The sequence below is a fragment of the Acidovorax sp. GW821-FHT11A03 genome (assembly GCF_058809075.1).
On sequence record NZ_JBXASG010000011.1, the window covers coordinates 1 to 110,679 of the forward strand.

Annotated in this window: 103 protein-coding genes and 4 tRNA genes (1 of these 107 only partly in view); 55 read left to right on the forward strand and 52 right to left on the reverse strand. The window is 66.8% G+C overall.

Annotation, left to right across the window (positions count from 1 at the left end):
* Nucleotides 1–123: 123 nt before the first annotated feature.
* Complete coding sequence (locus AC1RVY_RS24130; protein ID WP_218293477.1) at nt 124–792, reverse strand: RNA pyrophosphohydrolase; 669 nt, start codon at nt 790–792, stop codon at nt 124–126.
* A gap of 92 nt (nt 793–884) precedes the next feature.
* Between AC1RVY_RS24130 and AC1RVY_RS24135 the strand changes: the two genes are divergently transcribed.
* Nucleotides 885–2,627 (forward strand): proline--tRNA ligase, encoded by a 1,743-nt coding sequence (locus tag AC1RVY_RS24135; protein ID WP_492808631.1) that lies wholly within the window; start codon nt 885–887, stop codon nt 2,625–2,627.
* Complete coding sequence (locus tag AC1RVY_RS24140; protein ID WP_492808633.1) at nt 2,624–3,313, forward strand: lytic transglycosylase domain-containing protein; 690 nt, start codon at nt 2,624–2,626, stop codon at nt 3,311–3,313. Before AC1RVY_RS24135 ends, AC1RVY_RS24140 begins: the two co-directional genes overlap by 4 nt.
* A 229-nt stretch (nt 3,314–3,542) precedes the next feature.
* Here AC1RVY_RS24140 and paeA read toward each other — a convergent pair whose 3' ends face one another.
* The 6 genes from paeA to hemA form a co-directional block, all read right to left on the reverse strand.
* A complete protein-coding gene (paeA, locus tag AC1RVY_RS24145; protein WP_369641667.1) occupies nt 3,543–4,892 on the reverse strand; it encodes a polyamine export protein PaeA in 1,350 nt (449 codons plus the stop codon).
* A gap of 160 nt (nt 4,893–5,052) precedes the next feature.
* Nucleotides 5,053–6,060 carry an AAA family ATPase gene (locus AC1RVY_RS24150; protein WP_369641668.1) on the reverse strand — a complete coding sequence of 336 codons (1,008 nt, stop codon included), beginning with the start codon at nt 6,058–6,060 and terminating at the stop codon, nt 5,053–5,055.
* A gap of 157 nt (nt 6,061–6,217) precedes the next feature.
* On the reverse strand, nt 6,218–6,541 hold the full coding sequence (gene grxD / locus AC1RVY_RS24155) for a Grx4 family monothiol glutaredoxin (RefSeq protein WP_218293483.1): 324 nt from the start codon (nt 6,539–6,541) through the stop codon (nt 6,218–6,220).
* Nucleotides 6,542–6,594: 53 nt separating this feature from the next.
* On the reverse strand, nt 6,595–7,437 hold the full coding sequence (prmC, locus tag AC1RVY_RS24160; RefSeq protein WP_492808636.1) for a peptide chain release factor N(5)-glutamine methyltransferase: 843 nt from the start codon (nt 7,435–7,437) through the stop codon (nt 6,595–6,597).
* A 73-nt stretch (nt 7,438–7,510) separates the two neighbouring features.
* On the reverse strand, nt 7,511–8,623 hold the full coding sequence (gene prfA, locus AC1RVY_RS24165; RefSeq protein WP_218293485.1) for a peptide chain release factor 1: 1,113 nt from the start codon (nt 8,621–8,623) through the stop codon (nt 7,511–7,513).
* A 115-nt stretch (nt 8,624–8,738) separates the two neighbouring features.
* Nucleotides 8,739–10,055: a glutamyl-tRNA reductase gene (gene hemA / locus AC1RVY_RS24170; RefSeq protein ID WP_218293486.1), complete on the reverse strand. Its 1,317-nt coding sequence runs from the start codon at nt 10,053–10,055 to the stop codon at nt 8,739–8,741.
* A 72-nt stretch (nt 10,056–10,127) separates the two neighbouring features.
* Between hemA and AC1RVY_RS24175 the strand changes: the two genes are divergently transcribed.
* Both AC1RVY_RS24175 and AC1RVY_RS24180 read left to right on the forward strand, forming a co-directional pair.
* Nucleotides 10,128–10,406, forward strand: a complete 279-nt coding sequence (locus tag AC1RVY_RS24175; RefSeq protein WP_218340310.1) for a hypothetical protein — start codon at nt 10,128–10,130, stop codon at nt 10,404–10,406.
* A gap of 111 nt (nt 10,407–10,517) precedes the next feature.
* Nucleotides 10,518–11,489, forward strand: a complete 972-nt coding sequence (locus AC1RVY_RS24180; protein WP_218293488.1) for a Bug family tripartite tricarboxylate transporter substrate binding protein — start codon at nt 10,518–10,520, stop codon at nt 11,487–11,489.
* A 113-nt stretch (nt 11,490–11,602) separates the two neighbouring features.
* On the opposite strand, the gene ugpQ is transcribed toward AC1RVY_RS24180, so the two are convergent.
* The 5 genes from ugpQ to ugpB form a co-directional block, all read right to left on the reverse strand.
* Nucleotides 11,603–12,376, reverse strand: a complete 774-nt coding sequence (ugpQ, locus tag AC1RVY_RS24185) for a glycerophosphodiester phosphodiesterase (protein WP_218293489.1) — start codon at nt 12,374–12,376, stop codon at nt 11,603–11,605.
* A gap of 151 nt (nt 12,377–12,527) precedes the next feature.
* Nucleotides 12,528–13,532 carry a sn-glycerol-3-phosphate ABC transporter ATP-binding protein UgpC gene (gene ugpC, locus AC1RVY_RS24190; RefSeq protein WP_492808638.1) on the reverse strand — a complete coding sequence of 335 codons (1,005 nt, stop codon included), beginning with the start codon at nt 13,530–13,532 and terminating at the stop codon, nt 12,528–12,530.
* A gap of 60 nt (nt 13,533–13,592) precedes the next feature.
* Nucleotides 13,593–14,444 (reverse strand): sn-glycerol-3-phosphate ABC transporter permease UgpE, encoded by an 852-nt coding sequence (gene ugpE / locus AC1RVY_RS24195; protein WP_492808640.1) that lies wholly within the window; start codon nt 14,442–14,444, stop codon nt 13,593–13,595.
* Nucleotides 14,445–14,593: 149 nt separating this feature from the next.
* Nucleotides 14,594–15,475, reverse strand: coding sequence for a sn-glycerol-3-phosphate ABC transporter permease UgpA (ugpA, locus tag AC1RVY_RS24200; protein WP_218293492.1), 882 nt, complete (start codon nt 15,473–15,475; stop codon nt 14,594–14,596).
* 208 nt (nt 15,476–15,683) lie between these two features.
* On the reverse strand, nt 15,684–17,003 hold the full coding sequence (ugpB, locus tag AC1RVY_RS24205; protein ID WP_492808641.1) for a sn-glycerol-3-phosphate ABC transporter substrate-binding protein UgpB: 1,320 nt from the start codon (nt 17,001–17,003) through the stop codon (nt 15,684–15,686).
* Between the two features lie 300 nt (nt 17,004–17,303).
* Between ugpB and serA the strand changes: the two genes are divergently transcribed.
* The 14 genes from serA to nudB all read left to right on the forward strand — a co-directional run bounded on the left by serA (nt 17,304) and on the right by nudB (nt 33,545).
* Nucleotides 17,304–18,533, forward strand: coding sequence for a phosphoglycerate dehydrogenase (serA, locus tag AC1RVY_RS24210; protein WP_218293494.1), 1,230 nt, complete (start codon nt 17,304–17,306; stop codon nt 18,531–18,533).
* A gap of 86 nt (nt 18,534–18,619) precedes the next feature.
* Nucleotides 18,620–22,549: a DUF3683 domain-containing protein gene (locus AC1RVY_RS24215; RefSeq protein ID WP_492808643.1), complete on the forward strand. Its 3,930-nt coding sequence runs from the start codon at nt 18,620–18,622 to the stop codon at nt 22,547–22,549.
* A complete protein-coding gene (locus tag AC1RVY_RS24220; RefSeq protein ID WP_492808645.1) occupies nt 22,546–22,980 on the forward strand; it encodes an HIT family protein in 435 nt (144 codons plus the stop codon). The genes AC1RVY_RS24215 and AC1RVY_RS24220 overlap by 4 nt, the downstream gene beginning before the upstream one ends.
* 114 nt (nt 22,981–23,094) lie before the next feature.
* Nucleotides 23,095–23,517: a gamma-butyrobetaine hydroxylase family protein gene (locus AC1RVY_RS24225; RefSeq protein WP_218293497.1), complete on the forward strand. Its 423-nt coding sequence runs from the start codon at nt 23,095–23,097 to the stop codon at nt 23,515–23,517.
* 181 nt (nt 23,518–23,698) lie between these two features.
* A complete protein-coding gene (ubiE, locus tag AC1RVY_RS24230; RefSeq protein WP_218293498.1) occupies nt 23,699–24,430 on the forward strand; it encodes a bifunctional demethylmenaquinone methyltransferase/2-methoxy-6-polyprenyl-1,4-benzoquinol methylase UbiE in 732 nt (243 codons plus the stop codon).
* Nucleotides 24,431–24,470: 40 nt separating this feature from the next.
* A complete protein-coding gene (locus AC1RVY_RS24235) occupies nt 24,471–25,496 on the forward strand; it encodes a Tim44 domain-containing protein (RefSeq protein WP_218293499.1) in 1,026 nt (341 codons plus the stop codon).
* Between the two features lie 54 nt (nt 25,497–25,550).
* Nucleotides 25,551–26,153: a hypothetical protein gene (locus AC1RVY_RS24240; protein WP_369641676.1), complete on the forward strand. Its 603-nt coding sequence runs from the start codon at nt 25,551–25,553 to the stop codon at nt 26,151–26,153.
* A complete protein-coding gene (ubiB, locus tag AC1RVY_RS24245) occupies nt 26,150–27,733 on the forward strand; it encodes a ubiquinone biosynthesis regulatory protein kinase UbiB (RefSeq protein WP_218293501.1) in 1,584 nt (527 codons plus the stop codon). Before AC1RVY_RS24240 ends, ubiB begins: the two co-directional genes overlap by 4 nt.
* A gap of 41 nt (nt 27,734–27,774) precedes the next feature.
* On the forward strand, nt 27,775–29,220 hold the full coding sequence (locus tag AC1RVY_RS24250; RefSeq protein WP_218341533.1) for a high affinity choline transporter 1: 1,446 nt from the start codon (nt 27,775–27,777) through the stop codon (nt 29,218–29,220).
* A gap of 63 nt (nt 29,221–29,283) precedes the next feature.
* Complete coding sequence (locus AC1RVY_RS24255) at nt 29,284–29,634, forward strand: FmdB family zinc ribbon protein (RefSeq protein ID WP_218293503.1); 351 nt, start codon at nt 29,284–29,286, stop codon at nt 29,632–29,634.
* Between the two features lie 8 nt (nt 29,635–29,642).
* Complete coding sequence (locus tag AC1RVY_RS24260) at nt 29,643–30,263, forward strand: DUF502 domain-containing protein (protein WP_218293504.1); 621 nt, start codon at nt 29,643–29,645, stop codon at nt 30,261–30,263.
* Nucleotides 30,264–30,306: 43 nt separating this feature from the next.
* Nucleotides 30,307–32,109, forward strand: coding sequence for an aspartate--tRNA ligase (gene aspS / locus AC1RVY_RS24265; RefSeq protein ID WP_218341531.1), 1,803 nt, complete (start codon nt 30,307–30,309; stop codon nt 32,107–32,109).
* A 136-nt stretch (nt 32,110–32,245) separates the two neighbouring features.
* Nucleotides 32,246–33,064: a CsgG/HfaB family protein gene (locus AC1RVY_RS24270; RefSeq protein ID WP_370627873.1), complete on the forward strand. Its 819-nt coding sequence runs from the start codon at nt 32,246–32,248 to the stop codon at nt 33,062–33,064.
* 10 nt (nt 33,065–33,074) lie between these two features.
* Nucleotides 33,075–33,545 carry a dihydroneopterin triphosphate diphosphatase gene (gene nudB / locus AC1RVY_RS24275; RefSeq protein WP_218293507.1) on the forward strand — a complete coding sequence of 157 codons (471 nt, stop codon included), beginning with the start codon at nt 33,075–33,077 and terminating at the stop codon, nt 33,543–33,545.
* A 71-nt stretch (nt 33,546–33,616) separates the two neighbouring features.
* Here nudB and AC1RVY_RS24280 read toward each other — a convergent pair whose 3' ends face one another.
* Nucleotides 33,617–35,362, reverse strand: a complete 1,746-nt coding sequence (locus AC1RVY_RS24280; RefSeq protein WP_492254707.1) for a response regulator — start codon at nt 35,360–35,362, stop codon at nt 33,617–33,619.
* A 119-nt stretch (nt 35,363–35,481) separates the two neighbouring features.
* Here AC1RVY_RS24280 and AC1RVY_RS24285 point away from each other — a divergent pair, with 119 nt between their 5' ends.
* The 8 genes from AC1RVY_RS24285 (at nt 35,482) to AC1RVY_RS24320 (ending at nt 41,931) form a co-directional block, all read left to right on the forward strand.
* Nucleotides 35,482–36,219: an endonuclease/exonuclease/phosphatase family protein gene (locus AC1RVY_RS24285; RefSeq protein WP_492808648.1), complete on the forward strand. Its 738-nt coding sequence runs from the start codon at nt 35,482–35,484 to the stop codon at nt 36,217–36,219.
* A gap of 73 nt (nt 36,220–36,292) precedes the next feature.
* Entirely contained in the window at nt 36,293–37,531 is a 1,239-nt protein-coding gene (gene clsB / locus AC1RVY_RS24290; RefSeq protein WP_492808650.1) for a cardiolipin synthase ClsB, read from the forward strand.
* Nucleotides 37,532–37,736: 205 nt separating this feature from the next.
* A complete protein-coding gene (gene folE, locus AC1RVY_RS24295; RefSeq protein ID WP_218293511.1) occupies nt 37,737–38,465 on the forward strand; it encodes a GTP cyclohydrolase I in 729 nt (242 codons plus the stop codon).
* A gap of 2 nt (nt 38,466–38,467) precedes the next feature.
* Nucleotides 38,468–38,890, forward strand: coding sequence for a BLUF domain-containing protein (locus tag AC1RVY_RS24300; protein ID WP_010461918.1), 423 nt, complete (start codon nt 38,468–38,470; stop codon nt 38,888–38,890).
* Nucleotides 38,891–39,096: 206 nt separating this feature from the next.
* Nucleotides 39,097–39,978 carry an EamA family transporter gene (locus AC1RVY_RS24305; RefSeq protein ID WP_218293512.1) on the forward strand — a complete coding sequence of 294 codons (882 nt, stop codon included), beginning with the start codon at nt 39,097–39,099 and terminating at the stop codon, nt 39,976–39,978.
* Nucleotides 39,979–39,984: 6 nt separating this feature from the next.
* Entirely contained in the window at nt 39,985–40,872 is an 888-nt protein-coding gene (locus tag AC1RVY_RS24310; RefSeq protein ID WP_492808653.1) for a DUF429 domain-containing protein, read from the forward strand.
* A 38-nt stretch (nt 40,873–40,910) separates the two neighbouring features.
* Nucleotides 40,911–41,135: a hypothetical protein gene (locus AC1RVY_RS24315; RefSeq protein ID WP_218341528.1), complete on the forward strand. Its 225-nt coding sequence runs from the start codon at nt 40,911–40,913 to the stop codon at nt 41,133–41,135.
* 124 nt (nt 41,136–41,259) lie between these two features.
* Nucleotides 41,260–41,931 carry a histidine phosphatase family protein gene (locus AC1RVY_RS24320; protein ID WP_492808655.1) on the forward strand — a complete coding sequence of 224 codons (672 nt, stop codon included), beginning with the start codon at nt 41,260–41,262 and terminating at the stop codon, nt 41,929–41,931.
* Between the two features lie 62 nt (nt 41,932–41,993).
* Here the strand turns inward: AC1RVY_RS24320 and AC1RVY_RS24325 are convergent, their stop codons facing one another.
* From AC1RVY_RS24325 to AC1RVY_RS24360, 8 genes are all read right to left on the reverse strand, one after another.
* Nucleotides 41,994–43,349, reverse strand: a complete 1,356-nt coding sequence (locus tag AC1RVY_RS24325) for a tetratricopeptide repeat protein (RefSeq protein WP_492808657.1) — start codon at nt 43,347–43,349, stop codon at nt 41,994–41,996.
* Nucleotides 43,350–43,373: 24 nt separating this feature from the next.
* Nucleotides 43,374–43,982: a hypothetical protein gene (locus AC1RVY_RS24330; protein ID WP_218293517.1), complete on the reverse strand. Its 609-nt coding sequence runs from the start codon at nt 43,980–43,982 to the stop codon at nt 43,374–43,376.
* A 132-nt stretch (nt 43,983–44,114) separates the two neighbouring features.
* Nucleotides 44,115–45,518, reverse strand: a complete 1,404-nt coding sequence (locus AC1RVY_RS24335; RefSeq protein WP_492254709.1) for an amidase — start codon at nt 45,516–45,518, stop codon at nt 44,115–44,117.
* A gap of 261 nt (nt 45,519–45,779) precedes the next feature.
* Complete coding sequence (locus tag AC1RVY_RS24340) at nt 45,780–47,270, reverse strand: ABC transporter substrate-binding protein (RefSeq protein WP_492808659.1); 1,491 nt, start codon at nt 47,268–47,270, stop codon at nt 45,780–45,782.
* A gap of 103 nt (nt 47,271–47,373) precedes the next feature.
* Nucleotides 47,374–48,249, reverse strand: a complete 876-nt coding sequence (locus tag AC1RVY_RS24345) for an ATP-binding cassette domain-containing protein (protein ID WP_218293520.1) — start codon at nt 48,247–48,249, stop codon at nt 47,374–47,376.
* Nucleotides 48,246–49,283, reverse strand: coding sequence for an ABC transporter ATP-binding protein (locus AC1RVY_RS24350; protein ID WP_369641682.1), 1,038 nt, complete (start codon nt 49,281–49,283; stop codon nt 48,246–48,248). Before AC1RVY_RS24350 ends, AC1RVY_RS24345 begins: the two co-directional genes overlap by 4 nt.
* 30 nt (nt 49,284–49,313) lie before the next feature.
* Nucleotides 49,314–50,192, reverse strand: coding sequence for an ABC transporter permease (locus AC1RVY_RS24355; protein ID WP_218293522.1), 879 nt, complete (start codon nt 50,190–50,192; stop codon nt 49,314–49,316).
* A 5-nt stretch (nt 50,193–50,197) separates the two neighbouring features.
* Complete coding sequence (locus AC1RVY_RS24360) at nt 50,198–51,160, reverse strand: ABC transporter permease (RefSeq protein WP_218293523.1); 963 nt, start codon at nt 51,158–51,160, stop codon at nt 50,198–50,200.
* Between the two features lie 209 nt (nt 51,161–51,369).
* Between AC1RVY_RS24360 and AC1RVY_RS24365 the strand changes: the two genes are divergently transcribed.
* Nucleotides 51,370–51,627 (forward strand): YfhL family 4Fe-4S dicluster ferredoxin, encoded by a 258-nt coding sequence (locus AC1RVY_RS24365; protein ID WP_218293524.1) that lies wholly within the window; start codon nt 51,370–51,372, stop codon nt 51,625–51,627.
* A 107-nt stretch (nt 51,628–51,734) separates the two neighbouring features.
* On the opposite strand, the gene pth is transcribed toward AC1RVY_RS24365, so the two are convergent.
* The 7 genes from pth to AC1RVY_RS24400 form a co-directional block, all read right to left on the reverse strand.
* Nucleotides 51,735–52,343, reverse strand: coding sequence for an aminoacyl-tRNA hydrolase (pth, locus tag AC1RVY_RS24370; RefSeq protein ID WP_218293525.1), 609 nt, complete (start codon nt 52,341–52,343; stop codon nt 51,735–51,737).
* A 218-nt stretch (nt 52,344–52,561) separates the two neighbouring features.
* Nucleotides 52,562–53,197 carry a 50S ribosomal protein L25/general stress protein Ctc gene (locus AC1RVY_RS24375; protein ID WP_218293526.1) on the reverse strand — a complete coding sequence of 212 codons (636 nt, stop codon included), beginning with the start codon at nt 53,195–53,197 and terminating at the stop codon, nt 52,562–52,564.
* A 162-nt stretch (nt 53,198–53,359) separates the two neighbouring features.
* Nucleotides 53,360–54,334 (reverse strand): ribose-phosphate pyrophosphokinase, encoded by a 975-nt coding sequence (locus tag AC1RVY_RS24380; protein WP_218293527.1) that lies wholly within the window; start codon nt 54,332–54,334, stop codon nt 53,360–53,362.
* A gap of 47 nt (nt 54,335–54,381) precedes the next feature.
* Nucleotides 54,382–54,458 (reverse strand) — tRNA-Gln (locus AC1RVY_RS24385).
* A gap of 30 nt (nt 54,459–54,488) precedes the next feature.
* Nucleotides 54,489–55,346 carry a 4-(cytidine 5'-diphospho)-2-C-methyl-D-erythritol kinase gene (gene ispE / locus AC1RVY_RS24390; RefSeq protein ID WP_492808662.1) on the reverse strand — a complete coding sequence of 286 codons (858 nt, stop codon included), beginning with the start codon at nt 55,344–55,346 and terminating at the stop codon, nt 54,489–54,491.
* 33 nt (nt 55,347–55,379) lie between these two features.
* Entirely contained in the window at nt 55,380–55,796 is a 417-nt protein-coding gene (locus AC1RVY_RS24395) for a lipoprotein insertase outer membrane protein LolB (protein ID WP_492808664.1), read from the reverse strand.
* A gap of 119 nt (nt 55,797–55,915) precedes the next feature.
* Nucleotides 55,916–57,694, reverse strand: coding sequence for a tetratricopeptide repeat protein (locus tag AC1RVY_RS24400; RefSeq protein WP_492808666.1), 1,779 nt, complete (start codon nt 57,692–57,694; stop codon nt 55,916–55,918).
* Between the two features lie 29 nt (nt 57,695–57,723).
* Here AC1RVY_RS24400 and mutM point away from each other — a divergent pair, with 29 nt between their 5' ends.
* From mutM to mutY, 3 genes are all read left to right on the forward strand, one after another.
* A complete protein-coding gene (gene mutM / locus AC1RVY_RS24405) occupies nt 57,724–58,539 on the forward strand; it encodes a bifunctional DNA-formamidopyrimidine glycosylase/DNA-(apurinic or apyrimidinic site) lyase (RefSeq protein ID WP_492254713.1) in 816 nt (271 codons plus the stop codon).
* A gap of 107 nt (nt 58,540–58,646) precedes the next feature.
* On the forward strand, nt 58,647–60,611 hold the full coding sequence (locus tag AC1RVY_RS24410; protein ID WP_492808668.1) for a dynamin family protein: 1,965 nt from the start codon (nt 58,647–58,649) through the stop codon (nt 60,609–60,611).
* Nucleotides 60,608–61,678, forward strand: coding sequence for an A/G-specific adenine glycosylase (gene mutY, locus AC1RVY_RS24415; protein ID WP_492808670.1), 1,071 nt, complete (start codon nt 60,608–60,610; stop codon nt 61,676–61,678). Before AC1RVY_RS24410 ends, mutY begins: the two co-directional genes overlap by 4 nt.
* A 24-nt stretch (nt 61,679–61,702) precedes the next feature.
* Here the strand turns inward: mutY and rapZ are convergent, their stop codons facing one another.
* The 3 genes from rapZ to AC1RVY_RS24430 are packed head-to-tail and all read right to left on the reverse strand — an operon-like array spanning nt 61,703 to nt 65,135.
* Nucleotides 61,703–62,566, reverse strand: coding sequence for an RNase adapter RapZ (gene rapZ / locus AC1RVY_RS24420; RefSeq protein ID WP_218293534.1), 864 nt, complete (start codon nt 62,564–62,566; stop codon nt 61,703–61,705).
* Nucleotides 62,566–64,236 carry a DNA repair protein RecN gene (recN, locus tag AC1RVY_RS24425; RefSeq protein WP_492808672.1) on the reverse strand — a complete coding sequence of 557 codons (1,671 nt, stop codon included), beginning with the start codon at nt 64,234–64,236 and terminating at the stop codon, nt 62,566–62,568. The genes rapZ and recN overlap by 1 nt, the downstream gene beginning before the upstream one ends.
* 2 nt (nt 64,237–64,238) lie before the next feature.
* Entirely contained in the window at nt 64,239–65,135 is an 897-nt protein-coding gene (locus AC1RVY_RS24430; RefSeq protein WP_218293536.1) for an NAD kinase, read from the reverse strand.
* A 28-nt stretch (nt 65,136–65,163) separates the two neighbouring features.
* Between AC1RVY_RS24430 and hrcA the strand changes: the two genes are divergently transcribed.
* The 4 genes from hrcA to greB all read left to right on the forward strand — a co-directional run bounded on the left by hrcA (nt 65,164) and on the right by greB (nt 67,216).
* Nucleotides 65,164–66,168, forward strand: a complete 1,005-nt coding sequence (gene hrcA, locus AC1RVY_RS24435) for a heat-inducible transcriptional repressor HrcA (RefSeq protein ID WP_218341517.1) — start codon at nt 65,164–65,166, stop codon at nt 66,166–66,168.
* A 51-nt stretch (nt 66,169–66,219) separates the two neighbouring features.
* Nucleotides 66,220–66,296, forward strand: a tRNA-Ile gene (locus tag AC1RVY_RS24440).
* Between the two features lie 206 nt (nt 66,297–66,502).
* A tRNA-Arg gene (locus tag AC1RVY_RS24445) sits at nt 66,503–66,579 on the forward strand.
* A gap of 79 nt (nt 66,580–66,658) precedes the next feature.
* The gene (gene greB / locus AC1RVY_RS24450; protein ID WP_492808675.1) at nt 66,659–67,216 is read left to right on the forward strand and encodes a transcription elongation factor GreB; all 558 of its coding nucleotides are present in this window, start codon (nt 66,659–66,661) and stop codon (nt 67,214–67,216) included.
* Nucleotides 67,217–67,283: 67 nt separating this feature from the next.
* On the opposite strand, the gene AC1RVY_RS24455 is transcribed toward greB, so the two are convergent.
* The 4 genes from AC1RVY_RS24455 to AC1RVY_RS24470 form a co-directional block, all read right to left on the reverse strand.
* Nucleotides 67,284–69,563 carry a RelA/SpoT family protein gene (locus tag AC1RVY_RS24455; RefSeq protein ID WP_218293539.1) on the reverse strand — a complete coding sequence of 760 codons (2,280 nt, stop codon included), beginning with the start codon at nt 69,561–69,563 and terminating at the stop codon, nt 67,284–67,286.
* Nucleotides 69,564–69,659: 96 nt separating this feature from the next.
* Complete coding sequence (gene rpoZ / locus AC1RVY_RS24460) at nt 69,660–69,863, reverse strand: DNA-directed RNA polymerase subunit omega (protein ID WP_005794722.1); 204 nt, start codon at nt 69,861–69,863, stop codon at nt 69,660–69,662.
* 15 nt (nt 69,864–69,878) lie between these two features.
* Nucleotides 69,879–70,499, reverse strand: coding sequence for a guanylate kinase (gene gmk / locus AC1RVY_RS24465; protein WP_218293540.1), 621 nt, complete (start codon nt 70,497–70,499; stop codon nt 69,879–69,881).
* Nucleotides 70,500–70,535: 36 nt separating this feature from the next.
* Nucleotides 70,536–71,438 (reverse strand): YicC/YloC family endoribonuclease, encoded by a 903-nt coding sequence (locus tag AC1RVY_RS24470; RefSeq protein ID WP_492808809.1) that lies wholly within the window; start codon nt 71,436–71,438, stop codon nt 70,536–70,538.
* Between the two features lie 90 nt (nt 71,439–71,528).
* On the opposite strand from AC1RVY_RS24470, the gene AC1RVY_RS24475 reads away from it, so the two are divergent.
* The 5 genes from AC1RVY_RS24475 (at nt 71,529) to hemW (ending at nt 76,481) form a co-directional block, all read left to right on the forward strand.
* Nucleotides 71,529–72,545: a serine/threonine protein kinase gene (locus tag AC1RVY_RS24475; RefSeq protein WP_218293542.1), complete on the forward strand. Its 1,017-nt coding sequence runs from the start codon at nt 71,529–71,531 to the stop codon at nt 72,543–72,545.
* An 82-nt stretch (nt 72,546–72,627) separates the two neighbouring features.
* Nucleotides 72,628–73,530, forward strand: a complete 903-nt coding sequence (locus AC1RVY_RS24480; protein WP_218293543.1) for a PP2C family protein-serine/threonine phosphatase — start codon at nt 72,628–72,630, stop codon at nt 73,528–73,530.
* A gap of 121 nt (nt 73,531–73,651) precedes the next feature.
* Nucleotides 73,652–74,386, forward strand: coding sequence for a ribonuclease PH (gene rph / locus AC1RVY_RS24485; protein WP_492808678.1), 735 nt, complete (start codon nt 73,652–73,654; stop codon nt 74,384–74,386).
* A gap of 66 nt (nt 74,387–74,452) precedes the next feature.
* Entirely contained in the window at nt 74,453–75,055 is a 603-nt protein-coding gene (gene rdgB / locus AC1RVY_RS24490) for an RdgB/HAM1 family non-canonical purine NTP pyrophosphatase (protein ID WP_492808680.1), read from the forward strand.
* Nucleotides 75,056–75,227: 172 nt separating this feature from the next.
* Nucleotides 75,228–76,481, forward strand: a complete 1,254-nt coding sequence (gene hemW / locus AC1RVY_RS24495) for a radical SAM family heme chaperone HemW (RefSeq protein WP_492808682.1) — start codon at nt 75,228–75,230, stop codon at nt 76,479–76,481.
* Nucleotides 76,482–76,524: 43 nt separating this feature from the next.
* Here the strand turns inward: hemW and AC1RVY_RS24500 are convergent, their stop codons facing one another.
* Nucleotides 76,525–76,872, reverse strand: a complete 348-nt coding sequence (locus tag AC1RVY_RS24500) for an I78 family peptidase inhibitor (RefSeq protein WP_492808684.1) — start codon at nt 76,870–76,872, stop codon at nt 76,525–76,527.
* A 447-nt stretch (nt 76,873–77,319) separates the two neighbouring features.
* On the opposite strand from AC1RVY_RS24500, the gene AC1RVY_RS24505 reads away from it, so the two are divergent.
* From AC1RVY_RS24505 to AC1RVY_RS24515, 3 genes are all read left to right on the forward strand, one after another.
* Nucleotides 77,320–77,904 (forward strand): IPTL-CTERM sorting domain-containing protein, encoded by a 585-nt coding sequence (locus AC1RVY_RS24505; protein ID WP_492254718.1) that lies wholly within the window; start codon nt 77,320–77,322, stop codon nt 77,902–77,904.
* Nucleotides 77,905–78,205: 301 nt separating this feature from the next.
* Nucleotides 78,206–78,478 (forward strand): hypothetical protein, encoded by a 273-nt coding sequence (locus tag AC1RVY_RS24510; protein ID WP_492808686.1) that lies wholly within the window; start codon nt 78,206–78,208, stop codon nt 78,476–78,478.
* Nucleotides 78,479–78,515: 37 nt separating this feature from the next.
* On the forward strand, nt 78,516–78,755 hold the full coding sequence (locus tag AC1RVY_RS24515; RefSeq protein ID WP_218293550.1) for a hypothetical protein: 240 nt from the start codon (nt 78,516–78,518) through the stop codon (nt 78,753–78,755).
* Between the two features lie 184 nt (nt 78,756–78,939).
* Here the strand turns inward: AC1RVY_RS24515 and AC1RVY_RS24520 are convergent.
* The 9 genes from AC1RVY_RS24520 to AC1RVY_RS24560 form a co-directional block, all read right to left on the reverse strand.
* Nucleotides 78,940–79,027, reverse strand: a tRNA-Ser gene (locus AC1RVY_RS24520).
* Between the two features lie 19 nt (nt 79,028–79,046).
* Nucleotides 79,047–79,727: an urease accessory protein UreG gene (ureG, locus tag AC1RVY_RS24525; RefSeq protein ID WP_218293566.1), complete on the reverse strand. Its 681-nt coding sequence runs from the start codon at nt 79,725–79,727 to the stop codon at nt 79,047–79,049.
* Nucleotides 79,724–80,434, reverse strand: coding sequence for an urease accessory protein UreF (locus tag AC1RVY_RS24530; RefSeq protein ID WP_218293567.1), 711 nt, complete (start codon nt 80,432–80,434; stop codon nt 79,724–79,726). The genes ureG and AC1RVY_RS24530 overlap by 4 nt, the downstream gene beginning before the upstream one ends.
* A gap of 26 nt (nt 80,435–80,460) precedes the next feature.
* Nucleotides 80,461–81,123: an urease accessory protein UreE gene (ureE, locus tag AC1RVY_RS24535; protein WP_369641714.1), complete on the reverse strand. Its 663-nt coding sequence runs from the start codon at nt 81,121–81,123 to the stop codon at nt 80,461–80,463.
* A gap of 77 nt (nt 81,124–81,200) precedes the next feature.
* Nucleotides 81,201–81,689 carry a GNAT family N-acetyltransferase gene (locus AC1RVY_RS24540; protein ID WP_492808688.1) on the reverse strand — a complete coding sequence of 163 codons (489 nt, stop codon included), beginning with the start codon at nt 81,687–81,689 and terminating at the stop codon, nt 81,201–81,203.
* 11 nt (nt 81,690–81,700) lie between these two features.
* Nucleotides 81,701–83,419: an urease subunit alpha gene (gene ureC / locus AC1RVY_RS24545; protein ID WP_492808689.1), complete on the reverse strand. Its 1,719-nt coding sequence runs from the start codon at nt 83,417–83,419 to the stop codon at nt 81,701–81,703.
* A gap of 92 nt (nt 83,420–83,511) precedes the next feature.
* Nucleotides 83,512–83,817 carry an urease subunit beta gene (locus AC1RVY_RS24550; RefSeq protein ID WP_218341495.1) on the reverse strand — a complete coding sequence of 102 codons (306 nt, stop codon included), beginning with the start codon at nt 83,815–83,817 and terminating at the stop codon, nt 83,512–83,514.
* A 26-nt stretch (nt 83,818–83,843) separates the two neighbouring features.
* Entirely contained in the window at nt 83,844–84,458 is a 615-nt protein-coding gene (locus AC1RVY_RS24555; RefSeq protein ID WP_218341494.1) for a HupE/UreJ family protein, read from the reverse strand.
* A 35-nt stretch (nt 84,459–84,493) separates the two neighbouring features.
* The gene (locus AC1RVY_RS24560) at nt 84,494–84,796 is read right to left on the reverse strand and encodes an urease subunit gamma (RefSeq protein ID WP_055399013.1); all 303 of its coding nucleotides are present in this window, start codon (nt 84,794–84,796) and stop codon (nt 84,494–84,496) included.
* Between the two features lie 210 nt (nt 84,797–85,006).
* Here AC1RVY_RS24560 and AC1RVY_RS24565 point away from each other — a divergent pair, with 210 nt between their 5' ends.
* Both AC1RVY_RS24565 and AC1RVY_RS24570 read left to right on the forward strand, forming a co-directional pair.
* Nucleotides 85,007–88,651 carry a hybrid sensor histidine kinase/response regulator gene (locus AC1RVY_RS24565; RefSeq protein ID WP_492808692.1) on the forward strand — a complete coding sequence of 1,215 codons (3,645 nt, stop codon included), beginning with the start codon at nt 85,007–85,009 and terminating at the stop codon, nt 88,649–88,651.
* Nucleotides 88,648–89,685: a response regulator gene (locus AC1RVY_RS24570; RefSeq protein ID WP_218341492.1), complete on the forward strand. Its 1,038-nt coding sequence runs from the start codon at nt 88,648–88,650 to the stop codon at nt 89,683–89,685. The genes AC1RVY_RS24565 and AC1RVY_RS24570 overlap by 4 nt, the downstream gene beginning before the upstream one ends.
* A gap of 111 nt (nt 89,686–89,796) precedes the next feature.
* Here the strand turns inward: AC1RVY_RS24570 and AC1RVY_RS24575 are convergent, their stop codons facing one another.
* On the reverse strand, nt 89,797–90,123 hold the full coding sequence (locus AC1RVY_RS24575; RefSeq protein ID WP_218293574.1) for a plasmid stabilization protein: 327 nt from the start codon (nt 90,121–90,123) through the stop codon (nt 89,797–89,799).
* A gap of 267 nt (nt 90,124–90,390) precedes the next feature.
* On the reverse strand, nt 90,391–91,077 hold the full coding sequence (locus AC1RVY_RS24580; RefSeq protein WP_218293575.1) for a DUF3334 family protein: 687 nt from the start codon (nt 91,075–91,077) through the stop codon (nt 90,391–90,393).
* A gap of 216 nt (nt 91,078–91,293) precedes the next feature.
* Between AC1RVY_RS24580 and AC1RVY_RS24585 the strand changes: the two genes are divergently transcribed.
* Both AC1RVY_RS24585 and AC1RVY_RS24590 read left to right on the forward strand, forming a co-directional pair.
* Complete coding sequence (locus AC1RVY_RS24585) at nt 91,294–92,475, forward strand: S-methyl thiohydantoin desulfurase domain-containing protein (protein ID WP_492808695.1); 1,182 nt, start codon at nt 91,294–91,296, stop codon at nt 92,473–92,475.
* Between the two features lie 80 nt (nt 92,476–92,555).
* Nucleotides 92,556–93,608 (forward strand): GGDEF domain-containing protein, encoded by a 1,053-nt coding sequence (locus AC1RVY_RS24590; protein WP_218293577.1) that lies wholly within the window; start codon nt 92,556–92,558, stop codon nt 93,606–93,608.
* Between the two features lie 17 nt (nt 93,609–93,625).
* Here AC1RVY_RS24590 and AC1RVY_RS24595 read toward each other — a convergent pair whose 3' ends face one another.
* From AC1RVY_RS24595 to AC1RVY_RS24605, 3 genes are all read right to left on the reverse strand, one after another.
* Complete coding sequence (locus AC1RVY_RS24595; RefSeq protein WP_218341491.1) at nt 93,626–94,927, reverse strand: UDP-N-acetylglucosamine 1-carboxyvinyltransferase; 1,302 nt, start codon at nt 94,925–94,927, stop codon at nt 93,626–93,628.
* Nucleotides 94,928–95,160: 233 nt separating this feature from the next.
* The gene (locus tag AC1RVY_RS24600) at nt 95,161–95,622 is read right to left on the reverse strand and encodes a (2Fe-2S)-binding protein (protein WP_492254732.1); all 462 of its coding nucleotides are present in this window, start codon (nt 95,620–95,622) and stop codon (nt 95,161–95,163) included.
* Between the two features lie 20 nt (nt 95,623–95,642).
* Nucleotides 95,643–97,913, reverse strand: a complete 2,271-nt coding sequence (locus AC1RVY_RS24605) for a xanthine dehydrogenase family protein molybdopterin-binding subunit (protein WP_492808698.1) — start codon at nt 97,911–97,913, stop codon at nt 95,643–95,645.
* Between the two features lie 391 nt (nt 97,914–98,304).
* On the opposite strand from AC1RVY_RS24605, the gene urtA reads away from it, so the two are divergent.
* The 5 genes from urtA (at nt 98,305) to urtE (ending at nt 104,201) form a co-directional block, all read left to right on the forward strand.
* Nucleotides 98,305–99,576 carry an urea ABC transporter substrate-binding protein gene (urtA, locus tag AC1RVY_RS24610; protein ID WP_492244221.1) on the forward strand — a complete coding sequence of 424 codons (1,272 nt, stop codon included), beginning with the start codon at nt 98,305–98,307 and terminating at the stop codon, nt 99,574–99,576.
* A gap of 154 nt (nt 99,577–99,730) precedes the next feature.
* Nucleotides 99,731–101,311, forward strand: a complete 1,581-nt coding sequence (urtB, locus tag AC1RVY_RS24615) for an urea ABC transporter permease subunit UrtB (protein ID WP_492808700.1) — start codon at nt 99,731–99,733, stop codon at nt 101,309–101,311.
* A gap of 17 nt (nt 101,312–101,328) precedes the next feature.
* Nucleotides 101,329–102,468: an urea ABC transporter permease subunit UrtC gene (urtC, locus tag AC1RVY_RS24620; RefSeq protein WP_218341486.1), complete on the forward strand. Its 1,140-nt coding sequence runs from the start codon at nt 101,329–101,331 to the stop codon at nt 102,466–102,468.
* Nucleotides 102,465–103,340 (forward strand): urea ABC transporter ATP-binding protein UrtD, encoded by an 876-nt coding sequence (gene urtD / locus AC1RVY_RS24625; protein WP_492808703.1) that lies wholly within the window; start codon nt 102,465–102,467, stop codon nt 103,338–103,340. The genes urtC and urtD overlap by 4 nt, the downstream gene beginning before the upstream one ends.
* Before the next feature lie 168 nt (nt 103,341–103,508).
* Nucleotides 103,509–104,201, forward strand: a complete 693-nt coding sequence (gene urtE / locus AC1RVY_RS24630; RefSeq protein ID WP_218341485.1) for an urea ABC transporter ATP-binding subunit UrtE — start codon at nt 103,509–103,511, stop codon at nt 104,199–104,201.
* Nucleotides 104,202–104,205: 4 nt separating this feature from the next.
* Here urtE and AC1RVY_RS24635 read toward each other — a convergent pair whose 3' ends face one another.
* A complete protein-coding gene (locus AC1RVY_RS24635) occupies nt 104,206–105,048 on the reverse strand; it encodes a phosphatase PAP2 family protein (RefSeq protein ID WP_492808705.1) in 843 nt (280 codons plus the stop codon).
* 288 nt (nt 105,049–105,336) lie between these two features.
* Here AC1RVY_RS24635 and AC1RVY_RS24640 point away from each other — a divergent pair, with 288 nt between their 5' ends.
* From AC1RVY_RS24640 to AC1RVY_RS24650, 3 genes are all read left to right on the forward strand, one after another.
* Nucleotides 105,337–106,416, forward strand: coding sequence for a diacylglycerol/lipid kinase family protein (locus AC1RVY_RS24640; RefSeq protein ID WP_218293587.1), 1,080 nt, complete (start codon nt 105,337–105,339; stop codon nt 106,414–106,416).
* 40 nt (nt 106,417–106,456) lie between these two features.
* A complete protein-coding gene (locus tag AC1RVY_RS24645) occupies nt 106,457–107,245 on the forward strand; it encodes a metallophosphoesterase family protein (protein ID WP_369641726.1) in 789 nt (262 codons plus the stop codon).
* 290 nt (nt 107,246–107,535) lie between these two features.
* On the forward strand, nt 107,536–108,621 hold the full coding sequence (locus AC1RVY_RS24650) for an adenylate/guanylate cyclase domain-containing protein (RefSeq protein ID WP_218293589.1): 1,086 nt from the start codon (nt 107,536–107,538) through the stop codon (nt 108,619–108,621).
* Nucleotides 108,622–108,707: 86 nt separating this feature from the next.
* Here AC1RVY_RS24650 and AC1RVY_RS24655 read toward each other — a convergent pair whose 3' ends face one another.
* Nucleotides 108,708–109,436 carry a haloacid dehalogenase type II gene (locus AC1RVY_RS24655; protein WP_218293590.1) on the reverse strand — a complete coding sequence of 243 codons (729 nt, stop codon included), beginning with the start codon at nt 109,434–109,436 and terminating at the stop codon, nt 108,708–108,710.
* Nucleotides 109,437–109,680: 244 nt separating this feature from the next.
* Here AC1RVY_RS24655 and AC1RVY_RS24660 point away from each other — a divergent pair, with 244 nt between their 5' ends.
* On the forward strand, nt 109,681–110,679 hold the 5' portion of the coding sequence (locus AC1RVY_RS24660) for an MFS transporter (RefSeq protein WP_492808708.1). 231 nt of this gene lie beyond the right edge of the window; the window shows 999 of its 1,230 coding nt (coding positions 1–999); it begins with the start codon at nt 109,681–109,683; its stop codon lies beyond the right edge, outside the window.

Consider the following 110,679-nt stretch of genomic DNA (forward strand, 5'->3'; position numbering starts at 1 on the left):
ACCCGCAGCCGTCAAGCGGGCATGCTTATGACTGTTCATCCGTCTCTCCTGACTTGAGTTGCTTGGCCTGGTAACCAGCTTCCCAAATCCGAGACGGATGAACAACCTATTGAGACATCACAGCTAGCGCGGCGTGGTGACCGTGGGCAGGCCGTCCAGCTCCCCCGGCACACTGTTCTGCGGGTCGGGATCGAAGCTGGCGCCCGGAGGGAGCTCCATTCCCGGATTGATCAGCATGGACCCGGTCCGGAACATCGTGCCCGCGTGCTCCCCTTCGCGCGTGCGCATGCCGCTGCGCAGGTAGCGGTTGCGCTGCTCGTGGCGGGGCAGGTAGCGCGCCAGTTCCGTGAGGGCCATCTCATAGACGCCTCGCTTGAATTCGACCACCACGTCCAGAGGAACCCAGTAGTCGTTCCAGCGCCAGGCGTCGAATTCCGGGTGGTTGGTGGCACGGAGGTTCAGGTCCCAGTCGTGGCCCACCAGTTGAAGCAGATACCAGATTTGTTTCTGGCCTTTGTAGTGTCCGCGTGCATCGCGGCGGATGTACCGGTCAGGCACCTCATAGCGCAACCAGTCCCGGGTGCGGGCCACCACGCGCACGTGGTTGGGCAATAATCCCACTTCTTCATGCAGTTCACGGAACATGGCCTGTTCGGGGGTTTCACCCCGGTCAATGCCGCCTTGCGGGAACTGCCAGCTGTGGGTGCGTATGCGCTTGCCCCAGAACACCTGGTTTTTCTGGTTGAGCAGGATGATGCCGACGTTCGGCCGAAAGCCGTCCCGGTCAAGCATAATCAAACCCCAAATTTTTAAACTATGTCCATTATGCACGGCGCCTAGCGTGCAGCAAGTGGGCTGCCCCGTTCTGCCCGAAATCGATTCCGATGAAAGCCTCCCAATTCTTTATTTCCACCCTCAAGGAAGCTCCGGCGGATGCCGAAGTGGTCAGCCACAAACTCATGACGCGGGCGGGGCTGATCAAGAAGCTGGGCGCTGGCATCTACAACTACATGCCCATGGGGCTGCGGGTGATCCGCAAGGTCGAGGCCATCGTGCGCGAGGAGATGAACCGCGCGGGGGCCGTGGAGCTGACCATGCCCGTGGTGCAGCCGGCCGAGCTGTGGCAGGAAACGGGCCGTTTCGACAAGATGGGCCCCGAGTTGCTGCGCATCCAGGACCGCCATGGCCGCGATTTCGTGGTGCAGCCCACCAGCGAGGAAGTGATCACTGACATCGCGCGCCAGGAGCTCAAGAGCTACAAGCAGCTGCCCAAGAACTTCTACCAGATCCAGACCAAGTTCCGCGATGAGCGCCGCCCACGCTTTGGCCTCATGCGTGGGCGTGAATTCGTCATGAAGGACGCCTACAGCTTCGACCGCGACCAGGCGGCGGCCAAGGCCAGCTATCAGGTCATGGCACAGGCCTATCGCCGCATTTTTGACCGCTTTGGCCTGACCTACCGCGCCGTGGCGGCCGACAGCGGCGCCATCGGTGGCGACCTCTCCGAAGAGTTCCAGGTGATCGCCGCCACCGGCGAGGACGCCATCGTCTACTGCCCGGCGAGCGACTACGCCGCCAACATGGAAAAGGCCGAAGCCCTGGCCCCCGCCGGTCCACGCGGCGCTGCCACGCGGGCGCTGACCAAGACGGCCACGCCGGGCAAGAGCACCTGCGCCGACGTGGCAGAGCTGCTTGGCGTGCCACTGGCGACCACCGTGAAGTCGCTGGTCCTGGCCACGGACGAAACCAATGAGGCGGGCGAGATCGTCAAGACCCAGGTCTGGCTGCTGCTGCTGCGCGGCGATCACGACATGAACGAGATCAAGGTGGCCAAGGTGCCGGGCATGGCGGGTTTCCGCTTTGCCACGCTCTCCGAAATCGAGGACCACTTTGGCTGCAAGCCCGGCTACCTGGGCCCCATCGGCCTGAAGAAGCCCCTCAAGATCGTGGTGGACCGCGAGGTGGCCGTCATGGCCGACTGGATCTGCGGCGCCAACGAGCCCGATTTCCACATCACCGGCGTCAACTGGGGCCGCGACCTGCCCGAGCCCGATGCCGTGGCCGACCTGCGCAACGTGGTGGCGGGCGACCGCTCGCCCGACGGCAAGGGCGAACTGGCCATCGAACGCGGCATCGAGGTGGGCCACGTGTTCTATCTGGGCACCAAGTACAGCAAGGACATGAACGCCACCTTCCTGGGTGACGACGGCAAGCCAGCCTTCTTCGAGATGGGCTGCTATGGCATCGGCGTCACGCGCCTGCCCGCCGCCGCCATCGAGCAGAACCATGACGAGCGCGGCATCATCTGGCCCGACGCCATCGCTCCGTTCACCGTGGTCGTGTGCCCCGTCGGCATGGACCGCAGCGAGGCCGTCAAGGCCACGGCCGAATCGCTGTATGCGGACCTGCTGGCCGCGGGCGTGGACGTGATCCTGGACGACCGTGGCGAGCGCCCTGGCGCCATGTTCGCCGATTGGGAGCTGATCGGCGTGCCGCACCGCGTGACCATCGGCGACAAGAGCCTCAAGGAGGGCGTGGTCGAATACCAGCATCGCCGTGACACGGCGGCCACCAAGGTGCCCACGGCAGACATCCTGGCCCACGTGAAGGGCCGCATGGCGGTATGAGCGAGGCGCGGCTGGCTTTGGCGGCAGGGGGGACGCCCGAGGGCGGCGGCCTGTCCCGCCGTGCATGCCTGGCCGCCCTGTCCGCCCCCGGGGCGTGGCTGGCGGCCCCTGCAGCGGCGCATGCGGGCGGCCAGCTCGAAGAGCCTCTGATGGACTCCGTGCGCACGGCGCTGAGCTCGGCCATTGCCAACCAGGCCCCGCCCGAACCCGAGTTCTTCACCACCGAGGCCCGCATCCACTACCTGCGCTGGCTGGGCACCATGAGTGACCGGCTGCGCCGCCGCAAACCCGAGTGGGAGATCCGGCGCGACTTCCTGCAGACCGCCTGGTACGAATCCAAGCGCGCCGGGCTCGATGTCTCCCTGGTCCTGGGGCTGATCCAGGTCGAAAGCGCCTTCCGCAAGTTTGCCGTCTCCAGCGTGGGCGCTCGCGGCTACATGCAGGTCATGCCGTTCTGGACGCGCGTGATCGGCGACGGCGATGCGGGCAAGCTATTCCATCTGCAGACCAATCTGCGCTTTGGCTGCGTGATCCTTCGCCACTACATCGACCGGGAGCGGGGTGACCTGTTCATGGCGCTGGGCCGCTACAACGGCAGCCGTGGGCGCTCGCCCTACCCGGATGCGGTGTTTGGCGCCCAGCGCAACTGGCTGTTTGGTGAGAAGCCTCAGCTGCCCGCAGCCTGAAGCGGCCCCCTGCGGCGCCCGGCCTTGGTGCCGACGCAGCCCGGCGCCGGAGGACAGACCGGTGGAATCCGCGCAGCGGCCACCGATACGGATACGGGTGCTCCTATTTTTATAGCTTCTGGCGCTTATGCGGAGGGCGTTGGAGCCCGATTTGATCCATGGTATGGCCGGCCGCTCTGGCAGCCACCGTGGCGCACGGGACCATCCGGGCATGGCCGCGAAGGCATCCCTACTTCACAGGCGCCGCGGTGCTGTCCGCCGGAGGGGGCGCGGCAGGGCTTTCCGCCTGGGGCGCACCCAGGCGGGACACCATCACCTGGTCGATGCGGTAGCTGTCCACGTCCAGCACCTCGAACTTGTAGCCGCCCCAGCTCACGCTGTCCGTGCGGCGCGGTACGCGGCGCAGCATCACCATCAGGAAGCCGGCCAGCGTCTCGTATTCTTCCGCGTGGGGCAATTCGTCGAGCGACAGCGCATGCAGCACGTCTTCGATCGGCGTGACTCCGTCGATGAGCCATGAATTCTCGTCGCGCCGCACGATCTGCTCTTCGTCCGCCGGGCCCACCAGGTCGCCCATCACCGTGCTCATCACGTCGTTCAGGGTCACCACGCCCACCACCAGGCTGTACTCGTTGACGATGACGGCAAAGTCCTCGTGCACCTGGCGGAACTGCTCCAGCACCTCCGAGAGGGTGAGCCGGTCGGGCACGATCAGCACCTTGCGCACCAGGCTGTCGTCCGCCAGCGAGATGGGCTGGTTATTCAGCACGCGCTGGAAGAGATCCTTCGCGTCCACGTAACCCACCACGTGGTCGATATCGCCCTCGCAGACGGGGTAGGTCGAAAACGGCTCGGCCGCGATGCGCAGGCGGATGACGGAGTCGGGCTCGTCGCGCAGGAAGAAGGCGATCCGGTCGCGGGGCGACATGGCGCTGGACACCGTGCGCGTATCCAGCTCGAACACGTTGGTGATGACCTGCTGCTCGCGGGCCGCCAGCACCCCGGCGCGCGCGCCCGCCTCCATCATCGCCAGGATGTCGTCCGAGGTGATGCGGTCATCGCGCAGGGACGACATGCCCAGCACCCGGAACAGCGCATCGGCCCCCCGGCTGTAGAACCACACCACGGGGCGCAGCAGCGTCATGCACCAGGCCATGGGCTGTGCCAGCCGCACCACCAGGCGCTCCGGCTCGGCCATGCCCAGGCGCTTGGGAAACAGGTCGGCAAACAGGATGAACAGCGAGGTGATGACCAGGAACGACGCGAGGAAGCCGGCGGTCTGCGCGGTCGGCTCCGAAAACCACAGTCCGAACAATGCGCTGAAATGGGGGCTCAGCGCTCCCTCGCCCACGATACCGCCGAGGATGGCCACGGCGTTCTGGCCCACCTGCACCACCGTGAAGTAGTCGCCGGGCTGCTCCTGCATGCGCAGCACCCGGTCAGCGCGCGCGTCCCCCTCATCGGCCATCTGGCGCAAACGCAGGCGGCGCGCCGCCGCGAGCGAAATCTCGGCCATCGAAAAAAAGGCGCTGGCCGCGATGAGCAGGCCGATGATGAAAAGGCTTTGGGACAGGGTCATGGGACGGGCTACGGCGAAGGCGGGCAGGGCGCTGGGCAAGCCCCTTGGACAAGTGTAGCGGCCAGCCTGCCTGCCGCCCCAGTGCGCGCCCACGCTGCCGGGGCTGGAGGAGGCCCGCGCCGCGCGGGCGCCTTGGCCGACTTCAGCCGGCGTGCCCTGGCTACTGCATGAAACCCATGCGCCCCTTGGCGCTGGCGGCGCGCGGCAGGTCCGACACCTCCACGGTGCTGCGCTGCGCGAGCCGCGCGTTGCCGAAGCCGGTCATGAGCGCGCGGCGCATCTCGCGCGGCGGCATCTGGGCCAGCTGGTCCAGTACGTCCGGCGTGGGGTCGGGGTCGAGGCGCCGCCCCCAGTCATGCCCCGCGCGGATGCCGTGGTAGAGGTTCAGGGCGATGGTGCGGGCCTGTTCCTGGTTGGGCGGCTGCACCTGGTACACATTCATGCGGTTGAGGATGGGGTCGGGAATGCCCCGTTCATCATTGGCCGTGGTGATCCAGATGACCTGGCTCGCGTCGATGGGGATCTCGGCGAACTCGTCGGTGAAGCTCTGCGCCGTGTCGTGCTCCAGCAGGCTGTACAGCGCGCCCATGGGGTCGTACTGCGCATCGGTGCTGGCCTTGTCGATTTCGTCGACGACGATGACGGGATTGGCGTATTCGCCCTCCACCAGGGCCTCGAACACCTTGCCCGGGCGCGCTCCCTTCCATTGCGCCGACGAGCCCGACAGCAGCCAGCCCGCGGTCATGGAGCTCATGGGCAGCAGGTTCATGCCGGTGCCCAGCAACTCGGCCAGATGGCGCGCGAAGTGGGTCTTGCCGATGCCGGGCGGGCCCAGCAGCAGCATGGGCGTGACCTCCAGGCCGTCGCTGCTGTCCTGCGCCAATGCCACGTGGCGCTTCACGTCGTCCAGCACCTCGGTGAAGTTGGGCAACTGCCCGTACAGGCTGGCCATGTCGGGGATGCCCGACGGCTTGACCTGAAAGCGCTCCGGTCCGCGCTCCAGCATGCGTTCGTAGACGGTGCGCAGGGTTTCGTATTCGCGCTGGTTGCCCGACTCCTGCAGCCGTGCGAGCTTGCGCTCGACATCGCCGGGGTGGAACACGCTGCGCATCTGGGCCACCGGCAGGCGCAGGGCGGGTGGCTGGGGAACAAGGCTATGGCTGGTCATTGCATGCTCCTTCGTGATGTGAGGTCACGCAACCATTCAAGCACACAACATGCCCGCTTCAGCATCGGAAAAGCCCCCGAATGGTGCCGCTGTTGCGGCCAAGCAAAAGGCCGCCCGGGGGCGGCCTTTTCGCAGGGGATGCGCCGGCGGGGCGCTGTCAGCCTTCGGTGCCCAGCACCTGCTTGAGTTCGCCCGACTCGTACATCTCCATCATGATGTCCGAGCCGCCGATGAACTCGCCCTTCACGTACAGCTGGGGAATCGTGGGCCAGTTGCTGTAGTCCTTGATGCCCTGGCGGATTTCGTCGTCCTCGAGCACGTTGACGGTGACCACGGCTTTGGGGTCCACGCCGCAGGCCTTCAGGATCTGGATGGCGCGGCCCGAGAAGCCGCACATGGGGAAGCTGGCGCTGCCCTTCATGAACAGCAGGATGTCGCTGGATTTGACGAGGGCGTCGATGCGTTGCTGGGTGTCGCTCATGGGGATACTCCTTGAAAGAGGCGGGCGAGCCTCACCGGCCCGCGATGGGGGGATTATTTCACTGTCGGCCACTGTCCGCCCGAGCAGCGCGCGATGCCGGCCAGATCGTTGCGGCTTTGCACCTGGATGAAACCGGTGGCGGCGAGCAGGGCCCGCACGGCGGGGGCCTGGTCGTGCCCGTGCTCCAGCAGCAGCCAGCCGCCGGGCCGCAGGTGCGCGGGGGCCTGGGCCACGATGGCGCGGATGTCGTCGAGCCCGTCGGCGCCGCTGGCCAATGCCTGCAGGGGCTCGTGCCTGAGCGCGGCCAGGTGCGGGTCGGCGCTGGCGATGTAGGGGGGGTTGGAGATGATGGCATCGAACAGGCCCGGCACGCCCGCCAGCCAGTTCGCTGGCTGGAACTGCACGGCCAGGTCCAGGCGCCGGGCGTTGGCCTGCGCCACGGCCAGCGCATCGGCGCTCGCGTCCACCGCCAGCACCTGGGCGGTGGGGCGCTGGTGCTGCAGCGCCAGCGCGATGGCGCCGCTGCCGGTGCCCAGGTCCACGACGCGGGGGGCGGGCAACGGGGCCATCACCTCCAGCGCCCAGTCCACCAGCGTTTCGGTGTCGGGGCGCGGGTCCAGCACGCGCGCATCCACCTCCAGGGGCAGGCCGTAGAACTCCTTGCGGCCGGTGAGGTAGGCCACGGGCTCGCCCGCCACGCGGCGCTGGCACAGGGCGATGAACCGGGCGTGCACGGCCTCGTCCAGCGCGTCCGTGTCGTGCGCCAGCAGCCAGGCGCGGCCGGCGTCGGGCCGGGCCAGGGCGTGCAGCAGCAGCAGTTGCGCATCGATGCGTTCCAGGCCCAGGGTGCGGGCCTGGGCCAAAGCCTGGGCCAGGGTGGGGGAGGTGTTGTTCACTACTATTTTAATAGCTACTGGCGCATGTCCATCAAGCGCCAGAGGCCAGTTTGATTCAAATCCTGGATGGAGATCAGCCCGTGGTGCCCATCTCCAGCTCTTCCAGCTGCTCGGCCTCGCGCGCGTGGGCCAGGGCCTGCAGCACGTCGGCCAGGTCGCCTTCCATCACGTACAGCAGCTTGTACAGCGTGAGGTTGATGCGGTGGTCCGTCAGGCGCCCCTGCGGGAAGTTGTAGGTGCGGATGCGGTCGCTGCGGTCGCCGCTGCCGATCAGGCCCTTGCGCAGCGCGGCCTCCTTGGCGGCACGCTCGCTGCGTTCTTTTTCTTGAATGCGCGCCTGCAGCACCTGCAGGGCCTTGGCCTTGTTGGCGTGCTGGCTGCGGCCGTCCTGGCATTCGGCCACGATGCCGGTGGGCAAGTGCACCACGCGCACGGCGGAGTCGGTCTTGTTGATGTGCTGGCCGCCCGCGCCGGATGCGCGGAAGGTGTCGATGCGCAGGTCGGCCGGGTTGAGCTTGATGGCCTCGTGCTCGTCGGGCTCGGGCATCACGGCCACGGTGCAGGCGCTGGTGTGGATGCGGCCCTGTGTTTCGGTGGCGGGCACGCGCTGCACGCGGTGGCCGCCGGACTCGAACTTGAGGGTGCCGTAGACACCGCTACCGGAGGGGCCCGTTCCAGGCTGGCCTTCGATGCGCAGCACGATTTCCTTGTAGCCCCCCAGCTCGGCCGCGTTCTCGCTCACGATCTCCACCTTCCAGCCCACGCGGTCGGCGTAGCGGGTGTACATGCGCGTGAGGTCGCCCGCGAACAGGGCCGATTCGTCGCCGCCCGTGCCGGCGCGGATTTCGACGAACGCATTGCGCGCGTCGTCGGGGTCCTTCGGCAACAGCAGGCGCTGCAATTCGTCTTCCAGCTGCAGCAGTTCGGCTTCGGCACTGGTGATTTCTTCCTGCGCCATCTCGGCCATGTCGGGGTCGGCCAGCATCTCGCGCGCGCCGGCCAGGTCGGCCTCGCGCTGCTGGTAGCGGGCGTAGCGGCCCGCCACCTGCGTGACCTCGGCATGCTCGCGCGAGATGGTGCGGTACTGCGCCATGTCGCTCATGATGTCCTCGCGCGAGAGCAGGAAGTCGAGTTCGCCCAGGCGCTGCGCGTAGCGCTCCAGCTGGCTTCGGAGAAAGGGTTTCATGGAATCCTGGAGAAATGGGTTGCTACGTATTTTGTAGCTGTTAGCGCTTGTGTATCAAGCGCTGAGGGCCGATTTGGCTTGAAATCGGAACGGGCTGGGGTGCGGGCGGGCGCCGCTACAGGCCGTTGTGGGGGGTCTTGCTTTGCGAGCGCAGGAACAGGCGCGAGACGGTCTGGGCCGTCTGGGCGCGCATCTCGGCGTCGCCCGCGCGCAGCTCGGCCAGGGTGCCGTGCAGCATTTTCTGTGTGAGGCCACGCGAGAGGGCTTCGAGCACGGCGTCCACATCCTCGCCCTTGGCCAGCAGCTTCTTGGCGCGCGCGATCTCCAGGGCGCGCCACTCGTCGGTCTGGGCGTTGAGCTGCTGGATCAGCGGCACCACGCCGCCGGTCTCGCCGGCCGGGCTGCGCAGCTCCATCCAGTGCATGAAGCTCTGCACGCCCGCGTCGATGATGGCCTCGGCCTGCGCCACGGCGGCCTGGCGGTTGGCCTGGGCCGTCTGCACCACGGTGGCCAGGTCGTCCACGGTGTACAGGTACACGTCGCCCAGGGCCTTGACCTCGGGTTCGATGTCGCGCGGCACGGCCAGGTCGACCATGAAGATGGGGCGGTGGCGGCGCTTTTTCAGCGCGCGCTCCACGGCGCCCAGGCCGATGATGGGCAGGCTGCTGGCGGTGCAGCTGATGACGGCGTCGAACTCGTGCAGGCGCTCGGGCAGGTCGGCCAGGCGCATCACCTCGCCGCCAAAGCGGGTGGCGAGCTTTTCGCCGCGCTCGAGGGTGCGGTTGGCAATCGCGATCTGCTTGGGGTTCTTGGCCGCGAAGTGCGTGGCGCACAGCTCGATCATTTCGCCCGCGCCGACGAACAGCACGCGGATCTTGCCGAGGTCTTCGAACAACTGGCTGGCCAGGCGCACGGCGGCGGCGGCCATGCTGATGCTGTGCGCGCCGATTTCGGTGCTGGTGCGCACCTCCTTGGCCACGGCGAAGCTGCGCTGGAAGAGCTGGTTGAGCGTGGTGCCCAGGGCGCCAGCGGTCTCGGCGGCGCGCACGGCATCCTTCATCTGGCCCAGGATCTGGGCCTCGCCCAGCACCATCGAGTCGAGCCCGCTGGCCACTCGGAAGGCGTGGCGCGCGACCAGGCTGTCCTCGAGCGTGTAGGAGTGCGAGCGCAGCAGCGCGGGGCTCACGCCGCCGCTCTGGGCCAGCCAGCCCAGCGTGTGGTCCATGGCGGGCTGCTCGCCCGCGCAGTAGATTTCGGTGCGGTTGCAGGTGGAGATGATGGCCGTTTCCACCCCGGGGTGGCGGCTGGAGGTGCCCAGCGACTGGCGCAAACCGTGCAATGTGGGGGCGATCTGGTCGAGCGCGAACGCGAACCGGCCGCGCAGATCGAGCGGCGCGGTGGTGTGGTTGATGCCGAGGGCCCAGACTGCCATAGTTCCCGATTATAAAATTGTTGGCCCGAACAGGCGGCCTTGCCTGTTCAAGCCTTGATGTGGGTCAATTCCATGGGTCCTCTGGACGTTTTCAATCACCTGCTCAACTTCGTGGCACCCGCCGCGGCCGTGGCCCTGCTGCTTGCCTTGTCGGGGCGCTTCATCGGCTCCAGAACACCCCTGCCGCTGTCTGGCGGGTCTCGCCTTGCGATCGTCTTCACCGTGGGCGTGGCAACCCTGGCCGCCGGACTGGTGGTGTGGGGGCGCGACGGCCGTATGCTGACCTATGCCGCGCTGGTGGTGGCCTGCGCCACCTGCCAGTGGGTGCTGGTGCGCGGCTGGAAGGCCTGACCGGCCGCACACCCGCGCGCAATGCCGTGCCATGCCCCGCACCCGCCGCCGGGCGGGGCGGGTGCACACTCCCCGATCCTCAACAACACAAAAACCTGGAGATAGAACACGATGACGCTCAAGCATTCCTGGCCCGTACTGGCCGCGGGGCTCGCCCTGTCGGTGGCCGCGCAGGCCCAGCAGGCCTTTCCTTCCAAGCCCGTGCGCATCGTCATCGGCTTTCCGGCCGGCGGCCCGCTGGACCAGCATGCACGCTTGCTCACCGACAAGCTGCAGGCCGTGCTGGGCCAGCCCGTGGTGGTGGACTACAAGGCCGGTGCGGGTGGCACCGTGGGCGCGCAAGACGTGATGAAAGCGCCGCCCGACGGCCACACCATCATGCTGGCCAACACGGGCGTGATGGTGATCAACCCCGGGCTCTACAGCCGCCTGCCGTATTCCACGCTCAAGGATTTTGTGCCCATCGCGCGCACCGCCATGCAGCCGCTGGCCCTTTTGGTGAACCCTGGCGTGCCCGCCAAGAACCTGCAGGAGTTCATGGCCTACGCCAAGTCGCGGCCGGGCCAGGTCAACTTCGGCTCGGCGGGCAATGGCGGCATCAGCCACCTGGTGCCCGAGATGTTCAAGACGGCCACCGGCCTGTTCATGGTGCACATCCCCTACCGGGGCAGCGCACCCGCGTTCACGGACCTCATGGGCGGCCAGGTGCAGTTCATGGCCGAAAGCATTCCGCAGGCCGCCAGCTACCACAAGCAGGGCAAGGTGCGCGCCCTGGCCGTGACCAGCAAGGAGCGCAACCCCGCGCTGCCTGACGTGCCCACGGTGATCGAGAGCGGCATCAAGGGTTTCGAGGTGGTGGGCTTCTACGGCTTCCTGGCTCCGGCCGGGACACCCAAGGACGTTGTCAACAAGCTCAGCGATGCCTTCGGCCAGGTGCTGCAGATGCCCGAGGTGCGCAACCGCATGGTGACCCAGGGGGCGGACCCAGCCTTCCTGGGGTCGGACGACTTCGCGAAATTCCTGGCTGCAGAGATGCCGCGCTGGGCCGACGCGGTGAAGAAGTCGGGCGCTAAATTGGACTGACCCCCTGAGGCGCTGCGCGCCTTCCCCCTGGAAGGGGTATGCCACCGGTGGCCCGGCAAAGCCGGTTCCACGGTGGCGCGGGCCTTGGGGCGGGGTTGGGGCGACGGCAGGCCCTAGGGCGTGGCGGGCGAAAAAAAGTCCACGCGGTCGGTGATGATGCCGTCGGTTTCCAGGTGGAGGAGCCGCTGCGCGGCCCAGTCGTCGTTCACCGTGTAGCTCAGCGCACGCAGGCCCGCGCCGTGGACCTGCGCGACCAGCGCCGCATCCCACAGTGCGTGGTTGCACACGATGGCCACGCAGCCTAGCTGGCGGGCCAGGTCCAGCCAGCCGTCGCGCAACGTGTCTAGCAGCAGCGCGCGCGGAATGTGGGGGGCCGTGGCCCGGGCGCCCGCCAGCGCGTCGGGCTGGAAGGATGAGAACAGGGGCTGCACGGCCTGGCCCTGCCACAGACGCGCCGCATGTTCCCCCACCACCCGGCCCGTTTTTTCCTCGACCCCGGGCGTTGGCTTGATCTCGATGTTCAGGAAGAAGCCGTTGGCGATGCAATAGCGCGCCGTGTTCTCCAGGGTGGGCAACGGCTCGCCCGCGTGGGTGCGCGAATGCCAGCTGCCCGCGTCCAGCTGGGCCAATGCGCTCCAGGGGTGATCGCCCCCGGTGCGGCTGGCGGTGGTGCCCAGCGCCTGCGCCGCGTTGGTGGTGCGGTCCAGCGTGGCGTCGTGCATCAGGAATGGCACGCCGTCGGCACTCAGCTTGGCGTCGCACTCGAACATGCGGTAGCCATGCCGGGCGCCCAGCCGGAACGCGGCCAGGGTGTTTTCAGGGGCCAGCTTGCCGGCGCCACGGTGGGCGATCCAGCGGGGGTAGGGCCAGGGAGTAGACATGGTCATCTTGCCTCGTGGTTTGCGTGCCACGCCACGGTGGCCACTGGCACGGCACCGCGCGCGGACCCGAGCAAGGGCCGCCCCGCAGCGACGGCGTCGTCCCCCTTTCCGGCGCAGCCGGGAGAAGGGGAAAGCGGCGAAGCCGCTCAGGGGTGGGTCACTTTCTTTTTCCGGTGGTGGCGTCGAACGCATGCAGGCGGTCTGGGCGCGGCACCACGTGGATCACCGAGTCAGGCGCGGGCGCATGGGTGCCTTCTTCCACGCGCACAATGATCTGGTCGCCATGGATGCGGCCGTAGATGAGGCGCTCGGCGCCCAGCAGCTCCACCGTCTCGACCTTGACTTCCCAACCTTCGCTGCGCACGTCCAGGTGCTCGGGGCGGATGCCCAGGATGGTGCCGGGCGCGGCGCTGGGGGCGTTCTTGAGCAGGTTCATGGGCGGCGAGCCGATGAAGCTGGCCACGAAGGTGGTGGCGGGCGTGTGGTAGACCTCTTCGGGCGTGCCGAACTGCTCCATGTTGCCGGCGTTCATCACGATCATGCGCTGCGCCAGCGTCATGGCCTCGACCTGGTCATGCGTCACGAACAGGCTGGTGATGCCCAGTTCGCGGTGCAGCTTCTGGATCTCGAGGCGGGTCTGGGCGCGCAGCTTGGCGTCCAGGTTGGACAGCGGCTCGTCGAACAGGAACACCTGGGGCTGGCGCACGATGGCACGGCCCATGGCCACCCGCTGGCGCTGGCCGCCCGACAGCTCGCGCGGCTTGCGTTCGAGCAGATGGCCCAGTTCGAGGATCTTGGCGGCCTTGTCCACGCGCGCCCTGATTTCCTCCTTGGGCACCTTGGCGATCTTCAGGCCATAGGCCATGTTGTCGAAGTTCGTCATGTGCGGGTACAGCGCGTAGTTCTGGAACACCATCGCGATGTCACGCTGGGCGGGTTCCAGGTTGTTCACCACGCGGTCGCCGATGCGAAGCTCGCCGCCGGAGATTTCCTCCAGGCCCGCGACCATGCGCAGCAGGGTGGATTTGCCGCAGCCCGAGGGGCCCACGATGACGATGAACTCGCCGTCCTGGACCTCGGCGTTCACGCCGTGGATCACCTGGTTGGCCTTGGGGCCATGGCCGTAGCGCTTGATGATGTTGCGAAGGGAGATGGATGCCATGATGCAATGAATTTGATAGCTACAAGTGCTGAATGGATAAGCGCTGGCAGGGGTTTTGTCTTATTTCTCGGTGTCCACCAGGCCCTTGACGAACCAGCGCTGCATGACCACCACCACGAAGGCCGGAGGCAGCATGGCCAGGAGGGCCGTGGCCATCACGATGTTCCATTCGTTGCCCGCGTCGCCGCCTGCCAGCATGCGCTTGATGCCGATCACCACGGGGTACATGTCTTCCGAGGTGGTCACCAGCAGCGGCCACAGGTACTGGTTCCAGCCGTAGATGAACTGGATCACGAACAGCGCGGCAATCGAGGTGCGCGACAGCGGCACCAGGATGTCCTTGAAGAAGCGCATGGGGCCCGCGCCGTCCACGCGGGCGGCTTCCACCAGTTCGTCGGGCACCGTGAGGAAGAACTGCCGGAACAGGAACGTGGCGGTGGCCGACGCGATCAGCGGCACCGTGAGGCCCGCATACGTGTTGAGCATGCCCAGGTCCGACACCACCTGGTAGGTGGGGCCGATGCGCACTTCCACCGGCAGCATCAGCGTGATGAAGATCAGCCAGAAGCAGATGCCCTTGAAGGGGAAGCGGAAGTACACGATGGCGAACGCAGACAGCAGCGAGATGGCGATCTTGCCCAGCGTGATGACGATGGCGGTGACGAAGCTCACCCACATCATGCGCGCCACCGGCGCGGTGGAGCCCGCGCCCGTGCCGCCGCCGAACAGGGCGTCGTGGTAGGTCTGCCAGAAGTTGCCGCCGGGCACCATGGGCATGGGCACCTGCACGATGTCCTGCGCGGTGTGGGTCGAGGCCACGAAGGCCAGGTACAGCGGAAAGCCGACGATGATCACGCCCAGCACCATGATGAGGTGCGAGAACGTGGTGAGATAAGGACTGCGCTCTACCATGCGAGGGCTCCAGGAGAGAGGGGCGATGAAGAAGACATGCGTGAATTAAGGAGGGCCAATGCGCGTGCCACCGCGGAACCGGCTTTGCCGGGCCGCTGGAGGCGCCCCCTCGAGGGGGAGGCGCCACAGGCGCTTCGGGGGGGAGTCATCTAGTACTGCACTTTCTTCTCGACGTAGCGGAACTGGATCACGGTGAGCACCACCACGATCACCATCAGCACCACCGACTGCGCGGCCGATCCGCCCATGTCCATGGCCTTGAACCCATCGTGGTACACCTTGTAGACCAGGATGGCGGTATCGCGGCCCGGGCCGCCCTGCGTGGTGGCGTCCACGATGGCGAAGGTGTCGAAGAAGGCATACACCACGTTGATCACGAGCAGGAAGAACGTGGTGGGCGAGAGCAGCGGAAACTGGATGCTCCAGAACCTGCGCCAGGGGCCCGCGCCATCAATGGCTGCGGCTTCGATGAGCGACTTGGGGATGGACTGCAGGCCCGCCAGGAAGAACAGGAAGTTGTAGGAGATCTGCTTCCACACCGCGGCGATCACGATCAGCGCCATGGCGTGGTCGGAGTTGAGCATGTGGTTCCAGTCGAAGCCCGACTGGCGCAGCATGTAGGCCACCACCCCGAGCGACGGCGAGAACATGAACATCCACAGCACGCCCGCCACGGCGGGTGCCACGGCATAGGGCAGCAGCAGCGCGGTCTTGTAGACCATCGCGCCCTTGATGATGCGGTCGGCGAAGATCGCCAGGATCAGCGACAGGCTGATGCCGCTGACCGCCACCAGGATCGAGAAGAAGGCGGTGGTCTTGAACGACGCCAGATAGCCCGGGTCCTGGAACAGATCCCGGAAGTTGTCGAAACCGACCCATTCCCTCGAGAAGCCGAAGGAATCCTGCATCTGGAACGACTGCACCAGGGCCTGGCCTGCGGGCCAGAAGAAGAAGACGCTGATGATGGCCAGCTGGGGTGCCAGAAGCACCCACGGCAGCCACGCAGAGCGAAAGAGAACGCGTTTTTCCATGTCCAGACTCTCAAAAAATGCCCCCGTGCTGACTGTTGCGCAGGGGCGCTGCCCCTCCGGGGGGGGGCCGCTTTTTGCCCCGGGGCAGCCCGGCGGCAAAAAAAGACAACCCGCCGCCCAGTGAACCGCAGGGGTTTACAGGGGCGGCGGGCTTTCGATGTCCCCAGGCCGCAAGGGCCCGGTCGCATCCATAGGCGCTCGTCAGAACTTACTTGTTGGCGCGCGCGAACCGGGCCAGCTGTTCGTTGCCGCGGGTCACGGCCGTGTCCAGCGCCTCCTTGGGGGTCTTCTTGCCCGACCAGATCTGTTCGGTTTCCTCGTCGATGATGGAACGGATCTGCACGAAGTTGCCCAGGCGGATGCCGCGCGACTTGTCGGTGGCCTTGCGGATCATCTGCGTGACGGCGACGTCGGTGCCGGGGTTCTTTTCATAGAAGCCCGAGGCTTCGGTGAGCTTGTAGGCGGCCGTGGTCACGGGCAGGTAGCCCGTGCGCTGGTGGCTGGCCGCCTGCACCTTGGTGTCGTTCAGGAAGTTCAGGAAGTCGGCCACGCCCTTGTACTCTTCGGTCTTCTTGCCGGCCATCACCCAGAGGCTGGCGCCGCCGATGGCGGTGTTCTGGGGCGCGCCCTTCACGTCGGCGTAGTAGGGCAGGGCCGAGATGCCATAGGCGAACTTGGCTTCCTTGGCCACGCGGGCGTACAGGCCCGACGAGCCCGTGATCATGGCGCACTCGCCCGAGGGGAAGGAGGCGTCCGGCACATTGCCGCGGCCCTTGTAGACGAAGCTACCGTCCTTGGAGGCCTTGGCCAGGTTCTCGAAGTGGCGCACGTGCAGCGGCGTGTTGATCTGCAGCTGGGCGTCGTTGCCGTCAAAGCCGTTGTTCTTGGACGCGAACAGCGTGTTGTGCCACAGCGAGAAGCTCTCCAGCTGCGTCCAGCTGATCCAGCTCGTGGTGAACGGGCAGCTGTGGCCGCTGGCCTTGAGCTTGGACGCGGCGGCGAACACCTCGGGCCATGTCTTGGGCGGGGTGTTGGGGTCCAGGCCCGCCTTCTTGAAGGCGTCCTTGTTGTAATAGAAGATGGTGGTGGAGCTGTTGAGCGGGTAGCTCAGCATCTGGCCGTTGGGCGCGGTGTAGTAGCCGGCCACGGCCGACACGTACTGGGTGGGGTCGAACTTGAAGCCGCCGTCGTTGAGCACCTTGGCCGCGGGCACGATGGCACCCTTGCTGGCCATCATGGTGGCGGTGCCTACTTCGAACACCTGGAGGATGTGGGGTGCATTGCCCGCACGGAACGCGGCGATGGCGCCCGTCATCGATTCGTCATACGTACCCTTGTAGGTGGGCACGACCTTGTACTTGGTCTGGCTCGCGTTGTACTGTTTTGACAGGTCGTTGACCCAATCGCCGAGCGCTGCGCTCATCGAATGCCACCACTGAATCTCGACCGGCGCCTGAGCCTGGGCTTGTGCAGGCAGGCACGCCGACATGGCGATGGCAGCGCAGACCGCCAGATGCTTCGTTTGCATGAATATTTCCTCCGAGGATGACAAAAAGCACAAGGGCCGGATGCTATGCAGCCGATGTGACATTGATATGTCGTTGTCGCATGAGCCTGTCGCTTGCAACAACCGGGGAAACCCCTTGGGGTCCCCATGAGGGAAGCGATTGTGACTCTTTTGTGACAAGGTGTGGCGCATTTGCCGAGGCTTGCAAGGTTTTGTGCAATGCACCATGCTGTCGGTCGCGCGCAGGCCTCTGCCGCGCCGGTTCGTTCGCGTCGTCGCGCGCCGGTTGCTTTTCCCCTCTCCTCCTTCTTCCTTATTGCCATGGCCATCAATTCGCTGGACAAGAACAAGATCAAATTCCTGTTGCTCGAGGGCATCCACCCTTCCGCGGTGGATGTGATCCGCGGTGCCGGCTACACCCAGATCGAGACGGTGTCCGGCGCGCTGCCCGACGACGAACTCAAGCGCAAGATTGCCGACGTGCACTTCGTGGGCATCCGTTCGCGCACGCAGCTCACCGAGGAGGTGTTTGCGCAGGCGCACAAGCTGGTGGCCGTGGGCTGTTTTTGCATCGGCACCAACCAGGTGGACCTGAACGCGGCGCGCGAGCGCGGCATTGCCGTTTTCAATGCCCCGTATTCCAACACCCGTTCGGTGGCCGAGCTGGTGCTGGCCGAGGCCATCCTGCTGCTGCGCGGCATTCCGGAGAAAAACGCGGTGGCCCACCGTGGGGGCTGGCTCAAGTCGGCCGATAACGCCTATGAGATCCGGGGCAAGACGCTGGGCATCGTGGGCTACGGCTCCATCGGCACGCAGCTGTCGGTGCTGGCCGAGGCCATGGGCATGCAGGTGGCCTTCTTCGACGTGGTGAGCAAGCTGCCCCTGGGCAACGCGCGCCAGGTGCAGCATCTGCACGACCTGCTGGGCCAGAGCGACATCGTGAGCCTGCACGTGCCCGAGCTGCCGTCCACCGAGGGAATGATCGGCGCGGCCGAGATCGCCGCCATGAAGCCCGGTGGCATCCTCATCAACGCCGCGCGCGGCACGGTGGTGGATATCGAGGCCCTGGCCGGGGCCCTCAAGGCCAAGAAACTGCTGGGCGCCGCCATCGATGTGTTCCCGGTGGAGCCGCGCACCAACAAGGACGAGTTCCAGTCGCCCCTGCGCGGGCTGGACAACGTGATCCTCACGCCCCATGTCGGCGGCTCCACCATGGAGGCGCAGGCCAACATCGGCCTTGAAGTGGCGGAAAAGCTCGTGAAGTACAGCGACAACGGCACCAGCACCTCGTCGGTCAATTTCCCCGAGGTCGCGCTGCCCGCGCACCCTGGCAAGCATCGCCTGCTGCACATCCACCGCAACGTGCCGGGCGTGCTGTCGGAGATCAACCGCATCTTCTCGGACAACCAGATCAACATCTCGGCCCAGTACCTGCAGACCAACGAGAAGATCGGCTACGTGGTCATCGACATCGACGCGGCCTCGTCCGACCTGGCGCTGGACAAGCTGGCGAAGGTCGGCGGCACGCTGCGCAGCCGGGTGCTGTTCTGAACGGGAGGTTTTGCCTGGGCGGGGCGGGCGCCGGCAAGGGAAGGCACGGTGGCATAAAATCACGCCCCCACCCCAGGTAGACCCCCATGAATGTTCCGATTGCGTTGGCTGCCTTGCAGATGCAGGCTGCCGAGCCCGTGCGTCTGCGCGAGATTCCCTATAACTACACCTCGTTCTCCGACCGGGAGATCGTGATCCGCCTGCTGGGGTCCCCGGCCTGGGACGTGCTGGACCAATTGCGCAAGGAGCGCCGCACCGGGCGCTCCGCCCGCATGCTGTACGAAGTGCTGGGCGATATCTGGGTGGTGCAGCGCAACCCCTACCTGCAGGACGACCTGCTGGACAACCCCAACCGCCGCAAGCTGCTGGTCGATGCCCTGCAGCACCGCCTGGCCGAGATCGACAAGCGCCGCACCCCCGACGACGACGCCGGGCGGGACCGCCTGGTCGGCGAGCTGGTGGTGGCGGCGCGCCGCGCCGTGGCCGAATTCAACGCCACCTTCGAGCAGGCCGCGCAGCTGCGCCGCCAGATCCAGAAGACCCTGGGCCGCCTGACGGCCAAGGACAACATCAAGTTCGACGGCCTCTCGCGCGTGAGCCACGTGACCGACGCGACCGACTGGCGCGTCGAATACCCGTTCGTGGTGCTCACGCCGGACACGGAAACCGAGATGGCCGGCCTGGTCAAGGGCTGCATCGAACTGGGCCTGACCATCATTCCCCGCGGAGGCGGCACCGGCTACACCGGCGGCGCCATCCCGCTGACGTGGAAAAGCGTGGTCATCAACACCGAAAAGCTCGAAGCCATGACCGAGGTGGAAATGCGCCGCCTGCCGGGCATGGACCGCGAAGTGGGCACGGTGTGGACCGAGGCCGGCGTGGTCACCCAGCGCGTGGCCGATGCGGCCGAGCGCGCAGGTTTTGTGTTTGCCGTGGACCCGACCAGCGCCGAAGCCAGCTGCATCGGTGGCAACATCGCCATGAACGCGGGCGGCAAGAAGGCCGTGCTGTGGGGCACGGCGCTCGACAACCTGGCCAGCTGGCGCATGGTCACGCCCGACGCCCAGTGGCTCGAGGTGACTCGCCTGGATCACAACATGGGCAAGATCCATGACGTGGAGACGGCCACCTTCGAGCTGCAGTACTTCGAGGCCGACGGCAAGACGCCCGTGCGCACCGAGCGCCTGGCCATCCCGGGCCGCACCTTCCGCAAGGAAGGCCTGGGCAAGGACGTGACGGACAAGTTCCTCTCGGGCCTGCCCGGCATCCAGAAGGAAGGCTGTGACGGCCTGATCACCAGCGCGCGCTGGGTGGTGCACCGCATGCCCGAGCACACGCGCACCGTGTGCCTGGAGTTCTTTGGCAACGCCAAGGACGCCGTGCCCAGCATCGTGGAGATCAAGGACTTCATGTTCGCCGAGCAAAAGCGCTCGGGCGTGCTGCTGGCCGGCCTGGAGCACCTGGACGACCGCTACCTGAAAGCGGTGGGCTACGCCACCAAGAGCAAGAAGCACGGGGGCGGCCTGCCCAAGATGGTGCTGTTCGGCGACATCGCGGGCGACAACGCCGACGACGTGGCGCGCATCACCAGCGAGGTCGTGCGCATCGCCAACTCGCGCAGCGGCGAAGGCTTCATCGCCATCAGCCCCGAGGCGCGCAAGAAATTCTGGCTGGACCGCAAGCGCACGGCCGCCATCAGCCGCCACACCAACGCCTTCAAGATCAACGAAGACGTGGTGATCCCGCTGCCGCGCATGGCCGAGTACACCGACGGCATCGAGCGCATCAACATCGAGCTGTCGCTGCGCAACAAGATCAAGCTGTGCGATGCGCTCACCGACTTCTTCGAGCGTGGCAACCTGCCGCTGGGCAAGCACGACGACGCGAGCGAAATCCCCTCGGCCGAACTGCTGGAGGACCGCGTGGCGCAAGCCCTGGCGCTGGTGGCCGAGGTGCGCGCGCTGTGGGCCGGCTGGCTGCAGGATGTCGAACCCCTGTTCCCGCAACTGCAGGACCACACCCTGCGCGCGAGCTGGAAGACCCAGCTGCGCGCGCCGCTGTCGGGCATCTTCGCGGGCGCGGCGTTCCAGCCCATCCTGGACGAAGCCACGGCCATCCACAAGCGCGTGCTCAAGGGCCGAGTCTGGGTGGCGCTGCACATGCACGCCGGCGACGGCAACGTGCACACCAATCTGCCGGTCAACAGCGACGACTATGAAATGCTGCAGACCGCGCACGAGGCGGTCGAGCGCATCATGGTGCTGGCGCGCAGCCTGGACGGCGTGATCTCGGGCGAGCACGGCATCGGCATCACCAAGCTGGAGTTCCTGACCGACGCCGAGCTGCTGCCGTTCGCGCAGTACAAGCAGCGGGTGGACCCCGAAGGGCGCTTCAACAAAGGAAAATTGCTCCGAAATCAGGAGCTGGCTGCGCTGGATGGGAAAGCGCTGGAGGCCCATCTGGCTTCCAAGCCGGCTTCCAGGCCCGCCGCCTTGCATGCCGACCTGACCAATGCCTACACGCCCAGCTTCGGCCTCATGGGGCACGAGTCGCTGATCATGCAGCAGAGCGACATCGGCGCGATCGCCGATTCGGTCAAGGACTGCCTGCGCTGCGGCAAGTGCAAGCCCGTGTGCTCCACGCACGTGCCGCGCGCCAACCTGCTCTACAGCCCGCGCAACAAGATCCTGGCCACCTCGCTGCTGGTCGAGGCGTTTTTGTACGAAGAGCAGACCCGCCGCGGCGTGAGCATCAAGCACTGGCAGGAGTTCGAGGACGTGGCGGACCACTGCACGGTGTGCCACAAGTGCGAGAGCCCCTGCCCGGTGAAGATCGACTTCGGCGACGTCACCATGAACATGCGCAACCTGCTGCGCAAGATGGGCAAGAAAACCTTCCGGCCTGGCAACGCGCTGGCGATGACCATGCTCAACGCCACGAATCCGGACACCATCAAGTTCATGCGTTCGGCCATGGTGGACGTGGGCTTCAAGGCCCAGCGCCTGGCCGTGGACCTGCTGCGCAAGGTGGGCCGCAGGCAGACGGCCAAGCCGCCAGCGACGGTGGGCACGGCGCCGATCAAGGAGCAGGTGATCCACTTCATCAACAAAAAGCTGCCCGGCGGCCTGCCCAAGAAGACGGCGCGCGCGCTGCTCGACATCGAGGACAAGGACTACGTGCCCATCATCCGCGACCCGCAGGCCACCACGGCCGAGACGGAGGCGGTGTTCTACTTCCCCGGCTGCGGGTCGGAGCGCTTGTTCTCGCAGGTGGGTCTGGCCACGCAGGCCATGCTGTGGCATGCGGGCGTGCAGACCGTGCTGCCGCCGGGCTACCTGTGCTGCGGCTACCCGCAGCGCGGCAGCGGCCAGTTCGACAAGGCCGAGAAGATGATCACCGACAACCGGGTGCTCTTCCACCGCGTGGCCAACACGCTCAACTACCTCGACATCAAGACCGTGGTGGTGAGCTGTGGCACCTGCTACGACCAGCTGCAGGGCTACGAATTCGGCAAGATCTTCCCGGGCAGCCGCATCATCGACATCCACGAGTACCTGCTGGAAAAGGGCATCCAGCTGCAGGGCAAGGGTGCCTACCTGTACCACGAGCCTTGCCACAACCCGATGAAGCTGCAGGACTCGATGAAGACCGTGAAGGCGCTCGTGGGCGAGCAGGTCTTGAAGAGCGAGCGCTGCTGCGGCGAGTCGGGCACGCTGGGCGTGACGCGCCCGGATGTGTCCACGCAGGTGCGCTTCCGCAAGGAAGAAGAAATCAAGAAGGGCGAGGCCCAGCTGCGTGCCAGCGGCGCAGTGGGAGCGCAGGACAACGTGAAGATCCTCACCAGCTGCCCCAGCTGCCTGCAGGGCCTGAACCGCTACGAAGGCGACCTGAACAACGGCCTGCTCGAAGCCGACTACATCGTGGTCGAGATGGCGCGCGAAATCCTGGGCGAGAACTGGATGCCGGACTATGTGCAGCGCGCCAACAACGGCGGCATCGAGCGGGTGCTGGTGTGACGGCCTGCCCGTTGTGCGCTGAAGATGGTGGCGCACTGGTCTGGCGCGGTGAGCGACTGCGTGTCATCCGTGCGCAGGAGGCGGGGTTTCCTGCCTTCTACCGCGTGGTCTGGAATGCGCATGTGGCCGAGTTCTCTGACCTGGCTGCTGCCGAACGTGCCCACTGCATGGAGGCCGTGACGGTGGTGGAGCAGGCCCTGCGCCAGCACCTGTCGCCCACCAAGGTCAACATCGCGGCGCTGGGCAACATGGTGCCGCACCTGCACTGGCATGTGATTGCGCGGTTTGACTGGGACAGTCACTTTCCCTCACCCGTGTGGGCGGCTGTGCAGCGCCCCAGCCCTGTGGCGCAAGAGGCTTCCGTGCAGGCGCTGCTGCCAGCGCTGGAAAGCGCCTTGCGCCAGCAACTGGCGACCCTGGCTACTGCGTGACTGGCGCTCTGTCAGGAGTCGGTGCGTCTGCCGGCCCTCTGGGCGGTGGGGTCTGCGGCGGGTGGGACAATCACAACCGCCTTTTCTGACAACAGTTTTCTCACAGGTGAATCCATGGCAGGTTTGAAAGCGGGCGCGCCCACGCCGCAGGCAATCACGGTGCACGAAGCATCACGGGTGCTCGAAGTGGGGTTCTCCGATGACGCCACGTTCCGCATTCCGTTTGAGCTGATGCGGGTGTATTCACCGTCGGCCGAAGTGCAGGGTCATGGCCCGGGCCAGGAAGTGCTGCAGACGGGCAAGCGGGAGGTCACGCTGGTCAACCTGGAGCCCGTGGGCAACTACGCGGTCAAGCCCACGTTCTCGGACGGCCACGACAGCGGCATCTTCACCTGGGACTACCTCTACGAACTGGGCCAGAAGCAGGACGCGCTGTGGACGCAGTACACCGAGCGCCTGGCCGCGGCGGGCGTGGACCGCGACGCGCCGATGGCGCCCAAGGGTGGTGCAGGCGGGCATGCCTGTGGCGGTCACTGAAGGGCAGCCCCTAAGCCCTTGTAGACCAATGTGCTATTGAGAGAAGAGCTTCCAGCGCAATATAGGCAAGCGGTAGCGGCTGTTTTCTCTTTGATGGCGTTGTCCTAATTGCGACACAAGCCCCATTTCAGTGCGGGGTTGTCGCTGTACCTCTGGCGCTTGCGCGCCTAGCATGATTCTTATGAGCACCACACATTTTGGTTTTCAGTCGGTCGACGAGCAGGAAAAGGCGCGCCGCGTGCGTGGCGTGTTCGATTCGGTCGCCTCCAAATACGATGTGATGAACGACCTCATGTCGGCCGGCCTGCACCGCGCCTGGAAGGCCTACACCGTGATGGTGGCCAACCTCGGCGAGGGCAGCCAGGTGCTGGACATCGCGGGCGGCACGGGCGATCTCGCGCTGGCATTTTCGAAGAAGGTGGGCGCCACGGGGCGCGTGGTGCATACCGACATCAACGAAGCCATGCTGCGCGTGGGCCGCGACCGTCTCATCGATGCGGGTGTGGTGCTGCCCACGCTGGTCTGCGATGCCGAAAAGCTGCCGTTCCCGGATGCGCATTTCGACGTGGTGAGCGTGGCCTTCGGCCTGCGCAACATGACGCACAAGGACCAGGCCATCGCCGAGATGTGCCGCGTGCTCAAGCCCGGCGGCAAGCTGCTGGTGCTCGAATTCTCGAAGGTGGCCAAGCCGCTGGAAAAAGTGTACGACTGGTATTCGTTCAAGGTGCTGCCCCAACTGGGCAAGCTGGTGGCGGGCGACGACGCCAGCTACCGCTACCTGGCGGAGTCCATCCGCATGCACCCGGGACAGGAAGAACTCAAAAGCCTCATGCAGAAAAATGGCTTTGGGCATGTGGACTATCACAACATGACGGGGGGAATCGTGGCCCTGCATGTTGGAATCAAGTGCTGAGTGAGCGTTTCGCTCGGTCATTAACGGAGACGGAGAAGTCATGATGAAACTGTGGTCTGTGGTGTTGGTCGCGATGCTGGCGTTTGCACACGCCGATGCCGACGCCCGGCGACTGGCTGGCGGCAAATCGGTGGGCAAGCAGTCCAGCAATGTGACGCAGCGCGAGTCGGCAACGCCGCCCGCAACGCCGGGGGCTCCGGCACAGAACGCGACCAATGCGGCAGGCGCCAAGCCGGCCACGGCGGGCGCGGCACCCGCCGCCGCGGCTGCGAAGAAGCCCTGGGGCGCGATGCTGGGTGGCCTGGCCGCGGGCCTGGGCCTGGCCTGGCTGGCCAGTTCGCTGGGCCTGGGCGCAGGGTTCGGCAATATTTTGATGATCGCGCTGCTGGCGCTGGCCGCGTTCGCCATCTTCAAGATGGTGATGCGCGCGCGCAGTGGCGCCAGCCAGGGCGGTGGTGCCGCTGGGGGCGCGCCGTTCGCCTTCCAGGGGGCAGGGGCCGCCTCGCCGGCGGCTGCGCAGGTGCCTCCGCAGTACAGCCCCAACAACGTGGGCAACGACGCCTCGGCGCGCCCCTGGGAGCGCAGCAGCATGGCGTTCGATGCCTCGCGCGCAGCGCAGGGCGGGGCCGGCACGGGTGTGGTCATCGGTTCGGGTCTGTCGGGCTCGCAGAACTGGGGCGTTCCGGCCGATTTCGACACCGAAGGGTTCCTGTCCGCCGCCAAGCGCAACTTCGTCACGCTGCAGGCCGCCTGGGACCGCTCGGACATCACCACGCTGCGTTCCATGATGACGGACAGCATGCTGGACGAGATCCGCACCCAGCTGACCGAGCGCGAAGCGCACCGCGGCGTGCAGCCCAACCACACGGACGTGGTCATGATCGAGGCCCAGTTGCTGGGCATCGAGGACCTGGGCGACGGCTACATGGCCAGCGTCGAGTTCTCCGGCATGATCCGCGAGGAACCCTCTGCGGGCCCGAGCCCGTTCCGCGAGGTCTGGAACATGACCAAGCCCAAGGCGGGCAGCAGCGGCTGGCTGGTGGCAGGGGTGCAGGCCCTGCAGTAATAAAGGAGATACCCCCATTTGGGGCTATCCCAGTTCAGGGAATAATCGGGGACTATGGCAACACCACAGTCCCCTTTTTCGTTTCTGGACGGCCTCTTCGAGCGTGTGGCCGCCGGCCCCCAACCTCCGCAGTGGCTGGTGCACGAGATGCAGCAGCGCATGGTGCTGTTCCTCAACCATGTCCTGATGCAGGAAAAGGAGGCCACCGACCGCCTGGTGCGCCAGAAGGGGTGCATCGCCCGCGTGCAGTGGCGCGCCTATTCGATGGCGCTTGTCATCACGCCCGCCGGCCTGTTCAACCTGGCGCCCGAGACCGCGGCGCCCGACCTGCGCCTTGAAGTGACCGAGAGCTCGCCGCTCACGCTCGCCCAGGCGGCCCTGCGGGGGGACAAGCCCTCCATCCGCATCGAAGGCGATGTGCAGCTGGCCGCCGAGATCAACTGGCTGGTCGACCATGTGCGCTGGGATGTCGAGGAAGACCTCGCACGCGTGATCGGCGATGCCCCGGCGCACACGGTGGCGCAGGTTGCGCGCCGCGCCGCGCAGGCGCTGCGCCAGTTCGTGGGCGCGCGCGTGGCGCCGTCGTCCTTTGCGGCCGTGCCCGTGCCCCCCATGCCGGCAGCGCCGGCCAGCGGCTCCGACCGGGCCGGCGCATGAAGCAATTCCTGCGGGGCGCCGCCATCCTCTGGGTGGGGTTCCGGTACGGCCTGGACGGCCTGGTGCTCGACAGCTTCCAGAAGCCCTGGCTGCGGCCGGTGTCGCGCATCCTGTCGTTCGGGCGCAACCTGGACGCCCCCCGGGGCCAGCGGCTTCGCCTGGCGCTGGAGCGGCTGGGGCCCATCTTCGTCAAGTTCGGCCAGGTGCTTTCGACCCGGCGCGACCTGCTGCCGCCCGACGTGGCCGACGAGCTCGCCCGGCTGCAGGACCGCGTGCCCCCGTTCGATCCCGAGGTGGCGATCGCCACCATCGAGCGGGCGTTCCGCAGGCCCGTGGATGAGGTCTTCACGTCCTTCGATCGCGTGCCGGTGGCCAGCGCCTCGATCGCGCAGGTGCACTTCGCCACGCTGCGCGACCGCCACGGCATCGAGCGCGAGGTGGCGGTCAAGGTGCTTCGCCCCGGCATGCTGCCGGTGATCGAGAAAGACCTGGGCCTCATGCGCATGATGGCCGGCTGGGTGGAGAACCTGTCGGCGGATGGCAAGCGCCTGAAGCCCCGCGAGGTGGTGGCCGAGTTCGACAACTACCTGCACGATGAGCTGGACCTGGTGCGCGAGGCCGCCAACGCCGCGCAGCTGCGCCGCAACATGCAGGGGCTGGACCTGGTGCTGATCCCCGAAATGTTCTGGGACTTCTGCCACCCCGAGGTCATGGTGATGCAGCGCATGAACGGCGTGCCCATCAGCCAGACGGAGCGCCTGCGCGATGCCGGGGTGGACATCCCCAAGCTGGCGCGCGACGGCGTCACGATCTTCTTCACCCAGGTGTTCCGCGACGGCTTCTTCCACGCCGACATGCACCCGGGCAACATCCAGGTGAGCCTGGACCCGGCGACCTTCGGGCGCTACATCTCGCTTGACTTCGGCATCGTGGGCACCCTCACCGAATCTGACAAGGAGTACCTCGCGCAGAACTTCGTGGCGTTCTTTCGCCGCGACTACAAGCGCGTGGCCGAACTGCACATCGAAAGCGGCTGGGTGCCGCCCGAAACGCGGGTCAACGATCTGGAATCGGCGATCCGCGCGGTGTGCGAGCCGTACTTCGACCGGCCGCTCAAGGAAATCTCGCTGGGCATGGTGCTGATGCGGCTCTTCCAGACCTCGCGCCGGTTCCATGTGGAAATCCAGCCCCAGCTCGTGCTCCTGCAAAAGACACTGCTCAACATCGAAGGCCTGGGCCGCGAGCTCGACCCTGAGCTGGACCTGTGGAGCACGGCCAAGCCCTTCCTGGAGAAGTGGATGCTCGAGCAGATGGGACCGCAGCGCGTGCTGCGCGAGCTGCGCGCCGAGGCGCCGCACTACGCCAAGCTGATTCCCGAGCTGCCCCGGCTGCTGTACGACTACCTGCGCCACAAGCCGCAGGACCATCGGCGCGAGCTGCTGGAACTGCTGGCCGCGCAAAAGCGCACCAACCGCCTGCTGCAGGGCATCATCTACGTGGGCGCGGGCTTCGTGCTGGGCCTGCTGTCGCTGATGCTGGTACAGCAGTTGCAAGTGCTTCTGCGTTTCCGGATTTTCTAGGTTTCCCTTCCCCACCCCTTCGCGACATCGAGGAGCATGCCGTGCTGTTGACCCTGGTCATTGTCTATCTGTTGATCACCATCGCCATCGGCCTGCTGGCAGCCCGGCGAGTCAAGAATGCCGCGGATTTCGCCATTGCAGGGCGCCATCTGCCGCTGTACATGATCATCACCACCACGTTTGCAACGTGGTTCGGCTCGGAAACGGTGCTGGGCATCCCGGCCAAATTCATCGAGGGCGGGCTGGGCAACGTGGTCGAAGACCCCTTCGGCGCCGGCTTCTGCCTGATCCTGGTGGGCCTGTTCTTCGCGGGCAAGCTCTACCGCATGACGCTGCTCACCATCAGCGACTACTACCGCGAGCGCTATGGCCGCACGGTGGAGATCGTCTGCTCCCTCATCATCATGCTCAGCTACCTGGGCTGGGTGTCTGCCCAGGTCACGGCGCTGGGGCTGGTGTTCAACCTGCTGTCGGCCGGCGCCATCAGCATTCCCGTGGGCATGACCATCGGCGTGGTCTCCATCCTGGCCTACACGCTGTTTGGCGGCATGTGGTCGGTGGCGGTGACCGACTTCATCCAGATGATCATCCTGGTGGTGGGGCTGGCCGTGATCGCGGTGTTCGCGGGCAACATGGCGGGCGGTGCCGGCAAGGTCATCGAGTTCGCCTCCAGCCGCGAGCTGTTCCGCTTCCTGCCCGAGCCCAAGTTCCATGACGTGGTGTTCTTCATCGCGGCGGGCGTCACCATGATGTTCGGCTCGATTCCGCAGCAGGACGTGTTCCAGCGCGTGATGTCGGCCAACAACATCCAGGCCGCCACGCGCGGCCCGGTGATCGGGGGCATCTGCTACATCCTGTTCGCCTTCGTGCCCATGTTCCTCGTGGCCAGCGCGCTGATCATCATGCCCGCCGAGACGGCCGAGCTGCTCAAGGACGACCCGCAGAAGGTGCTGCCCACGCTGGTGCTGTCCAAGATGCCCTTCGTGATGCAGGTGCTGTTCTTCGGCGCGCTGCTGTCGGCCCTCAAATCCACCGCGTCGGCCACGCTGCTGGCGCCCAGCGTCACGTTCACCGAGAACATCTGGCGCCAGTTCCGCCCGCACAGCTCGGACAGGCAGCACCTGCGCACCATGCGCGTCACCACGCTGGTGTTCAGTGCGCTCGTGCTGGCGTATGCCATCTACATGCAGGGCACGTCGATCTATGAGCTGGTGTCCGGCGCCTATCAGGTGCCGCTGGTGGGGGCCTTCGTGCCCCTGGTGTTTGGCCTGTACTGGAAGCGCGCCACGACGCAGGGCGCCATCTTCGCGATCGTGCTGGGCTTGCTGACCTGGCTGCTGTTCCTGGCCACGCCCGCGGGTGCGGTCTTCCCCGCCCAGCTGGCAGGGCTGCTGGCCGCGCTGGCGGGCATGCTGATCGGCTCGCTGGGCCCGCAGGCCATCCGCAACAGCCATGCGGCGCACCACAGGCTCGTCGGCACGGAGTGACACGGTGGCCGGGGGCATGCCGCCTATAATTGAGGGTTTTGCACTTTCCCTCAACACTCTGACATGCCTATCTACGCCTACAAATGCGGCTCCTGCGGCCATGCCAAGGATGTGCTGCAAAAAATCTCCGACGCGCCCCTGACGGTCTGCCCCGCCTGCGGCGCGCAGGCCTTTTCCAAGCAGGTGACCGCGGCGGGTTTCCAGCTCAAGGGCTCCGGCTGGTATGTGACGGATTTCCGCGGCGGCAACGGCGGGAATTCCGCCCCCGCCACCGCCACCGAGGCCAAGCCGGAGTCGAAGTCCGACGCGCCCGCTCCCGCCAGCACCGGAGATGCTCCTAAAAAAGAAGCATCCAGCGCAGCTGCACCAAGCGCTGGCGGCGGTTCAACCTCCACAACCCCTTCGTCGAACTGAGTACCTTCATGGCTGCCTTGCGCAAATGGCTGTTGACCGGCCTTCTGGTGATCGTGCCAGGGGTCATCACGGCGTGGGTGCTCAACTGGATCGTGAGCACGCTCGACCAGACCCTGCAGATCCTGCCGGGCGCATGGCACCCCGACAAGCTGCTGGGAATCCACATTCCCGGCTTCGGCGTGGTCCTCACGCTGCTCATCCTGCTGGTGGTGGGCGCCATCGCCAGCAACTTCGCGGGCCGCAAGCTCGTGCAGTGGGGCGATGCCCTGGTGCACCGCATCCCGGTCGTGCGCTCCATCTACTCCAGCGTCAAGCAGGTGTCGGACACGCTGTTCTCCGAAAGCGGCAACGCGTTTCGCAAGGCCGTGCTGGTGCAGTGGCCGCGCGAGGGCGTCTGGACCGTGGCCTTCGTCACCGGGGCGCCCAACGGCGAGGTGGCGGCCTACCTGCGCGACGAATTCGTGAGCGTGTACGTGCCCACCACGCCCAATCCCACGGGCGGGTATTTCGTGATGCTGCGCAAGAGCGACTGCGTCGAGCTCGACATGAGCGTGGACGCCGCCCTCAAATACATTGTTTCGATGGGCGTGGTCGCTCCGGCGGACCCGACGCTCGTTTCATCCAAGTAAGTAATCCCCTTAACGCGCCCCCTGGGCGCCGGAAGTTTCTGCCATGGCCATGCGTTCCCACTATTGCGGTCTTGTGACCGAAGCCCTGATGGGCCAAACCGTCACCCTGTCGGGCTGGGTGAACCGTCGCCGCGACCATGGCGGCGTGATCTTCATCGACCTGCGCGACCGCGAAGGCTACGTGCAGGTGGTGTGCGACCCGGACCGTGCCGAGATGTTCAAGACCGCCGAAGATGTGCGCAACGAGTTCTGCGTGCAGGTCAAGGGGCTGGTGCGCCCCCGTCCTGACGGCACCACCAACGACAAGCTCAAGAGCGGCCAGATCGAAGTGCTGTGCCACGAGCTGAACGTGCTCAACCCCTCGGTCACGCCTCCGTTCCAGATGGACGACGAGAACCTGTCGGAGACCACCCGCCTCACGCACCGCGTGATGGACCTGCGCCGCCCGCACATGCAGCGCAACATGATGCTGCGCTACAAGACGGCCATCCAGGTGCGCAACTTCCTGGACAAGGAGGGCTTCATCGACATCGAAACGCCCATGCTGGGCAAGAGCACGCCCGAAGGCGCGCGCGATTACCTGGTTCCGAGCCGCGTGCACGATGGCCAGTTCTTCGCGCTGCCCCAGTCGCCCCAGCTGTACAAGCAGATGCTGATGGTGGCCGGCTATGACCGCTACTACCAGATCACCAAGTGCTTCCGCGACGAAGACCTGCGCGCCGACCGCCAGCCCGAGTTCACGCAGATCGACTGCGAGACCTCGTTCCTGGGCGAGGAAGAGATCCGCGCGATCTTCCAGCGCATGATCGCCGAGGTGTTCCAGACCCAGCTGGGCGTGGACCTGGGCGAGTTCCCCATCATGACCTACCAGGAGGCGGCTTTCCGCTTCGGCTCCGACAAGCCCGACCTGCGCGTGAAGCTCGAATTCACCGAGCTGACCGAAGTGATGAAGGACGTGGACTTCAAGGTGTTCTCCGCGCCCGCCACCACCAAGGGCGGCCGCGTGGTCGCCCTGCGCGTGCCGGGCGGCGCGCAGATCTCGCGCGGCGAGATCGACGCGTACACCGAGTTCGTGAAGATCTACGGCGCCAAGGGCCTGGCCTGGATCAAGGTCAACGAGGTGGCCAACGGCCGCGAAGGTTTGCAGTCCCCCATCGTCAAGAACCTGCACGACGCAGCCATCGCCGAGATCTTGAAGCGCACCGGCGCCCAGGATGGCGACCTGCTGTTCTTCGGTGCCGACAAGGAAAAGATCGTCAACGACTCCATCGGCGCACTGCGCCTGAAGGTCGGCCACAGCGACTTTGGCAAGAAGAACGGCCTGTTCGAAAGCCGTTGGGCACCGCTGTGGGTGGTGGACTTTCCGATGTTCGAGCATGACGAAGAGAACGACCGCTGGGCCGCAGTGCACCACCCCTTCACGTCGCCCAAGGATGGCCATGAGGACCTGATGGACACGGACCCTGGCAAGTGCATCGCCAAGGCCTACGACATGGTGCTCAACGGCTGGGAGCTGGGTGGCGGCTCGGTGCGTATCCACCGCGCCGATGTGCAAAAGAAGGTGTTCGATGCCCTCAAGATCACGCCCGAAGACGCACAGGCCAAGTTCGGCTACCTGCTGGACGCGCTGCAGTACGGCGCGCCTCCGCATGGTGGCCTCGCCTTCGGCCTGGACCGCCTGATCACGCTGATGACCGGCGCAGAGTCGATCCGTGACGTGATCGCGTTCCCCAAGACCCAGCGTGCCCAGGATCTGCTCACGCAGGCGCCTTCGCCGGTGGACGAAAAGCAGCTGCGCGAGCTGCACATCCGCCTGCGCAACCCCGACGCCATCAAGGCGGCCTGATCCGGGGCATCCGCCAGATCGATCCCGCAGATGCACTCCGGCGGCATCGCACCACAAAGCGGCAGGGGCCTCGGCCCCATGCCGCTTTTTTCTTGGCTGGTTCCCCAGCGTTGAAAGGAAGCCTTCCATGCGTTCCATGACGATCCCGGCCCTGCTGGCAGGGGTGTTGCTGCTGGCCCTGGCGGGCTGCGGCGAAAAGAAGACCGAACTGGGCCAGGGCGGCTCGGTGGTCACCGGTTCGGCCGGGCCCCAGGGCGCGCAGAACGCCGCCCGCGAGCTGGTCCGCTGCGAAGCACCCGTGGCCACGCTGGCGCTGGCCGAGAACCCCAACGGCTACACCGTGGGTTCGGGCTACCACCTGCCGGCATCCCCCGTGCCCCTGGTCAAGCTGCTGGCGCAGCAAAGCGGCTGCTTTCGCGTGGTGGACCGCTCGGCCGGCCTGCGCGGCACCATCCAGGAGCAGGACCTGAAGGACTCCGGCATCCTGCGCAAGAACAACTCCACCGTGGCCAAGGGCAAGGGCTATGAGGCGCAGTACACGCTCACCCCTAGCCTGACCTTCAGCGAGCAGGATGCGGGGCGCGGCCTGGCCGGGGTGATCGCGATGATTCCGGTGCTGCGCGACATTGCCGGCCTGGCCGGTCTGGTGGAGCAGGTCAAGTTCAAGGAGGCGCAGACGGCCCTGCTGCTGTCCGACAACGAAACCACCGAGCAGGTGGCCGCGGCCACCGGGGCGGCACGCACCACCGACCTGGGGGTGGGCGGGCTCGTGTTCGGCAAGCTCGGTGGCGCGGCGGGGGCGGGCTGGAGCAATACCAACGAGGGCAAGGTCATCGCCGCGGCGTTCCTGGATGCGCACAACCAGCTGGTGGTGCAGGTGCGTGCGCTGCAGGCCAAGGAATTGCCCCCGCCCGTGCCCACCACCGCCGCCGCCACGCGCTCCAGGGGCGGGTGAGGAGGGCGCCATGGTGGCAGCGCAGCGGCCCTGCAAGCTCCCGGAGTCGGTGCTGGTGGTGATCCACACCCCGGCGCTGGAGGTGCTGCTGATTCGCCGCGTGGGCGGCGAGGGGCACTGGCAGTCCGTCACCGGCAGCAAGGACCGCCTGGAGGAGCCTTTTGAGGAGACGGCCCGCCGCGAGGTGGCGGAGGAAACCGGCATCGATGCGCGGTCACCCGGCTGCGTGCTGACCGATTGGGCGCTGGAGAACGTCTACGACATCTGGCCGCAGTGGCTGTACCGCTACGCGCCCGGCGTGGTGCGCAACCGGGAGCGTGTGTTCGGGCTGCGCGTGCCTTCAGGCACCCCGGTCGTGCTCAGCCCGCGCGAGCACGATGCGTTCCGGTGGCTACCCTGGCAGGCCGCCGCGGACGCCTGTTTTTCCGCGTCGAACGCCGAAGCCTGCCTGCTGTTGCCCCGGTTCGCCGGGCAGGCCTGAGGCTTGGGGGGCGCCAGGCGCGTCGCCGATGGCACCGGAGGGGCGCCCGTCCAGCGGCGTTCCCGGGATTTTCAGACCGGCCGCAGGCGCAGCGCGGCCGCGGGGTCGGGAGGCTCGGCGGGGTCGGGGGCCAGGCTGTCCTGGGGCGGCGACGGGATGCGGGTGGGCTCATCGCCGCCGCCGCGCACGCGCAGCACCACGCCGCCGGGCCGGCGTTCGCTGTCCTGCCCCAGGATCGCCCGCGTGGGCGCGGTGCCCACACGCGTGCGCAGCGCGTCGATGGCGTCCTGCAGAGTTTCGGGCGAGGCCATGCGCGCGCGGTGGCGCAGCAGCACCTGCTGGGACATGTCCACCAGCTTGGAGTTGAGCGTGTGCCCGGCCTGCAGCAGCAGGTGGTTCACGGCGCCCGCCGGGTCGCCGGCCAGGCTTTGTGCCATGGCGGCCTCGGCGGTCTTGTTGATCTGCACGAGGCAGTCGCGCACCATCTCCCCGTAAGGTGCGTGCAGGCCGCAGGCGTTGGCCAGCAGCTCGGTGAGGCCCCGTGTGTTGGCGTAGCGCATGCCCAGCGCGCGCACCCAGCCCTCGCCCTCGGACAGGTCGATCGAGGTGACCGCGAGCACGGCCAGCAGGCTGCCCAGGTTGCACGCGGCCTCGAAGTCGAAGCCGCTGGAGGTGATCTCGCCGGCCATGCCGCGCACGGATTCCACGGCCTGCGAGAACTGGCGCTGCTGGATGAGCTGCAGCGTGCGCGCCACCGCCGCGAAACGCCGGATGCGGGCGCTGGACTCGTGCCGCTCCAGGATGCGGCCAAAGTCGGCCATGCAGCGCTCGATGCCCTTGCGGTCGTTGTCGGCGAAGTACGAGAACGTGAGCAGCACCAGCGACTGGAAGTCGAACAGCTTGGAGTCGATGCCCAGCACGGCCGCCCGTGCCAGCACCTTGGTGGCAGTTTCGCGGTCGCCCATGTAGTACGACATCATCCCCAGCTTCTGCAGCCGCACCACCGAATCCGGCGTGAGGCCGCTGGCCGTGCGGTAGGTCTCGATGGCCTGCGAGAAGTTGCCCAGTTCCACCTGCGCGCGGCCCAGCACGTCGTAGGCGTCGGCGAAGGAGGCGTCCTCGCCGATCAGCTCCTGCAGCGTGGTGATGGCCCGCGCCGCCTGCCCGGATTCGATCTGCGCGCGTGCCACCCCGAGCTTGGCCCAGGGCAGGGCGCGGGCGGCGATCACGGCCTCGAACAGCGTGCGGGCCTCGTCGTGGCGGGACAGGCGCAGCAGCAGTTCGGAGCCGATGCGCGCGGCATACAGCCAGTAGGGCTGGCGCGATTCGAAGCGCTCCACGCACAGCTGCGCGGCACGCTCGAAATCCTCGGCCTCGATGGCGTCGAAGATCGGGCGCAGATGGATCTTGCGCAGGCGCGCCAGGCTCAGGCGCTCGAAGAGCGCGCTGGGCGTGAAGGGCTTGAGCAGATAGCCGTCGAGCGCGGACTCGGCGGCCTCGGCCACGGCGGCGTACGAGGCCTCTGACGTGACCATGAAGAACACGGTGGAGAAGGGCAACAGCTGCGCGCGCCGCAGGTCGTCCAGCAGGGTCTGGCCCGAATAGCCCGATTCGCCGAAATACTGCTCGCACAGTACGTAGTCGAACACCGTGTGCTCCAGCCGGCTGCGCGCATCCTGCACCCGGGTGCACTGCACGATGCGGGTCACGCCGTACTCGCGCAACTGGCCCACGAGGATGCTGCGGGAAGTGGCATTGCTGTCGACGATCAGCGCCAGCACCGCAGGCGCGGCGGATGGGTCGTTCTCGGTAGCCATCAGGGTGTGTGCCGGCCCGCCATGGCGGGGGAGTGGAGTGCAACCAAGTGTAAACCGCCGCCGCGGCTTTCAGCGTCGGGCAAACCCGCAGCCAGTGCGGCTTGCGACACAATCAGGACATGGAACACGACGATATTCTGCGGGTGGCCACCTACAACATTCACAAGGGCGTGCAGGGCATCGGGCCCGCGCGCCGGCTGGAGATCCACAACCTGGGCCTGGCGGTGGAGCAGCTCGACGCCGACATCGTCTGCCTGCAGGAGGTGCGCAAGCTCCACCGGCGCGAGGCGACCTATTTTCAGCGCTGGCCCGAACTGCCCCAGGCCGAGTTCCTCGCGCCCGAGGGCTACGAGGCCGTGTACCGCACCAACGCCACCACCAAACACGGAGAACATGGCAACGCCCTGCTGTCGCGCTGGCCCGTGATCGGGCACCAGCACGAAGACATCTCGGACCACCGCTTCGAGCAGCGCGGGCTCTTGCATGTCGAGGTGGATGCCCACGGGCGGCGCATCCACGTGATCGTGGTGCATCTGGGGCTCATTCCCGGCAGCCGCATCCGCCAGATCGAACGCCTGCAGCGCTTCATCGAGCGCGAGGTGCCGTCCGGCGCGCCCGTCGTGGTGGCCGGGGACTTCAATGACTGGGGCCAGCAGGTCAAGCGCATGCTGGCCAGCTTTGCGCTGCACGAGTTCGACGCGCCGCGCACCTTCACCTACCCGGCGCGGCTGCCGCTGGCGCAGCTGGACCATGTGTACGTGCGCGGCCTCACGCCGCTGTCGCTGCATGTGCCGCGCGGCCGCATCTGGTGGCGCATGTCCGACCACCTCCCGCTGATCGCCGAGTTCAGGCTATGACCCCCGTTGTGCCGTTCGCGGCGCCTTCCTCCCTGGAAGGGGCGACGCCCCCGCCGGGCGACGGGCTGCCGAAATGAGAAGAAAGCCTTTCGCGCGGGCCCATGGGGCAGGATTTTCCGACGACCACCAGGTGCGCCTGCTGCAAGGGGCCGAGGAGCTTTTTCCCGCGCTGATCCAGGCCATGGACGCCGCCCTGTCAGACATCCAGTTCGAGACCTACATCTTCGACTTCACCGGCGCGGGCGCAGCCGTGGCCGAGGCCCTGATGCGCGCGGCGCAGCGCGGCGTGCGCACGCAGCTGGTGGTGGATGGCGTGGGCACGGGCGCCTTGCCCCACGGCTGGGCGCAGCGCCTGCAGGCGGCCGGCGTGCAGTACCGCGTGTATTCGCCGCTCGGCCCCCTGGGTCTGCTGCTGCCACACCGGTGGCGGCGGCTGCACCGCAAGCTGTGCGTGGTGGACGGCTGCATGCTGTTTTGCGGCGGCATCAACGTGCTGGACGACTTCCACGACCCCAACCACGGCGCGCTGGAGGCGCCGCGCTTTGACTTCGCGGTGCAGGCCACGGGCAGCCTGGTGGCATCGGCCAGCGAGACCATGGACCAGCTGTGGTGGCGCATGCAGGCCGTGCGCGACGCGCGCCAGCGCCGCCTGCCCGAGGCCCTGCGGGCCTTGCGCGCCGCCAGCGCGGCCAAGCATGCGCTGCAGGCCGCCGAGGCCGGCCCGCCCATGCGCGCCGCGCTGGTGCTGCGCGACAACGTGCGCAACCGCAGCCGCATCGAAAAGGCCTACCGCCGCGCCATCGGCGCCGCGCGGCACGAAGTCATCATCGCCAACGCCTATTTCATGCCCGGCGGCAAGCTGCGCCGCGCGCTGGTGATGGCGGCGCGCCGGGGCGTGCGGGTGCGCCTGCTGCTGCAGGGGCGCTACGAGTACTTCATGCAGTACCACGCGGCACGGCCCGTGTATGGCGCGCTGCTGGAGGCGGGGGTGGAGATCCACGAATACGCGCCCAGCTTCCTGCACGCCAAGGTGGCCGTGATCGACGCGATGGACGACAGGCCCTGGGCCACGGTGGGCTCGTCCAACCTCGACCCCTTGAGCCTGCTGCTGGCGCGCGAGGCCAACGTGGTGGTGGAGGACGCCGCCTTTGCCACCGACCTGCGCCAGCGCCTGGTGCATGCGATGCAGCATGCCGGCCGGCGCATGGACCCGGCGCGCTACGCGGGCCGCCCGCTGCGCCAGCGCGTGCTGGACCGCATTGCCTTCGGCCTCATGCGGCTGGCGCTGTGGATCACCGGAAAAAGCTATTGAGCCGCCCTGAGCGGCTGCGCCGCTTTCCCCTGGGGGTCGCCACCCGTGGCCCGGCAAAGCCGCTTCCACGGTGGCACTGGCGTGGGGCGGCGCCCTTGGCAAGTATTGCTATGAATAGCATAGCTGTTGGCGCTTTGCCATCAAGCGGTGGAGGCCAAAAACCTTTGAAATCTGCGGTGTGTCAATCGCTGTTACGATTCTGGCCATGTCCAGCCAACCCGCCGCCGATATGACGTCTACCCCGCCGGATGATGAAGGCACGCCTGTCTCCGTCAAGATCCGAGAGCGCCTTGCCGCTGCCCGCAAGCGTTTTCATGCCAATGACAACATCGCCGAGTTCATCGAGCCCGGCGAGCTGGAGAAGCTGCTCGACGAGGTCGAGGTCAAGATGCAGGGCGTGCTCGACAGCATGGTGATCAACACCGAAGGCGACCACAACACCAACAACACCGCGCGCCGCGTGGCCAAGATGTACCTCAACGAGGTGTTCAAGGGCCGCTACGTGGCGCAGCCGGCCATCACGGAATTCCCGAACGCCGAGCACCTGAACGAGCTCATGATCGTGGGCCCCATCACCGTGCGCAGCGCCTGCAGCCACCATTTCTGCCCGGTGATCGGCAAGATCTGGATCGGCGTGATGCCCAACGAACACACCAACGTGATCGGCCTGTCCAAGTACGCGCGCCTGGTGGACTGGGTCATGGGCCGCCCGCAGATCCAGGAAGAGGCCGTGGTGCAGCTGGCCGACCTCATCATGGAAAAGACCCAGCCCGACGGCCTGGCCATCGTGATGGAGGCCAGCCACTTCTGCATGTCCTGGCGCGGCGTGCGCGAGATGGACAGCAAGATGATCAACTCCGTGATGCGTGGCGTGTTCCTCAAAGATTCGGCGCTGCGCCGCGAATTTCTGTCCCTCATCCCTGGAAGGAACTGACCATGCTCGTACGCCTGCTCTATGCCAGCCGCGCGGTGGACACTTCGCCCGCCGCCATCGAAGCCATCCTGACGCAGTCGCGCCAGCACAACCCGGGCTGCGGCATCACCGGGGTGCTGTGCTACGGCGGCGGCGTGTTCCTTCAGGCCATCGAAGGCGGGCGCTCCGCGGTGAGCGACCTGTACGGCCACATCCAGAAGGACCCGCGCCACAAGAACGTGGAGCTGCTGCACTACGAAGAAATCGCCGAACGCCGCTTCGGTGGCTGGACCATGGGGCAGGTGAACCTGTCCAAGATCAACCACTCCATCCTGCTCAAGTACTCGGAGAAGCCCGAGCTGGACCCCTATGCCGTGTCGGGCAAGGTGTCGTTCGCGCTGCTCGAAGAACTGATGGCCACGGCCTCCATCATCGGCAGAGCCTGAAAGGCGGGGTGTTTTGCTGCTGCGCGGCCACACCCCGGGCCTGCGGTACTCGCCGCACGGGACTGCGGCTGCGTTCCTCCACCCAGGCTGAGACCGCTCGCTACACAAGTCACCCCACTTTTCGCTGATGCTCTGGCCTCGTTGCTTCGGCCGCAGCCCACCCGGTTCTGCGGCTTTTTGCATTCAGGCCGCTCTTCTTCTCATCCGTGACCCTTACCGCCTTCGCCCTCATCATCCTTGCCGGCCTCATCCACGCGTGCTGGAACATCGTGGCCAAGAAGGCCGGGGGCGATTCGCGGTTCGCGTTCTTCACCTCGGTGATCATGATGGTCATCTGGGCGCCGTTGGGCTGGTACCTGGGGCGCGATGCCGTGCCGCTGTGGGGGGCCACGGAGTGGGCCTTCGTCGCGGCCAGCGGGCTGCTGCACGTGGGCTACTTCGTCATCCTGCTGCGCGGCTACAGCAAGGCCGATCTCACCGTCGTTTACCCGCTGGCGCGCGGTTCCGGGCCGCTGCTGTCGTCGCTGGTGGCGGTGACGGTCCTGGGCGAGCGCATCTCGGCGCTGGGCGTGGCCGGCATCGCCGGCGTGGTGGGCGGGGTGTTCCTGATCGCGGGCGGCCCGGGCCTGCTGCGCGCCGCGCACGACCCTGCCGCCCGGGCGCGCGTGCACAAGGGCATGCTCTACGGCCTGCTCACGGGCGCCTTCATCGCCAGCTACACCGTGGTGGATGGCTATGCGGTCAAGATCCTGCTGATGTCCCCCATCCTGGTGGACTACATGGGCAACTTCGTGCGCGTGGGCTTGCTCGCGCCCGTGGTGCTGCGCGACCTGCCCACGGCCCGTGCGCTGTGGCTGGCGCAGTGGCGCTTCGCGCTGCTGGTGGCGGCGGTGAGCCCCGTGGCCTACGTGCTGGTGCTGTACGCGATGCGCGAGGCGCCCATGTCCCACGTGGCGCCCGCGCGCGAGGTGTCCATGCTGTTCGCGGCGCTCATCGGCGGCCACCTGCTGGGCGAGGGCGACCGCGTGGCGCGCATTTTTGGCGCGCTGTGCATTGCCGCGGGTGTCACCGCCCTGGCGCTGGGGTAGGCCGTCATGGCGGAGCCCATCCGTCCCCTGCTGCTGGGCTGCGATTTCTCCAGCAGCCCCACGCGGCGCAAGCCCGTCGTGCTGGCGCTGGGCCAGCGGCAGGGCGCGCGGGTACAGCTCGCCGCGCTGGAGCGCTTTGACACGCTGGCCGCGCTGGGCGAGTGGCTCGCCCGGCCGGGCGATTGGGTGGGCGGCTTCGACCTGCCCTTCGGCCTGCCGCGCGAGCTGGTGCGGGCGCTGGGCTGGCCGGTGCAGTGGCGCGCCTGCATGCAGCACTACCGCGGCCTCAGCCGCGCGCAGATCCGCGACCAGTTCGCCGCGTTCTGCGACGCACGCCCCGAGGGCGGCAAGTTCGCGCACCGCGCCACCGACGGGCCCGCGCGCTCCAGCCCGTCGATGAAATGGGTGAACCCGCCCGTGGCCTACATGCTGCACGCGGGCTTGCCGCTGCTGCTGGACGCCGGTGTCCATCTGCCGGGCCTGCACGGCGGAGACCCGCGCCGCGTGGCGCTGGAAGCCTACCCGGGGCTGCTGGCGCGCGAAGTGCTGCGGCGGCGCAGCTACAAGAGCGACGACCGCGCCAAGCATACGCCCGACCGGCTCATTGCCCGCAAGGACCTTGTGAATGCGCTGGAGATGGGCCAGACCCGGCTGGGCCTGCGCCTGAAGCTCAGCCACGCGCAGCGCGATGTGCTGGTGGACGACGCGAGCGGCGACAGCCTGGACGCCGTGCTGTGCCTGCTGCAGGCCGCCTGGGCCCAGCAGCGCCATGCAGAGGGCGACGCGCTCTACGGCCTGCCGCCCGGGCTGGACCCGCTCGAAGGCTGGATCGTGACCGCCGATGCCGCCGATATTGCCGCTTTTCCGGGCATCGGTCCGGCGCACGGTGCGTAGCATGGGCGGAACCCACGCCTGATATCTTCACCACCCCCATGCCGGTTGTCGCCCGCTCCCTGCTTGCCCTCGCCCTGCTGGCACCGCTGATGCCGCCCGCACAGGCCGCCCCCGCGCCCTGGTACTACTGGCGCAGCATGGTGGATGGCGCACGCGTCTGCGCGCAAGCCTCGCCGGGCCATGGCTGGCAGCGCGACAGCGCCGCCTACGAAGGCCCTGGCTGCCAGCCGCGCCGCAAAGTGCTCATCGTGCCCATGCGGTGACGTGCCGCACGGTGGGTGGTGGACAGGCTGCTGTTATAAAAAACATAGCTATCAGCGCTTGTTGCATAAGCGCTAGCAGTCAAAAGTGCTTGCAATCATGTGCATGCATTCGATAATGGCATGCATGACTGAATTGATTCTGATCCGCCACGGCGAGACCGACTGGAACCGCGAACTGCGCTTCCAGGGCCACGTGGATGTGCCCCTCAACGCCACCGGCCACGAACAGGCCCGCCGCCTCGCCGAACGCCTGGCCGCGGAACAGATCGTGGTGGACCACCTGGTCTGCAGCGACCTCATCCGCACGCAGCAGACCGCCACGCCCAGCCTGCAGGTGCTGTTCCCGGAACTGCGCATCGACACCCTCACCGACAGCAGCCTGCGCGAGCAGAGCTTCGGCGTGGTGGACGGCAAGCGCGTGGACGACATCAAGATCGAACACGCCGATGCCTGGACCCAGTGGCTGCGCTTCGATGCCGACTACGGCATGCCCGGCGGCGAGACCACGCGCCAGTTCCACACCCGCGTGATGGACGCCGTGCGCCGCATCGCGCTGCGGCACACGGGGAAAAAAGTCATGGTGGTCACCCACGGCGGCGTGCTCGACATGATCTGGCGCACCGCGCGCGGCACGGGCCTGGACGGCCCGCGCCAGAGCGACATCCCCAACGCCGGCCTGAACCGCGTGCGGGTGGATGGCGATGTGGTGGAGGTGCTGGACTGGGCCGATGTGCGGCATCTGGCGGACCTGCCGGCGCAGCCGGTGTATGACCAGACGAAGCTGCTGGTGAGATAGCCTGGCGGCAGGCACAGGGGAGGGCGGGCCGCGCCCGCGCCTGCTTCTATCGCCGGGCTCCGCTATCCCTGGTGTGGCAGCAGCAGCCCCAGGGCGCCATTGACCACCCCCACCTGCCGCGCGAGCCGCACCGACTCCGGCTGCGCATTGGCCATCGGCTGCAGCAGGTTCTGCACCGCCGCCCACTGCCCGTTGCGCTGCAGCGCATCCAGCCAGATCTGGTGGAACAAATCCCGCTGCGCGTGGCTGCCGCCGATCTCCAGCAGCCGTGGCAATGCCAGGCCCAGCTGCTCCGCCGCCGTGGCCCAGTCGCCTTGCGCATGCGCCAGCAGGCCGCGCGCGGCGGGCTCGCACACCTGCTTCCACACGGTGCGTTCATGTGCCTCGGTGCGCGTGGCGGCGTGGGCCTCGATGTTGCGCAGCAGCGTGCGTGCCGCCTCCGTGCGGCCCGCGCGGGCCAGGCCGTAGAGATACTGCAGGTCCAGGAACGGCAGTACATGGTCGGACAGGCGCAGTGCCAGGTGGCCGGCCACGTCGGCCCAGCGGTGGCCCACATCCACGCCCGCCAGTTCCAGCCGCGCCAGCAGCGAGACAGCGTTGATCTGGTCCTGCGTGTATTCCTTGACCACGCCCCACACCTGGCTGTCGTACAGCGCCAGCACCTCGGCGTGCCGGTCCTGCTCCAGCAGGAAGAGTGCCTGGTGCCACCAGTTGTGCGTGACCATGAAGGAGTTGAGCCCCGTCCAGGTGTCGCTCACGCCGGCCATGAAGTCCGCGCCTTCGCCGATGCGCCCCTGTGTCAGCATCACGTGTGCGAGGGCATGGTGGGCCCAGGGTTCCTTGCGGCACAGGCGCACCGCATGGCGCGCGGCGGCTTCCGCTTCGGTGAGCCGGTGGCACTGCTCCCAGCCAAAGGCCAGCATGCCGTGCAGGTAGGGCACGTCGGCGGCAGCGGGCAGGGCCTGCAGCGCCAGGCGCAGCATGCCGGGTGAGTCGCCGCGGTTGAACAAGTGGTATTGGCCGAGCTTGAGGGAGGCCAGGTCGCGCGGGAACAGGCGGGCCTGCTCCTCGTGCAGCGCGATGGCGCGCGGCAGGTCGCCGTGAACCCAGGCGGCGACGGCGGCCACGAAGCGCTGTTCGCGCTCGCTCGCCGCAGGGGCATGGGCGAGCGCCCGGTCAATGAAGGGGCGCGCGTTGCCCGGGGCCTGCGCCGATTCGGCGAACATGTGCAGTGCCGCGCAGCAGGCCTGCACGATGGCGCTGGGGTCGCCGGCGGCCTGCAGCACGTTCACCGCGCGGGCCTCGCAGGCGATGAAGCCTTCCACGAAGTCATTCAACGCCGCCGCGCTGCCTGGCTCGCGCAGGGTGGCGGTGTTGCCCAGGCTGTCGGTCAGTGCGTGCGTGGCGGTGGATGGCATGGGGGCATTGTTGGGCGGCAGGGCTCAGCCGCCCTTGATCAGCGTCAGATAGGCCTTGCGTGTCTCGGCCGATACGGAGGCCACCAGCTGCTCATGCGGCGTCTGGTGGCGCGCCAGCATGCGGGCCGTGGCAACGGTCTTGGACTTGCAGAACCAGTGGCAGGTGTGCTGCATCAGGAACAGCTCCGCCGTCATCATGTAGGCCCGGTCCTTGGGCGACAGGTGGCTGGTGTTCTGCACCACATGGGTGATGCCGCGTGCATGGATCGCCAGGGCCCGCCGCATGTCGAAGGTGAACGCCGGCAGGATCTTCTCGGCGAAGGGGATGGCCATCGCGAGGCGGCTGACCCGCGCGTCGGCGTCGCTCACCTTGGCGAAGTCCGCGGCGAAGCGGCTGAACTGCTCGCTCAGCTGCTGTTCGGTGGTGCTCAGCAGGCTCCAGATCTGGCTGCGGCGCTCATCGGTGCTTTCACCCAGGGCCCGCAGGTAGCCGTCTGTGAGCGCTTCCATCAGCTTTTCGATCTGGTAGTGGGCCAGATGGTTGCCCAGCAGCACGATGCGCTTGCGCTGCTCCTTGGCGTTGAGCATGAAGGTGCCGGTGGCGATGAGGATCGCCAGGATGAGGATGTCCATGCGGTGATTCGTTGAAGTGGTGCGTGTCGTGGTGGCCCGGGGCGCAGGCCAGCCCGGAGGGGGCGCCGCACGCGGGGCGTGCGTGTTGCCAACCCCTAGGTTACCAACATCCACCCCACCGGGCCCTCGGGGTTAAGCCGCAGGCGGCAGCGGCCAGGCCTTTTGCGGCTCGCGGATCAGCTCGAACGCATGGGCCACCTGCAGCACGCCCAGGTCGTCGAAGCGCGCGCCGGCGATCTGCAGGCCGATGGGCAGGCCGCTGGCGGTGTAGCCGCAGTTGACCGAGGCCGCCGGCTGTTCGGACATGTTGAACGGCACGGTGAAGCCGATGTGCTCGAGCGGGCGCAGCGGGTCGTTGGTGGGAGAGGGCAGTTCGGCCTGGAAGGCGGGCATCGGCGCCACGGGCGAGATCACGTAGTCGAACGCGCTGCAGGCCTTCACCGTATTCACGCGCGTGAGGTGGAACTGGTGGCTGGCGTTGAAGACCTCGGTGCCGCTCATGCTGGCGGCGCTGTCGGCCCAGGTGCGGATATAGGGCAGCACCTTGTCGCGCTGCTGCGCGGGCAGGGCCTTCAGGTCGATGTGGGAGCGCATGCGCCAGAAGTGGTCCATGCCGTCGAGCATGGCCTGGGTCATGAAGGGCAGCATGGGCACGATGGTGGCACCAGCGGCCTCCATCAGGCGGGCTGCGCGTTCCACGGCGGCCTTCACTTCGGGTTCCACCGGCAGGCCGCAGCCCGCGTCCAGCAGCAGGCCGATGCGCAGGCCGCGCAGGCGCTCCACGCCCTTGTTGAACTGGCTCCAGGCGATGTCCTGCGCTGGCAGGCTCATGCTGTCGCGCGCGTCCGGCTGGCTGAGTACCTGCATCATCAGCGCAGCGTCGGCCACCGTGCGGGTCATGGGGCCGGCGGCACGGCCGGTGTAGGGCGGGTCGATCGGGATGCGGCCCAGGCTGGGCTTCAGGCTGAAGATGCCGCACCAGCTGGCGGGCAGGCGCAGCGAGCCGCCGATGTCGGTGCCGATGTGCAGCGGCCCGTAGCCCGCCGCAGCGGCGGCACCGCCGCCGGCGCTGGAGCCGCCCGGGCCCTTGCTCACGTCCCAGGGGTTGCGCGACAGTGGGTGGAAGGTCGACAGGCCCGAGGACAGCATGCCGTAGTCGGGCATGGTGGTCTTGGCCACGATGACGGCACCGGCCTCGCGCATGCGGGCGGCGGGCGGCGCATCGGCGGCGGCGGGCACGAGTTCGACAGCGGCGGTGCCCAGGGGGGTCGGGTCGCCTTGCGTCGAGATGTTTTCCTTGATGGTGCTGGGCACGCCGTCGAGCGCGCCCTTGGGCTCGCCACGCAGCCAGCGCGCTTCCGATTCGCGGGCCTGCGCCAGGGCGGCCTCGGGCCGCAGCAGGTAGGTCGCCTTTATGTGGGGCTCCCAGCGCCCGATGTGGGCCAGCACGGCCTGCGTGACCTCGACGGGCGAGAGGCGGCGCGCGCGGTAGGCGGCCAGGAGGTCGTGGGCGGGCAGGTCGTGCAGGGCGGTCATGGTAGAGGGATTTTTGGTAAAAAAGGCTGATAACGCCTATGGATAAAGCGCTGGCAGCTATTGTTTCAGGAGTTATCTGCTCCCGAGCGTTTCAGCTATTCATTGCTCGGCGCGCCACCCACAGCCTCTGAAAAGGGCACGGCCCAGGCGCGGGCAGCCGAGCAAGGGCCGCCCCGCAGCGAGGGCTGCGTCCCCCTGCCCACATCGCGCAGCGATGTGAGAGCGGGGGGAAGGCCCGCAGGGCCTCAGGGGGGTGTCTCATCAACTCCAGGACAGCGTGGAGATGTCGTTCACGAACACGGGCATGTCTTTCCACAGGCCCTTGAGGCTCTTGTTGGCCACCGTGATCCACTGGTTGGAGTACAGGAACGCGTGCACCGCATCGTTGGCCAGCAGGCGCTGCGCGTCGCCCAGCAGGCGTGCGCGGTCAGCGGGGCGCGCGGCGTTCTTGATCTGGTTGAACAGCTCGTTGAACTTGGGCGAGTTGTAGGCCCAGTAGTAGTCGGGCTTGGCGAAGTTGCCCAGGTCGAACGGTTCCACGTGCGAGATGATGGTCAGGTCGTAGTTCTTGCTGCCGTAGGTGCCGGACAGCCACTGCGCCCATTCCACGTTCTGGATCTTGGCGATGATGCCGACCTTGGCCAGCTGGGCGGCGACCACCTCGCCGCCCTGGCGGGCGTAGGGCGTGGGCGGCAGCGTCAGGGTCAGCTCCAGCGGTGTCTTGATGCCGGCCTCGGCCAGCAGCTTCTTGGCCTTCTCGGGGTCGTAGGGGTTCACGCCCGTGGTGTCCACGTAGCCGAACGCGCCGGGCACGTAGTGGCTGCCGATGGGCGCGCCATAGCCGTCGCCCGCACCTTCGATCACGGCCTTGCGGTCCACGGCGGCGGCGATGGCGCGGCGCACGCGCACGTCGTCCAGCGGCTTCTTGCCGTTGTTGATCGCCAGGATGGTCTTGGCGCGCGAGCCGCTCACCACCACCTGGAACTTGGGGTTGCCCTTGAACTGCGGCACGCTGCGGGGCGTGACGCGGGGGAACGCATCCACGTCGCCGGCCAGCAGGGCGGCCACCTGGGCGGCGGGGTCGGAGATGAAGCGGAACGTGGCGCGCTTGATCTTGAGCGCCTTGGCATCGCGAAAGCCCTCCCAGGCCGTCAGCACCACGGAGGAGCCCTTGTTCCAGGCCTGCAGCTGGTAGGGGCCGGTGCCCACGGGCTTGTTGGCGTTGGTGTCGGCGCTCTTGGGCTCCACGATGATGGAGGTGGCCTGGCCCAGCACGAACAGCAGGTCGGGGTCGATGTCCTTGTTGAGCAGCACGACGGTGTAGTCGTCCACCACCTGCGTGGTGAGGTTGGCGAAGGTGCGCTTGTCCTTGTTGGTGCTCTTTTCGCCGCCGGCGCGGTCGTACGAGAACTTCACCACGGCCGCGTTGAAGGGCTCGCCGTTCTGGAACTTCACGCCCCGGCGCAGCTTGAAGGTGTAGGTCTTGAGGTCGGGCGAGACCTCCCAGCTCTCGGCCAGCAGCGGCGACACGCTGCCGTCGGCGTTGATCTTGGTGAGCGTCTCGAAGATGTTGTACTGCACGATCTCGGCGATGGCCGATGCGGCGCCGGCCGTGGGGTCCAGGCCCGGGGGTTCGAGCGTCATGGCCAGCACCACGGCGTCTTTGCGGCCCTGCGCCAGGGCGCCGAGCGAGGTGGACAGGGGCACGGCGGCGATGGCGCCAGTGGCTAGGACGGTACGGCGGTTCAGCATGTTCGGACTCTCCAGACAAAAAAACCAGACGAAAGCCCCGGTGTCATTTCAATTTGTTACCGGGGAGCACAAAAGCTTTTTACACCATCGCGTGCGCATTTGGTTATGCGGTTTTTGCGGTGGCCGTGGCAGCGGCCGCCGCGGCGCGGCGTGCGCGCGCCCGGCCGGGCTGCACCTGCGGCACGGCGCCCACCAGCGACTGGGTGTAGGGGTGCTGCGCGTTGCGGAACAGTTCAGCCGGAGAGCCGCGTTCGACGATGCGGCCCTGGTACAGCACCACGACTTCATCGCACAGATGGTTGACCACCGCCAGGTCGTGGCTGATGAGCATGTACGTGATGCCGAACTCCTGCTGCAGGTCCTGCATGAGGTTCAGCACCTGGGCCTGCACGGACACGTCGAGCGCGCTCACGGGCTCGTCGGCGACGATGAGGCGCGGGCGCGTGATGAGCGCGCGCGCGATGGCGATGCGCTGGCGCTGCCCGCCCGAGAATTCATGCGGGTACTTGGAGAGGTCGTTGGTGCGCAGGCCCACCTGGGCCAGCACCTGGCCGGCCTGCTCGCGCTGGGCGGCGCGGCTGGTTTCACCCTGGGCCTGCAGGGGCTCGGTCACGATGCGCTCCACCGTCTGGCGCGGATCGAGCGAGCCGTAGGGGTCCTGGAAGACCATCTGGAAGTCGCGCCGCGCGTGGCGCAGCTGCTCTGCGGGCAACTGGTGCAGGTTGCGGCCCTGCAGCTCGACGGTGCCGGAGGTCGGTGTGTCCAGCGCCATCACCAGGCGGGCCAGGGTGGATTTGCCCGAGCCCGATTCGCCGACGATGCCCAGGCTGCGGCCTGCAGCCACCGAAAAGCTCACGCCGTTGAGTGCATGCACCTTGCCCGGGGGCTGGAACAGATGTTCCCGCGGCAGCGTGTATTCACGCACCAGGTCTTTCACCTGCAGCAGGGGGGCGTTGGAAAGGGACGCCAGGGGGGTCATGCGGTCACCTCGACAATGTTCACCGCCTGGGCACTCTGGGCCTCGGCGATGGCTTCGCGGCGCAGGCAGCGCACCGCGTGGTCGCCATCGGCATCGGTGGCCACCAGCGTGGCTTCGGGCCGATCGTGGTGGCAGGCATCCACGGTGTAGCTGCAGCGCCCGGCGAACGGGCAGCCGGCCGGCAGGTCCACGAGTTCCGGCACGGTGCCGGGGATGGTGGACAGGCGCGGGCGCTGGCCGGGTGCATGCACGGCGCCCAGATGGGGCCGTGCCGCGAACAGTCCGCGTGTGTAGGGGTGGGCCATGGCGGAGAAGACGGAAGCGGTGGAGCCGCTCTCGACCACGCTGCCGCCATACATCACCATCATGCGGTCCACGTTCTGCGAGATCACGCCGAGGTCGTGCGAGATGAGGATCAGCGCCATGTTGCGCTCGGCCACGAGGTCGCTGATGAGGTCCAGGATCTGTTGCTGGATGGTCACGTCCAGCGCGGTGGTGGGCTCGTCGGCGATCAGCAGGTCGGGCCCGCAGGCCAAGGCCATCGCAATGGTGATGCGCTGGCGCTGGCCGCCCGAGAACTGGTGGGGGTAGGCATCGAAGCGCTGCGCGGCGTGGGGGATGCCCACGCGGTCGAGCAGCGCCAGGGCCTCCGCGCGCGCGGCCGAAGCGCTCATGCCACGGTGCAGACGCAAGGGCTCGGCCACCTGGCGGCCAATGGTGTGCACGGGGTTCAGGGCCGTCATGGGCTCCTGGAACACCATGCCGATGCGGTTGCCGCGCATCTTGCACATCTGCGCATCGGTGCGGCCCACCAGCTCCTGGCCATCAAAGCGGATGCTGCCCGTGACCTGCGCGCTGTCGGGCAGCAGGCCCATGAGCGACATGGCGGTGATGGACTTGCCGCAGCCCGACTCGCCGATCAGGCCCAGGGTTTCTCCGCGCGCCAGCGAAAAGCTTACGCCGCGCACGGCGTCGGCGGGGCCTCGGTGGGTCTGCAGGCGGATGCGGAGGTTGGAGACTTCTAACAGAGACATCGTGGGATTCTGGTGGTCTGCTTGGCGGGATCAGCGCTTGCGTGAAAGGCGGGGGTCCAGCAGGTCGCGCAGGCCGTCGCCCAGCAGGTTCAGGCCCAGCACGGCCAGCGCGATGGCAACGCCGGGCCACACGGCCAGCAGCGGCGCCTGGAACATCAGGGTCTGTGCCTCGCTGAGCATGCGGCCCCACGAAGGCTGGGGTGGCTGCGTGCCCAGGCCCAGGTAGGAGAGGGCGGCTTCCGCCAGGATGGCGATGGCGAACTGGATGGTGGCCTGCACGATGAGCACCGACAGGATGTTGGGCAGCACATGCTCGAGGGTGATGCGCCAGCCGCCCTTGCCGCAGGCGCGCGAGGCCATGATGTACTCGCGCGACCACACGGCGTTGGCCGAGGCGCGCGTGACGCGCGCGAAGGTGGGGATGTTGAAGATGCCGATGGCGATGATGGAATTGACGATGCCCGCCCCGAACACCGCCGTCATCATGATGGCCGAGAGGATGGCGGGGAACGCGAACGTGAAGTCCGCCAGCCGCATGATCAGTTCTTCCACCCAGCCGCGCTTGGCGGCGGCCAGCAGGCCCAGGGCCGTGCCGATGGTCAGGCCGATGCCCACGGCGATCACGCCCACCAGGATGGAGTTGCGCGCGCCCACCAGCAGCAGCGACGCGACATCGCGCCCGAAGGCATCGGTGCCCAGCCAGTGGGTGCCGGATGGACTCGCCAGCTTGTTGGCCAAGTCCATCTCGTAGGGCGACCAGGGCGTCCAGACGAAGGAGAGCAGCGCAGCAAGGATCAGCAGCGCTGACAACACAGCACCAATGACAAAACTGCGGTGGCGCAGGGCGCGGTGCAGCCAGCCGGGGGCGGAGGGCGTGGAAGAGGAGGGGGTGGACACGGCGGCGCTCATGGGAATCAGATGTCGGAAGCCTTCACGCGGGGGTCGATCACGGCGTAGAGGATGTCCACCACGAAGTTCACGATCACCACCATGGCCGCGAGCAGCATCACGCAGTTGCGCACCACGATCAGGTCGCGGTTGGAAATCGACTGGAAGATCAGGCGCCCCAGGCCTGGCAGGTAGAACACGTTCTCCACCACGATGGTGCCGGCCAGCAGGTTGGCGAACTGCAGGCCCATGACGGTGACCACGGGGATCATGGCGTTGCGCAGCACGTGGCCCCAGAGCGCGGCGCGCTGCGACAGGCCCTTGGCGCGCGCGGTGCGCACGAAGTCTTCGCGCAGCACCTCCAGCACGGCCGAGCGCGTGATGCGTGCGAGGATGGCCGCCTGCACCACGGCCAGCGCGATGGCCGGCAGCAGCAGCGCCTTGAGAGCTTCCAGCGGGCCGCCGCCGGCGTCCTCCGTCCAGCCGGGGAAGCCGCCGGCGGAAAACCATTGCAGCTTCACCGAGAACAGCAGGATCAGCAGGATGGCGAACCAGAAGTTGGGAATGGCGATGCCGATCTGCGCCAGCCCCATCACGCCCACGTCGCCGAGCTTGTTATGGCGCGCGGCGGCGTAGACACCCGCCGCGAGCGCCAGCACCGTGGTGATGACCATGGCCATGAGGGCCAGCGGCACGGTCAGGGCCAGGCGCTCCAGCACCAGATCAAGAACCGGGGAGCTGTAGGCATAGCTGTCGCCCATGTTGCCCACCACCAGGCCGCTGACCCAGTTCCAGTAGCGCAGGCCGGCGGGCTGATCCAGCCCCAGCTTGGCCGCCAGCGCGGCCACGGCATCGGGAGAGGCGTCGGGGCCCATCAGGATCTGGGCGGCGTTGCCCGGCAGGATCTCTAGCACCAGGAACACCACGACCGAAGCACCGATCAGCGTGGCCAGGAGGGTGATGAATCGCTTGAGGAAAAACAGGCCCATGGGAGGGTGGCGTCAGGAAAAAGGAGGAAGGCGCGAGTGCGTCAAATTAATGTGTATACACAGCATAACGGTAAAAACATCCCCGTCGGCGGTGGTGGGTTGCAGTGTCGCATGCAAGGCACATGCCACCATCGCGGGATAATACGGAGCATGAACTGCGCTGCGTACCTTCTGGCCCCTGCTTCCGGCTCCATGCCCAGGGAGGCCGCATGGCGCTGATGATCACCGACGAGTGCATCAACTGCGATGTCTGCGAGCCCGAATGCCCCAACCAGGCGATCTACCTGGGGCAGGAGATCTACGAGATCGACCCGAGCAAATGCACCGAATGCGTGGGGCACTTCGATGAGCCCCAGTGTGTGCAGGTCTGCCCCGTCGCGTGCATCCCCGTGAACCCGCAGCACGTGGAGAACCGGGAAACCCTGTGGCAGAAATTCCAGCGGCTGCAGGCTGCACCGCCGGCCTGATTTCAAGCCTTGGAGGCGGTAAGCGCTTGTGTATCAAGCGCAGGATGCTATGAAATAAATAGCAATGACTGCCATGCCCTGTGGGCAGGGCCACGCCGCCAGGGGGGTCAGTCTTCCGCGGGACGGGGTGGCTTGGGGCGTGGCGGCTTGGTGGTGTGGATGAGCAAGGTGGCCTTGTCCATCTCCCCCGCCAGCATGGCCGGGTAGGCCTTCAGGGAATGGGCGATGCTGTCCTCGATCAGCGTGCGCTGGTCGGGCGAGGGTTTCTTGAGCACCCAGTTGGCGACTTCACTTTTCACGCCCGGATGGCCGATGCCCACGCGCAGGCGCCAGTAGTCGGGCGAGCCCAGCTGGCCGTGGATGTCGCGCAGCCCGTTGTGCCCGGCATGGCTTCCGCCGCGCTTGAGCTTGACCTGCCCGGGCGGAATGTCCAGTTCGTCATGCACCACCAGGATTTCTTCGGGCTGGATCTTGAAGAAGCGCGCCAGCGAAGCGACGGACTTGCCCGAGAGGTTCATGAAGGTCTGCGGCTCCAGCAGCCACACGCTCTGTCCATGCACCGTGGTGCGCGCGACCAGCCCGTGGTAGCTGCGCTCGGGCACCAGCGTGGCCTTGAGCTCGCGCGCCAGGGCATCGATCCACCAGAAACCGGCGTTGTGGCGGGTGGCCTCGTAGTCTGGCCCGGGGTTTCCAAGGCCTACAAACAGCTTGATCATGGGCGGGATTATCCGTGTGCGGCGGTGGTGCGAACTGCAAGGGGTGCGGAGCGGCTCCGCCGGGGAAGGGGGGCTTGCCCGGCAGCGGGACGGTGCCCGCCAGGCCGCGTCTTCCAATGAAAACGGCCCACGCAGGGTGGGCCGTTTCGGTGGCCAGCGTCGCCGGAGCGCGCTGGCCGTGGGGAAGAAGCAAAGGGTCGTCCGTGAAGGACGGCTGATTACTTCTTGCCCTTGCCCTTGCCCTTGGCGTCGGCCGCGGGGGCTGCTTCGGCAGGGGTCTCGACGACCACGACCGGAGGCACCACGGACACCAGAACGGGGTTGTTGTTCTGGCCACCACGGACCTTGGCCACCACGCCCTTGGGCAGCTTGATGTCCTTCAGGTGCAGGGATGCGCCCTTTTCCAGCTTGGACAGGTCCACAGCGATGAACTCTGGCAGGTCCGAAGGCATGCAGGTCACGTCCAGTTCGTTCACGATCGGGTTGACCATGCACTTGTCGACCTTGACGGCGTTGGACTCTTCAGCGCCGCTGTAGTGCAGTGGCACCTTCATGTGCAGCTTGGTCTTTTCGTCCACGCGCTGGAAGTCGATGTGCAGGACGAGCTGCTTGTAGGGGTGGTATTGCACGTCGCGCAGCAGGACCTTAGAGGTCGTGCCGGCCACTTCCATGTCCAGCACGCTGGAGTGGAAAGCTTCCTTCTTGAGGGCGTGCCACAGTGCGTTGTGGTCCACCTCGATGAGTTGGGGTTCGGTGGTGCCACCGTAGACGATGCCAGGCGTCTTGCCCGAATTGCGCAGACGGCGGCTCGCACCCGTACCTTGCTTGGCGCGCTCAAAAGCGACGAAGTTCATAACTAGCTCCTGAAAAGGACAGACCGCGACCAGTCTTGCCCTGTTGAAAAAAGCCTGCGGTGCCATTCCTGGCGGCAGGCCCATGCAATGCCCTCGAACAGGCAAGCCTCCCGAAGGAGGCCTGCACGCAATCCGGTCCGCAACGCTCCCGTGGGAAGCGCGTCAGAACAGGTTGTCCTGGTCCGAGAACAGACTCATCACCGACTCACCCTTGGCAATGCGTTGTATCGTCTCTGCGATCAGCGGTGCCACGGAGAGCTGGCGAATCTTGGTGCATCCCCGGGCGTTGTCGCTCAAGGGGATGGTGTTGGTCACCACCACTTCGTCGAGGGCGGAACCCTTGGCGATGCGTTCGATGGCAGGACCCGAAAAAATGGGGTGCGTGCAGTAGGCGTACACCTTCTTGGCGCCACGCTCCTTGAGCACTTCGGCCGCCTTCACCAGCGTACCGGCGGTATCGATCATGTCGTCCATGATCACGCAGTTGCGGCCTTCGATCTCGCCGATCACGTGCATGACTTCCGACACGTTGGCCTTGGGGCGGCGCTTGTCGATGATGGCCAGGTCGCAGTTGAGCTGCTTGGCGAGCGCACGCGCCCGCACGACGCCACCCACGTCGGGCGAAACCACGATCAGGTCTTCGTAGTTCTTCTGGCGCAGGTCACCCAGCAGCACGGGCGATGCGTAGATGTTGTCCACGGGGATATCGAAGAAACCCTGGATCTGGTCGGCATGCAGGTCCATGGTCAGAACCCGGGCAACGCCCACGGCCTGCAGCATGTTGGCCACCACCTTGGCGGTGATCGGCACGCGCGTGGAACGCGGGCGGCGATCCTGGCGGGCATAGCCGAAGTAGGGGATCACGGCGCTGATCCGCTCTGCCGACGCGCGCTTGAGCGCATCGACCATGATCAGCAGTTCCATCAGGTTTTCGTTGGTCGGCGCGCAGGTGGACTGCACCACGAAAACATCCCGTGCACGCACGTTCTGTTTGATTTCTACGGTGACTTCGCCGTCGGAGAAGCGACCCACGTCGGCTGCACCGAGGGTGGTGCCGAGGTGTTGGGCGATTTCAGCTGCCATGCCAGGATTGGCATTGCCGGTGAAAACCATGAAGTCGGGGTGGTTGGCTTGCATGAGCGTCCCAGCAGTCTGAAAAAAAAGCCCGTACGCGAAAAGAAATTTGGCAGGGGAAGAAGGATTCGAACCTTCGCATGCCGGAATCAAAATCCGGTGCCTTAACCAGCTTGGCGACTCCCCTACACAGGTCAACTGCCGAAGGCAGCGAACCTTAATTCTCGTCTGATGCCCAGCCTGCCAGAGGATGGATCATCAGATTTTCACATGCCTTGATCTGCCAGCCCTCGGGGGCGCGGTCCAAATCAACTGCGTGTGACATTTGTGCAAACACCGCACTGCCTGAGCCTGTCATCCGGCCTTGCAACCCTCGCGACCTGAGCCATTCAATGGCTTCGGTGACTTCGGGGCAGAGCGCCTGGGCAACGGGCTGCAAGTCGTTTCGACCGAAGTCAAAGTGTGCTGCAGCAAAGCCTAAGATTGTAGCACTATCTGAATCGCGTTTCAAACTTGGTGACGAAAAAATTGATTTTGTCTCCAAGCCTGCTGCGGGCTTCACGATGGCAAAGCGCGCTGGCGGCAGTTGGTGTGCTTTCTCAAGCGGCGTGATTGTCTCACCAATTCCTTCGACCCAGGCGTTGTGGCCGCGTAAAAAAAATGGAATGTCGGCACCCAGCGTCAATCCGATCTTTTCGAGCGCCGTGCGCGGCAGGGCCAGGCCCCACAGCCGATTGAGGGCCAGCAAGGTGGTTGCGGCATCCGACGAGCCGCCCCCCATGCCCGCTTGCGAAGGCACGCTCTTCAAGACGCCGATGCGCGCGCCCTGGCGGCAGCCCGTGGCCTGCTGCAGGGCACGCGCCGCCTTGATGGTGAGGTCTATCTCCGGCAATGCGGGGCCGATGTCTTCACGCGTGATCTCGCCTGACGCGCAGCGCTCGAAATGGAGCGTGTCGCACCAGTCGACCAGCATGAAGACCGACTGCAGCAGGTGGTAGCCGTCCGGGCGTCGGCCTGTGACGTGCAGAAAAAGGTTGAGCTTGGCCGGGGCCGGCACGTCATACAGGGCTTGCATGGCAACAAACGGTGCGCGAGGAGGGGATGCGGGCTAGCGGGTCAGGGCGATGCGCAAGGTGGCCTGTGGCACGGGGTCGTCCCGGTGCGCGACCAGCCGCCCCTGCTCCAGGGCGGAGAGGTCCGCTCTCCAGCCTGGCACCGTGGCTTGCACGCCCTTGAGCCAGCCAAACAGGGCCGCGACGGGGAGGCGCGTGCCGGTCACATCCTGCAGCAGTGCATCCAGCGAATCGGAGGTGCGGGTCTCCTGCGCGCTGACGAGCTGCGCGTGCCCATCCTTCCAGTCCAGCTGCGCGATGCGGCTGCCCAGGGGGCTTATCAATGCAAGCCCCCCGCTCTGGGCATTGCCGCGCAGCTCGAACATGGCGGAAAACGACTGCGATGCCTGCCCATCGACTTGCAGGGCCAGGCGACCGCTCCATGCGTCTTCTTCAGGAGCGGTTTTTTGCATCGGCTGCGCACAACCGGCCAGCCACAACGCGCAGGCAAGCCATGCGAGCAACACGGCGAAACGCCGCAGACCTGCAAGGCCGACCATGGGGTGCAGCGGTGTCGTTTGCCAGCCCCGCATCAAAGGCTGACTCCGAGGCGCGCCAGTGTTTCCTTGAGGGTCTCGTTGTCGGGGCTCGCGCGCTGGCCTTCCTTCCAGACCCTGACGGCCGCTTCCCTGTCTCCCAGGCTCCAGAGCACCTCGCCAAGGTGCGCGGCGATTTCCACGTCCGGACGCGCCTTGTACGCGGTTTCCAGGTGCCGCCGCGCTTCCGCCTTGTTCCCCATCCGGAATTCCACCCAGCCCAGGCTGTCCGTGATGAAGGGGTCCGACGGAGCGAACTCCATGGCCTTGAGAATCAGCTGCTTGGCTTCGTCCAGGCGCAAGCCTCGCTCCGCCAGGGAGTAGCCGAGCGCGTTGTAGGCGTGATGGTATTGGGGCTTTTGCGCGATGACCTGTCTCAGCAGCCGTTCCATCGTCTCGGGTTGGCCTGCTTTCTCCGCCAGCATGGCCTGGTCGTAGACCAGCTCCGCGTCATCGGGCGCCAGCGCCACGAGATCGCTCTGCACCGCGTAGGCCTCCTGGTACAGCCGCAGGTCGCGCAGCAATTGCACTTCGGCCAGCAGCTTCATCCGCTTGTCTTCGGCCGACGTACCGGGCAGGTTGCGCAGCAGCGCGCGCGCCTGGGCCACCTTGCCCTGACGCGCCAGCAGGGATGCGCGGCGGCTTTGCGCGCTGAAGACTTCATCGACATTGTCGATGCGTCCCAGCCATGCCTCGGCGGCCGCGAAATCCTGCTTCTTCTCTGCGATTTGCGCGTACAGCAAGTAGGCTTGCGTCAGCCCCTTCTGGCGCACGTCCGCATCCGGAGAGGCCGACACAAGTTCCATGAAGCGCTGCAGCGAACTCTCCGACGCGGGCAGGCGGTTGTCCTGGAATTGCAAGGTGGCGAGCACCAGCCATGCTTCCACCAGTGCGGGCTTGTCCCTGGTGACAAATTCCAGCTGATGGCTGGCGTCCGGATAGCGCTGCAAGCCCAGAAGCACCCGGGCATACGCCATCCTGAGCTCGGGGACCGGCTGCTTGGCGAGTGCCTGTGTCACCAAGGGTTCGGCCTCGGGGGTGTTCTCTTCCATCAACTCGAGCGCCAGCACGGCGGCAGCCTCGTTGGCGTTGTCCAGGGCCTGCGCCCTGCGCGCAGCGTCCAGCGCTCCCGGCTTGTCGCCAGCCGCCATGCGCAGGCGCCCCAGGGACACCCAGGCCACCGGTCCGGTGGCGGGGTGCGCGAGTTCGTCGACAAGGGCCGCTTCCACCACCTTGGCCGCCAGTGCCTTGTCACTCGCGCGCCCGTACATCTGGGGCAGTGCGGAAAGCGTGGACGCCTTGGCGCGGGGCGGGGACTGGGCAAGCTCCTGGCGCAGCAGATCGGGGGTTTCGCCAATCCGGTTCAGCGCAACCAGAATCTGGAGTACATAGCGGTTGGCTTCCCGTGACTGCGGCAGTGCTTCCTTCCACGCCTTGGCGGCTGCCAGCGCGTATTCGCCCGAGCGCGACTGCAGTGCGATGTCCGCTGCCCTCTGGTAAAGCTGTCCATCCGCGCTGCGGCGTGCCGCCTCGAGCATGAACGCGTAGCCGGCACCCGGGTCACCGGTCCGAGCACTGATCTCGCCCAGAAAAATCTCGTAAAACAATTCCGCATCCAGCGCCGGATTGGATGCCACGGGGGCTTCGCCGGTGGCGGGAGGGGCGTCGCCCCCCGGCTGTTGCGCCCATGCTGAGTGGGCAGCTACCGCGACAACGGTAGTCAATGCGGCGATCCGAAAACTGTGAAATGGCACCATCGGGTCATAATAATCCATGCCTGTTAACCCATTGCCGGGGTCTTCGTATGCCTGAGTTGCCCGAGGTGGAAGTGACGCGCCGCAGTTTGGCCGATGCCATCACTGGCGCCCGCATCGAGGCCGTCACACTGGGAAAACCCCTGCGCTGGCCCCTGGGTTGCCCCCCTCAGACCCTGATAGGCCAGCACGTGGTGGACCTGCGCCGTCGCGGCAAGTACCTGCTGGCCGATACCAGCAGCGGGGTCCTGCTCCTGCACCTCGGGATGTCCGGAAGCCTTCGGTTCACCCGAGGGTTGCCTGCGGCGGGCGTCCATGATCACTTCGACATGGTGACCAGCCAGGGAACGCTGCGGCTGCATGACCCCCGCCGGTTCGGTGCAGTGGTTTACGCCACGGGGGAGGAGGACCCGGTCGCTGCCAAGTTGCTCGGGGGATTGGGCATGGAGCCGCTGTCCGATGCGTTTTCTCTCGCGGCCTTCCAGTCGGGGCTGAAAAAGAGCCAGATGCCCATCAAGCAGTTGCTCCTGGCCGGCCGGCTTGTGGTGGGGGTCGGCAACATCTATGCCTCGGAAGTGCTTTTCCTGGCCGGCATCCGGCCGACCACGAGTGCTTCGCGCATTGGGCCCGCACGGGTGCGGAAACTGCATGAAGCCATTCGCGTGGTGCTTGCGCGGGCGGTGGAGCTGGGGGGCAGTACATTGCGCGACTTTTCCAATGCGGATGGCACCGCAGGGCACTTTCAGACCCAGGCAAATGTCTATGGGCGCGATGGAGCGCCGTGCCACGTGTGCGCCACTCCGATACGCGTTCTGCGCCAAGGACAGCGGAGCAGCTATTTTTGCCCGGCATGCCAGCGGCCCTGAGGCGAGCGGGGGCGCGGCCTGGCCCAAATGACAGCCCGTGGGCCGTCGATGCTATATTTTGTGTATATGCCTGCCTTGTAGGCCATACATAGATCTCTGGGAGCACAGTGGGACCTTCATTCAACGAGCAGTTCGACCAGCACGGCGTCTGGCGGCGTGAGTTCGCCCAGCAACTCAAGCGGCTGGCCGAGTGGATGTCTTCGCACGAGCTCATGGACGCTGCCGTGCAGGAACGGCTGTACCGTCTGGAGGAGCAGGTTCGCAGCGACAAGGTCATGGTGGCGTTCGTTGCCGAGTTCTCGCGCGGCAAATCCGAGTTGATCAACGCGATCTTCTTTGCCGACTATGGACGCCGCATCATGCCGGCGAGTGCGGGGCGCACCACCATGTGCCCCACGGAACTCGGCTACGACGCCAGCGTGGCGCCCAGCCTTCGGTTGCTGCCGATTGAAACCCGCCTGCAGATGCAGAGCCTGGCCGAGTGGAGGGTCAAAACGGATCGCTGGCAGGAGATTCCTCTGGACGTCGGCAACGCAGACCAGATTGCCAAGGCGCTCGAGAAAGTCGCCGAAGTGCGCAAGGTCAGCCTGGACAACGCGCGCGCACTGGGCTTCTGGCACGATGACCTGACCGATGAGAACCCCGTGCCCGACGCCCAGGGGCTCGTGGAAGTGCCCATGTGGCGCCACGCCATCATCAATATTCCGCACCCCTTGCTCAAGCAGGGGCTGGTGATCCTCGATACCCCAGGGCTGAACGCCGTGGGCGCGGAGCCCGAACTCACGGTCAATCTCATCCCGCAGGCACATGCGGTCGTTTTCATCCTGAGTGCCGACACCGGCGTGACCCGTTCCGACCTGTCCATCTGGCGCGAGCATCTGGCCATTTCAGCGGACAGCATGGATGCCCGGCTGGTGGTGTTGAACAAGATCGATACGCTGTGGGACACGCTCAACTCGGCCGAACAGGTGCAGGCGCAGATGGAGCGCCAGTGCAGCACTTCCGCGGAAATGCTGGGGGTTCCCCTGGAGAGGGTGGTCCCGGTGTCCGCGCAGAAAGGCCTGGTCGCCAAGATCACCGCCGACGATCTGCTGCTGGAAACCAGCGGACTGCCGGTGTTGGAAGAGGCTCTGGCCAAGGGCATCATGGGCCGGCGTCAGTCGATTCTGCGGGCGGCGGTGGCCAATGGCGTCGCCAGCCTGCGCACTGAAACCTCCCGCGTCATCAATATCCGGCGCCGCGATCTCGACGACCAGATGGCCGAGTTGCGCAGCCTCCGTGGCAAGAACGCATCGGTGATCGAATCGATGCGCCACCGCGTCGAGCAGGAGCAGCGCGAATTCGACCTGAGCACGACCAAGATACAGGCGGTGCGCGCTGTTCACCTCAAGCTTCTCCGTGACGTGTTCCAGCAACTGGGCGCCAAGGCGCTCAAGGCGGAACTCTCTGAACTGGCGCAGACGCTGCAACAAAAGGGGCTCAAGCTGGGGGTCAAGAAAATTTATGTCCAGACCTTCGACAAACTGCGCGGCACGCTGGACAAGGCACAGGCATCGGGCACCGAGATCCAGGCCATGCTGGGTGGAACGTTCAGGCAACTCAATGCCGAGTTCGGTTTTTCCCTTCAGGTGCCTTCAGCCCCCCAGCTGGAGCATTTCACGCACGATCTGAACCAGATCGAACAAAGCCATCTGCAGTACCTCGGCATGGGCAATGCGCTGAAGCTGGCACAGCCCGAGTTCGCGGAACGCCTGGTGCGGGCCTTGGCCATGCGGCTGCGCACCGTGTACGAGTCCGCAGCGAACGATCTGGAACTGTGGAGCAAATCCGCCACCGCCCAGCTGGATGCCCAATTGCGTGAACGTCGCCGCAGTTTTGCGCGCCGCATCGAAGCCGTCGATCGCATACAGCATGCGGCCAGTGGCTTGGTGGAGCGCATCGCGGAAATAGAGTCGAGCGAGGACGAGCTGGTTCAGCTGGAGCACAGGCTGCAGGAACTGACCGCGAAGCTCATTGCCCTGCCGGGACTGGAATCCGCGACCACCGACAGCAGCCATCCTGTCTCGGCATGAGCGCCACGGAGCACGGGAGCGTGGCGGAGCGCGTGGTCGCATGGCAGTCGACGCACGGGCGCAACCATCTGCCCTGGCAGCAAACACGTGATCCGTATAGGGTCTGGCTGTCGGAAATCATGCTGCAGCAAACCCAGGTTGCCACGGTTCTCGACTACTACGCGCGTTTTCTTGCGCGTTTCCCCGATGTGAGGGCGCTGGCGCTGGCCGGGCAGGACGAAGTGATGGGGCTGTGGAGCGGGCTGGGCTACTACACCCGTGCCCGCAACCTGCATCGCTGCGCCCAGCAGGTGGTCGCCGAACATGGGGGCGTATTTCCCGACACTGCCGCGGTGCTGGCGACTTTGCCGGGGATTGGCCGGTCCACGGCGGGAGCGATCGCAGCCTTCTGTTTTTCTGAGCGAGTCCCCATTCTGGATGCCAATGTCCGCAGGGTGCTCACGCGCCTGCTGGGGTTCGACAAGGATCTGGCGTCGGCAGGAAATGAACGTCTGTTGTGGGAGGAGGCGCAGGCACTGCTCCCCAGGAAAAACCTGCATGCTGCCATGCCCCGCTACACGCAGGGGCTCATGGATCTGGGCGCCTCGGTCTGTACTCCAAAAATGCCGCGCTGCGGGCAGTGCCCCCTGGCAAGCGGCTGCGCAGCGTCCAGGGCCGGCGACGCGGAGCGTTATCCCGTCAAGACGCGCAGGCTGGTGCGCCGTTCAGAATCCTGGCAACTGCTCGTGCTTCGAAATCCCGGGGGCCGGGTTTGGTTGCAGCGTCGTCCGGCGGCTGGCATCTGGGCGGGAATGCACTGCGTTCCGGTATTTGCCGACGGTGCCTCTCTCATGGGCTGTGTCGCGTCTTTGGGCGATGCGTCCCGCATTTCCTGCAATGAGCTGCAGCCGTTTCTTCACGTGCTGACGCACAGGGATCTGCATCTTCATCCCGTTCTGGTCGCGGGGGACATTGCAGAGCGTCCCACGGAAGACGGCGGGTGGTTTGGTGCCGACGAATGGCACTCCATCGGCCTGCCGGCGCCTATCCGCAAGCTGCTTGATTCGACGCAGGCGCAGCTTTGGTGATGGGGGTGTGCGCGGTACCGCGCCTTACCGCCCATCCAGTTCCCGGTGCCTCTTCAGTGCGGTCCAGCGGCTGTTCAGAACCTCGGCGAGGCGCTCCACCAGATAGACCGAGCGGTGCTGGCCACCGGTGCAGCCTATGGCCACGGTAACGTAGCTGCGGTGGTTGCGGTCAAGCATTTCCAGCCAGTGCGCAAGGAACTGCTCGATGTGCGCCTGCATCAACGAGACGTCGGGCTGCTGGCGCAGGAAGTGGGCAACAGGCTCGTCCAGCCCGGTCAGATCACGCAATGAGGGCTCATAGTGCGGATTGGGCAGCATCCGAACATCGAAGACGTAGTCCGCGTCCATCGGTATGCCGCGCTTGAACGCAAAGGATTGAAACACCAGGGTCATCTGCCCCCGGGCCGTGACGATCAAGCTCTTGACGTAGCTTTGCAGTTGCGAGGCCCGTATCGTGCTCGTGTCGATCACATGCGACTGCTCTCGTAGCTCGGCCAGCAGCTCGCGCTCCAGTTCGATGATCTGCACCAGCGCCTTGCGCCCCTGCTGGAGGTCGTCGTGCGACAGTGGGTGGCGTCGCCGTGTTTCCGAAAAGCGCCGCACCAGGGTGTCGATCGTTGCATCCAGAAAAATGGATTGCACCAGCACACCCTGGCTCCTGAGCCTATGGAGCTCCTGCGGCACCTGGTGCAAGGATGTGGCGCTGCGGACGTCCATTGCGATGGCAACGCGGTTCCCGTGGTGGCGGTGCTCCAGTGCCACGAAGGCCGGCAACAGTTCGGGCGGCAGGTTGTCCACGCAGTAGTACCCAGCGTCTTCCAGGGCATGCAGCGCCACGGATTTTCCGGAGCCCGACATGCCGGTGATGAGGACGATTTCGAGCGCCATCAGCCGTTTCCTTCCGAAGTTGCGGCAGCGATATCCAGCATTTCCCGTGCGTGGGCGAGTGTCGTGCCCGTGGAGCGTTCTCCTCCCAGCATGCGGGCGATCTCCGCGACACGTTGCTCCTCCTGAACCGCCAGGACGGTGCTGGTGGTGCCTTGTGGGCTCTTGCGCTTGGAAACCTTCAGGTGATGGTGGGCGCAGGCTGCCACCTGGGGCAGATGGGTGACTGCGAGCACCTGCCGGTTGCTGCCCAGCTGCTGCATGAGGCGTCCCACGGTTTCGGCCACCGCACCGCCGACACCGGAGTCCACTTCGTCAAAGATGAGCGTGGGCGCCATGCCCAATTCGCTGGTCGTCACCGAGATGGCAAGGGAGATGCGCGACAGCTCGCCCCCCGACGCCACTTTGCCGATGGGTTTGGGGGTCATGCCGGGATGGCCGGCCACGAGGAAGACGACGTCGTCGATGCCATGGGCTGAAGGCTCCTGCGCTTTGGTGACGGACACCTCGAATTTCCCTCCTTCCATGCCAAGGCCCTGCATGGCCAGCGTGATGGCCTGGGACAGCCGGGGAGCTGCCTTTGCGCGGCCCAGTGACAGAGACCGCGCCGATGCCTGGTAGGCCTTGGCGCTGGAGGCTTCCGCGGCCTGCAGCTGCTCCAGATCGGTGGCCGCATCCAGGCGGCGCATGTCTTCCTTCCAGCCTGCGAGCAGGGCAGGCAGCTCTGCGGGAGTGCGCTTGTACCTGCGCGCCAGAGTCATCCAGAGCGATATGCGCGCGTCGAGTTCTGCCAGGCGCTGTGGGTCGATCTCCGCATGCCTCAGGTACAGCTGCAGCGAGTGCACGACATCGCTCGCCTGCGCGAGGCTGGAGGAGAGGATGTCCGCAAGATTGGCGAACTCGGGCTCAATATGTTCCTGGCTTTGCAGGAGGGCGTGCGCGCGCGCGAGCCCGGCGAGCGCCCCGGCCTCGTCGTCCTGCAGGGTCTGGATCGCGCCCTCCGCGCCTTCCAGCAGGGCCTGCGCGTGCGAGAGGCGCTTGTGCTGGGCGTCGAGCTCTTCCCATTCGCCATTGGCGGGGGCCAGCTTGTCCACCTCGCTGATCTGCCACTGCAGGCGCTCACGTTCCTGCTGCAGCGTGGCCTGCGCCTGGCGCGCCTGTTGCAGGGCCTTCTGGTCCGCACGCCATTGGGCCCAGCGTGCAGTGGTCTCTGCGGTGCGCACTCCTGCAAATGCGTCGAGCAGCCCGCGCACGGAGTCGGGCCGCGTAAGGCTCTGCCACGCATGCTGGCCATGAATGTCCAGGAGGCTGTCGCCCAGCGTCCGCAGTTGCGCCGCAGTGGCGGGCGTTCCATTGATCCATGCCCGGCTTTTACCCTGCGCGTCCACGGTGCGGCGCAAGAGCAGCAGGTCATCGATGTCGAAGCCCGCTTCCTCCAGCCAGGGGTGAACATGGGCCGGGCAGTCGAATTCCGCACACAGGTCGGCCTTGTTTGCGCCCTCGCGAACCACGCCCGCATCCGAACGGGAGCCCAGCACCAATTGCAGGGCATCGATCAGGATCGACTTGCCGGCGCCGGTTTCTCCGGTCAGCACGGTGAAGCCGGAGCCCAGTTCAAGCTCCAGCGCCTGAACGATCACAAAATCACGCAGGGTGATCCGCCTGAGCGCCATGGTCAGGAACCTCCTTCGTTCCAACGTAGTTTCTTGCGCAGCGTGGCAAAGTAGTTCCAGCCCAGGGGGTGAAGGAACCGCACGCAGTGCTCCGACCGTTTGACCAGGATGCGGTCCCCGTGCAGCAGAGAGGCCAGGGACTGCATGTCGAAATTGGCGCTGACATCCCTTCCGCTGACCACCTCGACCGCCACTTCGGTGGCATCCGACAGGACGATGGGGCGGTTGGACAGCGTGTGGGGGGCAATGGGCACGAGCACCCATCCTGGAATGGAGGGGTGCAGCATCGGCCCGCCGGCGGAAAGCGAGTAGGCCGTGGACCCCGTCGGCGAAGCAATGATGAGGCCGTCTGCGCGCTGGTTCGCCACCAGGCGGCCGCCCACCTCGACACGCAGCTCCACCATGCCCGACGTAGCGCCCCGGTTCACCACCACATCGTTCATCGCGAGGGCCTCAAAGACAATCCGCTCATCCCGCACCACCGTGGCGTGCATGAGCGGCCGCAGGTCTTCCTCGTACTCGCCTTGCAGCATGGGCAGCAGGGTGGCTTGGTACGTGTCAAACGGAATGTCCGTGATGAAGCCCAGGCGTCCCTGGTTGATGCCGATCAGGGGGGTGCCAAACCGGGCGAGCCTGCGACCTATGCCGAGCATGGTGCCATCGCCTCCGACCACGAGGCCCAGGTCGCACTGGCTGCCTATCTGGTCTACATTCAAGGCTGGGTAGTGTGTCAGCCCGGTGTTGCTGGCGGTTTCAGCCTCCAGCATCACTTCACAGCCTTGGCGCTCCAGAAAATGGGCGATGTCTTCCAAGGCTTGGCGAGAGCTGTCGCCCATGGAGCCTGCCGATGAAGCCTGGTACTTGCCGATGAGCGCAACATGGCGGAAATTGGACGTCATCGCGAAATTACATCATTAAAATCATTCAATGCTCGATGACCGTGCCAAGTTGTTGCTCAAAGCGCTGGTCGAGCGCTATATCGCCGATGGTCAGCCCGTTGGATCGAGGACCTTGTCGCGCGCGTCGGGGCTCGATCTCTCGCCAGCCACCATCCGCAATGTCATGGCGGATCTGGAGGAACTGGGGCTGATTGCAAGCCCCCACACTTCGGCAGGGCGTATTCCCACGGCACGTGGCTACCGGCTCTTTGTAGACACCATGCTGACGGTGCAAAGGGATCCGCTGACACCTCCACAGCTTGCGCCGGAGCAGCCCCAGAAGGTGATTGCGAACGCGGCGCAATTGTTGTCAAACCTCTCGCAGTTCGTCGGGGTGGTCATGGCGCCACGGCGCACTTCGGTATTTCGCCACATCGAATTCCTGCGGCTTTCCGAGCGCCGGTTTCTGGTCATCATCGTTTCTCCCGAGGGGGACGTTCAGAACCGCGTCATCTTCACCGAGGCGGACTACTCGCAATCGCAGCTCATTGAAGCCTCCAACTTCCTCAACGCGCACTATGCGGGTCTCGCGATGGAGCAGGTGCGCGAGCGCCTGAAGTCCGAAGTGGATGTGCTGCGCGGCGAGATCGCCTCCCTCATGCAGGCGGCCGTCAACGTGGGTTCCGAGGCTCTGTCGGAGGCGCAGGACGAGGTTGTTATTTCGGGCGAGCGCAACCTGCTGGCTGTCAGCGATTTTTCCAGCGACATGGGAAACCTGCGGCGGGCCTTCGATCTGTTCGAGCAAAAGACCCAGATACTGCGGTTGCTGGATATCTCCAGCCAGGCGGAAGGTGTGCGCATCTACATCGGCGGCGAAAGCCATGTGGTGCCATTTGAAGAGCTGTCCATTGTCAGTTCGCCGTACGAAGTGGACGGCAAGGTCGTGGGCACGCTGGGTGTGATCGGCCCTACGCGCATGCCCTATGACCGGATGATCCAGATCGTGGACATCACGTCCAAGCTCGTGTCCAACGCACTCAGCCATCGCAAGTAAAGCCCCTACAATACGGCGCTTGCCCCGTTGTATGGCGCTGGAGCATGGCTTGGGGCGTTAGCTCAGTTGGTTAGAGCAGAGGACTCATAATCCTTTGGTCGTTGGTTCAAGTCCAACACGCCCTACCACCCGTCGTTCGCACGGGCGATCATCGCGATTGCAGCCATTTTTCTTGTCGCAGTGCAGTCCTTTTCTCTTTGGAGTCTCTGGAGTGCATTACAATCCTGGCTTGCGTTGAGTTGAGTGTCTGATTGAGTTTGCCTTCAAGGCAGGAACAAGCAGAAAAATCTGATTTCAAGGGTCGCCAAGAAATCATGCTATAATTCAAAGCTTAGCGGCTGTAGCTCAGCTGGATAGAGTACTTGGCTACGAACCAAGGGGTCGTGGGTTCGATTCCTGCCAGCCGCACCAATGTTTAAAGCCTGCAATCGAAAGATTGCAGGCTTTTTCATTTGTCCAGAGCGCTTTGCGCTGATCGGGAGATGTGGCTATGAGCAAGGCTTTTACCAAAGAAACCGATGGTGGCGACGAAGATGAATTGGCGCTGCCTCCGCTGCCTGCGGGTGGCAAGAACTACATCACCCCCGCTGGCTATGCCCGCCTGCGGGATGAGCTGCTTGACCTGATCGACAACGAACGTCCCAAGATCGTGGACATCGTGCATTGGGCCGCCAGCAACGGCGATCGCTCCGAAAACGGCGACTACCTGTATGGCAAGAAGCGTCTGCGCGAAATCGACCGGCGCATCCGGTTCCTGACCCAGCGGCTGGAAATTGCTGAAGTGGTGGACCCCAGCCTTCACGCTGGAAGTGACCAGGTGTTTTTCGGGGCCACGGTGACCTATGTGGATGATGAGGCCGTGGAGCGCACCATCACCATCATGGGCATCGATGAGGCGGACAGCCACGAGTCGCAGGTGAGCTGGATTTCTCCGGTCGCCCGCGCATTGCTCAAGGCCCGTGTCGGTGACGAGGTGCAACTGCCCACGCCGGGCGGTGTCCGCAATCTGGAGGTGGTGGAGGTGAGATACCCGCCGCGAGCCGGGTAGCAGCCAACCGCGCAGCAACTCAGCCGAAGCCGAGTGGCTGGTGGGGCCTCCAGGCCAGCTGGATTTCCTACGCCTGTGGCGTGATCCTGGCGGCGCGAATGACTGCCTGGGTGCGGCGCAGGTTTTTCAGCGCCAGTTCCAGGTGTGCCTGGTCGCGCACGGCAACGATAAACCGCAGGTCGGTGGTGTCGAGCGCGGCCTCGTCATCCATGTCGACATGGGTGATATCCGCTTCTGAATTTGCCAGTTCCGCGGCCACGCGGGCCAGGACACCCTTGCCGTTGGTGACGGTGACCACGACCCCTGTTTCAAACATGCGGGTGGGCTCGTCGGACCAGTCCACCGCGATGAAGCGTTCGCTGTCCTTGTGCTGCAGGCGCTTGGCCACCGTGCAGTGCACGTTGTGGACGACCAGCCCTTCGCCCCGGCCGAGATAGCCGACGATGCTGTCGCCGGGCACGGGCCTGCAGCAGGTGGCGTATTGCACCGACGCGTTTTCGCTGCCGTCGAGCGTGACGGCCCCCTGAGACAGCGTTTCATGCGAGGTATAGCGCTCGCGGGTCATGAGCAGCGCGTCGGGGCGGTGGCCATGCTCGGACATCAGCACCATGAGCCGTTTTGCGACGATGCTGGCAATGCGCTTGCCAAGGCCCAGGTCCGTCATCAGTTCGCTGCGGGTGCGGTTGCCGGTGAAGCGCAGCAGCTTCTCCCACATCGGCTGGGTTTCCGCGTCCAGCGGTGGCAGTTGTTCAAGGCCTTCGGCGCGGATGGCCTGTGTCAGCAGCTTTTCCCCCAGCCCTTCCGATTCGGTCTGCGCCAGGGTTTTCAGATAGTGGCGGATCTTGGAGCGCGCCCGGCCGGTGCGCACAAAGCCCAGCCAGGCCGGATTGGGGGTGGAGACGGGCGCGGTGATGATTTCCACCACGTCGCCGTTCTTGAGCTCGGTGCGCAGCGGCACCTGCTCGTTGTTGATCTTGGCGGCGGTGGTGCGGTCGCCCACGTTGCTGTGGATGGCGTAGGCAAAGTCCACCACCGTCGCGCCGCGGGGCAGGGCCATGATCTGGCTCTTGGGGGTGAACACGTACACGGCGTCGGGGAACAGGTCCACCTTCACGTGGTCCCAGAACTCGGCGGCATCGCGGGTTTCGTTCTGGATGTCGAGCAGCGATTGCAGCCATTTGGTGCCCAGGCGTTCGGCAGACGTGCCGTCGCCATCCTGTGCCTTGTACAGCCAATGCGCCGCCACGCCGGCCTCGGCGATCACGTGCATTTCGTCCGTGCGCATCTGGAACTCGATGTTCACGCCCGAAGGGCCGACAAGGGTGGTGTGCAGCGACTGGTAGCCGTTGAGCTTGGCGATCGCGATATGGTCCTTGAACTTGCCGGGCACGGGCTTGTACATCTGGTGCAGCACGCCCAATGCGGTGTAGCAGTCCGTTACCGTGGGCACGATCACCCGGAAGCCGTAGATGTCCGTGACCTGGGCAAAGCTCAGGTGCTTGAGGTCCATCTTCTGGTAGATGGCGTACAAGGTCTTTTCCCGGCCGGCCAGGCGAACCTTCATGCCGATTTTCGAGAAGGCGGTATCCACCTCGGCCTGCACCTTCTGCACCAGGTCGCGCCGGCGGTTGCGCGATTTGTTGACGGCCTTGGACAGCGTGGCATACCGCCACGGATGCAGATGCCGGAATGCCAGGTCCTGCAATTCACGGTAGGTCTGGTTGAGCCCCAGGCGGTGGGCGATGGGGGCGTAGATCTCCAGCGTTTCGGATGAGATGCGGCCCCATTTGCTGCGCGGCATGTCGGACAGCGTGCGCATGTTGTGGGTGCGGTCCGCCAGCTTGATCAGGATGACCCGCACGTCGCGCGCCATCGCCAGCAGCATCTTGCGGAAGGACTCCGCCTGGTTTTCCTCGCGGGTGTTGAACTGCAGCTTGTCGAGCTTGGTCAGGCCGTCCACCAGCTCGGCCACGGGGGCCCCAAAGCGGTCGATCAGGTCGGCCTTGGTGACGCCGCAATCTTCCATGGCATCGTGGAGCAGGGCCGCCATCAGCGCCTGTGCATCGAGCTTCCAGGTGGCGCACTGGGCCGCCACGGCGATGGGGTGGGTGATGTAGGGCTCGCCGCTGTTGCGCAACTGGCCCAGATGGGCCTCGTCCGCGAAGCGGTAGGCCTGGCGCACCTGCTCGATGCTGCCGGCGTCCAGGTAGTCCAGGCTGTCCGTCAGCGCGGCAAAGCTGGCCGCAGCGGCATTGGCGGCCGCTGCGGCTGCCGAAAGGGTGCCCGCCGTTGGCGATTCGCCAAACCGGGGCTGCGTTGCAGAAGGTGAGTTGAGCACCGCGTTCATGCCTTAAATGTAGCGCGGGAGCGCATCAGACGACTTCTGGGCAAAAAAAAGCACCGCTGCCGCGGTGCTCTTTAGGGACTTCGCCCGGGAAAAGGCTCAACCAGGAACCTTCTTGAGCATTTCCAGGCCAACCTTGCCTTCGGCGATTTCGCGCAAGGCGGTCACGGCGGGCTTGTTGCGGCTTTCGATGCGGGGGGCGTGGCCTTGGCTCAGCATGCGGGCACGGTACGTGGCGGCCAACACGAGCTGGAAGCGGTTGGGGATCTTTTCCAGACAGTCTTCTACGGTGATGCGTGCCATCGGTTTACTCCGGATTCAGGTGATATTGAGCGACTGGAAGGTGTCAGCACGGGCGCGGCGCTGGGCGGCGTACTTGAGTCGCTGGGCGTGAACTACGGCTTTCAGGTCGAAAAGCGCGCGCTCAAACAACTCATTGATTATAACGAAGTCGAATTTGCTGACTTGCGCCATCTCGATGGCAGCGTTCTTGAGGCGGACTTCGATGACATCGGGAGAGTCTTCGCCCCGCCGTTCCAGGCGCGAGCGCAGTTCTTCCCAGCTGGGGGGTAGGATGAACACCAGGATGGCGTTGGCAAATGCCTGCTTGATCTGCAGGGCGCCCTGGAAATCGATCTCCAGGATCACGTCCGAGCCCTGGGCAATCCGCTCCTCAATGGCTTTCTTGGAGGTGCCGTAGCGGTTGCCGTGCACATGCGCCCACTCCACGAAGGCATTGCCCTCCACCATGGCGTCGAATTCGGACTGCGAGGCGAAGTAATAGTCGCGGCCGTGTTTTTCCTGGCCGCGTGGCGCGCGGGTGGTGTGGGAGATGGACAGGTGGACGTGAGAGTCCAGCTCCAGCAGGGCCTTGACGAGGCTGGATTTGCCAGCTCCGCTGGGGGCTGCAACTACGATGAGATTTCCGGGGTAGTCCATAGTTGATGTGCGCTACGCGCTATCAAAAAATGAGTATTACTCGATATTTTGCACTTGCTCGCGCATCTGCTCGATCAGCACTTTCATGTCCACGCTGATGCGTGTGAGGTCAAACGCGGCAGACTTGGAGCCCAGCGTATTGGCCTCGCGGTGCAGTTCCTGGATCAGGAAGTCCAGCCGCTTGCCCACTTCGCCGCCCTTCTTGAGCAGGCGTTCGATTTCGTCCAGGTGGGAGTCCAGCCGGGTGATTTCCTCGGCCACGTCGATACGGATGGCAAAGGCGGTGGCTTCTGTCAGGGCGCGGTCGCGGGCGGCCTCGGGCAGGGTGGCGCCATCGGTCAGGGCCATGGCCTCCTTCCAGCGCTCCATGAAGCGCAGCCGCTGCTGCTCGACCAACAGGGGCACCATGGGGACGGCCTGTTCCGCCAGGGCGCGCAGCTGCTTGACCCTGTCCAGAAGCATGGTGGCCAGCCGCTTGCCCTCCCGCTCGCGGGCGGCCATGAGCGCGGTCAGCGCTTCTTCCGCGAGGGCGGGCACGGCTTCGCTCCAGTCCTCGGAGCCCGACGGGGCGTTGGCGCACAGGCGCAGGGCATCGGCCACCGTGAGGGGGGCGGCAGTGGGCAGCCATGCCTTGACGGAGTCCTGCAGCGAGTTGAGCCGCTGCAGCAGCCGCGCGGGCGGATCCTGCAGCGTGTTGCTTTCCTCGTTCTCCAGGGCGGCCCGGACCTCGACCTTGCCGCGCTTGAGCCGGGCGGTCAGCAGGCTGCGCAGCGCGGGCTCCATGGCGCGCAGTTCATCGGGCAGGCGGAACGACAGGTCCAGGAAGCGGCTGTTGACCGACCGGATTTCCAGCCCCAGCCTGCGCGATTGGGACGCGCGGGCCTCGGTTTCTGCGCCAGTGGCGGACGCGCCGTGCTGTGCGCTGGCGTATCCGGTCATGCTGTAAACTGGCATTGGACTTTTTGATGGTTGCTTGCGATCCGGCGATTATCCGGGTTCCGCTCTACCCCCGAGTCATCTTCGCAAAATATGTCAAAAATCAAGCCGGCTCCCTTGCCGCCCGACACCGCCATTGGTGGATACCGCGTGGTTCGCAGGGTGTCCTCCGGGGGCTTTGGCGTGGTCTACCTCGCCACGGACAGCGAAGGACAGCAGGTCGCCATCAAGGAATACCTTCCGTCGTCCCTGGCGACGCGCGCGCCTGGCGAATTGCTGCCCAAGGTGCCGTCCGAGAAACTCTCGCTCTACCGCCTGGGGCTCAAGAGCTTTTTTGAAGAAGGGCGCTCGCTGGCCCAGATCTCGCACGCCTCCGTGGTGAGCGTGCTCAATTTCTTTCGCGAGAACGAAACCGTCTACATGGTGATGAACTACCTGGAGGGCGCGACCCTGCAGGACTTCATCATCACCGCGCGTGACCTCAAGACGCAGAAGGTGTTCCGCGAGTCCACCATCCGCTCGCTGTTCGACGAGGTGCTGCGCGGCCTGCGCATCGTGCACCAGCACAAGATGCTGCACCTCGACATCAAGCCGGCCAACATCTTCATCACCGACGACAACAAGGCCGTGATGATCGACTTCGGCGCCGCGCGCGAGGTGCTGTCCAAGGAGGGCAACTTCATCCGCCCCATGTACACGCCCGGCTTTGCCGCGCCCGAGATGTACCGGCGCGACTCGTCCATGGGCCCGTGGACCGACATCTACGCCATCGGTGCCTGCATCTACGCCTGCATGCAGGGCTTTCCTCCCAACGAGGCGCCCCAGCGCATCGAAAAAGACCGCCTGTCGCTGGCGCTGACCAAGCTGCGCGGCGTGTACTCCGACAACCTCATCGAGGTGGTGGAGTGGTGCATGGCGCTGGACCCCCTGTCGCGCCCGCAGTCGGTGTTCGCGCTGCAAAAGGAGCTCAGCCGCGAGGGCGAGCGCCGTTACACCAAGCTCACGGTGGCCGAGAAGATGCGCCTGCAGCTGGACACCCTGGTGTCCGACACCAAGAAGAACGTGCAAAAGGTGGGTGAAGCCACCGGTATCGGAGCCAAACCCAAATGAAAACGACCCACGCGAAGCGGGTTGGGGCGGGGCGCCTGTTCATTAACGATGCCGTGGTGCATCCTTGTTTGCGTGGGTCACTATGAAGTTCTCGGTTTTCCAGATCAGCCGCCGTGGCGGCCGCGAGAAGAACGAAGACCGCATGGGCTATTGCTACACGCGCGAATCGGGCCTGTTCGTGCTGGCCGACGGCATGGGCGGCCACCCCGAAGGTGAAGTGGCCGCGCAGATCGCGCTGCAGACCATCTCGGCGCTGTTCCAGCGCCAGGCCAAGCCCCAGCTCAAGGACGTGCAGGAATTTCTTTCGGGCGCACTGCTGGCCGCGCACCACCAGATACTGCGCTACGCCACCGACAAGGGGATGCTCGACACGCCCCGCACCACGCTGGTGGCGGCCGTGCTGCAGGCTGGCACGGCCACCTGGATCCACTGCGGCGATTCGCGCCTGTACATGGTGCGCGACGGCGACCTGCTCACCCGCACGCGCGACCATTCGTACATGGAGCTGCGCAATTCGCCCCCGCCGGGGCTCGAGCGCATCAACCGCAATGTGCTGTTCACCTGCCTGGGCTCGCCGACCAAACCCATCTACGACATCACGGGCCCGGTGTATCTGGAGCAGGGCGACCGCATCCTGCTGTGCTCGGACGGCCTGTGGGGCACGCTCAGCGACGAGGAAATCGCCAAGCAGCTCGCCCGCAATGCGGTGTCGCACGCGGTGCCCGAACTGGTGGAGGATGCCCTGCGCAAGGCGGGCGACAGCAGCGACAACGTCACGGTGGTGGCGATGGAATGGGAAACCCCCGACGCGTTCGAGTCCACCCAGGGCGTCTCGACAGACAGCATCAGCGACGACGTGTTTGCGTCCACCATCCAGGCGGGCCCGCTCGACGGGCTGGTGGATGACCTGGACGACGCGGCCATTGAGCGGTCCATCGCCGAAATCAACGAAGCCATACGCCGCTCTGCCGCCCGCAAGGCGTGAGTTCCCGGCCGGCCAGGCGCCGATGGATCTGGCGGCCTGAGTTTTTGGGGCGCGGGAGTGTGTCCCTGCACGCAGGTCCTTCACTCCTCCGCCTTGTGTTTTTTTACGAGCCACCCACACCATGACACCCTTTGTCCGTACCGGCGGCCGCGCCGCCGACCAGTTGCGCACCGTGCGCATCACCCGCCACTACACCATGCATGCCGAGGGCTCGGTGCTCATCGAATTTGGCAACACCAAGGTGCTGTGCACCGCGTCGGTGGAGGAGCGGGTGCCGCCCCACAAGCGGGGCAGCGGAGAAGGCTGGGTGACGGCCGAGTACGGCATGCTGCCGCGCGCCACCCACACCCGCAACGACCGCGAGGCCGCGCGGGGCAAGCAAAATGGCCGCACGCAGGAGATCCAGCGTCTCATCGGCCGCTCGCTGCGCGCCGTGTTCGACCTGAAGCTGCTGGGAGAGCGCACTCTCCAGCTCGACTGCGACGTGATCCAGGCCGACGGCGGCACGCGCACCGCGGCCATCACCGGCGCCTGGGTGGCGGCGCAGGACGCGGTCAACCAGCTGCTTGCCAGCGGCAAGATCGCCCAGTCGCCGCTGGTGCAGCCCGTGGCCGCCATTTCGGTGGGCATGGTTCAGGGCACGCCGCTGCTCGACCTGGAGTACGTCGAAGACGTGGACTGCGACACCGACATGAACATCGTGATGACCGGCGCTGGCCATTTCGTGGAAGTGCAGGGCACGGCCGAGGGCGTGGCCTTTACCCGCGCGGAGATGGACCAGCTGCTGGCGCTGGCGGAAAAGGGCATTGCAGAGCTGGTGCAGCTGCAGCAGCGGTCGCTTCTGGAAACCACATGACAGGAATACTCATTTATTGATAGCTGCTAGCGCTTGATAGATAAGCGCCAGAGGCTATTTTGACCCATGAAAATTGTTCTTGCATCCAACAACCGCGGCAAGCTGGCGGAGCTGCAGGCCATGTTCGAGCCGCTGGGCGTGGAACTGGTGCGCCAGGCCGATCTCGGCGTGGGCGAGGCCGAAGAGCCTTTTCGCACCTTTGTCGAGAACGCCCTGGCCAAGGCCCGCTTCGCCTCGGCACACACGGGCTTGCCTGCATTGGCGGACGACGCCGGCATGTGCGTGGACGCCTTTGGCGGCCTGCCGGGCGTCGATACCGCCTACTACTGCACCCAGTTCGGCTACGAGAAGAGTGACGACAACAATGTGCGGGCCCTGCTGGAGCAACTGCAGGGCGTGGCCAACCGCCGCGCGGCAATGGTCAGCACCCTGGTCGCCGTGCGCAGCCCGCTGGACCCGGAGCCGCTGATTGCGGTGGGCCGCGTGGTGGGCGAGATCACCACGGCCCCCCGGGGGAGCAACGGTTTTGGCTTCGACCCCGTGATGTTCATCCCTGAATTCGGCAAGACCTTCGCCGAGCTGCCCGTGGAGGTGAAGAACGCCCACAGCCACCGGGGCCGTTCTGCCGCGCAGATGCTGGCGCTGATGCGCGAGCGCTGGCTGGCATGAAGTTCCCCCTGAGTCGCCTCGCGCCTTCCCCCCAAAGGGGGACACCGCCAGCGCACGCAAGTGAAACGCAGCTGCGCCGCCTGGGCGGCCCTTGCGCGGCGGTCGTGCGCGCGACAGCTCCCGCTGCAGGCGGGGACTGCGGCGCGAGCGCTATGAACCTTTGAGGCTTGCAATGGCTATTCCTATCATTCCTGCTGCTGCTGATGCGCCCGCCGTGGTGCGCGACATCCAGCACTACATGCGGCCCGGCCTGCTGCAATTGCCCAGCCTGCCTCCACTGTCCTTGTATGTGCACCTGCCCTGGTGCCTGAAGAAATGCCCGTACTGCGACTTCAACTCGCATGAGTACCGCGAGGCCGCCGGTGATCCGGGAGAGGGCGGTTTGCCCGAGCAATGCTACATCGACGCGTTGATGGCCGACCTGGAGGCGGCGCTGCCGCTGATCTGGGGCCGCACGGTGCACAGCATCTTCATCGGCGGGGGCACGCCCAGCCTGTTCTCGCCCGCAGCCATTGACCGGCTGATCGGCGACATCCGCGCCCGCCTGCGGCTGGAGGCCGATTGCGAGATCACCCTCGAGGCCAACCCCGGCACCTTCGAAAAAGACCGCTTCCGAGCGTTCCGTGCAGCGGGCGTCACGCGCCTGTCGGTGGGGGTGCAGAGTTTCAACGACCGGCACCTCCAGGCCCTGGGCCGGGTGCATGACCGCGCCCAGGCCCTGGCGGCGGTGGAGGAGGCTGCCCAGGCCTTCGACACGTTCAACCTCGACATCATGTACGCGCTGCCGGGGCAAACGCTGCAAGAGCTGGAGCAGGACATGCAGACGGCGCTGGCCCTGAAGCCGCCGCACATCTCCATCTACCACCTGACCATCGAGCCCAACACCTACTTCGCGAAGTTTCCGCCGGCCGTGCCCGAGGATGACCAGGCCTATGCGATGCTGGACCGCATCACGGAGATGACCGGACAGGCGGGCCTGGGGCGCTATGAAATCTCGGCCTACGCCCGGGCGGGGCACCAGTGTTTTCACAACACCAACTACTGGCAGTTCGGCGACTATCTGGGCATTGGCGCGGGCGCGCACAGCAAGCTGAGCTTTGCGCACCGCGTGGTGCGCCAGGTGCGCTTTCGCGATCCGGGCCGCTATATGGACAACGCCCTGGCCGGCCGCGCCGTGGCCCAGGATGACGAGGTGCGCCGCGCCGACCTGCCGTTCGAATTCATGCTCAATGCCTTGCGGCTGCGCGAGGGCTTTGCGCTGCAGGACTTCATGGCCCGCACCGGCCTGCCCGTCACCGCCATCGCCAAAGACCTGGAGGCGGCCGAGCGCAAGGGCTTGATCGAACGCGACATGGCCCGCGTGCGCCCGACGGAGCGGGGCTTCGATTTCCTGAGCGACCTGCAGGAACTCTTTCTGGCCGACTGAAGGATCGCGGGCGCCCGCCGCGCGCCCGGTGTCGCGGGCCGGATCAGCCGCAGCGCACGGCGATGATGCGCCCGTTGGCATCCACCTCCAGGTTCAGGCGCTGCGCATCAAACTCCTTGGTGATCATCTGCCCCGGCCGCAGGATGCGGGCCAGTTGCGCGCCCGATCGGGCGCGTGCGGACTCCATGACCGAGGAGGTGCTGTTCTGCCCCACCGCGAACTGCGCGGGCTGGGCGTTGCACACCGCTGCCGCAGGCGCCGCCGGCGGAGGCGTGGCGCTGCCGGGCCCACTGGAGGAGGACGGGGCGGGTGTCTGGCCATAACCGGAGCAGCCCGTCATGGCGGCAGCCAAGGTCACGCTGCCCACAAGGGCAAGAGAAGCTTTCAACATGTGGATCCTTCGGGTATCGAATCCGCTCACCATACTAGAACCCTCCGCCGGGCGGCGTGTCCGCGCGTAACAACCCGGCCTGCGGGTTTGCATCGGCCCGGTAGCCCCTGCCCGCGGCGGCGCGGACCGCACGCGATGTTGTCCTACAGCTGGCACCAGACGGGCGTTTTAGGATGCGTGCGTCGATACCCTCTCGACATCCCTCCCGCTTGCACAAGCAAGTGTTCAGCCCGCGCACTGCGGGCTTTTTTTTGCGTGCTGGCCGGGGGCGCTGAGGGCCTGCGAACCAACGGAGCCGGTCCGGACAGCAGCCGCGAGGGCTTGGTTTCGAGTCAGCGGCCGCAGGGCCTTACCCCTGCCCGCCGCCTGCCGTGCGGCCACGTGCGCAGCCAGAAGTTGGCCGACTTCTCACGGCGTGTTACAAACGTTCGCTCACAGGGGGAATCAATGAAAATCGTCCAATGCGCGGCCATGGCGCTGGTGTTTGCTTGCGGCCATTCACACGCTGCGTACACGCTGAATTTTGTCCAGAGCGGCCCAGATGTCGTCGCCACGGGAAGCGGCAGCATCAACACCTCGGGTGCGACTTTTGCCGGGAACACCATTTCACCGGCGGTGATCATCCCCAATCTTGGAATGGCTCTGGTCGGAACGCCGCCGTCGAGCATCTATGCGATCACTACGCTGGGGCCTGCGGACTATGGGGCTGGCGCAGGCATCCTGTCCTCCAGTACCTCCGGCGACGCGGCGGGCATCACGTCGGGCGCGTGGATTGGAGTGCCTGTCGGCTATGTTTCCGGCGCCCCCCTGGCGCCCTCCACAACGACCTGGGCGGGAACCACGATGGCGGCCCTCGGCCTCACCCCGGGCTCCTATACCTGGACCTGGGGGGCTGGGCCCACCGCAGATTCCTTCACCATTGTGGTGGCTTCGACAGCCAGCATTCCCACGCTCAGTGAATGGGCCATGCTCCTCATGTCTGGCCTGCTGGCCGCCGGTGCCCTCGTGGGGCTGCGGCGCCGGCAACGCTGAGCCAGGCTGTTGCACAGCGCAGAGCCCACTCCGGGGGGCTGTTTTTTGCGCCCTGCTGCGTGGTGCGAAGGTGCAGGGATGATGGCGTCAAGGACATCGCGGTTCGCACAGGCACCTCGGCCATTGCGCGCGGCCAGTCCATTTATTCATCCATCCATCCATCGCAAAGATAAAGGCGAGGATGTAGGACCGCGCCCATAGACGGATGCCGCGCGGTGGCGCAAGCTGGAGGCGGCATCGATGACCGCTGGGGCTGGGTCTCTTCGCTGCAAGCTCAGCAACCCTGCAACCAAGGTCAGACATGAACATCCACATCACCATTGCACAGAAGGTGCCGCAAGAGGCTTTTGAACGTGTGCTGGACGTAATGCGTTGCCTTCAGCAGACCGACGCCAACTTCGACGGCATTGCCATCGCGGTCACCCGGGGCCCGGTCGAGGAGTTCGTGGTCACCGACACGGTCGACAGCTTGCGCGAGAACCTCCTCCGGCTCGTGGTGGAAGACGCGCTGAAAGGTGGCTTTGTGAATGCGCCGCGCAGCGCGCAGGGTGCCAGGCACGCGATGAATGATTGAACCTTGAGGCGCACTGACCGGCTTCGCCAAGGACTCCATGAGCAGCACCATCACGGTTGCGAATTCGATTTCGGACAGCGACTATGCACGGGTTGAGATCCTGGCGCGCCACCTGCAATCCACCACGGGCGACGCGAACTTCAATGGGCGCGCCATCTGGGTGCAGCGCGGCCTCGTCACGGGGGTTACGGACACCAGCGACGACTTGCGCGCAGCACTCTTGATGCTGCTGGTGGACGGCGTGCTGGGCTTCGCCCCGCCGGTTTCCGGGGGGTGATGGATGCCGGATCGTTGATGGATACCGTTCGGGATGACCGAAGGTGCGCCACCACGGTGCTTGCCATGGCCAGCCGTAGCGAGTTCGGCTTGTGCGGAAATGAAAGGCCTGTCGGATGCCCTTCATTGTGATCGGCCACGCGAAGACAAAGAGGTCTCCACTGCGGGGGGCCATTCTTGCGTTTTGGCGGAGACTGTGAGATTCGAACTCACGGACGGTTGCCCGTCGGCAGTTTTCAAGACTGCTGGTTTAAACCGCTCACCCAAGTCTCCGGGAGGGAAGGCGCGAATTCTAGCCCACGGCGGGCGCGGGTTTTTGCAGCATGCCGCGCGTCTCGATGAACTTCACCACATCGGCCACGCCTGCCAATGTCTTGAGGTTGGTCATCACGAAGGGCTTGAGGCCCTGGGCGTTGGTGCGCATGCGGGTGGTGTCGGCGTGCATGACGTCCAGGTTGGCGCCCACGTGGGGGGCCAGGTCGGTCTTGTTGATGATGAACAGGTCGCTCTTGGTGATGCCGGGGCCGCCCTTGCGGGGGATTTTTTCGCCGGCGGCGACGTCGATGACGTAGATGGTGAGGTCGCTCAGCTCGGGGCTGAAGGTGGCGGCGAGGTTGTCGCCGCCGCTTTCCACGAACACGATGTCGGCATTGGGGAACTCGCCCAGCATGCGGTCGATGGCTTCGAGGTTGATGGAGCAGTCTTCGCGGATGGCGGTGTGGGGGCAGCCTCCGGTCTCCACGCCCAGGATGCGCTCGGGGGGCAGCGCGCCGCTCACGGTCAGCAGGCGCTGGTCTTCCTTGGTGTAGATGTCGTTGGTGATGGCGATGAGGTCGTAGTCGTCGCGCATGGCCTTGCACAGCATTTCCAGCAGCGTGGTCTTGCCGGAGCCTACCGGGCCGCCGATGCCCACGCGCAGGGGGGGCAGTTGCTTGGTACGGTTCGGGATGTGGTGCAGGGTGCTGGTGGTCATGATCGGAAGAGGCGGGAGTATTGGGTTTCGTGCTGGGAACTCAGGATGGCCAGCATGGGAGAAAAGGCCTGGCGCTCGCAGTCCATCAGGCCGATGGCGTGGTCGGCGGCGGGGGGGATGGCATCGGCCAGGCGCGCCAGGATGCGCTGGCCGGCGCTTTGACCCAGTTGCATGGACTTGAGCGCGGCCTGGACCATGTTTTCGGCCCAGCCAAAGGCGTAGGCCAGCAGCACGTCGCGCACGGGCGCCTGGGTGGTGGAGGCGGCCAGCGCGAATGCCACGGGGTAGGTCGGGGGCAGTGCGGCCAGGTGGCGGATTCTGGGCAGGGTCTCTTCATCGTCCTGGTGCTGGTTGCGCAGCCAGTCGGCCATCGACCGGCCCATCTGCTCGGTCTGCAGCCTCAGTTCGCTGGTTTCGCGGGTGTGCAGCACCCAGTCGTTGAGTTCACGCACATGCGCCCAGTCGGCGCGGCGCCAGGCGCCCACGGCCTTGGCGATCAGGGCCATGTCGCCGCGTGCCTGGGTGATGTGCAACTGGTCCAGCAGCCACTCGGCCACGGCGGCTTCGCTGGCGATGCCTGCGTTTTCAATCGCGCTTTCCAGCCCCTCGGAATACGAGAAACCGCCCACGGGCAGCGCGGGCGAGGCGAGCCAGATGAGCTGCAGCAGGCTGGCTGCCGGCAGGGAGGCGGGGCGTTCGAGGCGCATGGCGGGGAAGGGATGTACTCAGCCCGTCAGTGGCTGTGTCCGTGGCTTTCATGGTCATGGCCGTGGTTGCAGCCGGGGCCGTGCACATGGCCCTGGGCGACGACCGGGATGGCCACGGGGCGGGCGCGGGCCGGGGCGGCGCCTTGTTCGTGTCCGTGCGCATGGCCGTGACCCTGGCCGGCATCGTGGGAATGCCCATGATCGTGCCCGTGGTCATGGTCATGGCCGCCGTGCCCTGCGGCATAGGCGCCGCCCTCGGGTTCAAACGGCAGGTCCTGCGCTTTAACGATCAAGTGCATGGCGCGCAGCATGTCGGCCAGCACGTGGTCAGGTTCGATCTTGAGGTGATCGGGCTGCAGCTCGATGGGCACATGGCGGTTGCCCAGGTGGTAGGCGGCGCGGGTCAGATCGAACGGGCTGCCATGGTTGGCGCAGTGTGTGATGACCAGCACGGGCTGCGGCGCCGCGATCACGCGGACCATGGAGCCGTCTTCGGCCACGAGCACATCGCCACCGCGCACCAGCGTGCCGCGCGGCAGGAAGATGCCCAGCTCGCGCCCGGCGGAGTCGGTGGCCGCGAAACGGCTTTTCTGGCGCACGTCCCAGTCCAGTTCGATGGTGGTGGCGCGCTTGACCAGAACGGGAGCAAGGCCTTTGCCTTGGGGGATGAGCTTGGAGGCTTGGATCATGGCGTTTCTTTTCTTTGTTCCAGCGGGTAGACCGTGCATTGTCGGCCAGGGGCGCAACCCTGTTGGGCGCCCCCGGTTTACAGCCGACGGGTCATGAAGAAGCTGTAAGGGTCGGGGCCGTAGTCGGCAAAGGGGCCGCACTCGGAAAAGCCGTTCTGGAAATACAGCTGGTGCGCGGGCTCGAAGAAGGGCTGCGGGCCCGTCTCCAGGCTCATGCGGGCAAAGCCGCGCGAGCGGGCCTCGTGGAGCAGGTGGTTCAGCAACTGGCGGGCGATGCCCTGGCCCCGGTGGCGGGCGCTGGTGCGCATGGACTTGAGTTCGGCGTGGGTGGCGTCGAGCTGCTTGAGCGCGCCGGTGCCCACCAGCACGTCGCCCTCCGCGTCAGGCAGCCAGGCGGACCAGAAGGCAATGCCGGGCTGGCGCAGCTGGTCCATCTCCAGGGCATGCACGCTTTCCGGCGGCGACACCGCGTACATGTCCTGCAGGTGTTCCTGCATGAAGGCTTCGATGCGTGGATCGCTCAAATCGTCCAGGCGGATGTGCAGGTCTTGCAGCACAGCATTCACGGAGCGCGACCTCAGAACAGGAAGTAGCGCTGCGCCATGGGCAGCACGGTGGCGGGCTCGCAGGTGAGCAGCTGGCCGTCGGCGCGCACGGTGTAGGTTTGTGCGTCCACTTCCATCTTCGGGGTGTAGCTGTTGTGCACCATGTCGCGCTTGCGGATGCCGCGGATGTTGTGCACGGCGGACAGCGTCTTGCGCAGGCCGAAGCGTTCGCCGATGCCCGCATTCAGGCCCGCCTGCGACACGAAGGTGAGCGATGTCTTGGCAATGGCCCCGCCGAACGCGCCGAACATGGGCCGGTAGTGCACGGGCTGCGGCGTGGGGATGGACGCGTTCGGGTCGCCCATCGCGGCCATGGCGATCAGGCCGCCCTTGAGGATGAGCGCGGGCTTGACCCCGAAGAACGCGGGTTTCCAGATCACGATGTCGGCCCACTTGCCCACCTCCAGCGAGCCCACCTCGTGGCTGATGCCGTGGGCGATGGCCGGGTTGATGGTGTACTTGGCCACGTAGCGCTTGATGCGCGTGTTGTCGCTCCGGGCGGTGTCGCCGGCCAGGCTGCCGCGCTGCACCTTCATCTTGTGCGCGGTCTGCCAGGTGCGCAGGATGACTTCGCCCACGCGGCCCATGGCCTGGCTGTCGCTGGACATCATGCTGATGGCGCCCAGGTCGTGCAGGATGTCCTCGGCGGCGATGGTCTCCTTGCGGATGCGGCTTTCGGCAAAGGCCAGGTCCTCGGCAATGCTGGCATCGAGGTGGTGGCACACCATGAGCATGTCCACATGCTCGTCCAGCGTGTTCTGGGTGTAGGGCATGGTGGGGTTGGTGGACGATGGCAGGAAGTTCTCCTCGCCCACCACGCGCAGGATGTCGGGGGCGTGGCCGCCGCCAGCGCCTTCGGTGTGGAAGGCGCAGATGCCGCGCCCGCCCACGGCCCCGATGGTGTCCTCCACAAAGCCTGATTCGTTGAGCGTGTCAGAGTGGATGGCCACCTGCGTGTCGGTGGCTTCGGCCACGTCCAGGCAGTTGCTGATGGCAGCCGGTGTGGTGCCCCAGTCCTCGTGCAGCTTCAGGCCGATGGCGCCCGCGTTGATCTGCTCATGCAGCGCCTCGGGCAGGCTGGCGTTGCCCTTGCCCAGAAAGCCCAGGTTCATGGGGAAGGCGTCTGCCGCCTGCAGCATGCGCTCCAGGTTGAAGGGGCCGGAGGTGCAGGTGGTGGCCAGCGTGCCCGTGGCGGGGCCGGTGCCGCCGCCCAGCATGGTGGTCACGCCGCTGGCCAGGGCTTCCTCGATCTGCTGCGGGCAGATGAAGTGGATGTGGCTGTCGATGCCGCCCGCGGTGACGATGTTGCCCTCGCAGCTGATGACCTCGGTGCCGGGGCCGATGATGATGTCCACGCCCGGCTGGGTGTCGGGGTTGCCCGCCTTGCCGATGGCGGCAATGCGGCCTGCCCTGAGTCCGATATCGGCCTTGAAGATGCCGGTGTGATCCACCACCAGGGCGTTGGTCAGCACCGTGTCCACCGCGCCTTGTGCATTGCTGCGCTGGCTTTGCGCCATGCCGTCGCGGATGGTCTTGCCGCCGCCGAACTTCACTTCTTCGCCATAGCTGCCGGCGCGCAGCGTGTGGTCGGCCTCGACTTCGAGGATGAGTTCGGTATCGGCCAGGCGCACGCGGTCGCCCACGGTGGGGCCGAACATTTCGGCGTAGGCGCGTCGTCCAATGGTTGCCATGGGGTGTGCTCCGCGAGAACTGATGACTATATTTTTGATAGCTGCCAGCGCTTGTTCAAAAAGGCGCTGGAGGCCGTTTTGGCTTGGTATTTCTACAGGGCGCCGTGCGTCAGGCCCTGAAAGCCATACACCCGGCGCTGGCCCGCGTAGTCCACCAGTTCCACGGTGCGCTCCTGGCCGGGCTCGAAGCGCACGGCCGTGCCCGATGCGATGTTCAGCCGCATGCCGCGTGCGGCGGCGCGGTCAAAGCCCAGTGCGTTGTTGGTCTCGGCAAAGTGGTAGTGCGAGCCCACCTGGATGGGGCGGTCGCCGGTGTTGCGCACCACCAGCGTGAGGGTGCGGCGGCCCGTGTTGAGCGGGTGTTCGCCGGGTTCGGTGAAGAGTTCGCCTGGGATCATGGGATGCTCCTGTGGGGCGGATTGGCTCAGGCCATCTGCGCCAGCAGCGCACCACCGAACACTGCCACGCCCGCACCCGCAGCGCGCGCCAGCCACACGTGGCGGTGGCGCAGCGCCCAGCCCGCCGCCAGGCCCGCGCCATGCAGCAGCACGGTGGCGGCCAGCATGCCCGCCAGGGTTTGCCAGGCGCTGTCGCTGCCCGCCAGCTCGTGGCCGTGGGCCACGCCATGGAACACGGCAAACACCCCCACGCCCAGCGCGGCCACCAGGCCGGGAACGCGCAGGCGCGACACGACGAGCAGGCCGGTGGCCAGCAGCGAGGCTGCAATCATCGGTTCCACCGCGGGCAGTGCCACGCCCTGCAGGCCCAGCACGGCGCCCGCCAGCAGCATGGCGGCAAAGCCCACGGGGCCCCACAGCAGTTCGCGGCCGGCGCCGCGCGCGGCCAGGGCGCTCCACAGGCCCACGGCCACCATGGCGGCCAGGTGGTCCAGGCCAAAGAATGGGTGGGCAAAGCCGCTCAGAAAACTGCTGTGGATGTGGGTTTCCGCGCCGGTATGGGCGACGGCACTGGTACTGATGGCACTGGCAGCCATGAAGAGAAGAGCGGCTGTGTGGCGGTGTGAGAGTGCGATGCGCATGGGGGCTCCACAGAGAGAAAGAGGGAGAAAAGGGGTCAGACGATCGGCTGGTGCACGGTGACGAGCTTGGTGCCATCGGGGAAGGTGGCCTCGACCTGGATGTCCGGAATCATCTCGGCGATGCCGTCCATCACGTCCGCGCGGGTCAGCACGGTGCGGCCTTCGCTCATCAGCTGCGCCACGGTCTTGCCGTCGCGGGCACCTTCCATCACGGCGGCGCTGATCAGGGCCATGGCCTCGGGGTAGTTGAGCTTGAGGCCCCGGGCCTTGCGGCGCTCGGCCAGCAGGGCGGCGGTAAAGATCAGCAGCTTGTCTTTTTCGCGAGGCGTCAGTTCCATGTCGTTGTACTCAATGCTGGTGTTGTTGGCTCGCGCGTCAGCCGATGCGGGGTGACCACGAGGGGCGTGCTATGGCGCACGGGGGTGATCTGGCGAGAGCTGTTCCATCATAGGCAGCAAGCCCCGTGCCCGCCATACGTCATCTGGCGCACGTCCCCAGGTGCAGTGGCATGGAAACTGCACCTGAAGGGGTGACCGCCGCCATTGCCCATGCCTTCCCACACCCCCTCCATCGCCCCTGCTGAGGCCACCCCGCTGCAGCCGACAGAGCCCGGCATGGCTGCACACGAGCCCCAGCAGGCCCCGCAGCAGGTCGTCAAGGTCCGGCGCGACTACAACAGCTGGGTGGCCACCGAGACCATGGAGGACTACGCGCTGCGCTACACGCCCCAGCGCTTTCGCAAGTGGTCCGAATGGCGGGTGGCCAACACGGCCTTCGGTGCGGCGTCGTTCCTGATCCTGGAGGCCGTGGGCGCGACGCTGCTGGTGCAGTACGGCTTCATCAACGCCTTCTGGGCCATCGTGGCCACGGGGCTCATCATCTTCCTGGCGGGGCTGCCCATCAGCGTGTATGCGGCGCGCTATGGGGTGGACATGGACCTGCTCACGCGCGGCGCGGGCTTTGGCTACATCGGCTCCACGCTCACCTCGCTGATCTACGCCAGCTTCACCTTCATCTTCTTCGCGCTCGAAGCCGCCGTGATGGCCTATGCGCTGGAGCTGGCGCTCGACATCCCGCCCACCTGGGGCTACCTGATCTGCGCCATTGTGGTGATTCCGCTGGTCACGCACGGCGTGTCCGCCATCAGCCGCCTGCAGGTGTGGACGCAGCCGCTGTGGCTGGTGATGCTGGTGGTGCCGTTTGCTTATGTGCTGGTGCGCGATCCTGGTGCGTTTTCCGGGGTTGTGCACTATGGTGGTGAATCGATGCGCGGTGCCACGTTCCAGTTGCCCTTGTTTGGTGCGGCGCTCACGGTGGGCATTGCGCTCATCACCCAGATGGGGGAGCAGGCCGACTACCTGCGCTTCATGCCCGCCAGCACGCCCGCCACGCGCGGGCGCTGGTGGCTGGGCGTGCTGGTGGGCGGACCGGGCTGGGTGGTGCTGGGGGTGCTCAAGATGCTGGGCGGCGCGCTGCTCGCCTACCTGGCGCTCACCCACATGGTGCCGGCCGACCGGGCGGTGGACCCGAACCAGATGTACCTGGCCGCGTACGAATATGTGTTCCCCCACTACGGCTGGGCGGTGGCGGCCACGGCCTTGTTCGTGGTGATCTCGCAGCTCAAGATCAACGTGACCAATGCCTACGCGGGCTCGCTGGCGTGGTCCAACTTCTTCTCGCGCCTCACGCACAGCCACCCGGGGCGCGTGGTGTGGGTGGTGTTCAACACGCTGATCGCCTTCATGCTGATGGAGATGAACGTGTTCCGCGCCATGGGCGAGGTGCTGGGGCTGTACTCCAACATCGCCATCGCCTGGATCATGTCCGTGGTGGCCGATCTCGTCATCAACAAGCCGCTGGGGCTGTCGCCCCGGGGCATCGAGTTCAAGCGCGCGCACCTGTACGACATCAACCCGGTGGGCGTGGGTTCGATGGCGCTCGCGTCCATCCTGTCCATCAGCGCGCACCTGGGGTTGTTCGGCCCACTGCCGCAGGCGTTCTCGGCCGTGATCGCGATGGCTGTCGCGTTTGTCACGGCACCGCTCATTGCCTGGGTCACCGGGGGGCGCTACTACATCGCGCGCCAGCCCGAGCCCGCTGCGCTGGCCGACGTGGTGGCGGTACCCCTGCACGGCCCGGTGGGCCGCAAGGCCGGCGGCGGAATGGATGCGGCCCTGGGCAGCTACGTGCGCTACACCGTGCAGCGCTGCGTGATCTGCGAGCGCGAATACGAAGCGCCCGACATGGCCCAGTGCCCCGCCTACCGGGGCGCCATCTGTTCGCTGTGCTGCACGCTGGACGCGCGCTGCGGCGACCTGTGCAAGCCCGACGCCAGCATGGCGGTGCAATGGTCTGCCGCCCTGCGCTGGGTGCTGCCGCGCGCCATGTGGCGCTACCTGGACACGGGCCTGGGCCACTTCCTGCTGCTGATGCTGGTGATCGCACCGCTGCTGGCCTCCGTCATGGGGCTGCTGTACCACCAGGAGCTCAACACCATCGCCAATGCGATGACCGACACGGAAGTCCTGGCCGCCCCGGAGGTCGCGTTGCGCTCCGGCCTGCTCAAGGCCTACCTGGCGCTTCTCGTCATCTCGGGTATCGTGGCCTGGTGGCTGGTGCTGGCGCACAAGAGCCGCCAGGTAGCGCAGGAGGAATCCAACCGCCAGACGGGCCTCTTGGTGCGCGAGATCGAGCTGCACCGCCAGACCGACGAGGCCCTGCAGACCGCGCGCAGCGTGGCCGAGCAGGCGCGCCAGGTGGCCGAGGCGGCCCAGCGCGCGGCCGACCAGGCCAACCAGGCCAAGAGCCGCTACATCAGCGCCATCAGCCACGAGATCCGCACGCCGCTCAACTCCATCCTGGGCTACGCGCAGCTCATGGGCGAGGACGCGGGCGTGCCCCCGCACCGCAAGCAGGCGGTGCACGTGATCCGGCGGGGGGGCGAACACCTGCTCTCGCTCATCGAGGGCACGCTAGACATCGCGCGCATCGAATCCGGCAAGCTCACGCTGGATGTCACGCCCATGCGCTTTGCCGATGGCCTGCACGAAATGGCCAGCCTGTTCGAACTGCAGGCCGCCGCCAAGGGCCTGGCCTTCCAGTTCGATGTGCTGGGCGTCATTCCCGAGGTGGTTCGTGCCGACGAAAAGCGCCTGCGCCAGATCCTCATCAACCTGCTGGGCAACGCGGTCAAGTTCACGGCGCACGGCACCGTCACGCTGCGCGTGCGCTATGCGCGCGAGATGGCGCGCATCGAGGTGCAGGACACGGGGCCGGGCCTCACGGCCGAGGAGATCGAGCGCATCTTCGAGCCCTTTGCGCGGGGCGGCTCGGGCGGTGGCAACACCGTGGCCGCGCCGGGCGCGGGCCTGGGCCTGACCATTGCCAAGATGCTCACCGCGCTCATGGGCGGCGAGCTGACGGTGAGCAGCACCCCCGGCGTAGGCTCGGTGTTCCACGTCAAGCTGTTCCTGCCCGAGGTGCATGGGGACGCGCTGGGCAAGACCGCGCCAGCGCCCGCCGCATTGGCCACACGCACCCAGCGCGCGCGCAGGGGTTACGCGGGGGACCGCCGCCGCATCCTGGTGGTGGACAACGAAGAGCCCGACCGCGAACTGCTGGTGCAACTGCTCGAGCCCCTGGGCTTCGAGCTGCGCCAGGCCGCCAGCGGGCACGACGCGCTGGACCTGCTGGCCACGGGCTACCGGCCGCACGCGATCTTCATGGACCTGGCCATGCCGGGCATCGACGGGTGGGAGACCCTGCGACGCGTGCGGCAGATGCACCTTGCGAACGTCCACTGCGCCATTGTGTCGGCCAATGCGTTCGACAAGGCGCTGGACAACGACGTGGACATCGGCCCCGAGGACTTCATCGTCAAGCCCGTGCGCCACACCGAGCTGCTGGACTGGCTGGAGCGCCGCCTGGGCCTGCAGTGGCAGCACGGCGAGGCCGATGCCGCCCCCGCCTTGCCCGCGGCAGCGGAAGCGCCCCTCACGTACCCCGATGCCGCCGCCCTGGCGGCCTTGGCCCAGGTGGTCGCGCTGGGCTACTACCGGGGCATCCTCAACACCCTGGACGACATCGAACGCGGCCAGCCCGCGCACGGCGCTTTTGTCGGCACCATGCGGCAGCTGGCCAGGCAGTTCCAGTTTGATGCCATGGGCCACATCCTGGAGCAGGCGCCACCGTGACGACCACCGCGACCCCACCCTCCCTGCCGGTGCATGCCGCGGCCCTAGATCGCGGCGACAGCGACGTGGTCCTGATCGTGGACGACGTGCCCGACAACCTGGCCGTGCTGCACGACGCGCTCGATGAATCGGGCTACACGGTGCTCGTGGCCACGCACGGCGAGGCCGCGTTGCAGCGCGCCGCGCAGGCATTGCCCGACATCGTGCTGCTCGACGCCATGATGCCCGGCATGGACGGCTTCGAGGTGGCGCGGCGCCTGAAGGCGTCGCCCGCCACCGCGCACATCCCCATCATCTTCATGACGGGCCTCACCGAGACCGAGCACCTGGTGGCCGCGCTGGAGGCGGGTGGCGTGGACTACGTGACCAAGCCCATCAAGCCGCGCGAGGTGATGGCCCGCATGGGCGTGCACCTGGGCGCGGCGCGCAGGGCGCGCCAGGACGCGAGCCAGGCCCGCGAGGCGCGCAATGCGCTCGATGCCTTCGGCTATGCCAGCATCACGGTGCGCGCGGTGGACGGCCGCATCGTGTGGCAGACCCCGCTGGCGCGCGAACTGCTGCAGGGCTACTTTGGCGAAGCCAGCCCCTGGGCGCCCGGGATCGTGCAGGCCTGGCTGCGCCGCCATGTGCTCGCCGAAAACGCGGCGGAGCTGCTGGCCCATGCGCTGGCCGAGCCGCCGCGCCTGGCCATCGAGCAGGGCGCGCGCCGCCTGACCTTCCGCCTGCACCAGCAGGCGGGCGACAGCGAAGGCGGGGGCGACTGGCTGATCGTCATGCGCGAGGTGTCGGACGCCAAGATCATCGAATCCATGAGCCTGTCCTTCAAGCTCACCGCGCGCGAGGCGGAGGTGCTGTACTGGGTGGTCAAGGGCAAGATCAACCGCGACATCGGCGACATCCTGGGCGCCAGCCCCGCCACGGTGAAGAAGCACCTCGAACGCGTGTTCGCCAAGCTGGGGGTGGAAACGCGCACGGCGGCGGCCGCCATGGCGATGAACCGCATCCGGCAGCTGCACCCGCAGTTCGAGGGCTAATTCTTCGGTATTTTGGGCTGCTGACGCTTGTGGAATAAGCGCGGAAAGCTTTCAATTTAATAGCTTTGGTGAGGCCTGGGCCTGCGGTGCGCAAGGCCGGCCGGGTGCCGCTCAGCGGCCCACCGCGCGTTCCAGCTCCTGCTTGTTCATCCTGGAGCGGCCCTCGATCCCCTTGCGCCGGGCCTCTTCGTACAGCTGGTCGCGCGTTCGGCCCTGCGCGCCCTGGTGGGACCGCTGGCCGCCGCGCACCGGGGCCGGGGTGTCGCGCAAGGTCTTGGGGTTGGCGGTCTTGCTTTCGCCGTGCTGGGCGCGTTCCTTGTTCACGGTGCGCGCCGCAATCTCTTCGGCCGTGTCCGTGCTCTTGCCGCGCTGTTTCAGGCTGGTCTTGATGTGTTCGTACTGGCGTTCGCGCTTGGCGCTCCACTGGGCTTGGGGCATGGCGGGCTCCTTCGATGGGTTGGCGGGCGGGGCAGCCAGGCTGGCCCCGCATCTGAGCCCAATCTATCCGGCGCGCGGCCCGCGTGCGTCAGCAGGCCCGGCATGCAGCTGTAGGACAGCGGACCTCCTCGCTGACAACGGCCGCGGCCGCCATGCCCCATGGTGGCGGTATGAAAAATGGCCGTGGCGCTGGATCGGCAAGCGCGGGGAGCTACTTTTTTGATAGCGAATGGCCTGCGGGCCACGGGGCGGCCGCAGGGGGCCGCGCTACATCCCCAGCGACTTGAGCAGCGCGTCCGTGTCGTCCTGCCCGGCGGGGGGCGGCGCGGGCACGGGGGGCGCGGCCTGCGACTGGGCCATCAGCGCATCCGGGTCCGGGGCCTCCTGCGCCTCGAAGTCGTAGAGCTTGATGAATTCGGTGCGGTCGATCGCCAGTTCCAGGTAGAAGATGTTGTTGTTGCTGGTGTAGAAGGTCACGCGCCGCGCCTCGGGCTTGTCCAGGTTGGCGTCCACGCTCAGCATCACCTGCTTGTTCAGCACCAGCATCTTGGGCTGGTTCTGGGTGATGTGGGTCTGCAGCTCGCGCCGCACCTTGCCGGTGAAGTCGCCCACCACCTGGTTCATGAGCTCGCCCATCACGTTGCTGACCTCGTCCGAGGTGTAGGAGGTGACCAGGTCGTCCTTGGACATGCCCATGTTCAGCAGGTAGTTGGCGTACAGCTCCATGGCCGCCGTGGCCGAGAAGTTGATGATCACCAGGCCCGAGAAGCCGCCATCGAACAGCACGAAGCAGCCGATGTCCGGCTTCAGGCAGGTCTTGCTGATGCGCTGCACCATGCCGGAGTAGTGGATCTGGCTGTGGGTGGCCACATTCAGCACGCGGGTGACGGAGTTGCACAGGCTGATCAGCAGGTCTTCGGTGCCGTAGACGGAGTTTTTTTCAGGGTGGCTCATGGTGTGTGTGGATGGCGGACAGTCGAATTTCTGGCGCGGTGCGCTGGGCAGAGCATAGGCGAAGCCGCCGCGCGAAACCAGAGTGCTTTCCGCGCCACGGGCCGCGGCGCGGTCCGCTGCCTACCACGCTTTGGCCTTTGTTCCGCGCGGGATGGCGCGGGTTGACAACCGACCGGGCTGGCGTATCGTGCCAGCCATCCATGAGAGGGGCGAGAGATGGGTGTTTATTCCTACGGGCTGAACGAGTTCCAGTCGGTGGCGGACGGCGCGGCGGTGCTGGCCAGCGGCGGCGGTGGCAGTTACCACGACGCGTGCTCCATCCTGGAGGAGCTGGCCCGCCAGGGCTTCACGGGCACCGTCCAGGTGCAGGACTATGACGGGGCGACCAACGCCTGCGTGCTGGCCATCATGGGCTCGCCCGACGCGGCCGACAGCCTGACGCTGGCCGCCATCCAGAACTCCATCCGCAACACGGTGCAGGTGCTGGCGGACGCCACCGGGGCGTCGCCGGGGGCCTACATCCCGGTGGAGATCGGGCCCATCAACTCGCTGGTGCCGCTGATCGGCGCGGCCATGGGCGGGGGGGCGGTCTGGGTGGTCAACGGCGACGGTGCCGGGCGCGCGGTGCCCGAGCTGCCGCAGACCACGTTCACCGGCAATCCGCCGCTGGCTCCGTGCCCTGCGGCGCTGGCCAGCGATGCGGCAAGCCCCGCCGACATCGAATCCGCCGTGCTGGGCGCGAGCACGGCCGCGCGGGTGGAAACGCTGGCCGGCGGCGTGGTGGGCGGCTTTGGCGGGTATTCCGGCATCGCGATGTGGCCGTCCAACGCGGGCAACGGCTTTGCGCTGTCGGGCAGCTACATCGCGGGCACGCTGGAGCAGGCGCGCGCGCTGGGGCAGTTCCTGCGGGACAGCGGCACGCCGCAGGCCACGGGCGCGGTGGCCGATGCCATCGCCCTCATCACGGGCCGGCCCGCCGCCGCCGTGGTGACCAACTTCTTCATCACCTCGGTCTCGCAGTCCACGTCCAGCGCATCGCTGGATTCGGGCATCATCCGCCTGGACAACACGCAGGATCCGCGCCAGAGCACGCAGACGCACTACCTCTACAACCTCAACGAGAACCTCATCATGTACTCGTCGTCGAGCGCGGTGCCCGACATCATTGCCCCGGACTCGATCTGCTACTACTCCGAAAGCACCGGGCGCGGGTTCTCCAATGCCAGCGACGATCTGGCGCTGTACTTCGATGCCGCCACCGGCCAGAGCACGGGCCGGATGGTGAGCGTGATCGCGGTGCAGACAGCGCCGCAGCTGTACGGCACGCCGGGCGTGGTGGCCTCGTTTGCGTCGCTGCTGCGCAACATCGGCTACGCGGGCGCCATGCCCCCGGCCTGACCATGCGCAGACAGACAGACAACCAGCCCACCAGCCAGCAACCGGCCAGGACACGGACAGCGCGATGAAGGCAAGCCGCCATGGGTGAAGCAGATCTGAACCGGGAGCGGCTGGAGCTGGCGCTGGAGGCCGCCGGGCTGGACCTGTGGGAGAACGACCTGGTGACCGGCAATGTCACCCGCAAGGCGACCAAGACCTTCCTCGAACTGGGCTTCACCGAGGAGGAGATCGTCTCGGGCGTGCAGGACATCTACGGCCTGTTCCATCCGGAGGACGTGGACAGTGTCCGGCAGGCCGTGGCCGACCACCTCTGCGGCGTCACGCCGCAGTACCGCTGCGAATTCCGCCTGCGCGCCAAGGGCGGCGACTGGGTCTGGTACGCGAACTATGGCCGCATCATGGACGGCCACAGCGACACGCCGGGCAAGCGGCTCATCGGGGTCACCTTCAACATCGACGACCGCAAGCGCAAGGAAGACGAGATCGCCCAGATCAACCGCCAGCTCGTGGAGCAGAACCGCCTGCTGCAGCAGCTCAATGCCGCGCTGGAGCTGCTGGCGGCCAACGATGCGCTCACGGGGCTGTCCAACCGCCGCACGCTGATGGAACTGGGCGCCAACGAATGCCAGCGGACCCAACGGTTTGGCCACCCGCTGTCGCTGCTGGTGGTGGACATCGACCTGTTCAAGCCCGTCAACGACGTGTGGGGGCACCTGGCGGGCGACCGCGTGATCTGCGCCGTGGCCCAGGCCTGTGCGTCACGCAAGCGCAGTGGCGTGGACATCGTGGCGCGTTTCGGGGGCGAGGAATTCGTCATCGTGCTGCCCGAGACCGATGGGGCCAGCGCCCAGCGCATGGCCGAATCGCTGCGCCACGACGTGTCGGCGATGAGCGTGCCCGTGAACGACGAAGGCGCCAGCATCTCGGTCACCGTGAGCATTGGCGTGGCCACGCTGCACCAGGGCTCGGGGCTGGATTTCGAGGAGCTGGTCAACCGCGCCGACAAGGCGCTGTACCGCGCCAAGGAGTCGGGGCGCAACACCGTGCACTGCGCGGATGCGCACCCCGCGCACGCCCGGGTGCATGTGCTGCCCAACCCGGGCGAGGCACCGGGCGGCGTGGTCGCAGCCTGAGGCCCGCGGGCCGCCGCTCACTCCTCGCTGGTCCACTCCACCTGCACGCCCAGGCTGCGCAGGTTCTCCACGAAACGCGGGTGGGCGCGGCGGATGGGCGTGGCGTTGCGGATCTCGGAGCGCCCGGGCGTGCTCGCCGCCACCATGAACAGCGCGATCGCCACGCGGATGATGTAGGGGCTCTCGACCACGGCCGGGCTCAGGGGGTTGCCTCCGAAGGTGACCAGGCGGTGCGGGTCGGACTGGAACACGTGCGCGCCGAACTTCGACAGCTCGCCCGCCCAACCCAGGGCCCCGTCGTACACCTTGTTCCAGAACAGCGCGTTGCCCTCGGCGCGCACGCCCAGGGCAATGAAGATGGGCAGCAGGTCCACCGGAAAATACGGCCAGGGCGCGGCCTCCACCTTGGTCAGCACATTGCTCGTGAAGGGCGTCTGCACCTTGAGCGGCCCGTCGCACGCCGCGCGCGACCAGCCGTCCTCGTGAGTGACGGTGACGCCGAACTTGGCGAAGGTGCGGTCGATGAGCGGAAAGTTCCCGGGCGCGCTGTTCTTCACCACCACGTCCCCGCCGGTGATCGCGCCCAGGGCGAGGAAGGTCGTGATCTCGTGGAAATCCTCGTCGAAACGGAACTCCCCGCCGCGCAGGGCCGTGCCGCCGTGCACGGTGATGCGCGAGGTGCCCATGCCCTCGATGCGCACGCCGATCATGGCCATGAAGCGGCAGAACTCCTGCACGTGCGGCTCCGACGCCGCGTTGGTCAGCACCGAGGTGCCCTCGGCCGTGGCGGCGCACAGCACGAAGTTCTCGGTGGTGGTCACCGATGCGTAGTCCAGCCAATGGTGGTTGGCCTGCAGCCGGCCCGCGCTGCGGATCAGCAGCGAGCCCTCGGCCCGCTCGACGGCGCCCCCGAAGCGGCGGAACACCTCCACGTGCGGGTCGATCTCGCGCACGCCCAGCGTGCAGCCCTTGACGTTGTCCTCCAGCCGCGCCACGCCAAAGCGCGCGAGCAGCGGGGGCACCAGCATGATGGACGAGCGCATCTCCTCGGGCAGCCGGTGCTGCGCGGCATCGAACACCGTGGCGTGGTGGTGCAGGTCGAGCGTGCCGGTGGCGTGGTCCATGCGGACATCGCTGCCCAGGGTGCGGAAGATCTCCAGGATCTTGCGCACATCGGTGATGTCGGGCACGCCCAGGAGCTTGAGCGGCTCGTTGGTGAGCAGCGTGGCGCACAGCACGGGGAGCACCGCGTTCTTGTTGGCGGAAGGCGTGATGCGGCCCCGGAGCGGGGTGCCGCCGTGGACGACGAGGTTGGACATGGGTGGAGCAGGGCTGAAGAAGGGGCCGGGCAGGCCGGGGGGGCTGCGCGAGGTCGATACTCTAACTGGGTCTGGTTTCCCGTGGTGGGGGAGGGGCTGGATGCTATGCAATCAATAGCATTCCGCGCTTGGCAGGCGTGCGCGGAGGCCATTCCAGAGGGGTGGCATCCTGGCGCCCGCCTGGCGTCTGGCCCCCGGAGCTTGCCGCCATCCCCCGGGGCACGGGGCGGGCGTCACGCCTTTTCCGTGGCCGCCGCCTGGTGGATCGCCGCGCGAATCCGCTGGTAGGTGCCGCAGCGGCACGCGTTGCCCGACATCGCCGCGTCGATGTCCGCATCGCTGGGCCGTGGCGTCTTCTTCAGGAGCGCGCAGGCCGACATGAGCTGCCCGCTCTGGCAGTAGCCGCACTGCGCCACATCCAGCACCGTCCATGCGGTGCGCAGGGCGGTGGCCTCGGGGCCGTGCAGGCCTTCGATGGTGGTGATGTCGGCGTCGCCCACGGCCGACAGGGGCGTGATGCAGGCGCGCACGGGCTCGCCGTTCAGGTGCACGGTGCAGGCGCCGCACAGCGCCATGCCGCAGCCGAACTTGGTGCCGTTCAGATGCAGCTCGCCGCGCAGCACCCACAGCAGGGGGGTGTCGGGTTCGGCGTGGACGGAGATGGCTTTGCCGTTGATGCGCAGGGTGGTGGGCATGGAGGGTTCCTTCAAGCCGGTCAGGCCAGTTTCAGGGGCAGGGCGCGCAGGCGCTGCCCGGTCAGGGCAAACAGCGCATTCGCCACAGCGGGCGCGATCGGCGGCACGCCGGGTTCGCCCACGCCTTCGGGCGGCTCGGCGCTGTCGATGATGTGGGTCTCCACGCGCGGGCAGTCGGCCATGCGCAGCAGCGGGTAGTCATGGAAGTTGCCCTGCTGCACCTGCCCGTCCTTGACCGTGACCTCGCCGTGCAGCGCCGCCGTGAGGCCGAACACCACGGCGCTTTCCATCTGCTGCGCGATCAGGTTGGGATTGATGGCCGCGCCGCAGTCGATCACGCACACCACGCGGTGCACGCGGATGGCCTTGTCGGCGCCCACCGACACCTCCGCAACCTGCGCCACGATGGAGCCGAACGACTGGTGCAGCGCCACACCGCGCGCACGTTTCTCACCTGCCGCGCCCGGTGCCATTGGCTTGCCCCAGTCCGCCAGCTCGGCCGCCTTGTGCAGCACCTTCAAGTGGCGCGGGTGTTTTTGCAGCAGCGCGGCGCGGAAGGCCACCGGGTCCTGCCTGGCCGCTGCGGCGGCCTCGTCCACAAAACTCTCCTTGAAGAACGCCTGGTGCGAATGCCCCACCGAGCGCCAGAAGCCCACGGGCAGGGGCACGTCGACCACCTCATGCGCGATGCGCGCATGGGGCCATTCGTAGGGCTGGTCGAAGGCACCTTCGGACGTGGTCTTGTCGGGGCCCGCGCCCGCCAGGCCAAAGGTGCGCACCAGCACCTGCGGCACGATGGCCTGGCCCACGGAGATGTTGTGCCACGCCACCAGGTGTCCCTGCGCATCAAACCCTGCCTTGAAGCGGGCCATGCAGGCGGGGCGGTAGAAGTCGTGCTGCGTGTCCTGCTCGCGGGTCCACAGCGTCTGCACCGGCGCGCCCCCGGCGGCCTGGGCGATGGCGGCGGCCTGGCCCACGTAGTCCACCTCCAGCCGCCGCCCAAAGCCGCCCCCCAGCAGCAGCTGGTGCACGGTCACTTTCTCTTCGTCGATGCCCAGCGCCTTGGCGGCTGCCCTGCGGGCCAGGCCCGGCACCTGGGTGGATGTCCACACGGTGGCGGCCCCGTCCTTGAATTGCACCGTGCAGTTGATGGGCTCCAGCGCCGCGTGGGCCAGGTAGGGCGCGCGGTAGTCCGCGGTGATGGTGCTGGCCGCGCCCTGCAGGGCCGCATCCACGTCGCCCGTGCTGTGGTAGCCAAAGCCCTTGGCCTGGTCCAGCGCCTGCGCCATGCGCGCCATCACGGCGTCGCTCGACAGCGTGGCGGCGGGGCCGTGGTCCCATTCCACGGTGACAGCGGCGGCGGCCTTCCTGGCGTGCCAGGGCGTGTCGGCGATCACGGCCACGGCGCCGGTGCCGCCGTGCAGGGGCGCCACGGCCAGCACGTGTTTCACGCCCGGCAGCTTCCGGGCGGCGGCTGCATCAAAGCGCGCCACCTTGCCGCCGCGCGTGGGGCACATCACCACGCTGGCATGCAGCAGGCCGGGTGGGTGGGCGTCGATGCCGTACACGGCCGAGCCATCCAGCTTGGAAGGCGCCTCGATGCGCGTGAGCGGCTTGCCGATGAGCTTGAACTGCGCGGGTTCCTTCAGCGTGACCTTGCCCCGCATGGGCTGCTGCGCGGCCAGGGCGGCCAGTTCGCCAAACGTGGCGCGCTGGCCGGCCACATGTTCCACCACGCCCGCGTTGGCCGTGCACTCCGCCGCTTGCACGTTCCATTGCGCGGCGGCGGCGCGGATCAGCAGGGCGCGCGCGTGGGCGCCGGCCTCGCGCATGGGCAGCCATAGGTCCTTGATGCTGCTCGATCCGCCCGTCATCATCACGCCCACCTCGCGCATGGTCTTGGCCGTGAGCCAGCCCGCCACGGCCTTCATCGAGCCGTCGTTGTCGGGGTGGAAGGGCAGGCCGTCCACCACGGTGGCCAGGTTGTTGTAGATGTCATCGATGGGCGCCATCTCCAGCCGCACCTGTGCCCAGTCGGCATCCAGCTCTTCCGCCAGGATGGCGGCCAGGCCCGTGTGCGCGCCCTGGCCCATTTCGGATTTGGCCATCATCACCGTCACGGTGTTGTCGGCGCCCACCTTGAGCCAGCCGTTCAGCGCCGCCTGCCCGCTGGCGCTGGGCACCGGGTCGGCCGGGTGCAGGCGCTGGCGCGGCGGCATCACGCCCCAGCCAATGACCAGCGCGCCCGCTGTCGCGGCGCCACCGAGGAGCACTGTGCGTCGTTTCACCATGGGGTTGTTTCCTTCGTGGCGTAGGTGGGCTGGATGGGGGCATGCGAGCCCGGCGCATGGGGTGATGGTTCAAATATCGTAAACCTGCGACCGAGATTCCCCCGCCCTTCGGGGACTTGGATTTTGAGTGTTTTTGACCTCCAGCGCTTATCCATCAAGCGCTAAAAGCTATTAAATGAATAGCGTTTCGCCTACCCGACACAAGCTGGGTGAGCAGACCCTGGCGGCCTGCGGCCGGGCCACCGTGTACGCCACCCGGCGTATTTCCCAAGCCGGCCTCGCTCTCCAGAATCCATTCCATCGCCCGATCCGCCACGGCTCCACCACGGAGCCCGCCGGGCGAAGCGGTTTGATTGATTCACTGATTGAAACCACCACCGGAGAAGCACACATGCAACGTCGTTATTCCCTCAAGGCCCTTGCGGCCGTCGCTGCGCTCGCTGGCCTGTCTGCGCTGCCAGCCCACGCACAGGACACCATCAAGGTCGGCATCCTGCACAGCCTGTCGGGCACCATGGCCATTTCCGAGACCGTGTTGAAAGACACCGTGCTGATGGCCATCGACGAGATCAACGCCAAGGGCGGCGTGCTGGGCAAGAAGCTCGAGCCCGTGGTGGTGGACCCCGCCTCCAACTGGCCCCTGTTCGCCGAAAAGACCAAGCAGCTGCTGGGCCAGGACAAGGTCTCGGTCATCTTCGGCTGCTGGACCTCGGTGTCGCGCAAGTCGGTGTTGCCGGTCGTGGAAGAAATGAACGGCCTGCTGTTCTACCCCGTGCAGTACGAGGGTGAGGAACTCTCCAAGAACGTGTTCTACACCGGCGCCGCGCCCAACCAGCAAGCCATCCCAGCGGTCGACTACCTGATGAGCAAGGACGGCGGCAGCGCCAAGCGCTGGGTGCTGCTGGGCACCGACTATGTGTACCCCCGCACCACCAACAAGATCCTGCGCGCCTACCTCAAGTCCAAGGGCGTGAAGGATTCGGACATCGACGAGAAGTACACCCCGTTTGGCCATTCGGACTACCAGACCATCGTGGCCGACATCAAGAAGTTCAGCCAGGGCGGCAAGACGGCCGTGGTGTCCACCATCAACGGCGACTCCAACGTGCCCTTCTACAAGGAACTGGGCAACGCGGGCCTGAAGGCCAAGGACGTGCCGGTCGTCGCATTCAGCGTGGGCGAGGAAGAACTGCGCGGCGTGGACACCAAGCCGCTGGTGGGCCACCTGGCCGCCTGGAACTACTTCCAGTCCATCAAGAGCCCGGCCAACACCGAGTTCATCAAGAAGTGGAGCGACTACGCCAAGGCCAAGGGCATTGCCGGCCACAAGGACAAGCCGCTCACCAACGACCCGATGGAAGCCACCTACATCGGCATCAACATGTGGAAGCAGGCTGTCGAGAAGGCCAAGAGCACGGAGGTGGACAAGGTGATCGCCGCCATGGCCGGCCAGACCTTCAAGGCACCGTCGGGCATCGTCAGCAAGATGGACGAGAAGAACCACCACCTGCACAAGAGCGTGTTCATCGGCGAGATCAAGGCCGACGGCCAGTTCAACGTGGTGTGGAAGACGCCGGGCCCCGTGAAGGCCAAGCCATGGAGCCCGTACATCGAAGGCAACGACAAGAAGAAGGACGAGCCGGACGGCAAGTCGAAGCTGTGATCTCCCCCTGAGCGGCTACGCCGCTTCCCCCTCTCTCACGCTGCGCGTGGGAGGGGGACGCCGCCAGCGCGGCGGGGCGGCCCTTGCGCGGCAGCCCTGGTCTGGGCCCTGCGCGCTGCACAGGCCCATCTTGTTCGACGCCACTGGCCCTTCCATGCTTTCTTCATTCTTTTCTCGCTTGATCGCCTGCCTGCTGTTGTGCACAACGGTGCAGGCGCACGCGCTCACGGCCGAGGCGGCGCGGGCCATGGCGGCGGGTGATACCGACGACCGGATCGCCGCGCTGCAGAAAGCCATCGCCACGCCCGACGAGGCCACTTTGGCGTTTATCCGCGCGATGGGTGACGACGCCGTGAAGATCGCGGGCGACAAGGCCATCGTGATCAAGGGCGACAAGGGGCTGGACCCCGTGACCGGCGCCGAGGTGCCGGTGCCTGACGACGCCGAAGACATCGTCAACAACAACCGCATGCGCGGCGAGTTCGACACGGCACTCGCCTCGCTGCAGCTCATGTCCACGGATGTGGCCCAGCGCCGCAAGGCCATCGAAGCGCTGCGCGAAGAGACCGACGAGGCCCGCCTGCCGCTGGTTGAGAAGGCCCTGGCCGCCGAGCAGGACGCAGCTCTCAAGGGGCGCCTGGCCAGCATCCGCGCGCGCATCCTCCTGAGCAGCAGCGATGCCGCCAATCGCCTGGAAGCCGCCCAGCACCTGGCCGCCAGTGGCAACCCCGCTACGCGCACGGTGCTGCTGGAGCAACTGCGCAACGAACAAGATCCCAAGGTCAAGGCCGCGCTGCAGGCGGCACTCAAGACGGTGGAAGACAGCCTGCAATGGGGCGAGCGTCTGGCGGCGATGTTCACGGGCATCAGCCTGGGCTCCATCCTGCTGCTGGTGGCGCTGGGCCTGGCCATCACCTACGGCCTCATGGGCGTGATCAACATGGCCCATGGCGAGCTGATGATGATCGGCGCCTACGCCACCTACGTCATGCAGGGCGTGTTCCAGCGCTACTTTCCGGGCGCGTTCGACTGGTACCTGGTGGCCGCCGTGCCCGCCGCCTTCCTGGCCTCGGCGCTCATGGGCGCGGTGCTCGAGCGCGGCGTGATCCGCTTTCTGTACGGCCGGCCGCTCGAGACCTTGCTGGCCACCTGGGGCATCAGCCTGATGCTGCAGCAGCTGGTGCGCACCGTGTTCGGCGCGCAGAACGTGGGTGTGGAAAACCCCTCGTGGATGAGCGGCGGCGTGCAGCTCATGGAGAACCTGCAACTGCCCTGGAACCGCGTGATCATCGTCGCCTTTGCGCTGGCGGTGCTGGGCGGCGTGGCCTTTCTCATCAGCAAGACGCGCCTGGGTTTGTTCGTGCGCGGCGTCACGCAGAACCGCCCCATCGCCTCGTGCATGGGCGTGAACACGGCGCGTGTCGATACCTACGCCTTCGCGCTGGGCTCCGGCATTGCGGGCCTGGCAGGCTGTGCCCTCAGCCAGGTGGGCAATGTGGGCCCGGACCTGGGCCAGGGCTACATCGTCGATTCGTTCATGGTGGTGGTGCTCGGCGGCGTGGGCCAGCTGGCCGGCACCGTGTATGCCGCGCTGGGCCTGGGCGTGCTCAACAAGTTCCTCGAAGGCTGGACGGGCGCCGTGCTGGCCAAGATCGCCGTGCTGGTGTTCATCATCATCTTCATCCAGAAGCGGCCGCAGGGCATCTTCGCGGTCAAAGGGCGTACCGCCGACTGAGCGGATCGAGACAGAACATGACGACGACTACGCCTTCCTCCTCCATCCAACTCCCCGCACCCGCGCCGCTGCTCACGCGCGGCGGCTGGTCGGCCTTCATCGTGGCGCTCATCGTGGTGTGCGCCGTGGCACCCGTGCTCAACCTGTGGGTGCCGGCCGGCAGTGCGCTGCACCTGTCCGACTACGCCGTGGCCCTGCTCGGCAAGATCATGTGCTACGCCATCTGCGCGCTGGCCATGGACCTGATCTGGGGCTACACCGGCATCCTGAGCCTGGGCCATGGCCTGTTCTTCGCCTTGGGCGGCTACGTGATGGGCATGTACCTCATGCGCCAGATCGGCCGCGACGGCAACTACCAAAGCGACCTGCCCGACTTCATGGTGTTCCTCGACTGGAAGGAGCTGCCCTGGCACTGGATGTTGTCCGACAGCTTCGTTGCCACCTTGATCCTCATCGTGGCGGTACCTGGCGTGATCGCGTTCGTGTTCGGCTACTTCGCGTTCCGCTCGCGCATCAAGGGCGTGTATTTCTCGATCATCACGCAGGCCATGACGTATGCGGCCATGCTGCTGTTCTTCCGCAACGAGACGGGCTTTGGCGGCAACAACGGCTTCACGGATTTCAAGCGCATCCTGGGCCAGCCCATCGCCACGCAGAACATGCGCATGCTGCTGTTCGTGATGACGGGCGTCACGCTCTTGGTGTTCTTCCTGCTGGCGCGCTGGCTGGTGCGCAGCAAGTTCGGCAGGGTGCTGCAGGCGGTGCGCGATGCCGAGACGCGCGTCATGTTCTCGGGCTACTCGCCACTGCCCTACAAGCTCACCATCTGGACCATCAGCGCCATGATGTGCGGCGTGGCGGGCGCGCTGTACGTGCCCCAGGTCGGCATCATCAACCCCGGCGAGATGAGCGCCGCCAACTCCATCGAGATCGCGGTGTGGGCAGCCGTGGGCGGCCGTGCCACGCTGATCGGACCCATCGTGGGCGCCTTCATCGTCAACGGTGCCAAGAGCTGGCTCACCGTGACGGCGCCGGAGTTCTGGCTGTATTTCCTCGGTGCGCTGTTCATCGCCGTGACGCTGTTCCTGCCCGATGGCGTGGTGGGCCTGGTGAAGAAGCTGAAGAAAAACAAGAAGACCGAAGGAGCCGCGCCATGACCCCCGATCTGATGGACGAAGGCGCAAGGCGCCTAGAGGCCAGGCTGGCACCCGCCGCCCTGGGCCAGACCGAATCCGGTGGCCGGGCTGCAGGCTTCTCGCGCATCGCCACGCCCGGCGAGGTGGACATCACCCACGGCCGCATCCTGTACCTCGAAGACGTGAACGTGAGCTTCGACGGCTTCAAGGCCATCAACAACCTGAGCCTCGATATCGCGCCCGGCGAGCTGCGCTGCATCATCGGGCCCAACGGTGCGGGCAAGACGACGATGATGGACATCATCACCGGCAAGACGCGGCCCGACAGCGGCACGGTGTACTTCGGCTCGACCATCGACCTCTTGCGCCACAACGAGCCGGAGATCGCGAGCCTGGGGATAGGCCGCAAATTCCAGAAACCCACGGTGTTCGAGCAGCTCAGCGTGTTCGAGAACCTGGAGCTGGCCTTGAAGACGCACAAGGGCGTGACGTCGAGCATGTTCTTCCGGCTGGACTCCGCGCAGTCGGACCGGCTGACGGAGATCCTGCACACCATCCACCTGGCCGACAGCGTGGCGCGCATGGCAGGGAACCTGAGCCATGGGCAAAAGCAGTGGCTGGAGATCGGGATGCTGCTGATGCAGGACCCCAAGCTGCTGTTGCTCGACGAGCCCGTGGCGGGCATGACGGACGAGGAGACGGCGCGCACGGCGGAGCTGTTCCTCACGCTCAAGGGCAAGCACTCGCTGATGGTGGTGGAGCATGACATGGGGTTCATCCGCACCATTTCGGAGATCGTGACCGTGTTGTGCGACGGGGCGGTGCTGGCGCAGGGCACGCTGGACCAGGTGCAGGCGGATGAGCGGGTGATCGAGGTCTATCTGGGGCGGTGATGGAGGTTGCCTGTTCTCTTTTCCTGGCGGGCGGTGGGCTGTTGCGAAGGCTGGGGCCGGGGCGACTCTCGGAATCCGGACTCGGCACAGGCGCACCGAATGCTTCCAAATTCATAGCTGCTGGCGCTTGATGAACAAGCGCCAGAGGCCCAAAACACTCCAAGTACCATGCTCACCGTCCAGAACATCAACCAGTACTACGGCGGCTCCCACATCCTGCGTGATGTGAGCCTCACGGCGCAGGCCGGCAAGGTCACCGTGCTGCTCGGCCGCAACGGCGTCGGCAAGACCACGCTGCTCAAAAGCCTCATGGGCCTGGTTCCCATCAGGAGCGGGGGCATCACGTTCGACGGCAAGCCCATCGACAAGGCCACGCCGTACGACCGTGCCCGCGCAGGCATCGGCTTTGTTCCCCAGGGGCGCGAGATTTTCGGCCGCCTCACGGTGGAAGAAAACCTGCGCATGGGCCTGGCCTACAAGAGCGGCGCCACCCCCGTGCCGCCACATCTGTACGAGCTGTTCCCCGTGCTCAAGCAGATGCTCGGCCGCCGGGGCGGCGACCTTTCGGGCGGGCAGCAGCAGCAGCTGGCCATCGCCCGGGCGCTGGCGCCGGGGCCGCGCCTCTTGATCCTGGACGAGCCCACCGAGGGCATCCAGCCCAGCATCATCAAGGACATCGGCCGCGTGATCCGCATGCTGGCCGACAAGGGCGAGATGGCCATCCTGCTGTGCGAGCAATACTACGACTTTGCGCAGGAGCTGGCCGACGACTACCTGGTGATGGAGCGTGGTGAGGTCATCGCGCGCGGCCCTGGCAGCGAGATGGAGGCCAAGGGCATCCGCAACCTCGTCGCGATCTGATGGCTCATGGCCGTTGCGCCGCAGCGCCGGGGGCGGGGCCGCGCCAGCGCGACACACTCTCCATGATCAGCACCGTGCACACCATCCAGGTGCCGCCCAGCAGCCAGCCCGCGAGCACATCGCTGGCGTAGTGCACATGCAGCACCACGCGGCTCCAGCCGGTGGTGAAGATGAACGCGCCGGCCAGGAGCGCCGCGGGTGCGTGCCAGGGGCGGGGCAGCAGCCGCGTGGCCAGGTAGGCCAGCATCGCGTACGCCACCATCGACGCGCTGCTGTGGCCGCTGGGAAAGCTGTAGCCCTGGGCCTGGGCCACGCCGTGCACGTGCTCGGGCCGGACACGCTCGAACACCTCCTTGAGGACTTTGGTCAGGGCGCCGTTTCCCGCCATGGCGACGAACCAGCCCGTGGCCAGCAGCCGGTGCCGGCGCAGCCACAGCGCCAGGGCCACCACCAGCGTCAGCCCGGCCAGCACCCCCGAGTCCCCCAGGTGGGTGAGCGCGGCGAACCAGCGCAGCACGGCGGTGTCCGCCTGCGCGCGCAGGCCGTCGGCAAGGGCGTCGTCCAGCACGCCCCAGCGGCCATCGGCGGCGCGCCCGCTGTCGGCCAGCTCCGCCATCGCGGCGCCCGCCAGCACCAGGGTGCAGGCCGACGCGCCCATGGCCGCGATCATCACCCAGCGCGCCCGTGCCGGCAGGAGGCGGCGCAGCGGCGGGGCCGCGCGGCGCAGGCCGCGCAGGCCCGCCAGGCCGCCCAGCCCCAGCAGCGCGAAGGCGAGCGTGCCCGCCCACCACCAGGCCATGGGGTGCTGCGCCAGCAGGGCGCCAATGTCGGATGCGGGGATGGTCATGGGTTGCGGGCGGCGTCAGCTTCTTCTTCGCCAGGCTAGGAGGGAGCCCGCGTTTGTACCGGAGTTCCCAGCGGCCCTGCCGGGCATGGGTGAATCGTCGTGGCACCGTGGCGCTGCCCCGGCCCTGTCGGCGGGCGCTGACAGGGCAAAGGCGTGGCTACCGGCTGCGCATGCGCTGCCCGCCCGCCATCATCGGACGACCGCACCGCAATCCCCGGCGCGCAGCCAGCACGGTGCCGGCCTGGCGCCCGGGTCCGGTGCCGCAGCCTGTTGCAGACCCTTCTCTTCATGACACCTTCAGAGCGTCCCGTCCCTGCCCGGCCCCACGGCCCCATCCACCTGGTGGTGCCCCGGCGCCCCGGCGCCGACCTGGACCTGCTGCGCGCCAAGCTCGAGGGCGTCTCGGCCCTGCAGGCGCACAACCTGGTGTGGCACGTGCCGGACCAGCGCGGCGACATCGTGGCGCTGGCGGGCGAGGCGGCGCATGCCGCGCGCGCCGACGGTGGCCTGGTGGTGGCCGCGGGCGGTGACGGCACCATCAACGCGGTGGCCGCCGCGGTCCTGCGCCTGGGGGTGCCCATGGGGGTGGTGCCGATGGGCACCTTCAACTATTTCAGCCGCGAACACGGCCTGGCGCTCGACCCCGAGGTGGCCGTGCAGGATCTGCTGCAGGCCCTGCATGCGGGCGACATGCGCCCCGTGCAGGTGGGCTATGTGAACCGCCAGCTGTTCGTGGTCAACGCCAGTGTCGGCCTGTACCCCAAGCTGCTGGCCGAGCGCGAGAAGGCGTCGCGGCGCTTTGGCCGCTCGCGCCTGGTGGCCGTGGCGTCGGCGGTGTGGAGCATGTTCCGGCCCGCGGCCGGCCGCCGCTGGCGTGTGGTGATGAAGACCCACGAGGGCGCACGGGACCGGCAGGAGGAGCACCTGGTCACCACGCTGTTCGTGGGCAACAACCCGCTGCAGCTCGACCGCATGGGCCTGCCCCAGGCGCAGATGGTGGCCGATGGCGGCAAGATGGCCGTCGTGCTGCTGCAGCCCCAGGGCCGCTGGGCCGTGGCGCGCACGGTGTGGAACGCGGCCACCGGCCAGCTCGACAGGGACGGCGCGGTGACCAGCGTGGCGTGCACGGAGCTGACGGTGGCCCCGGCCAGCTGGCGCCCGCCGCAGGTCAAGGTGGCTTTCGACGGCGAGCGCGCGTGGATGGCGCCGCCCCTGCATTTCCGGATCAGCGCGCGGCCGCTGTGGCTGGTGGCCTCGTCCACGCTGATCCGTGACGATGCCTCCGCGCCCGCGCCGCCGGCTGCCATGCCCGTGCAGCACGAAGGGGCGCCGGCCGCCCCTCCGGTGGAAGGGATGCTGCCGGCATGACGCAGCAGCCTGGCCGCCCAGCCCCGTTCGGAGAGTGCCCATGGACGTCCTGATGCACCTGTCGGATCTGCATTTCGGGGCGCACGATCCCGATGTGTGCGCCGCGGCCCAGCGGCTGGCGCAGCGGCTGGGGGTGTCGATGGCGGTGGTGTCGGGCGACCTCACGCAGCGTGCCACCGCCAGCCAGTTCGAGCAGGCCGGGCGTTTTGTGCAGGGCCTGCACGCCCGCTCCACCCTGGTGCTCGCGGGCAACCATGACCTGCCGCTGTTTGCCTGGTGGATGCGCTGGGGGCGGTCGTACGAGCGTTTCGCGAGCCAGTTCGGGGTGGACCACGAACCCGTGCGGCAGGCGGGCGCGTTCTATGTGGTGGGCGTCAACACCACGCGTGCCTGGCGGCATGAACGCGGCAGCCTGTCGTCTGCCCAGATCCACCATGTGGCCGACCTCCTGGCCCGCGCCCCCCCCGATGCCTGGCGCATCGTGGCCAGCCACCACCCCCTGGTGGCGCGCGATCCGGCCGACCGCGCGCACCGCCCCCACCGGGCCGACGAGGCCCTGCAGTGCTGGCGCTCCGCCGGTGCGCAGATGCTGCTGTCGGGCCACGCCCACCAGCCTGCGCTGCTCAATCCCCTGCCCGGGCTGTGGGCCAGCCACGCGGGCACCGCCGTGTCGTACCGCCTGCGCCACGGCAGCCCCAACAGCCTGGTGGTGCTGACGGTCGAGGCATCCGGCGCGGTGGAGGGCGGCTGGGCGCGCTATGCCGCCCGCTGGGACTACGACGCGGCGTCGGGTGAATTCCAGCGCGTGCTGCGGCAGACCGTGGGCTAGGGCGGACGGTCCCGGCTCCGTGGCCAGGAAAACTGTTGCTATATTTTTGATAGCTGCTGGCGCTTGAAGGGATAGCGCCAGAGGCTCGAAACATCTGAAGTGGCCGCCGCGCGCAGCGGTGGGCGCGCGTGCCCCGCACGCGGGTGCAGGCGGCGGTGTGGGCGCGCACCGGGGTGTTTTCACCGGTTGACCGGCCGGAGGGCGCCACCTATTCTGGTGGCCTGGCGGGCGGGCCGTGCGGCGGATGCGGGGCCGGGCCGTGCCGCCGTTTTTGCAGCCTCTCGTCACTCATGCACAAAGAATTCAACCACGATGCGGTGCGCCGGCTGCAGGCGCTGATCGAGCGGGAGACCGGTGCGCCGCTGGGCGAAGGGGCGCAGGCCGAGATGGCGGCGATCCTGCGCGGCAGCGAATGCCCCGATGGCGCCGCCGCCGAAGGCCTGGCCGTGGCACCGCGCGAGGTCACCATCCTGCTGGCGGACCTGCGCGGCTTCACCGCGCTGTCGGGATCGCAGCCGGCGGCGGTGGTCATCGCGGCGCTCAACCGCTGTCTGGCGCGGCTGAGCGAGGTGGTGTTCAAGCACCAGGGCAGCATCGACAAGTTCATGGGCGACTCGATCATGGTGCTGTTCGGCGCGCCCATGGGGCGCGACGACGACGTGGACCGCGCGCTGCTGTGCGCGGTGGAGATGCAGATCGCCATGCGTGACCTGAATCTGGAGCACCTGCGCGAACGCCTGCCGCAGGTGTTTCTGGGCATTGGCGTGAACACCGGCAACGTGATGGCGGGGCGCTTCGGGTCGGAGCTGTATTCCGAATACACGGTCATCGGCGAAGAGGTGAACCTTGCCTCGCGCATCGAGGCCTTCAGCCTGCGCGGGCAGGTGCTGATCAGCGAGGCCACCTACCAGCGCTGCTGGGGCCTGGTGTCGGCCACCGCGCCCATGCAGGTGTACGTGAAGGGCCGCGTGCAGCCGGTGAGCCTGCGCGAGCTGGTGGCGATCCCCTCGCACAAGCTCAAGGTGCCGCGCCAGGAGTTCCGCCGCAGCCACCGCGTGGACACGCGCCTGCCCTGCCTGTGCCAGCGCATGCAGGACAAGATCATCGTGCCGCACATCGTGCACGCCGCCATCCGCGACATCGGCTACCACGGCCTGCTGATCGAGGTGGCGGAGCCGGTGGCGCTGCACAGCGAGGTGAAGGTGGAGTTCGACCTCACGCTCGTGGACTACCACGCCACCGACGTGTATGCGCGCGTGGTCACGCTCAAGCCCGAGCGCGAGCAGTGGCTGGCCGGGCTGGAGTTCACCTCGATCAGCCCCGAGTGCAACGCCAAGGTGCAGATGTTCGTGCAGCTGCTGGTGGCGGCGCGGTAGCCGCGGCCTGGGCCGGCAAGGATTCCGCGGGCGGCCTCGCTGGAACCGGCGCGGGGGCGGCGCCTGCGGGGTGGCACGCGCCGCTCTCAGCAGCCCAGCATCCGCGCCAGGTCGTTCAGGTCGGTGGCATGCAGATCGTTGCCGGGCTGGGGCGACCCGTCCTTGGGCCGTGCCTTGCCGAGTTCGTGCGGGCGCTCGATGTAGGCGGTGCGCAGGCCGCAGGCGCGTGCGGCCGCCAGGTCGTCGTGGTGGGTGGCCACCAGCGCCACCTGTCCGGGCCGCAGGTCGAACACGCGCGCCACGCCCAGGTAGGTGTCGGGGCTGGGTTTGTAGGCCTTGAACACTTCCGCGCTCAGCACGCAATCCCACGGCAGCCCCGCGCGCTTGGCCATGTGCGTGAGCAGGCTGATGTTGCCGTTGGACAGCGTCGTGAGGATAAAGCGGGTTTTGAGCCGCGTGAGGCCCGCCACGCTGTCGGGCCACGGGTCCAGCCGCTGCCACACATGGTTCAGGTGCTGGCGCTCGGCCTCGGCCAGGTGAGCGAGGCCGAAGCGCGGCAGGATGCCGTCGAGGATGCCCCGGTGCAGCGCGTCGATGCGCGTCCAGCCCTGCTCGCCGCGCATCACCCGCGCCATGGCCGGCTGGTAGCCGCTGCGCCAGGCGATGGCGAACGCGTCGCCGTCGATGGCCGGGTACAGCGCCTGCATCTCGCGCACGATGCTGCCGTGCCAGTCCACCACGGTGCCGAAGATGTCGAAGGCCAGCACCTTCACGCTGCTGGCGATGGGGTCTGCCGTGCTCTGGGTCGTCGTCATTCGCGGTCCTGGGTGGGGAGGAAGGAAGGGCGGGGTCGGGGCGCCAGCGTAGCAGCCTTGCGTGTTGGGCCGGTGTGCCGGGGTTGCACATGCCCTCGCCCCTGCAGGGCGGCGCGGGGCGTGCTATGGTTACAAAAATCGGGTTTACCCCCGTAACTGCGTTTCTTCTCTACCCCCGTCCATCGCCTGCGCCGCCCGCCGCCTGCCGGTGCAGCGCCCCTTTGTTGCTGTTGTTCCTGCTGCCATGACCGCGCCCCTGACTCCCACGTCGTCCCTCGCCCACGCCCCGACCGACGACCGCACCCTGGTGCGCGCCGTGCTGGCCCTGGGGGTCGGCGGCTTTTCCATCGGCACGGGCGAATTCGTCATCATGGGCCTGCTGCCCGAGGTGGCGCGCGACATCGGCGTCAGCATTCCGCAGGCCGGCCACGTCATCAGCGCCTATGCGCTGGGCGTGGTGGTCGGTGCACCGGTGCTGGCCGTGCTGTGCGCCCACTGGGGGCGGCGCGCGCTGCTCATGGCTCTGATGGTGGTGTATGCGCTGGGCAACTTCGCATCGGCGCTGGCGCCGGGCTACCTGTCGCTCAGCGCCATGCGGTTGTTCACCGGCTTGCCGCACGGCACCTACTTCGGCGTGGCCGCCCTCGTGGCCGCGGCCCTGGCGCCACCGGGGCGCCGCGCGCGCGCCGTGGGCTGGGTCATGCTGGGGCTGACCACGGCCACCCTGGTGGGCGTGCCCATCGCGGCGGCCCTGGGCGAATACTTCGGCTGGCGCGCGGCGTTCGTCTTCGTAGGGCTCATCGCCGTGGCCGCCGTCGCCATGGTGCGCCTGTGGGTGCCCGACATGCCCGCATCGCACGGCGCCAGCCCCCTGCGCGAACTGGGCGCGCTGGCGCGCAAGCAGGTGTGGTTCACCCTGGGCATCGGCGCCATCGGTTTTGGCGGCATGTTCGCGGTGTTCAGCTACATCAAGCCCACGCTGCTGGAGGTGGCCGGCATGCCGCCCGCGCTCATGCCTTTCGTGCTCTCGCTCTTCGGCCTGGGCATGGTGGCGGGCAACATCGTGGGCTCGCGCATGGCCGACAAGGCCCTCATGCCCGCCATCGGCAAGGTGCTGCTGTGGTCCATCGCGGTGCTGGCGCTGTTCGTGCCCGCCGCGCACCACCCCGTCACCGCCGCGCTGGCCACCTTCTTCCTGGGCACGCTGGTCGCCATCGGCCCCGCGCTGCAGATCCGCCTGATG

Excerpts from the sequence above, each read along its gene's own strand:
- ugpC (WP_492808638.1), bottom strand. The coding sequence starts at position 13,532 with ATGGCATCCATCTCCCTTCGCAACATCATCAAGCGCTACGGCCATGGC.
- AC1RVY_RS24515 (WP_218293550.1), top strand. The coding sequence starts at position 78,516 with ATGAGCAGCACCATCACGGTTGCGAATTCGATTTCGGACAGCGACTAT.
- AC1RVY_RS24395 (WP_492808664.1), bottom strand. The coding sequence starts at position 55,796 with ATGCAAAAAACCGCTCCTGAAGAAGACGCATGGAGCGGTCGCCTGGCC.
- AC1RVY_RS24150 (WP_369641668.1), bottom strand. The coding sequence starts at position 6,060 with ATGACCAGCCATAGCCTTGTTCCCCAGCCACCCGCCCTGCGCCTGCCG.
- AC1RVY_RS24240 (WP_369641676.1), top strand. The coding sequence starts at position 25,551 with ATGGCAACACCACAGTCCCCTTTTTCGTTTCTGGACGGCCTCTTCGAG.
- AC1RVY_RS24565 (WP_492808692.1), top strand. The coding sequence starts at position 85,007 with ATGCCTTCCCACACCCCCTCCATCGCCCCTGCTGAGGCCACCCCGCTG.
- AC1RVY_RS24505 (WP_492254718.1), top strand. The coding sequence starts at position 77,320 with ATGAAAATCGTCCAATGCGCGGCCATGGCGCTGGTGTTTGCTTGCGGC.
- nudB (WP_218293507.1), top strand. The coding sequence starts at position 33,075 with ATGGTGGCAGCGCAGCGGCCCTGCAAGCTCCCGGAGTCGGTGCTGGTG.
- AC1RVY_RS24330 (WP_218293517.1), bottom strand. The coding sequence starts at position 43,982 with ATGGACATCCTCATCCTGGCGATCCTCATCGCCACCGGCACCTTCATG.
- AC1RVY_RS24175 (WP_218340310.1), top strand. The coding sequence starts at position 10,128 with ATGGGTCCTCTGGACGTTTTCAATCACCTGCTCAACTTCGTGGCACCC.
- AC1RVY_RS24350 (WP_369641682.1), bottom strand. The coding sequence starts at position 49,283 with ATGTCTCTGTTAGAAGTCTCCAACCTCCGCATCCGCCTGCAGACCCAC.
- ureE (WP_369641714.1), bottom strand. The coding sequence starts at position 81,123 with ATGATCCAAGCCTCCAAGCTCATCCCCCAAGGCAAAGGCCTTGCTCCC.
- AC1RVY_RS24325 (WP_492808657.1), bottom strand. The coding sequence starts at position 43,349 with ATGCCATCCACCGCCACGCACGCACTGACCGACAGCCTGGGCAACACC.
- grxD (WP_218293483.1), bottom strand. The coding sequence starts at position 6,541 with ATGAGCGACACCCAGCAACGCATCGACGCCCTCGTCAAATCCAGCGAC.
- AC1RVY_RS24400 (WP_492808666.1), bottom strand. The coding sequence starts at position 57,694 with ATGGATTATTATGACCCGATGGTGCCATTTCACAGTTTTCGGATCGCC.
- ugpB (WP_492808641.1), bottom strand. The coding sequence starts at position 17,003 with ATGCAAACGAAGCATCTGGCGGTCTGCGCTGCCATCGCCATGTCGGCG.
- AC1RVY_RS24375 (WP_218293526.1), bottom strand. The coding sequence starts at position 53,197 with ATGAACTTCGTCGCTTTTGAGCGCGCCAAGCAAGGTACGGGTGCGAGC.
- rapZ (WP_218293534.1), bottom strand. The coding sequence starts at position 62,566 with ATGGCGCTCGAAATCGTCCTCATCACCGGCATGTCGGGCTCCGGAAAA.
- clsB (WP_492808650.1), top strand. The coding sequence starts at position 36,293 with ATGAGAAGAAAGCCTTTCGCGCGGGCCCATGGGGCAGGATTTTCCGAC.
- AC1RVY_RS24280 (WP_492254707.1), bottom strand. The coding sequence starts at position 35,362 with ATGGCTACCGAGAACGACCCATCCGCCGCGCCTGCGGTGCTGGCGCTG.
- AC1RVY_RS24595 (WP_218341491.1), bottom strand. The coding sequence starts at position 94,927 with ATGTCCAACCTCGTCGTCCACGGCGGCACCCCGCTCCGGGGCCGCATC.
- AC1RVY_RS24555 (WP_218341494.1), bottom strand. The coding sequence starts at position 84,458 with ATGCGCATCGCACTCTCACACCGCCACACAGCCGCTCTTCTCTTCATG.
- ugpA (WP_218293492.1), bottom strand. The coding sequence starts at position 15,475 with ATGGAAAAACGCGTTCTCTTTCGCTCTGCGTGGCTGCCGTGGGTGCTT.
- AC1RVY_RS24320 (WP_492808655.1), top strand. The coding sequence starts at position 41,260 with ATGACTGAATTGATTCTGATCCGCCACGGCGAGACCGACTGGAACCGC.
- hrcA (WP_218341517.1), top strand. The coding sequence starts at position 65,164 with ATGCTCGATGACCGTGCCAAGTTGTTGCTCAAAGCGCTGGTCGAGCGC.
- AC1RVY_RS24480 (WP_218293543.1), top strand. The coding sequence starts at position 72,628 with ATGAAGTTCTCGGTTTTCCAGATCAGCCGCCGTGGCGGCCGCGAGAAG.
- AC1RVY_RS24430 (WP_218293536.1), bottom strand. The coding sequence starts at position 65,135 with ATGACGTCCAATTTCCGCCATGTTGCGCTCATCGGCAAGTACCAGGCT.
- rdgB (WP_492808680.1), top strand. The coding sequence starts at position 74,453 with ATGAAAATTGTTCTTGCATCCAACAACCGCGGCAAGCTGGCGGAGCTG.
- AC1RVY_RS24640 (WP_218293587.1), top strand. The coding sequence starts at position 105,337 with ATGACACCTTCAGAGCGTCCCGTCCCTGCCCGGCCCCACGGCCCCATC.
- AC1RVY_RS24130 (WP_218293477.1), bottom strand. The coding sequence starts at position 792 with ATGCTTGACCGGGACGGCTTTCGGCCGAACGTCGGCATCATCCTGCTC.
- urtA (WP_492244221.1), top strand. The coding sequence starts at position 98,305 with ATGCAACGTCGTTATTCCCTCAAGGCCCTTGCGGCCGTCGCTGCGCTC.
- AC1RVY_RS24645 (WP_369641726.1), top strand. The coding sequence starts at position 106,457 with ATGGACGTCCTGATGCACCTGTCGGATCTGCATTTCGGGGCGCACGAT.
- AC1RVY_RS24530 (WP_218293567.1), bottom strand. The coding sequence starts at position 80,434 with ATGCGCCTCGAACGCCCCGCCTCCCTGCCGGCAGCCAGCCTGCTGCAG.
- urtD (WP_492808703.1), top strand. The coding sequence starts at position 102,465 with ATGACCCCCGATCTGATGGACGAAGGCGCAAGGCGCCTAGAGGCCAGG.
- AC1RVY_RS24380 (WP_218293527.1), bottom strand. The coding sequence starts at position 54,334 with ATGCAAGCCAACCACCCCGACTTCATGGTTTTCACCGGCAATGCCAAT.
- mutY (WP_492808670.1), top strand. The coding sequence starts at position 60,608 with ATGAGCGCCACGGAGCACGGGAGCGTGGCGGAGCGCGTGGTCGCATGG.
- AC1RVY_RS24180 (WP_218293488.1), top strand. The coding sequence starts at position 10,518 with ATGACGCTCAAGCATTCCTGGCCCGTACTGGCCGCGGGGCTCGCCCTG.
- AC1RVY_RS24260 (WP_218293504.1), top strand. The coding sequence starts at position 29,643 with ATGGCTGCCTTGCGCAAATGGCTGTTGACCGGCCTTCTGGTGATCGTG.
- AC1RVY_RS24510 (WP_492808686.1), top strand. The coding sequence starts at position 78,206 with ATGAACATCCACATCACCATTGCACAGAAGGTGCCGCAAGAGGCTTTT.
- AC1RVY_RS24225 (WP_218293497.1), top strand. The coding sequence starts at position 23,095 with ATGGCAGGTTTGAAAGCGGGCGCGCCCACGCCGCAGGCAATCACGGTG.
- AC1RVY_RS24500 (WP_492808684.1), bottom strand. The coding sequence starts at position 76,872 with ATGTTGAAAGCTTCTCTTGCCCTTGTGGGCAGCGTGACCTTGGCTGCC.
- AC1RVY_RS24655 (WP_218293590.1), bottom strand. The coding sequence starts at position 109,436 with ATGACGACGACCCAGAGCACGGCAGACCCCATCGCCAGCAGCGTGAAG.
- AC1RVY_RS24235 (WP_218293499.1), top strand. The coding sequence starts at position 24,471 with ATGATGAAACTGTGGTCTGTGGTGTTGGTCGCGATGCTGGCGTTTGCA.
- AC1RVY_RS24575 (WP_218293574.1), bottom strand. The coding sequence starts at position 90,123 with ATGCCCCAAGCCCAGTGGAGCGCCAAGCGCGAACGCCAGTACGAACAC.
- AC1RVY_RS24360 (WP_218293523.1), bottom strand. The coding sequence starts at position 51,160 with ATGGGCCTGTTTTTCCTCAAGCGATTCATCACCCTCCTGGCCACGCTG.
- AC1RVY_RS24605 (WP_492808698.1), bottom strand. The coding sequence starts at position 97,913 with ATGGTGAAACGACGCACAGTGCTCCTCGGTGGCGCCGCGACAGCGGGC.
- AC1RVY_RS24580 (WP_218293575.1), bottom strand. The coding sequence starts at position 91,077 with ATGAGCCACCCTGAAAAAAACTCCGTCTACGGCACCGAAGACCTGCTG.
- AC1RVY_RS24255 (WP_218293503.1), top strand. The coding sequence starts at position 29,284 with ATGCCTATCTACGCCTACAAATGCGGCTCCTGCGGCCATGCCAAGGAT.
- AC1RVY_RS24550 (WP_218341495.1), bottom strand. The coding sequence starts at position 83,817 with ATGATCCCAGGCGAACTCTTCACCGAACCCGGCGAACACCCGCTCAAC.
- AC1RVY_RS24135 (WP_492808631.1), top strand. The coding sequence starts at position 885 with ATGAAAGCCTCCCAATTCTTTATTTCCACCCTCAAGGAAGCTCCGGCG.
- AC1RVY_RS24335 (WP_492254709.1), bottom strand. The coding sequence starts at position 45,518 with ATGACCGCCCTGCACGACCTGCCCGCCCACGACCTCCTGGCCGCCTAC.
- ispE (WP_492808662.1), bottom strand. The coding sequence starts at position 55,346 with ATGCAAGCCCTGTATGACGTGCCGGCCCCGGCCAAGCTCAACCTTTTT.
- urtB (WP_492808700.1), top strand. The coding sequence starts at position 99,731 with ATGCTTTCTTCATTCTTTTCTCGCTTGATCGCCTGCCTGCTGTTGTGC.
- ugpQ (WP_218293489.1), bottom strand. The coding sequence starts at position 12,376 with ATGACCATGTCTACTCCCTGGCCCTACCCCCGCTGGATCGCCCACCGT.
- hemA (WP_218293486.1), bottom strand. The coding sequence starts at position 10,055 with ATGGCAGTCTGGGCCCTCGGCATCAACCACACCACCGCGCCGCTCGAT.
- ubiE (WP_218293498.1), top strand. The coding sequence starts at position 23,699 with ATGAGCACCACACATTTTGGTTTTCAGTCGGTCGACGAGCAGGAAAAG.
- mutM (WP_492254713.1), top strand. The coding sequence starts at position 57,724 with ATGCCTGAGTTGCCCGAGGTGGAAGTGACGCGCCGCAGTTTGGCCGAT.
- serA (WP_218293494.1), top strand. The coding sequence starts at position 17,304 with ATGGCCATCAATTCGCTGGACAAGAACAAGATCAAATTCCTGTTGCTC.
- AC1RVY_RS24470 (WP_492808809.1), bottom strand. The coding sequence starts at position 71,438 with ATGACCGGATACGCCAGCGCACAGCACGGCGCGTCCGCCACTGGCGCA.
- urtE (WP_218341485.1), top strand. The coding sequence starts at position 103,509 with ATGCTCACCGTCCAGAACATCAACCAGTACTACGGCGGCTCCCACATC.
- folE (WP_218293511.1), top strand. The coding sequence starts at position 37,737 with ATGTCCAGCCAACCCGCCGCCGATATGACGTCTACCCCGCCGGATGAT.
- AC1RVY_RS24340 (WP_492808659.1), bottom strand. The coding sequence starts at position 47,270 with ATGCTGAACCGCCGTACCGTCCTAGCCACTGGCGCCATCGCCGCCGTG.
- AC1RVY_RS24600 (WP_492254732.1), bottom strand. The coding sequence starts at position 95,622 with ATGCCCACCACCCTGCGCATCAACGGCAAAGCCATCTCCGTCCACGCC.
- AC1RVY_RS24300 (WP_010461918.1), top strand. The coding sequence starts at position 38,468 with ATGCTCGTACGCCTGCTCTATGCCAGCCGCGCGGTGGACACTTCGCCC.
- AC1RVY_RS24475 (WP_218293542.1), top strand. The coding sequence starts at position 71,529 with ATGTCAAAAATCAAGCCGGCTCCCTTGCCGCCCGACACCGCCATTGGT.
- rph (WP_492808678.1), top strand. The coding sequence starts at position 73,652 with ATGACACCCTTTGTCCGTACCGGCGGCCGCGCCGCCGACCAGTTGCGC.
- greB (WP_492808675.1), top strand. The coding sequence starts at position 66,659 with ATGAGCAAGGCTTTTACCAAAGAAACCGATGGTGGCGACGAAGATGAA.
- gmk (WP_218293540.1), bottom strand. The coding sequence starts at position 70,499 with ATGGACTACCCCGGAAATCTCATCGTAGTTGCAGCCCCCAGCGGAGCT.
- prfA (WP_218293485.1), bottom strand. The coding sequence starts at position 8,623 with ATGAAACCCTTTCTCCGAAGCCAGCTGGAGCGCTACGCGCAGCGCCTG.
- AC1RVY_RS24560 (WP_055399013.1), bottom strand. The coding sequence starts at position 84,796 with ATGGAACTGACGCCTCGCGAAAAAGACAAGCTGCTGATCTTTACCGCC.
- ugpE (WP_492808640.1), bottom strand. The coding sequence starts at position 14,444 with ATGGTAGAGCGCAGTCCTTATCTCACCACGTTCTCGCACCTCATCATG.
- AC1RVY_RS24310 (WP_492808653.1), top strand. The coding sequence starts at position 39,985 with ATGGCGGAGCCCATCCGTCCCCTGCTGCTGGGCTGCGATTTCTCCAGC.
- recN (WP_492808672.1), bottom strand. The coding sequence starts at position 64,236 with ATGGCGCTCAGGCGGATCACCCTGCGTGATTTTGTGATCGTTCAGGCG.
- ureG (WP_218293566.1), bottom strand. The coding sequence starts at position 79,727 with ATGACCACCAGCACCCTGCACCACATCCCGAACCGTACCAAGCAACTG.
- AC1RVY_RS24355 (WP_218293522.1), bottom strand. The coding sequence starts at position 50,192 with ATGAGCGCCGCCGTGTCCACCCCCTCCTCTTCCACGCCCTCCGCCCCC.
- AC1RVY_RS24365 (WP_218293524.1), top strand. The coding sequence starts at position 51,370 with ATGGCGCTGATGATCACCGACGAGTGCATCAACTGCGATGTCTGCGAG.
- ubiB (WP_218293501.1), top strand. The coding sequence starts at position 26,150 with ATGAAGCAATTCCTGCGGGGCGCCGCCATCCTCTGGGTGGGGTTCCGG.
- AC1RVY_RS24215 (WP_492808643.1), top strand. The coding sequence starts at position 18,620 with ATGAATGTTCCGATTGCGTTGGCTGCCTTGCAGATGCAGGCTGCCGAG.
- hemW (WP_492808682.1), top strand. The coding sequence starts at position 75,228 with ATGGCTATTCCTATCATTCCTGCTGCTGCTGATGCGCCCGCCGTGGTG.
- AC1RVY_RS24635 (WP_492808705.1), bottom strand. The coding sequence starts at position 105,048 with ATGACCATCCCCGCATCCGACATTGGCGCCCTGCTGGCGCAGCACCCC.
- pth (WP_218293525.1), bottom strand. The coding sequence starts at position 52,343 with ATGATCAAGCTGTTTGTAGGCCTTGGAAACCCCGGGCCAGACTACGAG.
- paeA (WP_369641667.1), bottom strand. The coding sequence starts at position 4,892 with ATGACCCTGTCCCAAAGCCTTTTCATCATCGGCCTGCTCATCGCGGCC.
- urtC (WP_218341486.1), top strand. The coding sequence starts at position 101,329 with ATGACGACGACTACGCCTTCCTCCTCCATCCAACTCCCCGCACCCGCG.
- AC1RVY_RS24270 (WP_370627873.1), top strand. The coding sequence starts at position 32,246 with ATGACGATCCCGGCCCTGCTGGCAGGGGTGTTGCTGCTGGCCCTGGCG.
- AC1RVY_RS24650 (WP_218293589.1), top strand. The coding sequence starts at position 107,536 with ATGCACAAAGAATTCAACCACGATGCGGTGCGCCGGCTGCAGGCGCTG.
- AC1RVY_RS24140 (WP_492808633.1), top strand. The coding sequence starts at position 2,624 with ATGAGCGAGGCGCGGCTGGCTTTGGCGGCAGGGGGGACGCCCGAGGGC.
- AC1RVY_RS24345 (WP_218293520.1), bottom strand. The coding sequence starts at position 48,249 with ATGACCCCCCTGGCGTCCCTTTCCAACGCCCCCCTGCTGCAGGTGAAA.
- AC1RVY_RS24590 (WP_218293577.1), top strand. The coding sequence starts at position 92,556 with ATGGGTGAAGCAGATCTGAACCGGGAGCGGCTGGAGCTGGCGCTGGAG.
- ureC (WP_492808689.1), bottom strand. The coding sequence starts at position 83,419 with ATGGCAACCATTGGACGACGCGCCTACGCCGAAATGTTCGGCCCCACC.
- AC1RVY_RS24315 (WP_218341528.1), top strand. The coding sequence starts at position 40,911 with ATGCCGGTTGTCGCCCGCTCCCTGCTTGCCCTCGCCCTGCTGGCACCG.
- AC1RVY_RS24455 (WP_218293539.1), bottom strand. The coding sequence starts at position 69,563 with ATGAACGCGGTGCTCAACTCACCTTCTGCAACGCAGCCCCGGTTTGGC.
- aspS (WP_218341531.1), top strand. The coding sequence starts at position 30,307 with ATGGCCATGCGTTCCCACTATTGCGGTCTTGTGACCGAAGCCCTGATG.
- AC1RVY_RS24585 (WP_492808695.1), top strand. The coding sequence starts at position 91,294 with ATGGGTGTTTATTCCTACGGGCTGAACGAGTTCCAGTCGGTGGCGGAC.
- rpoZ (WP_005794722.1), bottom strand. The coding sequence starts at position 69,863 with ATGGCACGCATCACCGTAGAAGACTGTCTGGAAAAGATCCCCAACCGC.
- AC1RVY_RS24285 (WP_492808648.1), top strand. The coding sequence starts at position 35,482 with ATGGAACACGACGATATTCTGCGGGTGGCCACCTACAACATTCACAAG.